103 protein-coding genes, 2 tRNA genes and 1 other annotated feature (2 of these 106 cut by a window edge) are annotated in these 115,343 nt (G+C 40.7%); of the genes, 34 read left to right on the top strand and 71 right to left on the bottom strand.

The window, feature by feature from the left end; genetic code table 11:
* Positions 1–104, bottom strand: partial view of a type IV pilus twitching motility protein PilT gene (locus H5164_RS01565; RefSeq protein WP_011638307.1) — the beginning only. It extends 934 nt beyond the left edge of the window; the window shows 104 of its 1,038 coding nt (coding positions 1–104); its start codon is at positions 102–104; its stop codon lies beyond the left edge, outside the window.
* Positions 105–131: 27 nt separating this feature from the next.
* Between H5164_RS01565 and H5164_RS01560 the strand changes: the two genes are divergently transcribed.
* The 8 genes from H5164_RS01560 to H5164_RS01525 all read left to right on the top strand — a co-directional run bounded on the left by H5164_RS01560 (position 132) and on the right by H5164_RS01525 (position 7,518).
* Complete coding sequence (locus H5164_RS01560) at positions 132–818, top strand: YggS family pyridoxal phosphate-dependent enzyme (protein WP_182754442.1); 687 nt, start codon at positions 132–134, stop codon at positions 816–818.
* Between the two features lie 157 nt (positions 819–975).
* Positions 976–1,794 carry a pyrroline-5-carboxylate reductase gene (proC, locus tag H5164_RS01555; protein WP_182754440.1) on the top strand — a complete coding sequence of 273 codons (819 nt, stop codon included), beginning with the start codon at positions 976–978 and terminating at the stop codon, positions 1,792–1,794.
* 231 nt (positions 1,795–2,025) lie between these two features.
* Complete coding sequence (locus H5164_RS01550) at positions 2,026–2,574, top strand: YggT family protein (protein ID WP_124017182.1); 549 nt, start codon at positions 2,026–2,028, stop codon at positions 2,572–2,574.
* 20 nt (positions 2,575–2,594) lie between these two features.
* Positions 2,595–2,909: a DUF167 family protein YggU gene (gene yggU / locus H5164_RS01545; protein WP_124017181.1), complete on the top strand. Its 315-nt coding sequence runs from the start codon at positions 2,595–2,597 to the stop codon at positions 2,907–2,909.
* Between the two features lie 91 nt (positions 2,910–3,000).
* Positions 3,001–3,399 carry a DUF4426 domain-containing protein gene (locus tag H5164_RS01540; protein ID WP_124017223.1) on the top strand — a complete coding sequence of 133 codons (399 nt, stop codon included), beginning with the start codon at positions 3,001–3,003 and terminating at the stop codon, positions 3,397–3,399.
* 274 nt (positions 3,400–3,673) lie between these two features.
* The gene (gene rdgB / locus H5164_RS01535; RefSeq protein ID WP_182754438.1) at positions 3,674–4,345 is read left to right on the top strand and encodes an RdgB/HAM1 family non-canonical purine NTP pyrophosphatase; all 672 of its coding nucleotides are present in this window, start codon (positions 3,674–3,676) and stop codon (positions 4,343–4,345) included.
* On the top strand, positions 4,346–5,485 hold the full coding sequence (gene hemW, locus H5164_RS01530; protein ID WP_182754436.1) for a radical SAM family heme chaperone HemW: 1,140 nt from the start codon (positions 4,346–4,348) through the stop codon (positions 5,483–5,485).
* 176 nt (positions 5,486–5,661) lie between these two features.
* Entirely contained in the window at positions 5,662–7,518 is a 1,857-nt protein-coding gene (locus tag H5164_RS01525) for a DUF885 family protein (RefSeq protein ID WP_182698366.1), read from the top strand.
* Positions 7,519–8,165: 647 nt separating this feature from the next.
* Here H5164_RS01525 and H5164_RS01520 read toward each other — a convergent pair.
* The 5 genes from H5164_RS01520 to trmB form a co-directional block, all read right to left on the bottom strand.
* Entirely contained in the window at positions 8,166–9,107 is a 942-nt protein-coding gene (locus H5164_RS01520; protein WP_182698365.1) for a LysR family transcriptional regulator, read from the bottom strand.
* A gap of 404 nt (positions 9,108–9,511) precedes the next feature.
* Complete coding sequence (locus tag H5164_RS01515; RefSeq protein ID WP_182754434.1) at positions 9,512–10,324, bottom strand: YggN family protein; 813 nt, start codon at positions 10,322–10,324, stop codon at positions 9,512–9,514.
* 227 nt (positions 10,325–10,551) lie between these two features.
* A complete protein-coding gene (glsB, locus tag H5164_RS01510) occupies positions 10,552–11,466 on the bottom strand; it encodes a glutaminase B (protein WP_124017175.1) in 915 nt (304 codons plus the stop codon).
* Positions 11,467–11,472: 6 nt separating this feature from the next.
* The gene (locus H5164_RS01505) at positions 11,473–11,799 is read right to left on the bottom strand and encodes a 50S ribosome-binding protein YggL (RefSeq protein ID WP_182754432.1); all 327 of its coding nucleotides are present in this window, start codon (positions 11,797–11,799) and stop codon (positions 11,473–11,475) included.
* Between the two features lie 35 nt (positions 11,800–11,834).
* Positions 11,835–12,551 (bottom strand): tRNA (guanosine(46)-N7)-methyltransferase TrmB, encoded by a 717-nt coding sequence (trmB, locus tag H5164_RS01500; RefSeq protein WP_182754430.1) that lies wholly within the window; start codon positions 12,549–12,551, stop codon positions 11,835–11,837.
* 238 nt (positions 12,552–12,789) lie between these two features.
* Here trmB and mutY point away from each other — a divergent pair, with 238 nt between their 5' ends.
* The gene (gene mutY / locus H5164_RS01495) at positions 12,790–13,863 is read left to right on the top strand and encodes an A/G-specific adenine glycosylase (RefSeq protein ID WP_182698361.1); all 1,074 of its coding nucleotides are present in this window, start codon (positions 12,790–12,792) and stop codon (positions 13,861–13,863) included.
* A gap of 37 nt (positions 13,864–13,900) precedes the next feature.
* A complete protein-coding gene (locus H5164_RS01490) occupies positions 13,901–14,179 on the top strand; it encodes an oxidative damage protection protein (protein ID WP_101086395.1) in 279 nt (92 codons plus the stop codon).
* 84 nt (positions 14,180–14,263) lie between these two features.
* Here the strand turns inward: H5164_RS01490 and H5164_RS01485 are convergent, their stop codons facing one another.
* A complete protein-coding gene (locus H5164_RS01485) occupies positions 14,264–14,839 on the bottom strand; it encodes a YceI family protein (protein WP_124017171.1) in 576 nt (191 codons plus the stop codon).
* A 95-nt stretch (positions 14,840–14,934) separates the two neighbouring features.
* Entirely contained in the window at positions 14,935–15,492 is a 558-nt protein-coding gene (locus tag H5164_RS01480; protein WP_182754428.1) for a cytochrome b, read from the bottom strand.
* Between the two features lie 926 nt (positions 15,493–16,418).
* Here H5164_RS01480 and H5164_RS01475 point away from each other — a divergent pair.
* Together H5164_RS01475 and H5164_RS01470 are read left to right on the top strand one after the other, a co-directional pair.
* Positions 16,419–16,494, top strand: a tRNA-Phe gene (locus H5164_RS01475).
* 6 nt (positions 16,495–16,500) lie between these two features.
* Positions 16,501–16,576, top strand: a tRNA-Thr gene (locus H5164_RS01470).
* 309 nt (positions 16,577–16,885) lie between these two features.
* On the opposite strand, the gene nagP is transcribed toward H5164_RS01470, so the two are convergent.
* From nagP to H5164_RS01425, 9 genes are all read right to left on the bottom strand, one after another.
* Positions 16,886–18,190, bottom strand: coding sequence for an N-acetylglucosamine MFS transporter NagP (gene nagP / locus H5164_RS01465; protein ID WP_404948414.1), 1,305 nt, complete (start codon positions 18,188–18,190; stop codon positions 16,886–16,888).
* A 142-nt stretch (positions 18,191–18,332) separates the two neighbouring features.
* A complete protein-coding gene (gene nagX, locus H5164_RS01460; protein WP_404948413.1) occupies positions 18,333–19,508 on the bottom strand; it encodes a transmembrane glucosamine N-acetyltransferase NagX in 1,176 nt (391 codons plus the stop codon).
* Between the two features lie 24 nt (positions 19,509–19,532).
* The gene (gene nagA, locus H5164_RS01455) at positions 19,533–20,684 is read right to left on the bottom strand and encodes an N-acetylglucosamine-6-phosphate deacetylase (protein ID WP_182754423.1); all 1,152 of its coding nucleotides are present in this window, start codon (positions 20,682–20,684) and stop codon (positions 19,533–19,535) included.
* Between the two features lie 36 nt (positions 20,685–20,720).
* Positions 20,721–21,722 (bottom strand): glucosamine-6-phosphate deaminase NagB-II, encoded by a 1,002-nt coding sequence (gene nagB-II, locus H5164_RS01450; protein WP_124017166.1) that lies wholly within the window; start codon positions 21,720–21,722, stop codon positions 20,721–20,723.
* Between the two features lie 82 nt (positions 21,723–21,804).
* Positions 21,805–22,725, bottom strand: coding sequence for an N-acetylglucosamine kinase (gene nagK / locus H5164_RS01445; RefSeq protein WP_182754421.1), 921 nt, complete (start codon positions 22,723–22,725; stop codon positions 21,805–21,807).
* Positions 22,726–22,982: 257 nt separating this feature from the next.
* Positions 22,983–25,673, bottom strand: a complete 2,691-nt coding sequence (locus H5164_RS01440; RefSeq protein ID WP_182754418.1) for a family 20 glycosylhydrolase — start codon at positions 25,671–25,673, stop codon at positions 22,983–22,985.
* A 1,120-nt stretch (positions 25,674–26,793) separates the two neighbouring features.
* Positions 26,794–27,495, bottom strand: a complete 702-nt coding sequence (locus H5164_RS01435) for a SapC family protein (RefSeq protein ID WP_182754415.1) — start codon at positions 27,493–27,495, stop codon at positions 26,794–26,796.
* A gap of 194 nt (positions 27,496–27,689) precedes the next feature.
* Positions 27,690–29,213: a tryptophan halogenase family protein gene (locus H5164_RS01430; RefSeq protein WP_182754412.1), complete on the bottom strand. Its 1,524-nt coding sequence runs from the start codon at positions 29,211–29,213 to the stop codon at positions 27,690–27,692.
* Positions 29,214–29,285: 72 nt separating this feature from the next.
* Positions 29,286–31,898 (bottom strand): TonB-dependent receptor, encoded by a 2,613-nt coding sequence (locus H5164_RS01425; RefSeq protein WP_182754409.1) that lies wholly within the window; start codon positions 31,896–31,898, stop codon positions 29,286–29,288.
* A gap of 393 nt (positions 31,899–32,291) precedes the next feature.
* Here H5164_RS01425 and H5164_RS01420 point away from each other — a divergent pair, with 393 nt between their 5' ends.
* Positions 32,292–33,305 (top strand): LacI family DNA-binding transcriptional regulator, encoded by a 1,014-nt coding sequence (locus H5164_RS01420; protein WP_182698352.1) that lies wholly within the window; start codon positions 32,292–32,294, stop codon positions 33,303–33,305.
* A gap of 55 nt (positions 33,306–33,360) precedes the next feature.
* Here the strand turns inward: H5164_RS01420 and H5164_RS01415 are convergent, their stop codons facing one another.
* Together H5164_RS01415 and glnB are read right to left on the bottom strand one after the other, a co-directional pair.
* Complete coding sequence (locus H5164_RS01415) at positions 33,361–34,647, bottom strand: NAD(P)/FAD-dependent oxidoreductase (protein ID WP_182754406.1); 1,287 nt, start codon at positions 34,645–34,647, stop codon at positions 33,361–33,363.
* A 77-nt stretch (positions 34,648–34,724) separates the two neighbouring features.
* Positions 34,725–35,063, bottom strand: a complete 339-nt coding sequence (glnB, locus tag H5164_RS01410; protein WP_124017158.1) for a nitrogen regulatory protein P-II — start codon at positions 35,061–35,063, stop codon at positions 34,725–34,727.
* Between the two features lie 378 nt (positions 35,064–35,441).
* Between glnB and H5164_RS01405 the strand changes: the two genes are divergently transcribed.
* On the top strand, positions 35,442–35,963 hold the full coding sequence (locus H5164_RS01405) for a GspH/FimT family pseudopilin (RefSeq protein ID WP_182754403.1): 522 nt from the start codon (positions 35,442–35,444) through the stop codon (positions 35,961–35,963).
* Positions 35,964–36,091: 128 nt separating this feature from the next.
* Entirely contained in the window at positions 36,092–36,616 is a 525-nt protein-coding gene (locus H5164_RS01400; RefSeq protein WP_182754400.1) for a GspH/FimT family pseudopilin, read from the top strand.
* Between the two features lie 42 nt (positions 36,617–36,658).
* Here H5164_RS01400 and H5164_RS01395 read toward each other — a convergent pair whose 3' ends face one another.
* The 12 genes from H5164_RS01395 to murJ form a co-directional block, all read right to left on the bottom strand.
* Positions 36,659–36,976, bottom strand: a complete 318-nt coding sequence (locus tag H5164_RS01395; protein WP_182754397.1) for a TapY2 family type IVa secretion system protein — start codon at positions 36,974–36,976, stop codon at positions 36,659–36,661.
* The gene (locus H5164_RS01390; RefSeq protein ID WP_310736163.1) at positions 36,976–37,380 is read right to left on the bottom strand and encodes a type IV pilin protein; all 405 of its coding nucleotides are present in this window, start codon (positions 37,378–37,380) and stop codon (positions 36,976–36,978) included. The genes H5164_RS01395 and H5164_RS01390 overlap by 1 nt, the downstream gene beginning before the upstream one ends.
* 1 nt (position 37,381) lies before the next feature.
* Positions 37,382–40,900 (bottom strand): pilus assembly protein, encoded by a 3,519-nt coding sequence (locus tag H5164_RS01385; protein ID WP_182754394.1) that lies wholly within the window; start codon positions 40,898–40,900, stop codon positions 37,382–37,384.
* A gap of 2 nt (positions 40,901–40,902) precedes the next feature.
* Complete coding sequence (locus H5164_RS01380; protein WP_182698346.1) at positions 40,903–41,337, bottom strand: PilX N-terminal domain-containing pilus assembly protein; 435 nt, start codon at positions 41,335–41,337, stop codon at positions 40,903–40,905.
* A 62-nt stretch (positions 41,338–41,399) separates the two neighbouring features.
* A complete protein-coding gene (locus tag H5164_RS01375; RefSeq protein ID WP_182698345.1) occupies positions 41,400–42,344 on the bottom strand; it encodes a PilW family protein in 945 nt (314 codons plus the stop codon).
* A complete protein-coding gene (pilV, locus tag H5164_RS01370) occupies positions 42,341–42,898 on the bottom strand; it encodes a type IV pilus modification protein PilV (protein ID WP_182698344.1) in 558 nt (185 codons plus the stop codon). Before pilV ends, H5164_RS01375 begins: the two co-directional genes overlap by 4 nt.
* 283 nt (positions 42,899–43,181) lie before the next feature.
* Positions 43,182–44,111: a 4-hydroxy-3-methylbut-2-enyl diphosphate reductase gene (gene ispH, locus H5164_RS01365; protein ID WP_182754773.1), complete on the bottom strand. Its 930-nt coding sequence runs from the start codon at positions 44,109–44,111 to the stop codon at positions 43,182–43,184.
* Between the two features lie 41 nt (positions 44,112–44,152).
* Positions 44,153–44,596 (bottom strand): FKBP-type peptidyl-prolyl cis-trans isomerase, encoded by a 444-nt coding sequence (fkpB, locus tag H5164_RS01360; RefSeq protein ID WP_124017148.1) that lies wholly within the window; start codon positions 44,594–44,596, stop codon positions 44,153–44,155.
* A gap of 2 nt (positions 44,597–44,598) precedes the next feature.
* Entirely contained in the window at positions 44,599–45,102 is a 504-nt protein-coding gene (gene lspA / locus H5164_RS01355; RefSeq protein WP_182722571.1) for a signal peptidase II, read from the bottom strand.
* 21 nt (positions 45,103–45,123) lie between these two features.
* The gene (ileS, locus tag H5164_RS01350) at positions 45,124–47,946 is read right to left on the bottom strand and encodes an isoleucine--tRNA ligase (RefSeq protein ID WP_182754391.1); all 2,823 of its coding nucleotides are present in this window, start codon (positions 47,944–47,946) and stop codon (positions 45,124–45,126) included.
* Between the two features lie 33 nt (positions 47,947–47,979).
* Positions 47,980–48,915, bottom strand: coding sequence for a bifunctional riboflavin kinase/FAD synthetase (ribF, locus tag H5164_RS01345; protein WP_182754388.1), 936 nt, complete (start codon positions 48,913–48,915; stop codon positions 47,980–47,982).
* Between the two features lie 136 nt (positions 48,916–49,051).
* Entirely contained in the window at positions 49,052–50,611 is a 1,560-nt protein-coding gene (gene murJ, locus H5164_RS01340) for a murein biosynthesis integral membrane protein MurJ (protein ID WP_124017145.1), read from the bottom strand.
* Between the two features lie 258 nt (positions 50,612–50,869).
* On the opposite strand from murJ, the gene rpsT reads away from it, so the two are divergent.
* The gene (rpsT, locus tag H5164_RS01335; RefSeq protein ID WP_124017144.1) at positions 50,870–51,136 is read left to right on the top strand and encodes a 30S ribosomal protein S20; all 267 of its coding nucleotides are present in this window, start codon (positions 50,870–50,872) and stop codon (positions 51,134–51,136) included.
* Positions 51,137–51,655: 519 nt separating this feature from the next.
* Here the strand turns inward: rpsT and H5164_RS01330 are convergent.
* Positions 51,656–51,952, bottom strand: a complete 297-nt coding sequence (locus tag H5164_RS01330; RefSeq protein ID WP_124017143.1) for a metalloregulator ArsR/SmtB family transcription factor — start codon at positions 51,950–51,952, stop codon at positions 51,656–51,658.
* A 133-nt stretch (positions 51,953–52,085) separates the two neighbouring features.
* On the opposite strand from H5164_RS01330, the gene H5164_RS01325 reads away from it, so the two are divergent.
* Complete coding sequence (locus H5164_RS01325) at positions 52,086–53,531, top strand: M28 family metallopeptidase (RefSeq protein WP_182754386.1); 1,446 nt, start codon at positions 52,086–52,088, stop codon at positions 53,529–53,531.
* Positions 53,532–53,632: 101 nt separating this feature from the next.
* Here H5164_RS01325 and yaaA read toward each other — a convergent pair whose 3' ends face one another.
* Positions 53,633–54,409: a peroxide stress protein YaaA gene (yaaA, locus tag H5164_RS01320; RefSeq protein WP_182698340.1), complete on the bottom strand. Its 777-nt coding sequence runs from the start codon at positions 54,407–54,409 to the stop codon at positions 53,633–53,635.
* Positions 54,410–54,525: 116 nt separating this feature from the next.
* On the bottom strand, positions 54,526–55,962 hold the full coding sequence (locus tag H5164_RS01315; protein ID WP_124017221.1) for a sodium:alanine symporter family protein: 1,437 nt from the start codon (positions 55,960–55,962) through the stop codon (positions 54,526–54,528).
* Between the two features lie 521 nt (positions 55,963–56,483).
* Between H5164_RS01315 and H5164_RS01310 the strand changes: the two genes are divergently transcribed.
* The 5 genes from H5164_RS01310 (at position 56,484) to H5164_RS01290 (ending at position 63,706) form a co-directional block, all read left to right on the top strand.
* Positions 56,484–58,850, top strand: a complete 2,367-nt coding sequence (locus tag H5164_RS01310) for a phosphoketolase family protein (RefSeq protein ID WP_124017140.1) — start codon at positions 56,484–56,486, stop codon at positions 58,848–58,850.
* Positions 58,851–59,244: 394 nt separating this feature from the next.
* Complete coding sequence (locus H5164_RS01305) at positions 59,245–60,363, top strand: OmpA family protein (protein ID WP_165870136.1); 1,119 nt, start codon at positions 59,245–59,247, stop codon at positions 60,361–60,363.
* 296 nt (positions 60,364–60,659) lie between these two features.
* The gene (tal, locus tag H5164_RS01300) at positions 60,660–61,613 is read left to right on the top strand and encodes a transaldolase (protein WP_124017138.1); all 954 of its coding nucleotides are present in this window, start codon (positions 60,660–60,662) and stop codon (positions 61,611–61,613) included.
* A 15-nt stretch (positions 61,614–61,628) separates the two neighbouring features.
* Positions 61,629–63,266, top strand: coding sequence for a glucose-6-phosphate isomerase (pgi, locus tag H5164_RS01295; protein ID WP_182754383.1), 1,638 nt, complete (start codon positions 61,629–61,631; stop codon positions 63,264–63,266).
* A gap of 254 nt (positions 63,267–63,520) precedes the next feature.
* The gene (locus H5164_RS01290; protein WP_124017136.1) at positions 63,521–63,706 is read left to right on the top strand and encodes a DUF3545 family protein; all 186 of its coding nucleotides are present in this window, start codon (positions 63,521–63,523) and stop codon (positions 63,704–63,706) included.
* 134 nt (positions 63,707–63,840) lie between these two features.
* Here the strand turns inward: H5164_RS01290 and H5164_RS01285 are convergent, their stop codons facing one another.
* The 4 genes from H5164_RS01285 to thrA form a co-directional block, all read right to left on the bottom strand.
* On the bottom strand, positions 63,841–64,383 hold the full coding sequence (locus tag H5164_RS01285) for a hemerythrin domain-containing protein (RefSeq protein ID WP_124017135.1): 543 nt from the start codon (positions 64,381–64,383) through the stop codon (positions 63,841–63,843).
* A gap of 179 nt (positions 64,384–64,562) precedes the next feature.
* Positions 64,563–65,846, bottom strand: a complete 1,284-nt coding sequence (thrC, locus tag H5164_RS01280; RefSeq protein ID WP_182754380.1) for a threonine synthase — start codon at positions 65,844–65,846, stop codon at positions 64,563–64,565.
* A gap of 48 nt (positions 65,847–65,894) precedes the next feature.
* The gene (gene thrB / locus H5164_RS01275) at positions 65,895–66,854 is read right to left on the bottom strand and encodes a homoserine kinase (RefSeq protein ID WP_182754377.1); all 960 of its coding nucleotides are present in this window, start codon (positions 66,852–66,854) and stop codon (positions 65,895–65,897) included.
* Positions 66,851–69,319: a bifunctional aspartate kinase/homoserine dehydrogenase I gene (thrA, locus tag H5164_RS01270; protein ID WP_182754374.1), complete on the bottom strand. Its 2,469-nt coding sequence runs from the start codon at positions 69,317–69,319 to the stop codon at positions 66,851–66,853. The genes thrB and thrA overlap by 4 nt, the downstream gene beginning before the upstream one ends.
* Before the next feature lie 727 nt (positions 69,320–70,046).
* On the opposite strand from thrA, the gene slyD reads away from it, so the two are divergent.
* Together slyD and H5164_RS01260 are read left to right on the top strand one after the other, a co-directional pair.
* Positions 70,047–70,613 (top strand): peptidylprolyl isomerase, encoded by a 567-nt coding sequence (gene slyD, locus H5164_RS01265; RefSeq protein WP_124017131.1) that lies wholly within the window; start codon positions 70,047–70,049, stop codon positions 70,611–70,613.
* 269 nt (positions 70,614–70,882) lie between these two features.
* Positions 70,883–71,260 (top strand): hypothetical protein, encoded by a 378-nt coding sequence (locus H5164_RS01260; RefSeq protein ID WP_124017130.1) that lies wholly within the window; start codon positions 70,883–70,885, stop codon positions 71,258–71,260.
* Between the two features lie 297 nt (positions 71,261–71,557).
* Here H5164_RS01260 and trpR read toward each other — a convergent pair whose 3' ends face one another.
* Complete coding sequence (trpR, locus tag H5164_RS01255) at positions 71,558–71,836, bottom strand: trp operon repressor (RefSeq protein ID WP_124017129.1); 279 nt, start codon at positions 71,834–71,836, stop codon at positions 71,558–71,560.
* A gap of 266 nt (positions 71,837–72,102) precedes the next feature.
* Here trpR and H5164_RS01250 point away from each other — a divergent pair, with 266 nt between their 5' ends.
* Positions 72,103–72,552 carry a cytochrome c gene (locus H5164_RS01250; protein ID WP_124017128.1) on the top strand — a complete coding sequence of 150 codons (450 nt, stop codon included), beginning with the start codon at positions 72,103–72,105 and terminating at the stop codon, positions 72,550–72,552.
* Between the two features lie 401 nt (positions 72,553–72,953).
* Here H5164_RS01250 and H5164_RS01245 read toward each other — a convergent pair whose 3' ends face one another.
* Positions 72,954–73,619 (bottom strand): cytochrome b/b6 domain-containing protein, encoded by a 666-nt coding sequence (locus tag H5164_RS01245; RefSeq protein ID WP_182754371.1) that lies wholly within the window; start codon positions 73,617–73,619, stop codon positions 72,954–72,956.
* 394 nt (positions 73,620–74,013) lie between these two features.
* Between H5164_RS01245 and hpf the strand changes: the two genes are divergently transcribed.
* Positions 74,014–74,367 carry a ribosome hibernation-promoting factor, HPF/YfiA family gene (hpf, locus tag H5164_RS01240; RefSeq protein ID WP_124017126.1) on the top strand — a complete coding sequence of 118 codons (354 nt, stop codon included), beginning with the start codon at positions 74,014–74,016 and terminating at the stop codon, positions 74,365–74,367.
* 124 nt (positions 74,368–74,491) lie between these two features.
* Positions 74,492–74,613, top strand: a sequence feature (Phe leader region).
* 58 nt (positions 74,614–74,671) lie between these two features.
* Positions 74,672–76,618 (top strand): prephenate dehydratase, encoded by a 1,947-nt coding sequence (gene pheA, locus H5164_RS01235; protein ID WP_182754368.1) that lies wholly within the window; start codon positions 74,672–74,674, stop codon positions 76,616–76,618.
* A gap of 119 nt (positions 76,619–76,737) precedes the next feature.
* Here pheA and H5164_RS01230 read toward each other — a convergent pair whose 3' ends face one another.
* The 8 genes from H5164_RS01230 to ffh form a co-directional block, all read right to left on the bottom strand.
* Positions 76,738–77,082, bottom strand: a complete 345-nt coding sequence (locus H5164_RS01230; RefSeq protein ID WP_124017124.1) for a hypothetical protein — start codon at positions 77,080–77,082, stop codon at positions 76,738–76,740.
* A 293-nt stretch (positions 77,083–77,375) separates the two neighbouring features.
* Positions 77,376–78,515 (bottom strand): bifunctional chorismate mutase/prephenate dehydrogenase, encoded by a 1,140-nt coding sequence (gene tyrA / locus H5164_RS01225; protein WP_124017123.1) that lies wholly within the window; start codon positions 78,513–78,515, stop codon positions 77,376–77,378.
* 11 nt (positions 78,516–78,526) lie between these two features.
* Positions 78,527–79,618: a 3-deoxy-7-phosphoheptulonate synthase gene (locus tag H5164_RS01220; RefSeq protein WP_124017122.1), complete on the bottom strand. Its 1,092-nt coding sequence runs from the start codon at positions 79,616–79,618 to the stop codon at positions 78,527–78,529.
* Between the two features lie 377 nt (positions 79,619–79,995).
* The gene (gene rplS / locus H5164_RS01215; RefSeq protein ID WP_011638365.1) at positions 79,996–80,349 is read right to left on the bottom strand and encodes a 50S ribosomal protein L19; all 354 of its coding nucleotides are present in this window, start codon (positions 80,347–80,349) and stop codon (positions 79,996–79,998) included.
* A 33-nt stretch (positions 80,350–80,382) separates the two neighbouring features.
* A complete protein-coding gene (trmD, locus tag H5164_RS01210; protein ID WP_124017121.1) occupies positions 80,383–81,129 on the bottom strand; it encodes a tRNA (guanosine(37)-N1)-methyltransferase TrmD in 747 nt (248 codons plus the stop codon).
* Between the two features lie 15 nt (positions 81,130–81,144).
* Positions 81,145–81,675, bottom strand: a complete 531-nt coding sequence (rimM, locus tag H5164_RS01205) for a ribosome maturation factor RimM (protein WP_124017120.1) — start codon at positions 81,673–81,675, stop codon at positions 81,145–81,147.
* Between the two features lie 21 nt (positions 81,676–81,696).
* Positions 81,697–81,948 carry a 30S ribosomal protein S16 gene (gene rpsP, locus H5164_RS01200; RefSeq protein ID WP_124017119.1) on the bottom strand — a complete coding sequence of 84 codons (252 nt, stop codon included), beginning with the start codon at positions 81,946–81,948 and terminating at the stop codon, positions 81,697–81,699.
* Positions 81,949–82,177: 229 nt separating this feature from the next.
* The gene (ffh, locus tag H5164_RS01195; protein ID WP_124017118.1) at positions 82,178–83,551 is read right to left on the bottom strand and encodes a signal recognition particle protein; all 1,374 of its coding nucleotides are present in this window, start codon (positions 83,549–83,551) and stop codon (positions 82,178–82,180) included.
* Positions 83,552–83,834: 283 nt separating this feature from the next.
* Here ffh and H5164_RS01190 point away from each other — a divergent pair, with 283 nt between their 5' ends.
* Together H5164_RS01190 and H5164_RS01185 are read left to right on the top strand one after the other, a co-directional pair.
* Positions 83,835–84,623, top strand: coding sequence for an inner membrane protein YpjD (locus H5164_RS01190; protein ID WP_124017117.1), 789 nt, complete (start codon positions 83,835–83,837; stop codon positions 84,621–84,623).
* A gap of 153 nt (positions 84,624–84,776) precedes the next feature.
* Positions 84,777–86,057 (top strand): HlyC/CorC family transporter, encoded by a 1,281-nt coding sequence (locus H5164_RS01185; protein WP_182754364.1) that lies wholly within the window; start codon positions 84,777–84,779, stop codon positions 86,055–86,057.
* A 60-nt stretch (positions 86,058–86,117) separates the two neighbouring features.
* Here H5164_RS01185 and H5164_RS01180 read toward each other — a convergent pair whose 3' ends face one another.
* The 12 genes from H5164_RS01180 to rpoE form a co-directional block, all read right to left on the bottom strand.
* Positions 86,118–86,639: a DUF962 domain-containing protein gene (locus tag H5164_RS01180; RefSeq protein WP_182722527.1), complete on the bottom strand. Its 522-nt coding sequence runs from the start codon at positions 86,637–86,639 to the stop codon at positions 86,118–86,120.
* A 114-nt stretch (positions 86,640–86,753) separates the two neighbouring features.
* Positions 86,754–87,134 carry a holo-ACP synthase gene (gene acpS / locus H5164_RS01175; RefSeq protein WP_124017114.1) on the bottom strand — a complete coding sequence of 127 codons (381 nt, stop codon included), beginning with the start codon at positions 87,132–87,134 and terminating at the stop codon, positions 86,754–86,756.
* Positions 87,134–87,871 (bottom strand): pyridoxine 5'-phosphate synthase, encoded by a 738-nt coding sequence (pdxJ, locus tag H5164_RS01170; protein WP_124017113.1) that lies wholly within the window; start codon positions 87,869–87,871, stop codon positions 87,134–87,136. Before pdxJ ends, acpS begins: the two co-directional genes overlap by 1 nt.
* Before the next feature lie 110 nt (positions 87,872–87,981).
* Positions 87,982–88,695 (bottom strand): DNA repair protein RecO, encoded by a 714-nt coding sequence (gene recO, locus H5164_RS01165; protein ID WP_182754771.1) that lies wholly within the window; start codon positions 88,693–88,695, stop codon positions 87,982–87,984.
* A 45-nt stretch (positions 88,696–88,740) separates the two neighbouring features.
* Positions 88,741–89,745, bottom strand: coding sequence for a GTPase Era (gene era, locus H5164_RS01160; RefSeq protein ID WP_124017111.1), 1,005 nt, complete (start codon positions 89,743–89,745; stop codon positions 88,741–88,743).
* Complete coding sequence (gene rnc / locus H5164_RS01155) at positions 89,742–90,422, bottom strand: ribonuclease III (RefSeq protein ID WP_182754361.1); 681 nt, start codon at positions 90,420–90,422, stop codon at positions 89,742–89,744. The genes era and rnc overlap by 4 nt, the downstream gene beginning before the upstream one ends.
* On the bottom strand, positions 90,422–91,336 hold the full coding sequence (gene lepB, locus H5164_RS01150; RefSeq protein WP_182698330.1) for a signal peptidase I: 915 nt from the start codon (positions 91,334–91,336) through the stop codon (positions 90,422–90,424). The genes rnc and lepB overlap by 1 nt, the downstream gene beginning before the upstream one ends.
* A 187-nt stretch (positions 91,337–91,523) precedes the next feature.
* Complete coding sequence (lepA, locus tag H5164_RS01145; RefSeq protein ID WP_124017108.1) at positions 91,524–93,314, bottom strand: translation elongation factor 4; 1,791 nt, start codon at positions 93,312–93,314, stop codon at positions 91,524–91,526.
* Between the two features lie 214 nt (positions 93,315–93,528).
* A complete protein-coding gene (locus H5164_RS01140; protein ID WP_182754769.1) occupies positions 93,529–93,999 on the bottom strand; it encodes a SoxR reducing system RseC family protein in 471 nt (156 codons plus the stop codon).
* 208 nt (positions 94,000–94,207) lie between these two features.
* Positions 94,208–95,140 (bottom strand): MucB/RseB C-terminal domain-containing protein, encoded by a 933-nt coding sequence (locus H5164_RS01135; RefSeq protein WP_182754358.1) that lies wholly within the window; start codon positions 95,138–95,140, stop codon positions 94,208–94,210.
* A gap of 48 nt (positions 95,141–95,188) precedes the next feature.
* Positions 95,189–95,788 (bottom strand): sigma-E factor negative regulatory protein, encoded by a 600-nt coding sequence (locus H5164_RS01130; protein WP_124017105.1) that lies wholly within the window; start codon positions 95,786–95,788, stop codon positions 95,189–95,191.
* 26 nt (positions 95,789–95,814) lie between these two features.
* On the bottom strand, positions 95,815–96,393 hold the full coding sequence (gene rpoE / locus H5164_RS01125) for an RNA polymerase sigma factor RpoE (protein ID WP_124017104.1): 579 nt from the start codon (positions 96,391–96,393) through the stop codon (positions 95,815–95,817).
* Positions 96,394–96,626: 233 nt separating this feature from the next.
* Here rpoE and nadB point away from each other — a divergent pair, with 233 nt between their 5' ends.
* On the top strand, positions 96,627–98,243 hold the full coding sequence (gene nadB / locus H5164_RS01120) for an L-aspartate oxidase (RefSeq protein WP_182698329.1): 1,617 nt from the start codon (positions 96,627–96,629) through the stop codon (positions 98,241–98,243).
* Between the two features lie 31 nt (positions 98,244–98,274).
* Here the strand turns inward: nadB and H5164_RS20185 are convergent, their stop codons facing one another.
* The 5 genes from H5164_RS20185 to nhaA all read right to left on the bottom strand — a co-directional run bounded on the left by H5164_RS20185 (position 98,275) and on the right by nhaA (position 102,010).
* A complete protein-coding gene (locus H5164_RS20185) occupies positions 98,275–98,694 on the bottom strand; it encodes a protein YgfX (RefSeq protein WP_182754355.1) in 420 nt (139 codons plus the stop codon).
* 37 nt (positions 98,695–98,731) lie between these two features.
* A complete protein-coding gene (locus tag H5164_RS01110; RefSeq protein WP_124017101.1) occupies positions 98,732–98,980 on the bottom strand; it encodes a succinate dehydrogenase assembly factor 2 in 249 nt (82 codons plus the stop codon).
* 29 nt (positions 98,981–99,009) lie between these two features.
* The gene (nhaR, locus tag H5164_RS01105; protein WP_182754352.1) at positions 99,010–99,933 is read right to left on the bottom strand and encodes a transcriptional activator NhaR; all 924 of its coding nucleotides are present in this window, start codon (positions 99,931–99,933) and stop codon (positions 99,010–99,012) included.
* 518 nt (positions 99,934–100,451) lie between these two features.
* Positions 100,452–100,838 carry a hypothetical protein gene (locus tag H5164_RS01100; protein ID WP_124017099.1) on the bottom strand — a complete coding sequence of 129 codons (387 nt, stop codon included), beginning with the start codon at positions 100,836–100,838 and terminating at the stop codon, positions 100,452–100,454.
* Entirely contained in the window at positions 100,835–102,010 is a 1,176-nt protein-coding gene (nhaA, locus tag H5164_RS01095; RefSeq protein WP_124017098.1) for a Na+/H+ antiporter NhaA, read from the bottom strand. The genes H5164_RS01100 and nhaA overlap by 4 nt, the downstream gene beginning before the upstream one ends.
* 245 nt (positions 102,011–102,255) lie before the next feature.
* Here nhaA and H5164_RS01090 point away from each other — a divergent pair, with 245 nt between their 5' ends.
* Entirely contained in the window at positions 102,256–103,107 is an 852-nt protein-coding gene (locus H5164_RS01090; protein WP_124017097.1) for a thymidylate synthase, read from the top strand.
* A 72-nt stretch (positions 103,108–103,179) separates the two neighbouring features.
* On the opposite strand, the gene H5164_RS01085 is transcribed toward H5164_RS01090, so the two are convergent.
* The 3 genes from H5164_RS01085 to rppH all read right to left on the bottom strand — a co-directional run bounded on the left by H5164_RS01085 (position 103,180) and on the right by rppH (position 106,844).
* Entirely contained in the window at positions 103,180–103,980 is an 801-nt protein-coding gene (locus H5164_RS01085) for a sulfite exporter TauE/SafE family protein (RefSeq protein ID WP_182754350.1), read from the bottom strand.
* An 80-nt stretch (positions 103,981–104,060) separates the two neighbouring features.
* The gene (ptsP, locus tag H5164_RS01080; RefSeq protein WP_182698324.1) at positions 104,061–106,301 is read right to left on the bottom strand and encodes a phosphoenolpyruvate--protein phosphotransferase; all 2,241 of its coding nucleotides are present in this window, start codon (positions 106,299–106,301) and stop codon (positions 104,061–104,063) included.
* Between the two features lie 24 nt (positions 106,302–106,325).
* Positions 106,326–106,844 (bottom strand): RNA pyrophosphohydrolase, encoded by a 519-nt coding sequence (gene rppH / locus H5164_RS01075; RefSeq protein WP_124017220.1) that lies wholly within the window; start codon positions 106,842–106,844, stop codon positions 106,326–106,328.
* A 763-nt stretch (positions 106,845–107,607) separates the two neighbouring features.
* Here rppH and mutH point away from each other — a divergent pair.
* Entirely contained in the window at positions 107,608–108,276 is a 669-nt protein-coding gene (mutH, locus tag H5164_RS01070; RefSeq protein ID WP_182754347.1) for a DNA mismatch repair endonuclease MutH, read from the top strand.
* 232 nt (positions 108,277–108,508) lie between these two features.
* The gene (locus H5164_RS01065; RefSeq protein WP_220487645.1) at positions 108,509–109,519 is read left to right on the top strand and encodes an adenylate/guanylate cyclase domain-containing protein; all 1,011 of its coding nucleotides are present in this window, start codon (positions 108,509–108,511) and stop codon (positions 109,517–109,519) included.
* A 92-nt stretch (positions 109,520–109,611) separates the two neighbouring features.
* On the opposite strand, the gene oxyR is transcribed toward H5164_RS01065, so the two are convergent.
* The 3 genes from oxyR to H5164_RS01050 all read right to left on the bottom strand — a co-directional run bounded on the left by oxyR (position 109,612) and on the right by H5164_RS01050 (position 112,352).
* A complete protein-coding gene (gene oxyR / locus H5164_RS01060) occupies positions 109,612–110,538 on the bottom strand; it encodes a hydrogen peroxide-inducible genes transcriptional activator OxyR (RefSeq protein ID WP_124017092.1) in 927 nt (308 codons plus the stop codon).
* Between the two features lie 190 nt (positions 110,539–110,728).
* The gene (locus tag H5164_RS01055; protein WP_124017091.1) at positions 110,729–111,094 is read right to left on the bottom strand and encodes an Hpt domain-containing protein; all 366 of its coding nucleotides are present in this window, start codon (positions 111,092–111,094) and stop codon (positions 110,729–110,731) included.
* Positions 111,095–111,374: 280 nt separating this feature from the next.
* Positions 111,375–112,352: a TIGR01212 family radical SAM protein gene (locus H5164_RS01050; protein WP_182754344.1), complete on the bottom strand. Its 978-nt coding sequence runs from the start codon at positions 112,350–112,352 to the stop codon at positions 111,375–111,377.
* 521 nt (positions 112,353–112,873) lie between these two features.
* On the opposite strand from H5164_RS01050, the gene gltB reads away from it, so the two are divergent.
* Positions 112,874–115,343, top strand: the 5' portion of a protein-coding gene (gltB, locus tag H5164_RS01045) for a glutamate synthase large subunit (protein ID WP_182754341.1). It continues 1,979 nt past the right edge of the window; the window shows 2,470 of its 4,449 coding nt (coding positions 1–2,470); the start codon lies at positions 112,874–112,876; its stop codon lies off the right edge, out of view.

Raw genomic sequence — 115,343 nt, 5'->3', positions numbered from 1 at the left:
CTTACCTCACCGTCAACGCGGATCATAGGAGATACGCCAGCTGAAAGATGTAGATCTGATGCTTTGTGTTTTACACTAAAGGCGAGTAATTCAGTGATTTCCATTGTAGAGACATCCATTTAACCAACATTATGACAACAATAGCAGACAGAATATCAATCGCCCAGAGTAGAATTAATCAAGCGGCGCAAAATTGTTCACGATCATCAGCTGAAATAAGCCTGCTGGCGGTGAGTAAAACTAAACCTATCAGTGACATCATTGCCGCTTATCAAGCTGGACAGCGTCTATTTGGTGAAAACTATGTTCAAGAAGGCGAAACTAAAATTACCGCCTTACAGGCAGATTACCCAGATATCGAATGGCATTTTATTGGCCCATTGCAATCAAACAAAAGCAAAATTGTTTCCGAGCATTTTGATTGGATGCACACCTTAAGTCGCGATAAAATTGCCCAGCGTTTACATGAACAACGCCCGAGTAACAAACCGCCATTAAACGTGTGTATTCAAGTTAATATTAGCCAAGAAGAGTCTAAATCGGGCGTCAATGCTGAAGACGTTGCCACGTTAGCGCTTACTATCAACTCTTTATCTAAGCTGACATTACGTGGATTAATGGCGATTCCTACCGCCACTAATGACGAGCAGATCCAACAACAAGAATTTGCGCAGTTAAAGCAGCTATTTGATCAGCTCAAGCAACAGTATCCTAGCGTTGATACCCTTTCTATGGGCATGAGCAATGACATGGACATCGCCATCGCGAATGGTTCGACCATGGTGCGTATCGGTAGTGCGATCTTTGGCGAGAGATAAAGCTGATAGCCTAGAGCAAAGCTGTCCCTAGAAGCGAAGTGCTCTATCCGCGCAGCGGCCTAGCCCTAGAACCCAGAAGCGTGGCGTCCTAGGACTGAATTAGGTAACATACACACGAACTGGACATAAATTCACTCATTTATTGGATACAGACTCAATGACTCAAGCAAAAGTATGTTTTATCGGTGCGGGCAATATGACTCGTAGCATTATTAGTGGCTTAGTTAAACATGGCTATCCTAGTGACCTTATTCATGCAACCAATCCAAGTAAAGGTAAATTGGATGCTTTGCAGCAAGATTTTTCGATTCATGTTTCTCATGATAATAATGCAACAGCACAAGCTGCTGATGTCATTGTACTCAGCGTAAAGCCGCAGTTAATGGCCACCGTTTGCGAAGACCTCTGCTCACTGGATTTAACCAATAAGTTAATCATTACTATCGCAGCTGGTATTCCTGCATCACGTTATGCTGTTTATTTTAAACAGCCAATAAAACTTATCCGCACCATGCCTAATACTCCGACACAAATTGGTTACGGCATGACGGGTATTTATGCCGATGACAGTATTTCTGCCGAGCATAAAGCGATTTGCGAAACCTTGATGCAAAGTGGCGGCAAAGTGACCTGGGTTGATAATGAAGCTGAATTAGATCAGGTTATCGCGCTCGCGGGCAGTTCTCCTGCGTATTTCTTTTTGTTTATTGAGTCAATGATCGCTTCTGGGGTCAACATGGGCATGGCAGAAGACAAAGCAAGATTATTGGCAGAACAAGCAGCCTTAGGCGCCGCGCAGATGGTGATTCAAAACCAGCAATTATCGGTGACAGAATTACGTCAAAATGTGATGTCAAAAGGCGGCACTACAGCCAGAGCCGTTGAAACTTTTCAGCAAGGCGGTTTAGTGGAATTAGTCGATAAAGCAATGACAAACTGTGTTGCCCGCGCCCAAGAAATGGCTAAAACATTTTAACGCGATGAGATGAACTAATATTTAACTTAAAGTTAACCTCTTTGGTGTAAAATAGCTTAGGTAAAACTAAGCTTTAATAGCGCAGATCTGAGCGGTGAGTGATTATATTTGCAGCTTAGTACTGTATTGCTAAACATAAGCTCAGTTAATTGAAGCATTGATCCTAGCATGTGTTAAATACTAGATAGCATAAACATAAGCACTAAATTACATAAACGTAAGGCAATATCCATGAATGCAATGAGTTTTTTAGTCAACACCCTGTTTGACTTATACCTAATGATCGTCATTCTTCGTTTTTGGCTACAACTTGCAAGAGCGGATTTTTACAATCCATTTAGTCAATTTGTGGTTAAGGCGACACAACCGATTATCGCCCCAATGCGCCGACTATTGCCTTCGATAGGACGTATTGATACTTCATCGATGTTACTGGCCTTTATCGTCGTAATGGTAAAAATGTTAGTACTTACTTTCATGGCAGGCGCTGCGGTAGATATTCTTACCTTGGTATTGTTCTCAGTGATTTCTGTGGTAAAACAAGCCGGCGTATTACTTTTTTGGATGCTACTTGTTCGAGCGGTGTTGAGTTGGTTTAATCAAGGTTACAACCCAATTGTGATGGTAATGACTCAGTTAACAGAACCAATTTTAGCCCCTGTGCGCAAAGTACTGCCTGCAATTGGCGGCTTAGATTTATCTGTGTTGGTAGTATTTATTGCCATGAACTTCATTAATATGTTGTGTGCACAGTACATCCCTTTTTGGGCGATTATTTAGTTGTTGGACATCACTAAATAATGACGGCTATAAGCTATTCCAACGATGAGCAGCAAGGTGACTTGCTGCTTTTTGTTTATCTACAACCCAAAGCAAGCCGCGATCAAATTATCGGCTTACACGGTAACGAATTAAAAATAGCCATAACTGCACCTCCAATTGACGGTAAAGCCAATGCTCATTTATCTAAGTATCTTGCAAAAGCCTGTAAAGTGGCAAAAAGTCAGGTGCATATCCTCAAAGGTGAACATAGCCGTCATAAGCAAATACAAATATGCCAGCCGCAAGTTATTCCAGCAGAAATAGCCGCACTTTTAAAGCTCACTCATCTATAATACCCCTATTGCTCAGCTCGCTAAGGACAAGATCATGTTTCAATCATTGCGTTTATCTCGCTCACTTTTACCGATATTATTATTGTCATTGATGGCAATGACGAGTACAGCTCAGGCAGAACAAAAACAGCAAGTCGGTAATTTCGATATTCACTACATGGCGCTCAATAGCACCTTTATTACACCAGAAATAGCCAAAACCTATGGTATTGAACGCAGTAGTTATAATGGTCTAGTTAATATTACCGTTCTCAATACCAGCCAAGATGGACACCCTGCAGTGCCAGTTGAAATATCGGGTATCGCCAATAATCTACTTGATGCACGCATAACGCTTGATTTTAAAGAGATCCGTGAAGGAAACTCAATCTATTACATAGCAGAAGTGCCTTATCGTGACGATCAAGAAGTTAATTTTACGATTGCCATTAAGTACGGCAAACAACTAAACACTTCATTGAAATTTAAACAAAAGTTTTATGTCGATTAAGGCCTAAAATCTCGATAGCAAGCGATAAAAAGCGAAAGAGCCTAGAGCGCTGCGCTGCTAGGACGCTTGGCGGCTAGAGGCTATAAAATCAACAGCCTAGTCGCGCAGCAACTCAATCTTAGCAGCGAAGCATGTCCTTAGCTGTGACAGAGTTACAACCTAGCAGGACGCAGTCCGCCCTCTGGCGAGCCCGAGAGTTCCTAGCGCCGTAGCGCATCGCGGCTTTGTTAGCGTATAATAACGACAAATTTTTCTTCATTTCAAAAGCAAACCTATGCAGACTCCAATCAAACAACAAATTGTTCTTGCCAGTGGCAACAAAGGCAAACTTGCCGAATTTGATCAAATGCTTGCGGCATTTAACATTGAAGTACTACCGCAGAACCAATTTAATGTTTCTGAGGTGGCTGAAACAGGCACAACGTTTGTTGAGAACGCCATTATTAAAGCGCGTCATGCGGCTGAAATTACCGGAAAAGCCGCTATTGCAGATGATTCAGGCATTGAAGTTGATGCACTACAAGGTCAACCAGGCATATATTCCGCGCGTTATTCGGGTGAAGGGGCAACTGAAACCAGTAATTACCTTAAATTACTTGATGCACTCCAGGGTGAAATGCTTCGCAGCGCTCGGTTTCAATGTGTGCTGGTATACATGCGCCATGCAAAAGATCCGACCCCCATTATTTGCCAAGCATCATGGGAAGGCACCATTAACCATGCCCCGCAAGGTGAACAAGGCCATGGATATGACCCCGTTTTTATTCCTCAAGGCTTTGACTGCTCTGCAGCTGAACTCACTGGCGATCAGAAAAATGCTCACAGTCATCGAGGTAAAGCACTGAAACTGTTAGTGAGCGCCATGCAAGCCCAAGGCATAATCTTATCGACTAACACATCGAACAGTTCGTCGAGCAATACAATAACAATGGATGAGCAATCATAAATGACATTGCAATTACCGCCACTGAGTTTATATATTCATATACCTTGGTGCGTACAAAAGTGCCCTTATTGTGATTTTAACTCCCATGGCCAAAATGGTGAGTTGCCACAGCAGCAATATGTTGATGCGTTATTAAACGACTTAACACAAGACTTGGCTTATGTTCAAGGTCGAAAAATCCATACTATTTTTATCGGTGGTGGCACACCATCGTTATTTGATGCTAGCCAAATTCAACGCATACTTGATGGTGCACAAGCATTAATCCCTTTTGAAGATGATATAGAAGTCACTATGGAAGCTAATCCTGGCACATTAGAGCATGATGACTTTAGTGCTTATCGTGCAGCGGGTGTGACGCGGCTTTCCATTGGGGTGCAAAGCTTCTCTAAAGAAAAACTTAACTTACTTGGTCGGATCCATAATGAAGATGAAGCTAAAGTAGCGGCACAAAAAGCTAAGCAAGCAGATTATTTGAGTTTTAATCTCGACTTAATGCATGGTTTACCGAATCAAAGCTTTGATGAAGCCATGCATGATATCGATACCGCCACGGCATTAGCTCCGCCACATCTTTCGTGGTATCAACTTACCATTGAACCTAATACCTTATTTCATTCAAAGCCGCCTCAATTACCGGACGATGAGAACCTGTGGCAAATTTATGAACAAGGCCAACAGCGCTTAGCGGCATTAGGTTATGAGCAGTACGAAATATCGGCCTATGCAAAGCCTGGTTACCAATGCCGTCATAACCTTAACTATTGGCAATTTGGCGACTACCTTGGTATTGGCTGTGGAGCTCACGGCAAAATCACCCTGCCCGAATCAAATCAGATTGTGCGTACCGTTAAAATAAAGCATCCAAAAGGTTATCTTGCTGCGGATAAATATACCTTTGAAACCACAGATGTCATTGAAGAGGACCGCCCATTAGAGTATTTAATGAATCGCCTTAGATTGATGATCCCAATTCCTAAAGCTGAGTTTGAACAGCGCACCGGGCAAGCGGCAGAAGTGGTTCAGCAAGGCATGCAAAAATCCATTGAACGAGGCTTACTAACCGAGACCGCAACACACTGGCAGCTGACGCCTAAAGGGCATATGTTTGTAAATGATTTACTGTCTCAATTTATTTAACTGCACAATATAACTCGCGGTTTACTTTAATAAACAGTTAACTGCGAGTTAATCCTTATCCATTAATGTACAAATCTTCGACCGCAAATACACATCCTCTAACATTTCTATTCACACTTTTAGGCAAAGCTTTATTAGGATGTGCTCCTACATTTAGGTACTTTGGGAAGATATCCATGTCTATAAAAACAAAAACAACTCTGGTTGCTGTTGCTTTATCAAGCTTATTAAGTACATCGGCCCTTGCACAATTACAAAATGCGCCGCTGTCTAGCCCACAAGAAAGTACAGCTGTAGCCACACAACATAGTGAATCTGAAAAAGCCAATGCATTGTTTGAAGCCATTTTTATGGAAAACGTCATGGCAAATCCGATTAATCAAACTTACCTTGGTATCAAACAAGATTACGGTAAATGGAATGACCTATCAGATGCTGCTGCCGATGCCGACATCGCTCGCAACAAAGAGCAACTCACCAGACTAACCCAGCTTGATACAGCAAAACTGGATCAGCAAGCACTGCTAAGTTATGAACTATTAAAGGCCGATTTAGAAAACACCATAAGCGACGATCAGTGGCGTTATTACAACTATCCAATGAACCAAATGTACGGTGTTCATTCAATGGTGGCATCATTTCTTATCAATCAACACCAAATAACAGATGAAAGTGATGCTAAAGCTTATATCAGCCGATTAAACGCGGTACCGACACTATTCTCGCAATTAGAAACATCACTAGAAACGCGAGCGCAAAAACACATCATAGCGCCAAAGTTTGTTTTCCCTTATGTGATTTCCGACAGCAAAAATATTATTAGTGGTGCTCCTTTTAGCGATACAGGTAAAGACAGTGCGTTATGGGCTGACGCTAAACGCAAAATCAATAAACTCGATATCACTGATGATAAAAAAGACCTCTTATTAAATGAAGTAAAACAAGCCCTGCTCACTAACGTCAAACCGGCTTATGAAAAGTTAATCACTTATACCAAGACGCTCGAAGCACGTGCCGATACTAAAGACGGAGTATGGAAGCTACCTAATGGAGAAGCGTTTTATAATAACGCCCTCGCCCGCACTACCACCACTAACATGAGTGCAGACACCATTCATGATCTCGGTCTAACTGAAGTTAAGCGTATTCATGACGAAATGCGCGTCATTATGAAAAAGGTTCAATTTGCGGGTAGCTTAAAAGAATTTTTTGCTTTCATGCGTGATGACAAACAGTTTTATTATCCTGATACTGATGCTGGTAAAGCAGAGTATCTAGCTCAAGCTAAGTCAATCATAGATAATATGAAGACTCGATTAGACGAAGTGTTTACCATTCAACCTAAAGCCGATTTAGTTGTTAAAAAAGTTGAGGCATTTAGAGAAAAATCTGCAGGTAAAGCATTTTACGATCAACCTGCACCAGATGGCTCTCGCCCAGGGACTTATTACGCTAACTTATACAAAATGGATGCGATGCCAAAGTACCAAATGGAAGCGCTGGCTTATCATGAAGGGATCCCTGGTCATCATATGCAAATTGCTATAGCACAAGAACTGCAAGGCATTCCAAAATTCCGCAAGTTTGGTGGTTATACTGCTTATATTGAAGGTTGGGGACTTTATTCAGAATATTTCCCTAAGGAAATGGGCTTATATGCTGACCCATACTCTGACTTTGGTCGTCTATCGATGGAGTTATGGCGTGCATGCCGTTTAGTGGTTGATACAGGGATCCACGCTAAAAAGTGGACTCGTGAGCAAGGCATTGCCTATTATGTTGAAAATACGCCAAATGCTGAATCCGATGCGATTAAAATGGTCGAGCGCCATATTGTGATGCCATCACAAGCTACCGCATATAAAGTCGGTATGATAAAAATATTACAGCTGCGTGAACAAGCCAAAAAAGAGTTAGGCTCAAAGTTTGATATTCGCGAGTTCCACACTTTAATTTTGAAAAATGGTCCATTGCCATTAGATATACTTGAAGAGCAAGTCAACAAATGGATTAAACAAGTGAACTCACTGTAACTGACAATGGGTCATCTGCACCAACGTAAAACGGCAACCTAAGGTTGCCGTTTTCATGTCACCATTACCACAAAAAAATAACCCCAGAACAAAGTCTGGGGTAAACCAAATAAACTAGGATGATGGTTTTAAGGCCGGCATTGTTTTAGTTCGAAAAGCATTGCCAACTCTGATCCAAAATTTGCTACCTTGCAGATTTGTACGCTTAATTGAAAAGGGGTCATTTCTCAACCAAACGCATGCTTCAAATCATTTCGAATCAACACACTACCATTGTATTGATATCAGAACAGACTTCAACCACTAAAGCAGCGTAAATCACTAACCCCTTGATTAGCAGGTTACGAATCAACTAATAAAGACATAGCTTAAATATTTGATATAAAAGGGATAAAAATAGAGTAGAACCTACAAGCAAGGATTTGTTTTAAAAATAAAACAATGTTTCCACTTTGCTTAACATTAACGCTAAATAAGAGAGGGAGTAAATATGAATAAAGCGATTTGTTTTAAGTTTGCAGCATCAAACTTGTCATATGTTTTTCACAATAGGCTTATTGAAAAATCAATACGCCTATTGTGAATAGATATCATCCTGCTCGCGGAAAAATGGCTATTTGATAAGCCCTTATTATCAGGCGTTGATGTTATTTACGCAGTTTATACAGGTGATCGAACTTAGCGTCCCAATATGGCGGGCTGCTAATATGCGTTTTAATAAAATCAATAAATGCACTGACTTTAGGAGCCAAGTGTTTACGACGAGGATATACAGCTTGTAATGGAAGGTTATGTGTCAACTGCCAATCGGGTAATAAAGGTACTAAAGTCCCTTGAGCAATCTCATCTTCCATCAAATAACTGGCTAAATACACAATGCCTAAACCACTCACCGCTGCCGATTTTAATGCTGGAGCATTATCAACACGGAAATTGCCTGACACGCCAATTTCGCAATAATCATCACCTTTTCTAAATTGCCACATGCTGTGTTCATGCCACTCGCCTTGGTACACCAAACAATTGTGTTCGACTAATTGCTCAGGGCGGCTAATGTTACCATGTTGGGCAATGTACCCCGGTGATGCGACTAACAAAAATTGACATTTCATTAGCGGCCTTGCCACCATACCTAGCGGCAATTGCTCAGACATGGTTAACAATAAATCTAAGCCTTCGCTGACAACATCAACTTTATGATCAAGTAAACTGACTTGCAGCTCAAGATCAGGATGTCTTGCCATAAACTCTGGTAGAGCAGGGATAATATGCATAGTACCAAATGATTGCGAGATCCCGACCTTCAATACTCCACGAGTTGCATCATTTAAGTTGTGCACGCTCGATACGGCCTGCTCTGCATCGCGAAGTAATTCTTCACCCTGAAGATACAATAAATTACCGGCTTCAGTAAGACTTAAACTACGTGTTGTACGCTGGATCAGCTGGACACCAAGTTTATGTTCAAGATCTGCAACTTGAGTGCTCACTTTAGATTTAGAAATGCCAAGACGTCTGGCTGCAGCACTAAAACTTCCTGCTCGTGCAACGTGAGTAAAAATTGCGATAGGTTCTAACAGTTCTAACATGAAAGTCGCCTTAAGCTGGTTACGACATTAATAATAATTTCAGATATCTGTTCTAGTAACTAAACCTTGCCAAGCATCAAAATCAATATTCACTTGTTATGTTTTTACTGCTAAATAAGCACCAAAACACATGAATACTGTCAATCAACATCAACAATTGAAGATTCTAAAATATAACCACATCTAAAGTAGAGTGTAACTTTGTTATAATTGGCACCAGTATAGCAAAAAAAGCCTATATGGTTCTATATTTATAATTGACAATCTCTTTATCAGAACAAAGCAACACCAGCTATAGCTGCATAATCGTTAAAATAGGCGCAAAAAAAAGCCCCTGTGTCTTAATAAGAGCACAGGGGAAGGTCAGGTGTCGGGGAGACATATTGACAGTAAATCGATATAGGTTACTTTGCTGCTTCACCTAACTTAGCTAAGGTGTAAGGAGCTAATTCAGGAATAGCCTGACGGGTTTGATTTTCAAGCACTAATAAAGTGGCAAAGTTATCACATACTTTATCGGCACGATCTTCAAGACCTTGCGATTGCGACTCAAGTTGCTTTTCGATGTCGGCACCGACGTTGTCCATCTTTTGTGAAAAAGCATTCATTTTCTCTTCAAATGACCCACCTTCTGAAGACATTATTTGGCTACCAAGTGTCATCATTAATGATCCCATTGAACTGGTAACCATTTGTTCCATTTCTTGCTCAAACTCTTTGTTAAAAGCTTGCTCAATTGATGCTTCTGTTGAGCCTAAATAAAATTTATCGCCTTGTTGATATGCCATGGTATCAACACGCTTTTGAATACCGACCATTAATTTATCGATATGAACATTAGCTGCATCACCAAAAATAGGTGTTAACGCCATATTAACCGCTTGAGTAGCCACAGAAACAACATCTCCAACAAGGTCTATCACATCTGGCACTTGGCGAGAAAGTTCTTCAGAGTACTGGGTGAGTAATTTTTGTTGTTTATCAGTAAGAGTCACTTTTTTACCCTCAACATAAAGCTGACCTAACTCAACACGATACTTTTCGATTCCATTATCGCTAATTTGTAGCGTAGTCGGCTCAACCGTTACGTCGTAGTTTAGGGTTACGTTACACTTCTCATCATTCAATGACATTTTTGCCATTGCAGGTGTTAACGCCCCAGCGGTGAATAACACACTCGTTAACGCTAAACCACAAATCAACTTTTGCTTAGTCATGATAAAAATCCTTTTGGTATACGAATATCAATAATTAGGTCGAATATGAAAGGTATAAAGCATAAGTTATGCCAACAACTATAAGGCTATGATTTATATTGAATTAAAAGCTTGGAAACAAAAAAGATGGGCGAGTAGAGAAACAATAGCGGAAGTGTATTCGTAAAATAAACCAAAAAGTAGTCTATTTTACGAATCTCAATAATAATTAATTTATCTGCACCAAACTAAAAAATAGATCGACCGAGTTGCTGACTGAGGTGCTCAAGCATCGCAGTGCCGGCAAGTGAGTTGCCATTAACATCAAGCTCAGGTGACCAGACACAAATTGACATGTCACCAGGGATAACCGCAATAATCCCGCCGCCCACACCACTTTTACCCGGCATACCCACGCGGTAAGCAAACTCACCTGCACCATCGTATAGTCCCGATGTTGCCAGTAATGCATTAAGTTGCCGAGTTTGCACAGGCGATACTAAACTGTCGCCATCGAGCGTTTTACCACGATTAGCTAAATAGAACATAGCCCGAGACAAATCAGCGCAATTCATTCTTAATGCACAATAATGAAAATAACTTTTAAGCACGGTATTAACGTCGCCGTCAAAATTACCAAATGACTTCATCAAATAAGCAATAGATGCATTGCGGGCGCTGAACTGGAACTCAGAATCCGCGACGACTTTATCGTAAGTGAGTATTGGGTTTTGGCTTAATTGGCGGACCACTTCCAACATACGATGTTTAGGTGCCCCAAGACGCGCTTGCAGCAAGTCGGCTATTACCAGTGCACCAGCATTAATAAAAGGGTTGCGAGGTTTACCGCGCTCTAATTCAACCTGCACGAGGGAATTAAACGAGTGTCCTGAGGGTTCTTTGCCTACCCGACTCCAGATTTCATCTTCGGTATATAAATTCAGTGCCAGAGTTAAGCTAAAAACTTTAGAAATACTTTGAATTGAAAAAGGTTCGAGGTAATCACCGGCACCAATTGTTTGACCATCAATGGTGGTGACTGCAATACCTATTTTATTAGGGTCAACACAGGCAAGAGCAGGAATATATCCTGCCACCTTGCCTTTACCCAAAAGCGATTTTACTTTATCGACAGCTTGCTGAAGTAATAATTGCTCTGGCAATTTAGCTTAACCCCACCAAATATCATATAAATCACTGACTTCAAGGTTAGAAACAGGCTTATCTTTCCAGAATGTTTTGACTGCTGCAGTATCTTCATCAGTACATTTACCAATAGCTTGGGTAGCAATAATACCTTCCCATTGCTTGTGTCCACCACCGTGGAAACCTAATTGACGAGGTTCAATAACTTCAATAAGAAACTGATCGACTAAGTTATCAATATCTTGCTCAGAAACTGGCTCATCAAAGGTCCAGTTAATTTCAAAACCTAGCTCTTGAAACTCATCAACTCGTAATTTTTTACGTAAACGACGACTACGATTTTGCGCCATGGTGTATTCTCCGATTGCTGAAAGTGTAGTTGTGATTAAGCGATACGCTCAAACATGATATCCCATACGCCGTGACCAAGTCTGTGGCCCCTTGCTTCAAACTTTGTTAGCGGACGATGGTCTGGACGTTCGACAACTGTACCAGTTGTTGATTGATTTTTATAACCTTCTGCTGCATTCATTATCTCTAACATATGCTCGCTGTAATTTTCCCAATCGGTTGCCATGTGAAACACGCCACCAATCTTAAGCTTACGGCGGATAAGCTGTACAAACTCAGCTTGCACAATGCGGCGCTTATGATGGCGCTTTTTATGCCAAGGATCTGGGAAAAATAATTGAACGCGCTCAAGTGAACCATCAACAATGTTGTGCTCTAACACTTCCATTGCATCGTGATGATATACTCGTAAGTTAGTGACTTCAGCAGCACCAGCATCCGCAAGGCACGTACCAATACCTGGCTTATGAACTTCTATGCCAATAAAGTTTTGCTCTGGGGCAGCTTTTGCCATTTGCACTAATGATGCGCCCATACCAAAACCGATTTCTAACACGGTATCAGCATCGCGACCAAACACTTGAGTTAACTCCAACGCTTGTGGAGTGTAATCAAGCCCCATTGTTGGCCAATATGCTTCAATTGCTTGAGATTGACCTTTAGTTAAACGGCCCTCGCGTAAAACAAAACTTCTGATTTTACGAATATACTTACCTTCTTCGTTAAATTCAGCTGTGGTAACGTCGCTCATTTTTGCCTCGTTGTCTGCGTATTCTGTTGTGCTGTGTAACTAGTGATAAAATCAGCTAGCGGCTATATGCCATTTAGCCACTCTTAACTAGCACGTTACGCAATTGCTATCTGTAATAGATCATTTATAAAGTCAGTTGCGCATTATACCTAAACTGATTGCACATGTTTATGCTAATTTATGTTTTTAAATAGCGCGGCTACTTGTGTAATAAAATGCCTATGGCTACACTGCGCCCATGAAAAATCTAAGCCCATTTTCTGAGCGTATTATCGCTTGGTACGACCTGCATGGTCGCAAATCACTGCCTTGGCAGCTCAATAAAACGCCTTACCGTGTTTGGGTGTCGGAGATCATGCTCCAGCAAACTCAAGTTGCGACGGTGATTCCCTATTATGAAAAATTTATGGCGCGCTTCCCAAGCGTTGTCGATCTTGCTAATGCGCATCAAGATGAAGTGCTGCATTTGTGGACCGGCTTAGGTTATTACGCCAGAGCCCGTAATCTACATAAAGCAGCACAGCATATACGTGATGCCTTTGATGGCAAGTTCCCCACTCAGTTTGAAGATGTTGTGGCTTTATCTGGAATAGGTAAATCTACCGCTGGGGCGATACTGTCATTATCACTTGGTCAACACCACCCTATTTTAGATGGAAATGTTAAACGAGTATTGGCCAGACATGGTGCTATTGCAGGTTGGCCAGGACAAAAAAACGTTGAGCAGCAATTATGGCAATTAACGGATGCGTTAACACCTGCCAAAAATGTTGAAAAGTTTAACCAAGCTATGATGGATATTGGTTCAAGTGTTTGTACTCGCAGCAAACCTAATTGCGCAGCCTGTCCTGTGGCAATTGATTGTGTAGCGCAACAAAGTGGCCATCAAAGCCTATATCCAGGTAAAAAGCCTAAAAAAGTGACGCCCGAAAAATCAGCCTTTATGGTGGTTTTAGTTGATAACAGCGAAGATTCTATAAAAGTTCAGTTAATCCAGCGCCCACCAGCAGGTATATGGGGAGGGTTATGGTGTTTTCCACAATTTGAGCATCAAGCAGAATTAAATGATTATTTAACCCTGCATAATTTGACACAATCTGAACAAGGGCTTGCAGGGTTTAGGCATACCTTTAGTCATTTCCATCTTGATATTCAACCCGTATTAGTTGAACTATCTGTTGCTCAAGCTACTGGCATCATGGAACAAACCTCGGCTCTCTGGTATAACATAGAGCAACCTGCGAAAGTCGGCTTGGCAGCAGCCACAGAACGCATTTTGGCTAATTTAGCCGTACTTTTCGCGACACATTAGTGTTTACAGTAATTAATAAAGTTAGTAAGGAATCATCATGGCTCGCACAGTTCACTGTCAACATCTCAATAAATCAGCTGATGGCTTAGATTTTCAGCTTTACCCTGGCGAATTGGGTAAGCGCATTTTTGACAATATCAGTAAAGAAGCTTGGGGCTTATGGCAAAAGAAGCAAACCATGCTCATTAACGAGAAAAAACTCAATATGATGAATGTTGATGACCGCAAGTTTCTTGAAGAGCAAATGACTCACTTTTTATTTGAAGGTAAAGACGTTGAAATCGAAGGTTATGTTCCACCAGCGGAAGATGAATAACCTAGCAATATAATCGATAACAGTATTAGACAACAAAGCCGCTTAACTTAGCGGCTTTGTTTTATTCATCACTAATCAGACAGATTATTGTTTAACGCCTTCTACTACCAAGGCTAATTCAACATTAGCGGAAGCTGGACCTAAATCCATTTTGACACCGAAATCTTTCATCGCAAAACTGGTTGTGCCAGTAAAACCTGCACGGTAACCACCCCATGGATCTTTACCTTCACCAATAGCAACAGCATCAATGGTTAACGGTTTGGTTACACCATTTAAGGTAAAGTCACCATTAATCACAAACTGGTTATTACCTTTATCGACAATCGATGTTGATGTGAAAGAGGCTTCTGGGAATTTGCTGGTATTTAAGAAGTCTGCGCTGCGCAAATGCTTGTCACGTTCAGCATGATTAGAATCAACACTGTTAGTATTAATTTTAACATTCACTTTGCCGTCTGCTACTTTGGCAGCATCGAAACTAAAGTCACCAGAGAACTCATTAAAGCGTCCCACCACAAAGCTATAACCCAAATGGCTTACACTAAATTGAATTGATGCATGTGCACCTTGAGTGTCGATAACATAGTCGGCAGCGTTAACAGCAACAGGTAACATAAACGTTGCACCCATGAGTGCTGCTATAAGGTGTTTTTTCATGACTTTTATTCCTTTAAGTTAATAACAAGTAGATAAATAGGTAGTGATATACATCGAACATAACGGTTAATCGGTTCGACGGTTAAACCATTCGATTATTTGCTGAAACGACTTGGCAGCAACATTCTTTTAAGCGTGTTGTCTTTATCAATAACATGATGCTTAATCGCACCTGCGGCATGCAACACAACCAACCCCATTAAGCTATAAGCAAGGTATTGATGTATCACTCCAGCGGTATCGGCTTGATCATCAATAAAAGCGTCAGGAAATGGCACGGCAAACCAATCAAAAATCCAAATATCTCGACCATCAGCTGTCGAAATCATAATTCCTGAACACATAATGAGTAACATTAACGTATAAAGAGCAGTATGCGCCCATTTAGCCGCACGTTTTTCCCATGGCTGATGGTTCGATAATGGACTAGGAGCATGTGATATGGTCCGCCAAACAAACCTCAATAGTGTTAGTCCAAGTAAAAGCAGACCGACACTTTTATGAAGATGTGGTGCCGTTTGGTACCAACTACTATAGTAGGTAAGATCTACCATCCAATAGCCTACGCTAAATAGACCAATAACAGCGATGGCGGACAACCAATGAATCATAATGGTCACTAAACCATAGCCAGTCGGAGTGTTTTTTAACATGTCTTACTTTCCTCTAAACAAGTCACAACATTTTAACGTTAATTTTGGGAAAGAAAATCAGTAAAAATAGCCAAAATCGTTCTATAAAATAGAATTAATAGATTTTAAGATAGAGAATGACCGCATAATTAAGCAAGCTCTAATTAAACATATATCAATTGTAGTCACTGCTGATCAAATATCATCAAGCCCGGTTGTTCGTCCGTCGTTAACATTCTTCAAACTAACCGGTTTAATTTTTATGAAACCAAGCGACACAAGTGTTAAAGACTCTTTCTCTAGCTACGCTAATGTCTGGTAAAAAATTTATAAGATTAAAAGAGCTTCGGGCAGCGTTTGTGGTGAGTGTAAACTGCGTTATCGTGATGTAGCATAACGACATGTCATAAACACAGCCTTGAATTAAACGGCTATACATAGCTGCACAATTAATGTTGTTAGATTAGCAGGCATAATTCAGACCTATCTGAATCACTTCTCTCCCGTTGAGTAAATGTCCTCGCATTTCAGTGAACCTAAATTAAGATAAAATGCGCTATAAAAAGTTCACTTCTTTACATGTAAAGAAGTGAACTATCAACGACTCGAGCTGGCCGTTAAAGCCAAAACTCTAACTATTAGTTAAAAATCGGCCTAATACAGATCAAGAAACGACAAATGCAATTTTCTGATTACATTTTATTGAATCGTCAGCAAGCATCTATGACTTTATTCTTGGCTATTAATGCTAATAAACCACTTTTTGGGTTTATAATTGATAAAAAAGCATCATTTTGCACATTAACTAGCCGAACGAGTGAAAACATTTAAAAAACCACTTGCACGATAAAATCCATCACTATACTATGTGCGCACTCCAGACGAGACAGGCATTGATTACCAAGTTAATACCTAGTTTGCAGTAGATAACTAACACTTAGTTAGTTGCCCGAATAGCTCAGTTGGTAGAGCAGAGGATTGAAAATCCTCGTGTCCCTGGTTCGATTCCGGGTTCGGGCACCACAATTAGCCGGCATAGCTCAGTTGGTAGAGCAACTGACTTGTAATCAGTAGGTCCCGAGTTCGACTCTTGGTGCCGGCACCATAAAAAACAAAAAAGCCACTCAATGAGTGGCTTTTTTGTATCTAATTATCCCCACCTACTAAATAATACAAGCTCACATTAAGCCCGGTATTCGCCCATAAAGCACAACGAATTCAGCTATATCAATATTACTGGATAAATGATTAAGAGTTTGCCTTATCAGATTAACTTAACCTCAAATAAACAATCAAAGATATAACCAGCTTAGATTAACCCGCATCCCCGGCAGCGTTTCAGAGACATACTATAAGCAAAAAGAGAGCCTAGGCTCCCTTTTTCGGTTGATAAAATCGCTTTAAACGGTAAACGCTATTTCCAACGTCTCATCTTATGACCTTTAACGGCATAAAATAGAATGAATAAGTAGCATGGAAACATCACCATATACCCACCCAGCATACCTAAGGATGTCGCTGAACTGGTTAGTCCCCAAAATAGTGGCCCAAAAGCGCCACCGGCAATCCCCATGATTAACAATGCAGAACCTGTGCTGGTCAGTTTACCCATACCTGAAAGTGCCAATGGCCACACAGCTGGCCACACTATGGCATTGGCTAAGCCTAAAAATGCAATCATCAATAATGTATCGGGAAGTTGGGCACCACCAAAAGGAACTAATAAAGCATTAGCTATGACATAAGACTGGCTATCACCAAACACGATACCGGCAGTTAATATCAGTCCTAAAATAGCACTGAGCATTAATGCATTAGGTTGGGAAATAAAACGGGGAATACAAATAATGCCTAAGGTATAACCTAGCACCATGCACAGCATGGTATAGGATGTCATTACCCCGTAATTCTCTACACCTAGCGTCAATGCAAATGTTCCAATCGTGTCGCCAGCAATAACCTCAACAGCCACATAAACAAATAAAGCAATAACACCTAATGCCAAACTTGGATGAGACAAAGCTTGTTTGATCTGACCTTTTTCTGAATCGATTTCTGCTTGCTCTTGTTCCAATTCAGGCAGAGGTGATTTTTTCACTGCAAAAGCAAGAACACCAATAAAGATAGCCATGCCAAGATAAGGATAAATTAAGCTATTGGCCATTTCATCAATTTGAATAGAGGTTAATTCAGTACCGACTCGCTCTTTAAAACTATCTAAAATAAGTGCTGTGAATACCATAGGTGCAATCACGCCGGCGCCTTTATTCAAAATACCCATTACGCTTACACGTGCTGCGGCTGACTCTTCAGGACCTAAGCGAACCACGTAAGGATTAACCGCTGTTTGTAATAGTGTCTGCCCTGTCCCCATGACAAGCTGAGCCACTAGAAATAATATAAATACTTGGGTTTGGGCTGCTGGGATAAATAATAAACCAGCCAACATCATTATTCCCATGCCTAATGCCATACCATTTTTATAACCCACTTTACGAATAACCCAGGCTGAGGGTAATGCGGTAAACGTTACCGCAATATAAAATGAAAAGAGGATTAACGAAGCTTGAAAAGGGCTTAGCTGTAATATTTGCTTTAAGTAAGGCATTAAGGAGCCATTTAACCAGGTAGCAAAGCCAAGAATAAAAAATAAAATTGCCACAATTGTCATTGGTACAACACTATTTTCTGCCGATGTTTTTGTTGTTGTCATTTCCATAAACCTGCTCATTATTATATTTATAGGGAGGACTTAGTGGTTTAGAAATATCAATATTAATTGAGGAATATTAATACACACTCACCACTAAGACAGCCTTGTCATCCATAACTAACAACTCACTTTAATAGCTGAGTTAACCTTATACTCTTATGAATATTTTTCGACGGTACATCCACCACAGTACGAGCCATTGCACTGTGACTAAACCTATGACACTGATCATTAACTGACTGGAAGCTGGTGCTGAACGTATCACTCCACCTAACAAGCTTTGAGTGATATAAGACCAATCAAGGATACTTGTTCCTAAATAAACAATAATGGAGTTAACACCAATAATAACAAATACATAAGACCAATTTTGCCATTTTAGTACATCGATAATGGCATAAAATACGCTAAAAAATAGTAAGCTCCACCCTAATGTCACGAGTACAAAGCTACTGCTCCACAGATCTTTATTAACAGGAATAATAAAGTCGAGTAACCACCCGCCGGACCACATAAGTAGCGCACAGAGCATCATAATGCTCACTTTGGCCCAATCGCCTTTGGGGTGTGGCTTAACAATGTATTGGCCCACAAACACACCACATAATGCGTTAATGATAGCGGGGAATGTCGATAGCACGCCTTCAGGATCAAGTGCGCGATGCTGATAAGCCATACCCGGTCGTAATATACTGTCTATATAAGTATTAAGACTTCCATCTGCAGTAAATACTCCTGCTTGGCCGCCAGGAAAACCAACAAAACACTGTAATAAAATATAAAAAATGAACATCGATATGGTGATTAAGATTTGAACTCGCAGCGAGGTGTGCCACACCACCATTGCCGCAAAAAACCATGCAAAACCAATACGCGCTAGTACGCTTGAAAATCTAATGTGTTCAGGGTCAACAGGGATCCCAGTCCCCCATCCATGGTTATATAACACCCCCAATGCAATCAGTAACAGTAAACGTGTTAATGCATAACGGTATAGCGGAATTCGCTCACGAAAAGCCAATAAGTCGATACGCTTAGGTGATAGACCGAGCGTCACACCCGATAAGAAAATAAACAAAGGGAAAATTAAGTCATAAAAGGTAAAGCCGTGCCATTGACTATGTTGGGTCTGAGCTTCAGCAACACGCCATCCCGTCCACCCCGTTAAAGCAAATAACGCGGCAAAAACGCCTTCGCCACCTATAATCCAAAACATGTCAAAGCCACGTAATGCGTCAAGTGACATAAGTCTGGGTTTGCTGGGCTTATCAAGTTGAGTATTAGACTCAATTTTGCGGTTAACTGACATCATAGTCTCTTTCATATTTACACAATTAGACAGCAAGCTTTACTGCGCAAAAACGACGTTGCCAGCAATATAGGTGCGACTGACTTTATTGGCCGGGTTTAATAACACTAGATCTGCTCTATAACCTGGTTTAATTAAACCTAGTTGTTGCTCTAAACCGAGAAATGTTGCGGGATATAACGATGCCATTCGTAAAGCTTCTTCATGACATAACCCAAGCATAGCAACGCTATTATTCACTGCCCCAACCATGTCTAAAACACAACCGGCTAATTCTCCCGTGGCTGCATTAAGCCTGTCCCCCTGACGAGTAACCTGAGTACCAAATAATTTGAAACTGGCATCATCACTCATACCAACAGGCGGCATAGCATCGGTTACCAGCATGACTTTACCTTTAGGCTTAGCATTTATGGCTATTTTTGCTGCCGCAGGATGAACATGATGTCCATCGACAATTAAGCCACACCAGGCATCTTTACTTTCCAGCGCAGCACCGACCATGCCAGGTTCGCGTGAACCTAAAGCAGACATCGCATTATATAAGTGGGTAAATCCTGTAGCTCCAGCCTCTAATGCTGCATTCACTGTGTCATAGTCAGCATTTGAGTGCCCTAAACAGACTTTGACTCCTGCTGACACCAGTGCCTTAATAACCTGAGTTGACACATTTTCAGGCGCCAGCGTGACCACTTTAATGCCTAAGTCTTGACGACTAAAAATACTCAGTTCTCTTTCACTAATTTGCCGAATATAGCGCTGTGGATGCACACCTTTTTTAGGCACACTTAAATGTGGACCTTCAAAATGAATACCTAAAACACCAGCTTGTTGATTTGCAATAGCCACCGCAACCGTATCGGCTGCTTTTGTCATGATACTTACATCATCAGTAATTAATGTGGGTAAGAAACCTGTGGTCCCAAATCGTGCATGAGCACGGCCAATAATTTCAATACACTCGGTGCTAGGCTCAGCATTAAATAACGCCCCGCCACCACCGTTCACTTGCACATCGACAAACCCTGGTGTGAGCGTACCCGCTAATTTTGTGACGGTATGGTGTTCGACATCAATTACATCTTCAGCACGTATGACAGCAGTGATCTTGCCTGCATCTATGGTTACGGCCATATTTTTATGAAATGACTCACCATCAAATAATCGCTCAACAATCAGGATTTGTTTCATAATACTCTCTGCTCTATATCAATTTTAATGAAGCAACTATAGTGTTTGAGTGACCTTCTTTAAGCCCGCGGGTTGATCAGGATTAATGCCACGGGCAATTGCGACTGCGGCAACATCAATGTAAAAACGCTGCAGTAATGCTAAAGGCGCAACTCGCGGATGAATATCTGCAGACGTTTGATTTAGATGCACTAAATCAGCACCTCGCTGCCTAACATTAGCAATTTGTTCTACATGGCTGGCATACGACTCATCATTAATACATACATCAACAATCGCTAATTTCTTTTCAACTAATGTCACTGGGCCATGTAAAAATTCTGCACTACTAAATGCTTCAGCGTGTATTGAACAGACCTCTTTCATTTTTAATGCAATTTCTTTTGAAACTGCATAACCTAAGCCGCGACCAAGAACCACTAAGTTTTTAACGCCGTCCAATGACTCAGCAGTGAGTTGCGGTTCAGCATCAACTGCGGTTTGTAAAGCTTGGGGTAACGAGTTTACCGCTTGCGCTAATGATTCACTTTGAGTCCACTTAGCGGCAACTTGTAAAATAGCAGATAGAGTGGCTAGGTAGCTTTTTGTTGCAGCAACGGCTTTTTCTTCGCCTGCACGTAATGGCACAACAACATCAACAATGTCTTTAATAGGCGCTGACTCATCATTGACCAATGCCACACAAAATCCGCCCGCCGCTTTAGCCATTCTGGCTTGTGCAAGAATGTCAGGGCTTCGGCCAGACTGTGAAATCACGATGACTAATGCTCCCTCAAGTTGTAATGACTTACCGTATACGCTGGCAACAGAAGGAGCAGCAGCAAACGTAGGAACACCCGCTTCGATTTCAAATAAGTATTTAGCAAATACACCTGCATGATCAGAAGAACCACGACCTACAATCATGACAAATTTAGGCTTAAGTTCACGTAAGGTCTGACCCAATGTGTCAGTAATAGTCTGGTTGGCAATCAATTGCTCGGCAATTTTCTGAGGTGCGGTACGAGCTTCTTGTTCCATAACTGTAAGAATTGTCATAATAAACCTTGATAAAATAATGTTGAATTAACCAGTAACCTTGTAGGTATTGAGTTGACGTCAATTAACGTCAACAAACACTCTACTGATGATTTACATTAGCTATTGGTTGAGTTAAAAATTGCTTTTTGCCGAACAAATACGCCCCATATTCTGGTGGCGAAATAGAGGGTGAAATCTTGCTTGCTATCTCATTGTCTAACCAAGGTGTTAGTGGTTCTGCTAATCCACCAATAATAGAAAAACGACTTGGGTTAAGAACAAATAGCTTTCGAGCAAGCTCGCTTATGTAATTTGCTCCATCTTGTACAATAGCGATTGCAACAGCATCACCATCCTGTGCGCACATCAATACGATACGAGCTAGCTTTGCATAAGCGCTAGATGATTGACCGGCGAGATGTTCAACAATATCGATGGCATTTTTAGCGTTAAAATAATTCAGTAAGCTCTCAGTCAGCTTGCTTGAACATGCAAAACCGTCGAGAGCAAGTAACACGTGCTCAACCGCTTTTAAACCAAGCCATGCACCACTGCCTTTGTCACCTAATGCAAATCCATGCCCGCCTAAAATAATACTTTGCTGACCAACATGCGCATAACCACATGAACCAGTACCAGTAATAATAACCGCACCATCTTCACCGTGATGAGCACCAATACAGGCTGTATGCAAGTCAGTCGTAAGATACATGGCTTTAAATGGATGTTGCCACTGAATAATTTGCTGATAAAACTGGCCAACATTAACTCCTGCTAAACCAATACCAGCGACTAACTGATGGCAAGTGTCAGGTGCAAAACCGGCATCGACTAAAGCCAAATGTGATGACTCAATCATTGATTGAAACGTTTGCTCTAAACCATGTAGTGGATTGGCACGACCAGCCACTGCGGTGCCTAGTTGTTGACCGTCATCGGAGTAAATCGTGGCACGACATTTACTGCCACCGCCATCAATACCGATATAAAGTTGCTGTTCGTTAGGCTGTTTGTTACCCATGACTGTCCTCTTGGTATTCTGTTTAACGCTACTATTTTTGATAGTCATCAAGCCTGTTAATAAGTTAACGCCATGTTACACCAGAAATGACAACGCTGTCATTTAATTTTTAACAAAAAACACTAATAATCAACAAGAATGATATTTACATCATATTTAACAGGAGGTTGTATAACTAAATTGTCTGCTGAGATTAGGGGGTAACACGTCGCCAGCGCATATGATACTGGCGACGCGGGTGTCTACTGGTTTAACAATTAGTCTACACGCAGAGTTCGGCCTTTTCGCTTACCATTAGCGGCTACTGCTCTAACATCAACAGGGCGTTTCACCGCCACCGCCGAGGTATACACTTGCCAAGGCTTATCACCTTCCCGATATTCTATCTGTAAGCCAGGAAAAGCAATATTCGCACTTAATATGCCGTCGTTAATTACTGCACCAACGGTGGGAACACGATAATTAATACCTGCATTATCTAACTTTACCAGTTCTTTATTGCCTAGGTGGTTGGCGATTTTTTGCCATTGACGTGCTTGCTGTTGACGCATTGTAGTAGTGAAATGATCTGTTATTTGGTTATACACAGCCCCTGCGTATTGGTATGGCACTTCCCATTCAGGTTTATACCATGCTCGCTCTGCTAACATTAATAGTCGCGGATAAATCATATACTCAACGGTTTGATCACTGCGTAACGTTTCACTCCATATTTGCCCTTGTATACCGTCAACAGTTTCACCAGCCTTCATTGGGCCAGCAGTTTGCTTGCCTGTATCGTCTAATTGAGGACGGTCATCGGCTTCAAAAGGTTGCCCTTCTATATCGAACCATTGTTCGGCATTAGCGGGTAAGTTACCTGGCATGAAGCTAAAAACATGATGGCTATTCAAGGCTCGAGTTCCCCAATAGTAACCATGTTCCTTTGGGTCTGCTTCATAGGGAAAATCAAAGTAAAGCACTTCAGGGTTGGACAATACCGTCGTCCAACCGTTATTCGCTTGTTGGTGAGCGCGTTGATAGCCTTTATGTGATACGAGATCCCAGACATTACTTTGAGAATGAGCAGGCATGCGGGCTGGATTAGTGTGGCTCATGCCATCACTCCAACCTGCTGGTTGAATACCTTTGTTGGCTAACATATTAGCGACACGTTCAATGAAATAAGCGCCAACATGATTGATGTCAGTGACACCGTATTGGTTGCTCGCTATAAACGCTTGGCAAATAGGCGACTCAAGCCAAGCGCCTGCGGTTTCATCTGCACCTATATGATAGGTCTCTAACGGCTGCCCCGCTTGTTCATGTAATTTAGCGATTTCAGTAATCACTTTATCTATAAAACGGTAAGTTGACTCCATACAGACGTTTAATGTGTTGTCGTTGTAATACTGTACCGATGAATACTGTGTTGTATCGTTTGAGTCCGCTAATATGAACTCATTTGCCGCCTGTTTATCCGCTTTTGCCATCATATTTCGATAACGAACCTCCATAGATTTGATCGCTGCGCGTGAATGACCAGGCATGTCCATTGAAGGGATCACTTGAATTTGTCGAGCATTGGCGTACTTAATAATATCAATATAATCCTCTTTGCTATAGAAACCATTCACCTTAGTATCCGAAAAAGGCCCACTGCCTAGCTGTGGTAAAATACAACGAGTTTCAGACAAGTCGTGACAACGTTTACTACCAACATCGGTAAGTTCCGGTAAACCGTCAATTTCTAATCGCCATCCTTCATCATCGCCCATATGTAAATGCAGTTTGTTTAATTTATAAGCTGCCATTTGATCTAGCAAATCTAAAATAAACTGCTTACTATGAAAATTACGAGACACATCAACGTGCATCCCTCGATAAACGTATCGAGGACTGTCTTTTATCTGCATAGGGTTAACGGTTAACGAGTCAATATTCAGTAATGAACTTAACGATGAAATACCATAACTAAATCCACTAGCATTAGCGGCTTTAATGATCATATTTTGTTGATTAATAATTAACTCATAGCGATCTGTGCTTTGGTTATTGTCCTGAGATAATCGCTCGAATACTAACGGGACGCCTGCACTCGATTGCCTGACACCAATGCGCTCCAGGCGGGCTAATGCGGCTTGAATATCGTGCAGTTCAAGCTGCACATCGACCAGGTTTTGGCGACTAATATTAATACCTTGATGCAAGGATATCGCCTTGCCATTAGCAACAATAACTTGCGATTTGGGAGTCGGTAGTAATGAATCAACGCTTAAACTGGCATCGGCAGATACCGTATTATTTTGGGTAAACAGTATTTCCGGCTTAGCCCAGACTAATTTGTCTGTTGGGCTACGCTGATACTGTCTTTTAGCATCGGTAAATGCTTGAGCATAAGGTCGAACTTCCATATTGGTTTCAGGGTCTTGCTGTACACGAGTACTATTAATCACTTGCGGGGTCAGCTCTACACCTTGAGCATCGTTAGCCACAATATAGTAATTGGGCATGGCATCAGTTTCAGAGAGTTGCCACAATTCGCCACGAAAACGCAGTGTGTTGGCTTGTCCTGCATGAAAACCAGTAAAAGCGGCAGTAGGGGTTATTCGATGAAGATCACCTTTAATTTGCTCAATCGTAAACTCATCACTTAATACTGCTTGTACAGGTCGCATTTGGCTAAAGTAAATAGCCCAATCAGCTAGCAACATATCGTATGAACTGGTGAAATAAATCTCAGCAATAAAACAACGCTCAGTCGCTTTGGCACCTTCAGCACAGGCTTCGTCGGTTAAATTAGACACTAAGCGATATGTTACGCTCACGTCATCTGCAAATTTGGCTAAATCATCTTGACTCCAAGACTGCAAAGCCATTTCCGACATAGGCGCTGATGATTGTGATGGTGTGCATGCGACTAAGTAGAAAGACATAATTATGGCACTAAACGTCCAAGTTGTTTTCATTGCGTCCTCGTTATCATGTAGAAGTACAGCTAATTTACCGTTATCGGTTTAGCTAACTGACATAATTTTTAGTGTCAATTAGCCTTTATTTAATATCAGGTTACTTGCTTATTACCAGTAAAAAAGCTGGAACATAAATCGCTTAAGATATGCACCAGCCCATACTTTTTTCTTGGGAGAAAGTAAAAAGTATCTTAAGGGATAGTGATGATTCAACCTGAAGTGCCACTATCAAACATGAATGGGAGAGCTACTCCTCATCACGTTAAACTGTAACAACGTTACAACCGTCAATGACAACGCTGTCATGCATAAGTTACCAATTTTAACCAATGAGATCCAGCTTTTTTACATTAGCCGACAAAAACAAACACAATTATATTAACGACCATACATATCAATGCTTTAACAAAAAACCTGAGCGCCTTGATATACAAAATTCAACTTCGATTTATGACAAACAAGCTTGTTACAAATAAGATAAGGCTCTGTACATCGTAAAATCCCCATAAACTCATAATCAAACTAAAGTTATCCCCCGCCGAATTTGTAGATTTGGCCTTTACTCCTGCTGAATATTATTTTTAACTAATGTTTTTGAATGTCGGTTAGTGTAGTTCGATAGGGGTTCATTATGCTCAGCGGCACAGATAAAACCAAAATGGCAAGTTTTATTGAGTTTTCTATTTTATGCAGCAGTTTTATTATTCATAACAGTACTCAAAAATTATAATAAATAACTGTTACAACATTCAGTAAAGCCCATTATTAAGCAATACTATGTTAATGGTACTGAATTTTATCGCAGTCTAGTGACTGCTTTGTTATTTGTTGGCATTAATGAATAGTGGCTATTTATCTGTTATTGAGGCGGAATGTTGGACTAAGTTATCCATTGTAACTGCATGATAGTGAGTATGTGAGTATGTGAGTATGTGCACCGTATCGTCAGTGATTTTAGAACCCGCAACAATGGTAGATATTGAGGAGTTTTATTAATCCGATAAGCTTAAGTAACTATTTCGTTTAGAATGATATTAACAGGCATTATCATGCTGACTTAACTAAGCATGTTATCTAAAAATGGCGCCATTTAGGCGCCATTTTTATAATCAGTTGACTAGCGACCTAATACTTCCATGCGCGCAAGTCGATTAACTTGATTTAACGAGCCGAGATGGCCAAAAATAGGCCCTAAAATGCCACGTTTTTTTAGTTCTAAAAATGCCTCATCGGATAGCTGATTTAATTTTTGCTCGTCAATGAGATATAAGCCGTTAATATTACGTTTTTCGCCTGCAACATCTACGGTTAATGTTTGACTTACGAGTAATCCTTGCTCCGCTAAAAAGCCTAAAATGCCTCTTGTCGCTTGGTCTTGCTCATAATGGCTAATTAACTCTTGCTTACGAGCCTCTAAGAATGAGGTCTCTTTTTCCGCTTCAAATAGCGCTTGGCCTTCAGTAGTGCTGACATCTTTAGACTGCTCACGAATACCAATCCACACTTTGTCTTTTACGTCTGGATTCAACACTAAGCCAAGCGGATAGTCACGGATTACGGCAGGAATATATAAGCCTAACCACTTACCGTCTTTTACACTTAGGTTTTGGCCGGGTTTAAGACCGAGCATTGCCACCGATTGAAACTCACCGGTGTCACTATTTTTAACAAATACAATGGGGTACTCTGTCGCAGCACGGCCAATTTCATGCAAGGTTACAGGCACAATATGTTGTTCTGCTATATGTGTGTAATCACTAGGAACTATTTTGAGATCACTGTGTTTAGCTGGGTCGAGTAGAGTAATTTGGTTGGACATCTTGGCTCCTTTGGGTGCGGCTCTGTGCAGGTAATCGCGACGATAGATAAAACGTTCACAGGTTGGTTATAACCTGTTTACAATAAATTAGTATTGAAACTACCAAGTTAACCAATTTTTACAAGCACGAATATAACGATTTTGCGCTTTAACTTACCACTTGCTTAAATATCCACCAGCAAATAGATTTGTCATCATATTTTCTGCAGACCATATTGATGTATTTTACTGAGTAACTCTCGGTGAGCAGGTAAATGTTGGCATAACTGTTCGCTGTGCCGCCGAATCCTTGCTGCATGCTGTTTAGCGAGCACTAATGAGGACTCAGACATTGTTTTCTTGTATGTCAAAAATTTCATGCCATACAATACATACAGGTAATTTTCTACATTGAACACTTCAAATTTAGAAAATAGGTCTTCACTCAAGGGCACATACTCTTGCCATAACGCCAGTTTGTTACTTAATCCTGCCGGGATAGTCTGTGGGTCGCGATTATCTATCCAAAAATCTGAATCATGACGATCAGAAAGGCAATAATGCATTTTGGCAAACTCAACGACCCGTTCCCATGCATACGACATAGTCTGATTAAATCGCTCGGATAAACTTTCACATTGACGACTATCACTAGGAAAACGACTTGCCAAGTAACCTGCTGCAAAATCCGTTAGCATGATTGATGTTGCCTCTATGGGCTCTAAAAATCCTTGAGCCAATCCTAAAGCGACACAGTTCTTAGCCCAAAACTGTTTACGGTAACCCACTTTCATTGGAATAGTGCGATACGAGTATTGATCTAATTGGCCACTGAGATACCGATTAAGCTTTTGTTCGGCTTGCTCATCATCGAGATGAGCACTTGAATACACTAACCCAACCCCACGGCGATTTGATAAAGCGATATCCCATATCCAACCAGCTTGATGAGCCGTTGCCTTAGTATAAGGGGGAATAATGGCATCAGGATCAGTTGGCACTTGCACAACAACGGCTTTGTTCACAAATAGCTCCTGAGATTTATCCACAAACGGAACCTTCAGTGCTTTTGCTAATAAGATTGAATCAAAACCACTGCAGTCGATATAAAAATCAAATTCCTGCTCGCCACATTTATCTAAAACCAATGATGCAATACTACCATCGAGGTGCAAACGGGTATCGATCACATTGGCTTTAACATGATTAACCGCAAATTTCTGTTTGGCATTTTCAGCTAACAACAAAGCAAACTTTGCTGCATTTAAATGATAGGCATAACCTTGTACGGCCTGATATTCCGGGGTTGTAATTAATTTAGGGGCAAGGTTTGCTTCGCAAACGTCAAATTGACTGGAGACTAACTGACTGTAAGCATCACTGGGATTTTGTAGCCATAACGAAGATAGATCATCTCCCATTGAACTCGGAGGGTCAAAAAGGTGATGATAAAAATTATCTCTGCCATGACGATGACTATCAAGCCAATTTTGAAACTTAATCGACTGCTTAAATGTCACATCACAACGGGTAATAAACTCGGTTTCACTGATGCCAAAACTTTGTAATGTTTTACGGATCGTCGGTACGGTTCCTTCACCAACACCAATAGTTGGAATATCAGGGGACTCGATCAAAGTAATAGTAATATTTTGATTAAATAGCGCTTTTGCAAGATGATTGGCCGCCAACCATCCCGCAGTTCCGCCACCAACAATCGCAACTGATTGAATTTTCATATCACCTCTTAATCCAATAAAAAGCCCGGCAAATGCAGGGCTTTTAGTATATGACTCAATTAATCTATTAGATTAGAAACGGAATGCGACACCCACTTTATAGCGAGCTTCACCTTCAAAGCTCCACACTGGGTAGTCTGCTTTAAACTCAGCAATCACTTCAGAGTCTAGTGGTGCAACACCTGTTTGGATGCTGTCTTCTTCGGTTAAGTTAACAGCTTCAAACGTTATATCCATCCAATCTGTCACGCTGTATGTTGTGCTTAAATCAAGTGTGCCATAGTCTTCATGTTGACGGTTACCATAGAATCCAGGTAATTCACGCATCATGTATTCGCTGCGCCAGTTATAGGCCAAGCGGGCTGAAAATGCATCCATCTCATAGTAACCGACTAAGTTAACTGTATGCTTAGACGAGTCAGAGAACACACCCACTTGATCAGGGTAGTTTTCAGCAGGAGAACCTGCATCTGCATAAGTATAGTTAATAGAGTAACCTAAACCGTTTTCATATGAATCTTGAAGTTGCAATTCAAGACCTTCAATACGACCACCGGTAGCATTGTATTTTTCACTTACCGTCCAGCAATCATATACACCGACTCCACAAGCACTTTGGCCTTGAGCAGCAAGGTCATTATCGTTAATACCGATTTGTTGGTTTAACTTTTGACGAGTTGAAATGAATGAACTTACATCTTTAATAAAGTAAGTTGCTGCAGCTAAACCTGAATCGCTGAAATACCACTCTAAACTTAAGTCGACTTGAGTTGCTTTAAATGGGTCTAATGAAACAGAACCACGGTTAAGCTTCTCGTTACCAGGAGTACCATCGTTTAAACCCGGTAATGTTGACGTAGCAAATAGCTCTGCATAGTTAGGGCGAGACATTACCTGTGATGCAGAAGTACGTAAAATCAGATCTGGAGCTAAATCAAACGCGACATTTAAGCTTGGTAACACATCACTGTAACTAGCAGAATCTGTTGATGTTGCATCTGCAAACTGACCTGTAGAACTGAGTGCATAGTAGTCAGATTCAATGTCGGTAGAGATATAACGTAAACCAAAGTTACCACGAATGCCTTCAGACTCGAAGTTAGCCATTGCATACACTGATAGGTTTTTCTCGTTCAATGTACCGTAACCAGACTTGTCACGAGTAAAACCGTTAATTGCCGCTTTAGCATCGTTAATCATGTTATCAAAGTTTGGCTTAGGCAAAGTAAAACCAGCACCCGAGCTCATTGTGCCGTCAAAATAATAAGAGGCATCATGAACGGCGATATCACCAACGATTGCAGCATCAGTTTGTTGAGTCACATCGTGGTCAGCATAACGAATACCTGTTTTGATTGACGAAATGGCCCCTAAATCTGTTGGCACTGTCACATCAAACTGGGCATAGGTTTCTTCGTCGGTATTAGGCTGTTTCTTTAATGCCCAACCCGCGCCAGATAATTGGCCATTGTAGTCTTCAGCACTAAAGTTTTTATTAGCGATATCGATGTCAATAATATTGCCCGTTGCATCATAGTGGCCAGCAAAATCTGAAGGCTTACCGATTGAGTTACCGTAGTTAGAGGTTAAACTGGTACCACCATCAGCCTTGGTATTACCGATACTACCTTCGATTTTGAAATTTTCATTATCATAAGCGAAATTGAAATCAAGGGTATCAGAAGTCATTTCAGCTTCTCGAGCCCAGGTTTGGTTCCAAGCGAAAGCATCCACACCAGTATGAGTAATATCTGTACACACACCCGCAGCGTTAGTTTGATTACAAGTGCTAACACCTTGCTGAGTTGGGAATAAGAAAATGGATGTGTTGGCATTATCAGCCTTTAGACTTAAACCTGTGTAGGTTAAGCCAAACTCTAATGCATCATTAGCACGGTATTGCGCGGCGACGTTTAACGCAGTGCGTTCACGGTCTTGTTGGAAGGTAGAAGGAACAATTTCACCCCAACCTAGCAAGGTTTCAATACCATTACGCTGATACTGGGTGTTCGCACCAGCACCAGAGATTAAGAAACCGAAGTTTTCGTTTTCATTTTTCCAGCTATATAGGCCAGATAATTCAGGATCAGTTTCTTCTGAAATCGTGCCATAGTCACCTTTGGCACTTAAAAATACTGTGTTTGACTCTAAGTCTAATGGCTTACGAGTCTTAACGATTACCGTGCCACCGATACCACCTTCAGGTAAATCAGCTTGCGAAGATTTATACACTTCGATACCACTGATCATTTGCGGTGGTAGTAACGAATAGTTAAAACTACGGTCAATGGCTTGCTGATCAAACCAACCAGTAGATGCAACTGAATGTCCGTTTAACAATGTGCTAGTCAATTGGCTCGAGGCACCACGAATAGACACCTGCTGACCTTGACCAAACTGGCGGTTTACTGCAACCCCAGGGATACGACCTAATGACTCACCGACATCGCCATCAGGAAACTTACCAATATCTTCTGCCGTTACTGAATCCACTACAGAATTAGCAAAACGTTTTTCGTTAATTGAAGCTTTCATGGAGGCACGCATCCCACGAACTTCAATTTTTTCAATGTTATCATCAACAGTAATTTCTTCTGCTGCAATAGCACCCACTGACACTATACTGCCAAACAGAATCGCAATTTGAGTAGCAAGTACATTTTTTTTAAAGATAGATGGTCGCATCTTTTTCCCCTTCCATAACTTTATTATCGTTTTTGAGTTCATAACCATTCCCTAGGAATGACAACGCTGTCATGTCTGAAGCAAACATTACACAAAAATTAACAATGACGCCACAAAAAAATAACCGCTCCTGCTAATTCATTAATTTTTTTGCTTGATAAACAACCTAAAAAAAATAACAAATCATTAAAAAACATTTATATAGATAGGAAAGTGATTTTAGACAGTATGTATTTTTAATTGTAATAAATGGCGTAATATGAGTAGAAATGAAATTGAGGATTGCCAATTTATACAAAAACTCGCACTATTAGCAGACAAATAACCCATTTAATGTTGCGGCAATTTGCCTTGTTGAGTGGTGTTTCGCCTGAATGAAGAGTCATTTCTGACATGAAAGTAACGATTAACGACGTCGCAAAATATGCCGGCGTATCGATAAAAACTGTTTCACGGGTGACAAATAAAGAACCCTCAGTAAAACAAGCCACCATTGATAAAGTAAACCAAGCGATAACAGCATTAAATTACCAACCGAATTTAGCAGCAAGAAATTTAGCGAGCACTAGCTCGTATGTTATTGGTTTTATTTACGATAACCCCAATGCATACTATGTCATTGATATGCAAAACGGTATTTTATCTGCCTGTAAAGACAGAGGATTTGAATTACTTATTCATCCATGTAATGCAAAATCCGAGACCATTTGTGATGAGCTGACCACTATGGTTAAGCATGCTAGATTGGCAGGGTTGGTACTTACACCACCGATGTCCGAAGACCCTAATATTTTGGCAGCCTTAGACCAGATAGGTGCTAATTACGTTAAAATTATTGCTGGTGAAAAGATCATCAATAGTAACGGATTGACGGTATTGGTTAATGACCAAAGAGGTGCGGTTGAAATTACTCAACATCTTATTGATTTGGGCCATAAACACATTGCATTTCTTAGTGGTGATTTACAACATGAATCAACAAAAGAGCGATTACTTGGATTTAAGAAAGCTTTAAAAAACAACTCTCTAATTTTAAATACTGATTGGGTGCTTGAAGGGGAATACTCATTCGAGTCAGGTTTAGCTGGTGCAAATAAACTCATTGCTATGGCTAAACGGCCGACTGCAATTGTTGCCTGTAACGATGAGATCGCCGCTGGAGCATTATTTGCAGCGCGCTTAGCTGGACTCGATATTCCAACAGAACTATCTATTGTCGGTTTTGAAGATAGCCCATTCTCTCGTCAAACATGGCCTAAATTAACCACAGTCCATCAACCCAATATCGAAATTGCTCAAATTGCGACGCAACTGTTAATTGATAAACGCAAAAATCAAACAACTGAAACGTTCAGATGCTTTACTCCAACACCGGTTATTCGTAACTCAACAACCTCGCCTACATAACACCAGAAAGCCTCTATCAATAGAGGCTTTCTGGTGTTTATCAACATAAACTCGTTTAATGCAACTTAAGTTTAGGACGTTGCCAGCGCAGTAGTTTTTGCGCAATACGATATACCGAAGCCGAGAACCAGCCATATAAACTGGCTAAATGACGCTGATAAAGCGAAATATACATCAAACGCGCGATATGACCTTCAACAAAAAAGTCTCCTGAACGTAGACTGCCCATTAAATTACCCACTGCTGAAAAACGACTAAGTGAAACCAATGAACCATAGTCCTTATACACGAAAGGATTTTCTGGTTGTTGTTTCATCTTTAAGCAAATATTGGCATAAAGGCAATCGGCCATTTGGGCTGCCGCTTGGGCCCTTGGTGGCACAGGTTTACCTGATGGTAAAATAAGTTGCGCACAGTCACCTAAGGCGTAAATATCATCAATGCCTTTAACATGCATACAATCATCTACATCGATTTGATTACGGGGAGTGACCGGAAGTTGAGTAAAGTGTTCAAAAACTTTCGGACCTTTTACGCCTGCTGCCCATACTTTAATGTTGGCTTTGATAGTCTCGCCAGTAGCTGTAACGAAACCTTCTTTAGTGACTTCTTTAACCTGCACACCTAAATGCAATTTAACGCCTAACTTTGACAGTACAGTTTGTGCTCTTGTACTGACTTGCTCTGGCAATTGCGGGAGGATTTTGCTTGATGCCTCAATTAAGTTTATGTCTAAATGATCTTTAGAAATATTTTGGTAGCCATACTCTCTTACAGATTCAATAACATGATGTAGTTCAGCAGCAAGCTCAACGCCTGTGGCGCCAGCTCCTACAATACCTATACCTAACTGGTCTTGGGTTTCATTAAGCTGTAATAGTGCATCCATGAGCTTATGATGAAACAGATTAGCACTATCTAAGCTGTCTAAGAAAATACAATGTTTTTCGGCGCCTGGTGTATTAAAGCTATTTGAAACGCCTCCCAATGCTAAAACAAGCGTATCATATTCAATATAGCGCGCAGCAATAATGATCTCACCTTCATCGTTGTACACTGGAGCCAGCTGGATTTGTTTGGTATTCGGATCACATTGATCAATAGCGCCACGAATATATCGGTAACCGTTCTTTAAACCGTGATCTCGATACTGTAGCCCTTCAATTGATTGATCAATGACACCAACTGCCACTTCGTGCAATTTTGGCTTCCAAATGTGAACGGTATTTTTATCTATTAAACTAATATCAACTAACGGGTTTTTACCAAATTTTCGTCCCAATTTTGAAGCCAACGCTAACCCTGCAGCCCCACCACCTACGATAACAATTCGCTGAACCATACATTACCTCAGAGATACCTTATTCCAACAACTTAACTACAAAAATATACACGTATAAAAAAAGGCCCTTATGGGCCTTAAACTGCTTCTTCATTTTCTTCGCCGGTACGAATACGAATAACACGCTCTACATCTGTTACAAAAATTTTACCATCACCAATCTTTCCGGTTCTAGCAGTATCAACGATGACATCGATTGCACGCTCTAAAAGCTCATCTTGAATAACGAGCTCGATTTTTACTTTAGGTAAAAAATCCACCATGTATTCTGCACCACGATAGAGCTCTGTATGACCTTTTTGACGGCCAAAACCTTTAACTTCAGATACTGTCATACCCGTAATGCCAATTTCAGCAAGTGACTCACGCACATCATCAAGTTTAAACGGTTTAATAATCGCTTCGACTTTTTTCATTAAATACTCCTGTCATCGCTAATTTGTTGATTAACCCTACTCGGTATAAGAGATGAGATAAATCGATATAAAGATCGCTTCACGTCTGCAATATAAAAATCACTATTTGTGTTGCAACAGGTATTTGCACGCTAATACGTGGCAAAGACTGTTTGAAAATTATTTTATCCTTTGCAGAGGATGATTAAGCATATGTCCTAATTACAGTTTATATGCTTGCTAACGTCATTCAAATATCTTACTTGAAAGCGCTGCTAATTGTCGCGGCTATTTTACGTATTTATGAAAAGATATTTCGCAGCAAATTCACTGTTCATTTTCTATACTAACTTAATCTTGCTGCAGGACGCAGCTGACAACGTTTAAGGATGAACAATTATGAGATTTTCTATTCAAGAAAATGGCTTCAGTTTGATTGAAGTTATTATCACCACGCTAGTCGCTTCAATCATGTCATTGATAGCTATCCCCCCATTAAATGACGTGATTGAACAAATCAGAGCCAGAAGTACTATTCAAGTTATTCAACAAACCATTCAATTAGGCCGAAATATGGCCATAAGTTATGGCGCAAGGGTAACGGTTTGTCCTTTAGTTGAAAACATGTGTTCTGAGGATTGGAGTCTTGGGCTAAGTGTTTTTATTGACCAAGGTGAAAAAAATCAACTTGATGCGAATGACCAACTACTCCAACAGACATCACCGTTTAATGAAAATGATTATATTAGATATAACCGCCCGGCGATCCGCTTTCAACCTGATGGACTCGCTTCTGGCACTAATGGCACATTAACTTATTGCCCTGGAAAGGTTGATAGTGAATATGCAAAAGCGGTTATTGTTAATCAAGCCGGTAGGGTAAGGATATCAAAGAAGAAAAATATAACATGTAAACTTTAGCGAATCGTAAAATGACAAATTTTACACATAATAAATTGATTGCGACAGATGTCCGTAAATAGTCAATAAAACACTGTTATTCAGGTTGTGCTTGGTTATACTCTGCTTATATGGCAGAGGACTCTTGCATGAAAAAAATACAATCTGGATTTACCCTAGTAGAATTGATGGTCACTGTTGCAGTTGCTGCAATACTGTTAGCAATTGGAGTGCCTTCGCTGACCAGCCTTTATGAAGGTATTCGAGCAAGAAGCGCTATCAGTACAATTGAATCATCATTTGTATTTGCTCGTAGCCAAGCAGTTAGTTATGGCAGTAGAGTCTCAGTCTGCCCAATGGCATCGACATCATGTGGCAGTGACTGGACCAAGGGTTTTAGCATATTCATTGATAATGGCACAATTGGCACTATGGATACAACCAATGGTATTGCTGATGTGGTATTACGCAAGGTAGATGCATTTAACAGTAACGATATTATTCAATCAGATTTATCACGATACAGTTTTAACCCTGATGGTATGGTGGCGAATGGCAACAGCGGCACTTTGCGTTATTGCCCTAGCACTGCAGACAACAGCTCTTCTGAGGCCATAAGTATGAACTCTTCAGGTAGGATTTCTAAAATTAGTGGTACCGTAACCTGTAGCTAGTAAAAAGGGCTTATAATCGTAAGCCCCCTTAAAACTAAAAAATCAATCGTCTAAGTCAGTTCTTTGCTCATCAAGTTGCCGAACAAACTTATCTTTAAACTTTTTATCTTCTGTAATGCATTCAATAATACGCTTAACCATTAAACGTTCATTAGTTACCGTTGCAACAGAATTTGCGAGTAGTCGGCTTTGTTCTTCTATAAGCAATTTAGGATCCCAACTAAATACAGCAACATTTGGTCCATTAGCCGTTTCAATATGGCACTTAAAAGTCGACAGTGACGAATAAGTACTCTGTTCAGCAGTAGAGTAAAAACTAGTCGATATTAACAAAACAACTAAACCTGTAATTATTTTCATTACCAACACTCCGTAGGTGACTTGGTACCTGTTGAGGTTAACGATATCTTTGCACAAGCGGAATCACGTGTTGCTTGTACACCAACAGCTGTTGCTGTCACTGTGTAATCATCCCCACTCAAAGTTGTATCAACCTTATAATAGGTATTTTCAACAATCCAAGGATCTGCTTTCAGCCCAAGTTTAGTCATATCAGTTGCAAAGCTTCGATGATCTAAATAGTATTGTTCTTGCAAATTAGCAACATGCATAACGCCAGCTAAACCGTCAGCACGCGCCCCCTTAGCAACAAATTGAGTGTAATTAGGGTAAGCAATCGAAGCCAAAATACCTACGATAACAACGGTAATCATCACCTCAATTAATGTGAATCCTTGCTGGTATTTCATTACATTTTTACTCATTCTATTCATCTATATGATAATAAATTTTATTGACTTTTAAACCGCCACGAACACACTTATTGTCACCATCAGCACATCCATCATCTGGACCTGGTTTAAGCTTAACAAATAACTCACTGCCTGCACCTACCAGATACATATATCCATCCTCACTAGAACTATGGGGCGGAATAATTACCTGCGGAGTATCTGGAATAGTATAGCCAGTTTCATAACTTGTCTGAGAGTATGAACGAGTCCCTTTATGTAAATCAAATCCATAAATACGCCCCTGACCAGTAACTAAACATTGGTTAGTTGATTGTGCTGTACCTGGTTCATAAGAAGTGAAAAACACCCGCCCTTGGATAATAGTGCCTGCGGATAAGCTTTTTTCCCCGGTACCTGGAAAGCTATAATACCAACCTCTTTTAGTACCAAAAGCAATATTTTGTGCTTCGGTGCTTGGCGGAGTGGTTGTTACATCATAAAGATCATTAATGGTTAATGCCGCGGGGATTTCTTTACCCGTTGCCCCCGTAAATGACTTTGTAAGAATATTACGATCTTGCAACACAAAAAACTTATCATTTCGAGCTTTGTCTAATGGATGTGGTCTGTGACCAGAGCCTACAACCACAGCATCATATGCAATCTTTTGATAAGCATTTGTTTTTGTGGTTACCCCTGATACGGTTGATGTTACTTCTGATATATTATTAAAATAGGTTTGCACAACCGTCGGTTCCGCAAAGAAACGACGATCAGTTGCCGGAGTATCACCACCTAAACTGGCAAATTTAAACGCTGTCCACGGATTAGTTGAATCACTTGGGTTTGCTGTCGGTAAGTCCATTCGCCAAATATTGGCTCCAGTATCTGTTGCGTATATACGATCAGTCAATCTGTCATTATTACTATCAAGAACTGCGACACTATTTGGGATACTATCAACAATACCGGCCATTTTTGTCATTCCAGTCCCGCTTGCTGGACCGAATTGATGCACTAATGCGCCAGTGTCAGCATTGACAATGAATACTCCACGACCTTTTGTATCATCAGAACCAACAGCAGAGCTATCTTTGGTAGATGGAGAATAACCTGCACCGAAAATAAGCACTGGTGATGCTGTGCTTGCTGAAGTATTACCACTTGGCACACCTGGAATAAAAGTAACAATAGGCTCAGCCCAAGTTTGACCAAGCTCAGCCATACCGGCAGAACTTGAGTCTATTTTCCACTTAAAAGAAGGTGAGTCGGGATTAGTAATATCAAGTGCATAATATGACTGACCACCACGTCTCATCCCGATAAATAAATAAGCTTTTTGTATTGCGCCCGAAGCAGACCGTTTTACATATGTCACAGGTGGCGTATCCATTCCATATACAGAATGAACCCCGGTTGGCACATTTGCCCTAAGCTCACGTAAATTGGGCAATAATTCATAGGGCATAAATCCCCAAGACTCAGTTACGGTATCACCAGCATCCTTAAACATGTGTACAAAGCCAGCGTTAGTTCCAACTATAATCCGTAAATCAGGTGAGCCTGCAGTACCATAATTGATAGCAAGTGGCTTAGAATGTAGAGGATCGCCCATAATATCAACACGCTTATCGATTTTTGAACCATCGGAATCTTCATCATCGACATCGACACCTTTAGCCCAATCAAACAAACCAGATAACTCAGTTTTATCTACCCCCATAAATAAAGCTAATTTGTCTTCGTTACCAATATTTGGAATGTTTATGGCAGTATTCTTTGTGAAATCTGTCAATGCTCCACCACTGCCAAAATTTCCCAAAAGCTTACGATTCGCGGTAACTTGCAGCACTGATGACGCTCCACCAATATCAACATTATTACCATCACCGCCGGAGCTTGTCGCATCACAAATAGATTGTAATGTCCAATATGAGCATGCTGAATTTTTTAAGCTCCCTGTGGCATCAAGTGCTGGATTACCATTTTTATCGACAATATCTCCAGACTTGGTAACTTTGAATTTTTTAAGGTTGCCTAACCAACGGGGGCCCTTGTTCGGTAAAAACATCGCATAGTAAACAGAGTCTAAACTCTGAGTACGGTCAAAGTTATTACTGGCAATAGAGGGAGAGGTAAAACTTGAATTAACTTCTAATATGTTTGAGAAAATCTTTTGTAATGCACCTTGAAGCGCTTGAGCACTTTTTGCAGAATAATAGTCACCGCCACCTCTTTTAGCTGTTTCTTTAAGTATAGGTGCGGCACTATCAGCCCCATCACTAAAACCAATGGTATAAGTAGTAATTAACTGATCACCCGTTATATTTGGATTGACATCATTTTTATGCATCCAACCAGCTAAAGCGGGAAGATAGTTACTAGCGTACCTATCAGATGTTTTCAAACCAGATAGTTTTAACACCTCACTGTCAGCATCGGTATCAGATGTCGGCTCACCGTCGGTAACATAGATAATATAAGCATCATTTTGACATTGTTTACCCACAAAAGGTGAAGTATATTTACCATTCACTTCTATCGTGGTATCTCTCAACGGAATTCGAGTTGGATCATCATTACCATAATAAACACCTCCACCAGCAAAATATCGATAGGCTTCATACAGATTTTCACACAACGGAGTATTACCGCCAGGTGATAATGACGAGATGGTAGTTAATAACCGCTCTTTGGTTGCATTAGTGGTGGTTGAAATACCATAAACAATCCGTCCACCATTACGATTATTACTATTATAGTTAAATACACTTAACCCAAAATCAACGCCAGGAGTCGTAACAATAGTATCTTCAATTACTCGTTGTGCCACCGACATGCGAGAATAGTTATGCTTACTCTTCGTCGAATTGTACCAATTTATATATTTTTCGGTATAAATCGTGATGGGCTGACCAATACCAAAATTGGTCAATTTAGATTTAGCAATCGCGTCATCGATTTCAGACTGAGTTGATGAGTTATTAATTGGGGTATACATAACCGGTGCAGCACTGGTGCCTAAACCATCAACAGGAAAACCATTTTGAACCCCAGGATTTTTGTAACTTTGTTCCGCTATATCCTCATAACAGTCTATGATAGAAACAGCACTACCATCCGTTAATGGTAATTCTTCCCAAGCACCACTTTCACCAGTATATCGATGCTCGCGTAGAAAGCCGGTAAACATCCCATAGTTAATCAAATACTCTTGAGAGGTAGCGCACATATTTACCGAGTTTTTAAATGTTTGTTTACTTGCCGAAGTTGGTATGTTTGTACTGCTTCTTGTATAGAATAGATTGGTATTATTGGTCAGTTTGGTACCACTATTATTCACATCCTCATTACCTCGAGGATAAGAGTCTTCAGTATAAAAGTTATTCCCCATACTTCCTGATGTATCGAAAATAATCAGCACTTGTGGTCTCGCGCCTGATCTAGCTGAAGCTTCAAATACATATAACTCAGTATCATCAGCAAAACTGATTGATGAGTAAACCAAAATAGCAAATAGTAATGCCGACTGTAATTGTTTAAAAATCATGACTAGCTCCCCCCCATAACTTCTTTTTCTACACCGACAACCACAATAACTTGCCCCATATTACTGCGGCCAAATGTTGCGGCACTTGATATTTCGACTCGACGACAAAAGATACCTACAGTAGGCGTAATGCTTGGTTGACAATCTGTATCACCATCAGCCAAAGGAGTTAATGTACTTGACACCCCTAAATCATTATCGACAGTGGTTAACACCGCAGTCATTGTAGCCATAACGTCTGAATTGGCTAAAATAGCTTTGTCTTGAGCACCTTGTGCTGATGCCATAGCATCTATACGTTCAGCTCCGGCACCAGCCATTCTTAATGACTGCGTAGAATTAACCGCTAAAGCGACACCAATAATTGTCATCAACACCAATATAATTAAAGAGAAAAATAGCACAATACCTTGCTGTTTTTGATAAGATTTTATCATATTGTTACCTTAAAGGTTTTTCACTATTTGGACCATAATATTGGCCCGAATCCATATTTTTACTAGTTATTAAGTATACGGTTTTCTAATACAATCGTTGTTGAAACAATTTTACGACGATAATTATCTTTTAATGGGCCAATTTTTTTATCACCGAGTTGATACGTTGTGTCATTGGTATAACTGCGATCTTTATCACTTGAACGAACTAATAAAAAAACTTTTAAAGAGACGATTTCATTGTCATTATCCCACATTAATGTGGTCACATTTTCTGCGGGCATATAGCTATCTGCAGTTCCGTCAGCATTGTTATCGACACCATACAGTACTCGCATATTTTCGATGCCTTCAACTAGCTGCTCCTCATTATTCATACCATTATTTATCGACAATGTACGTCGTCTTAGTACCGGAATGTCACCATCATCACGAATAAAATAGACATGATGTTGATATTCCCAATTCCGACTATTTGCAAGCCCTGGCGCGGCAGCATTGCCATCAAAAAAAACGATAGCTTTTAAAGTAGAGGCTACGTAATAACGAGTAGCTGTTAGAAAGGTTGCTGGCGGGCCAATTAAACGCTTAATTTGAATCACATCGGTTTTACTATTAGGAGAGATACAAGCTAAAGATTGAGGGCTCACGCCCTGTTCATAACCCCATAGGTAACGAAAACCTATAGGCTGAGCATTGGGAAAACTAGCATTGTTTAAACCTGCGCCAACACAGTCATTTGTTACGACTGTTGAACTAACAGTAATATTACCTGGAGTTCCAGTTAAGTCGCCCATAAAACCTAATTGGCTAAGGTCTCGCTCCAATATAGCTAATGCGATACGCCCATTTTCTTGCAGTTGGTTAAATTGACTAGTGGTTGTGACATTACTGGAAGACATACTAAACATGGTAAAAAGACCAGCCGTTAAAAATAGACTAATCAACATTGCGACCATTAATTCAACGAGCGACAAACCTCGTTGCTTATCAAATAAAATTATCATCTTATAATCGCCGTATTAACGACGAATGTACGTCGTCGATCACTACTAGAACCACATCCTTTAACAAAACTCGTTTGCCCCTCAGCACCATCAGATGAAGCTCGGACGCCTTTCCACGTTATGGCAACGATAACATTATTCGCGCCATCAACAGCGATGCAAGCTGTAGGTGAATCCAAACCGCCGACATTTGTATTGTCTGACGACTTTTCACTTGTGCCTAAAAATGCACGCTCCCATTGAAACAAGTCCCAATTTCTAGTTTCAATATTGGTGCAAATAACGTTTGCACCCACAGCAACATCACAAGATTTTGCCGATGCAATCGTACTACCAGTATAGGTACCATTGTAAGTGGCTAATTGACTACTATTGATACGCATTCGATTAATAATATCATTGGCATAATACGAAGCTTGAGTTTGCTGAAAAGACTCAAAACTGCCTTGTTTAGAAATAATATGAAGATTAAAAATGCCAATAAGGCCTATCACCAGAATAACCAGTGAGACCATAACTTCAATCAAGGAAAATCCATTCCTTTTAGGTGACATAAGCGTCAAACCTCCTGCAAAGATCAATATTAGAGAATACGACCTTAAATTTTGTTGCGCCAAGCTAATTTTACTTAATATATAGATGATAGCTGAGTTAAATGTAATCAGATAGTATCAATTTTGTATATTAAGCATGATTAATAGCTCGAAAGATATTATTGCTATTATACTCGGTTCATTTTTTAAGTACAAAAAACCCGCAACCTAAATTAAGTTGCGGGTTAATATAGTTAACATATTGAAATAAAACATATAGCTAACGTGATTGTGAACGTAACAATTAACGTAATTCTGCAGGTACGGCGAAAACGGTATCTTCTTTACGGCCTTCCACTTCAGTTATCACACTCGGCGCTAATGTCGCTATCGCGTTAACAACTTGTTGAACTAACACTTCAGGCGCTGAAGCACCGGCTGTGACAGCGACTTTCTTTACGCCGTTAAACCATGCAGCTTCTACATCAGCAGCGGTATCAACTAAATAAGATTGAGTACCGGTTTTTTCAGCCAGTTCACGCAAACGATTTGAATTAGAACTGTTTTTAGAACCAACAACAATCAGTAAGTCCACTTCTGCAGACATACTACGTACTGCATCTTGACGATTTTGAGTTGCGTAGCATATGTCATCCTTACGTGGTCCTTCAATTGAAGGAAAACGTTGCTGTAATGCACTAATGATATCTAAAGTGTCATCAACAGACAGTGTGGTTTGAGTAACAAAACATAACTTATCAGGATTATTAACCTGAAGATTATTAACATCTTCAGGTGATTCAATAAGATAAACACCACCTTTAGGGTTATCGTATTGTCCCATTGTGCCTTCAACTTCTGGGTGCCCTTGATGGCCAATCAAAATGCACTCGATACCTTTACGACTTGCACGAGTAACTTGCAAATGCACCTTTGTTACTAAAGGACAGGTAGCATCAAATACTTTTAGACCGCGATCTTTGGCTTCTTTTCTTACTGCCTGAGATACACCATGGGCACTAAAAATAACAATGCTGTTATCTGGAACCTGATCAAGTTCATCGATAAAAAGCGCACCACGCTGTTTTAGATTTTCAACCACATAGCGATTATGTACCACTTCATGGCGAACATAAATTGGCGGTTCAAATAATTCTAAAGCACGCTCAACAATACTGATTGCACGATCAACCCCAGCACAAAAACCGCGAGGATTAGCCAACAAAATACTCAGTTCAGGAGACGTCGGATCAACTTTTAACATGTGATACCTTTTTAATCAGTTATAACACTGACCACTTCAAGCTCAAACGTAAGCGTGCGTCCAGCAAGTGGATGGTTTAAATCGACAGTAATTGAGTCACCCGCCGTATCACGAACAATACCCGGTATTTCACTACCACCTGGGCCTGCAAAACTGACGATGACACCGTCTTCAAGCTTCATATCAGCTGGAAAACGGCTTCTGTCCATATAATGGATTGCATCTGGATTTGACTCACCAAAAGCATCTTTTGCCGCTAAGGTAAACTTGTGCTTATCACCTTCACTCAAGTCTTTAAGTTCATCTTCAAAAGCCGGACTTAAGCTACCGTCACCAATATTAAAACGCGCCGGTTTGCCCGATGCTTTAGTACTGTCGGCGGTCGATCCGTCTTCTAATACAATATTCATATGGCACACCAATGAGCGACCATCTTGTTTAGTTAAATCTGTCACAGTTAATCTTGCTCCTTTGGTGACTTTGCATCTGGTCTAAATGATTCCCAAATGATCAGTACTGCACCCACAAATATACCTGAATCGGCAATGTTAAACGCTGGATAATGGCTGGTTTGCCAGTAGAAATCGATAAAATCAACGACAAAGCCATGCATTAAACGATCAACTAAATTACCCAATGCGCCACCAATAACTAAGGTAAAGGCTAAATTACTCCGCCATATCGTGTGTGACTGTTTACGTAGCCATACGGTGAGTAAAGTACTAAAGCCGAGGGCTATAATAGTAAAGAACCAACGTTGCCAGCCACCTGCATCACTTAAAAAACTGAACGCAGCGCCATAGTTTCGCACATAAGTGAAATTAAAAAATGGCAGAAGCTTGATAGACTCATACAATTCAAAATTGGCCAAAACCCATTGTTTAGATAGCTGATCGGCTAAAAACACCAATGCAGCTACCCAATACCAACGCAAGCCACTGTCTTTCCATGTTAATGGCACAGTACTCATTGTGTTACTTCCTTAAGCAAAATTGCGTTGTTCGCCTTCACCTTCAATATTGGTCACACAGCGTTGACACAATGTTGGGTGAGATTCAATGGTGCCAACTTCTTCACGATAGTGCCAGCAACGCTCGCACTTCTCTGCCGAACTTTTGGCTACCACTAGCTTAAGTGAGCTTAATTCTGTTTCGATGGCGTCATCACCCGCTTGCGACATATCCGCCACGGCCGCTTTTGAAGTAATAAGAATAAAACGCAACTCATCACCCACCTTGGCGAGTTCAGCCGCTAAATCAGCATCAGCAAACAATGTAACTTCAGCTTCTAATGAACCACCAATACGCTTGTCACGACGCGCTTGCTCAAGCACTTTGTTAACTTCGTTACGGACAGTTAATAGTTTTTCCCAGTACTCATCACTTAAATCACTGTCAAGCGTTACCGCTTCTAGGCCTTGATACCATTCTTGAGTAAACACATACTTTTCACGCTTACCTGGTAGCTGCTGCCAAACTTCGTCGGCGGTAAAGCTTAAGATTGGCGTCATCCAACGAACCATAGCTTCGGCAATATGATAAAGCGCAGATTGACAACTACGACGAGCATGACCTTCTTGCTTCGCGGTGTACTGGCGATCTTTAATAATATCAAGATAAAAACTGCCTAGCTCAACAGAGCAGAACTGCATCAATTTTTGGGTCACTTGGTGGAAGTTGTATTGATCATACGCTTCGATAATTTCTTGTTGCAGTACCGCTGCACGGCGAACAACCCAACGATCTAATGCGACCATGTCTTCCGAGGCAATCATGTCTGTTTCTGGGTTAAAACCATTTAGATTCGCTAACAAGAAACGAGCTGTATTACGAATACGACGATATGCGTCAGCACTACGATTTAAAATTTCATCAGATACGGTCATTTCGCCACTGTAATCAGTCGCGGCAACCCATAAGCGTAAAATGTCAGCCCCAAGCTTATTGATCACTTGTAGTGGCGCTATCACGTTACCAACAGATTTTGACATCTTACGACCTTTACCATCAACGGTAAAACCATGAGTCAGCACTTGCTTATAAGGTGCTGTACCATTCATCGCCGTTGAAATCATCAATGATGACATAAACCAACCGCGATGCTGATCGCTCCCTTCTAAATACAAATCAACGTCATGACCATGAAACTCTGGGCGTGCAGCAACAACAGATGAGAATGATGAACCTGAGTCAAACCATACATCTAATGTGTCAGTCACTTTACGATACTGATCTGCTTCATCCCCGAGTAACTCACTGGCATCTAAATCCCACCAAGCTTGAATACCCTGTTGTTCAATGCGATGCGCGACACGTTCCATTAGTGAAACACTGTCTGGATGCAATTCATCGGTTTCACGGTGAACAAATAAGGTGATCGGTACGCCCCAAGTACGCTGACGAGAGATACACCAGTCGGGACGATTTTCAACCATTTTTTCGATACGGCTTTGACCCCAATCAGGGATCCACTTGGTTTGCTCAATTTCTTTTAATGCTTGCGAGCGTAAACCATGGTTATCCATAGAGATAAACCACTGTGGCGTAGCACGGAAAATAATCGGTGTTTTGTGGCGCCAGCAATGTGGATAACTATGACGATAAGCAACATGCAGCAATAACGCGCCTTTTTCTTCTAACAGCGCAACCACATTGGCGTTGGCTTTAAAGACATGCTGACCGGCAAAAAATTCAGTATCAGCTTTATAAACCCCATTATCGCCAACGGGGTTTGCCACTTCTAAACCGTATTTTTGACCAACAATAAAATCGTCCTGACCATGCCCTGGTGCGGTATGTACAATACCGGTACCCGCGTCAGTCGTAACGTGATCGCCTAAAATGGCTGGCACATCGAACGCATAAAATGGGTGGCTAAAACGCATTAACTCAAGCTCAGCGCCCTTTACTTCACCTAAAATGACGTGTGACTCTGCAGCGTAACGCTCAAGGCAAGACTCGACTAAAACTTGGGCCAAAATCAATGTGGTGGTTTTGCCGTCTTTAACAAATTCCACCAAGCTATAATCTAGCTCAGGGCTTAATGCTAACGCACGGTTAGCAGGAATCGTCCAAGGAGTTGTAGTCCAAATAGCCATGGCCACTGGTTTAGCATAATTTTCAACGCCAAATTTAGCTGCAACTGCTTGGCTATCAACTGCCACAAAAGCCACGTCGATGGCTGGCGATGTTTTATCTTCGTATTCAACTTCTGCTTCAGCTAGCGCTGAACCACAATCGGTACACCAATGCACAGGTTTGACACCTTTGTGCAAATGACCGCTATCAATTACTTTTGCCAATGAACGAACGATATTTGCTTCAGTTGAAAAATCCATTGTGAGATATGGGTTTTGCCAATCACCTAATACACCTAAACGAATGAAGTCATCACGCTGACCTTCAACTTGAATAGCGGCATATTTACGACATTCTTCACGAAACTCTGCCGCAGAAATTTTGACGCCAGGCTTACCGACTTTTTGCTCAACTTTTAGCTCAATGGGTAGTCCATGACAATCCCACCCAGGAATATAAGGCGCGTCAAAACCAGACATGGTTTTTGACTTAATAATGATGTCTTTAAGAATTTTGTTTACAGAGTGACCAATATGAATGCTGCCATTGGCGTATGGAGGGCCATCGTGCAGAATGAAAGGTTTACGGCCGATACGGCTTTCACGGATCTGTTGATACAGTCCATCTTGCGTCCAGCTATTTAACATTTCTGGCTCGCGATTTGCCAAATTACCGCGCATCGGAAACTCTGTTTCCGGCAAATTCAAAGTAAATTTATAGTCGCTCATTGATCCCATACCATTATTTAAAGCTGATTCATTTCAGCTAGCATCGTTGCTAAATAAAGCGCGAGCTTCATTTGCATCATTTAAAATCTGTTTTTTTAGCGCGTCCAATGACTCAAAAGGTTGTTCATCACGGATCTTTGCCACTAGTTCTACTTCCACTCGTTTACCGTATAAATCACCGGTAAAATCAAACAAATGGACTTCTAATCTGCAGGTTTGACCATTAACAGTGGGTCTGAAGCCCACATTAGCCACTCCATCATATATATCACTGCCATCCCAGTACAAACGAACGGCAAAGACGCCTCGAATCGGTACCACATGTCGCTTTAACGCGATGTTAGCGGTTGGAAAACCGATCGTACGGCCTAATTTTTGTCCGTGAGCAACCTTACCACTTAAAATGAAAGGATGGCCAAGTAAACGCCTTGCTTGCTCCAAGTTCCCTAACGCCAGTTGCTCTCTTACCGCAGTAGAGCTTACTCGCGACGAGCCAACAACAAAACTTTGGGTACTGACAACGGTAAAGCCAAATTTCTTACCCGCTGCAACAAGCATTTCGAAATTACCTAAACGACGTTTACCAAAGCAAAAATCATCACCAACAACCAAATATTTAACGCCAAGCTTATTAACTAATAACTCTTCAATAAAGGCTTCAGCAGGTTGATTAGCAAAAGCTTCAGTAAAATTGATACAAAGTAGTCGATCAATCTTCAGCTCGTCTAGTAACCTCATTTTATCACGAAGGAGACTAAGTCGAGCCGGTGCATCAGCACCTCGGAAGCGTTCTTGCGGTTGAGGCTCAAACGTCATTAACGTTGCGGGTAATTGAAAGTGATGCGCTTTACTCACCAAGCTACTGATCACTTGCGCATGGCCACGATGGACACCATCAAAATTCCCAATGGTCAAAACACAACCATGATGAGAAGGTAAAATATTGTGTATACCGCGGATTAATTCCATTACGCTCAATACTGCCTATTGCAAATCGGCAGATTATATACCCAAACCAATGTCAGATGCGAGTTTCAACCTGAGATTATTACAGCCGATTTAGGATATTCTGCCGATACTCGCCCTGCCATTCGAATAGGATAATTTATCTCTGACGTTTAATTTTCCAAGGTCGAACACCCAACACAAGCAAACTCAACAGATAAATAACTGCGCCGCCAACAATAAGCTCAATTAACATAAACATCCGCTCAAAAGTGTGCCATTCAAGCCATATGCTTTGTTGTGGCATAAAATACACAAGTGCAATAGTCATCAATGCTGTAGAAATGATCACTTTAAATGAAAAAAACAAGGTTTGTCGGCTCATTTGATAAACGCCCGCCTTATGCAAACCCCTGTATAACAAGCCAGCATTCAACAACGCAGACATTGATGTCGCAATAGCTAACCCCACATAACCAAATGGAATCGCAAAAATAAGGTTAAAGGCCATATTACTCACCATGGCAATGATGCCATATTTAACCGGTGTTTTAGTATCTTGGCGCGAATAGTATCCCGGCGCTAACACTTTAATCATCATAAAACTTAATAAACCACAACCGTATGCAACCAAGCTGTACGATGCCATTTCAACGTCATTAACGCTAAATGCACCTCGCATAAACAGCACCATTAACATGGGTTTAGCCAGAACGATTAATCCTAACATAGCCGGAGTCCCCAGTAGCAAAATGGCTTTAACCCCCCAATCCATAGTGTGATTAAAGCCACTGCCTTCGGCATTCACATGTTTTTGTGACAGTGCAGGGAGAATAACAGTCGCGATCGCAATACCAAATAAGCCTAAAGGAAACTCCAATAGTCGATCGGCGTAGTAGAGCCAACTTATCGACCCTGTCATCAAAAAACTGGCAATAAAAGTGTCAAACAATAAATTGATTTGTGATACCGACACCCCGAATAATGCAGGGATCATCAAAGTTCTGATTTTCACTACGCCAGGATGATTCCATCCCCATGAAGGTTTAACGAGCGCTTTCTCACGGATCAAAAATGGGATTTGGAACAAAAATTGAATAAGGCCGCCAAAAAATACCCCCCAAGCTAAGCCAATCTCAGGATTTTCTAACGTATGTGCATACCATAAAGCCACGGTAATGATGGCCACATTTAAGAAGACCGGCGTAAACGCTGACACAGCAAAGCGTCCGCGAGTATTGAGAATTGAGCCCGCTAATGCAGTGAAGGTAATAAACCATAAATACGGGAAGGTAATTTTTAACATCACTGAAGCAAGTTCAAACTTTTCAGCATTAGGGCCATCATTTAGCCAATCGACAAACCAGCCACCGCCAAAAAGTGCTGCAAGCACTGGTGAACACACAACGCCAACTAAGGTTACAATCGTAACCAGTACCCCTAAGGTACCTGCAACCTTACTTAACAACTCACGAGTATCTTCTGGAGTCATTTTTTCCTGATACTCAGTCAGTACCGGCACGAACGCCTGTGCAAAAGCACCTTCAGCAAATAAACGTCTTAAAAAATTAGGGATTTTATTAGCAAAAAAGAACACATCAGCACTACTACCGGCTCCCATAAGATTCGCAATAACCACATCACGGACCAAGCCTAATACTCGAGAAATCAATGTCATAACACTAACTATTAGACCTGATTTAAATAATTTTTTGCTCAAACAGCCCCCTGAAACGTGGTTACTTCTAAGAAATTAATGGGATTTATAACAAATATTCTATTCTAACCCTGTCACACAGACCAAAGAGCTGGTAGAATTGCGCCACATATTACACGAGTTGGGTTGAAGTTTGGCATGCTAGGTTGGATTAATTTATCTTTATGATGATTATTCAGCTGTAGTCGTTGACAAGGCGACAAAAAGCAGGCATATTCCTCGGCCTTAAAAGTATCAAATCCAGTTTTTAGGAGTTGCACCTTGGCTAATAGCAAGTCTGCAAAGAAGCGCGCGCTTCAGTCTGAAAAGCGTCGCCAGCATAACGCTAGCCGTCGCTCTATGTTACGTACATACGTTAAAAAAGTCATCGCTGCTATCAAAAGTGGTGACCATAAAGCGGCTACAGAAGCATTCGCTACTGCACAACCAATTGTTGACCGTATGGCGACTAAAGGTCTTATTCACAAGAATAAAGCCGCTCGTCAGAAGGCACGCTTAAACGCAAAGATCAAAGCTATTGCAGCTTAGTTTTTTGTGGTTTAAGTTTCCAAAAACCGGCTTAGGCCGGTTTTTTTATATCTACATTTTACCCGCTTGTTTTTCCTTATGATAATTTAACACTCCTCAATTAATACAATCGCTCACCATGAGTATCCGCAGCCTCTTTAACACTTATCTAAAAATAACCACTCATTGTTTAGCGGTAAATTGATTTACTCATTTCTAACAGATCTAACAGACACATAGACCTAAGCGCTCTCAAAAAAAATGATATACAGGCTCATTGAACGGATAACAGATGGTAAATAGCAACGCTAAATACTGCAAAGATATTGAATTATTGGAGTACGAGATAATTGATTTGATCTCATTGATAACGATAATCAATGGTAGTAATCATCATGCTATAGAATATAAGGCTTGTAAGAAAAGGCAGTATTCGATTGATGTTAAAGAGTAAAGCATCATACTAGTAGCAAAAACTAAACGTCTTAACTAAGACATCAATAAATAAGATGTGCCCGTTAAGACGTTTGCGGAGTCAGTTTAATAACAATACATATTATTTAATACTTGAATTAACTCTTTTACCTCGTCACTTTTTAACGAATAAAAAACGGTTTGCGCCTCTTTCCTAGTACAGACTAATTTGTCTTTACGAAGCCATGCCAAATGTTGAGATAAAGCTGATTGACTTAACCCCAACTTCTTATTCATTTCACCAACACACATTTCACCTTCATTAAGAAGATGACACAAAATAAACAGTCTACGTTCATTTGCTAATGCTTTTAGCAATACGACCGCATGATCTGCTTGCTGTTGCATTTTATCTATATCCATCACGCGCTCTTCTCCTTCATCTAACCCCGCACTAATATAGCGTTCCCTTACAAATAGAGTCGGGACATAAAGCACACTTTTTGGTAGATTGTTGTAAAAAATGAGACTTAGCTAAAATAATCAAAGGAAACTCATGAAAAACTATCAAAGAGCAACACTCGTCGGAGCCATATTTACCACTCTACTCGGGTGTCAAACCCCCGTATCCACTAAAATGAGTGATGCCAGTTTAGTTATCAATAATTCAGATGATGCCAAAATCAGTCAACAATTGGCTAAGCAAGCTTTATCATCACGTTTAAGTTATGACATTGTTGAATCGCTTACCGTAGAAGTAGGTCCAAGATTAGCGGGTACAGACAAAGACATCATGGCCGTTGATTGGGCGATGGAAAAACTGTGGTCGCTCGGATTTGATAAAGTATATAAAGAATCGGTTCAAGTTCCCGCTTGGTCTAGAGGCAGCGCACACGCGAGTATCGTAGCGCCTTATGAGCAACCTTTAGTCGTGACAGCCTTAGGTGGCAGTGTTGCAACCCCAGTTAACGGAATTCAAGCACAGATTGTACGCTTTGACAGTTTAGAAGAGTTATCCAATGCATCGCCGGGGCGCATTGAAGGCAAAATAGTGTTTATTGACCGTAAAACTGAACGCCACATTACTGGTAAAGGTTATGGCGAGGCTGTTGGTGGCCGCTCTCGAGGAGCCATTGTTGCGGCCCAAAAAGGAGCCTTAGCAATTGTTATCCGTTCCATTGGCACAGATCATGACAGAATGGCACACACAGGAATGATGCGTTACGAAGAAGGAACGCCTAAAATTCCTGCCGCAGCAATGTCTAACCCTGATGCAGATTTGATTAATGCCATGTTAAAGCGTAATCCTAACATCACCCTATCACTGAATATGACCTCAGAAAATTTAGGTATTGCGACATCTTATAATGTTATAGCCGAAGTCACTGGAAGCAGTAAACCAGATGAAATCGTTCTTATCGGTGCTCATCTTGATTCGTGGGATGAAGGCACAGGTGCAATTGATGATGGTGCGGGTGTGGCGATTGTTACCACCGCAGCTAAACTCATTCAAGACTTACCGCAAAAACCTGCACGTACTATTCGAGTGGTATTATACGCAGCTGAAGAAGTGGGTTTAGTTGGTGGTAAAGCCTATGCAGCGCAACATGCTGATGAGTTAGGCAAGCATTATATTGCGGCGGAATCTGATTTTGGTGCAGGACCTATTTATAAAATTGATTTTAATGTTAACCCCGCCACATTCGAGCAAGTGAAACAACAACACTCTGCCATAACACTTAATGGGGTTGAGCTTGGCAATAATAACGCTTCAGGCGGACCGGATGTGTCGATGCTACCCGCATTAGGTGTACCGGTTGCTTCATTGAACCAAGATGGCACAGACTACTTTGATTATCACCACACGCCGAATGATACATTAGATAAAATTGATCCTAAGAAACTGGCACAAAGTGCAGCAGCTTATGTCCAATTTGCCTACATGATGGCACAATCGGAAATTGATTTAAGACCTGTTACCGAGCAAAAAGACCAACACTAGCGAGTTGTAGCGCTATTAAGTTCAATTGAGCTCAGAATTTGATGACTAAAAAGCCCTTGTTTAAGGGCTTTTTTATTGGCTAAGGCTATGGACTTAAAGTTTTACTTTTGTTCGGCGCGTAAAAATACAGGCTCTGTGGGAGTCGACTGCGCTTCGCTGTAGTAATAGCCTTCAAGATCAAACTCAGTTAATTGCTTAACAGAAGTGGGATTAGTATCAATAATATAGCGCGCCATCAAACCACGAGCTTTTTTGGCATAAAAACTAATCACTTTAAATTGGCCCTTTTTGCAGTCTTTAAACACAGGGGTAATTAGCTGACCTTGAAGTTGTTTTACTTTGACAGACTTAAAGTACTCATTAGAGGCTAAGTTAACAATGATATCATCGCCCTGCTCTTTCAATGCTTGATTAACAGCTTCTGTAATCGTTTCTCCCCAGAAAGCATACAAGTTATTACCTTCAGGGTTTGCCAGTTTAGTGCCCATTTCTAAGCGATACGGTTGGATTAAATCTAGTGGTTTAAGTAAGCCATACAAACCAGATAAAATACGTAAATGTTTTTGACTAGAAGCCATTTGTGACTCAGATAAATTATCTGCATCAAAGCCTGTATACACATCTCCTCTAAAGGCAAAAATGGCCTGCTTAGCATTATCTAAGGTAAACGGTGGCTGCCAATCAGCAAACCGAGCGGCATTCAGCCCTGCTATTTTATCACTCACCTTCATCAAGCTGGCAATATCCATGGGAGTTAATTCACGGCAAACATCAATCAACGCTTGGCTTTGTTTTAAAAAGCGCGGCTGAGTATGGGTATTAGAAATAGGTGAATGTTCGAAATCTAATGTTTTCGCAGGTGAAACTAAAACCAACATAAGTAAGCTCCGGATAAAATCATAACGTCATCATACTGAACTGATATAAAAAAACCATGCCGCATTAGCATGGTTTTTTCGATTGAGCTATTCGAGTAAACACTCTATACCCGAGTTTATTTCTTTATAGGCTCTGAAGAATTAGGCCAAATTTTTTCTTCTAATTGATCGGCTAACTCTGGAAATTTACTGGTATCAAATACTGGATCGATACCCGCATCAATCTGTTCCCGATAGTCGTTAATAACTCGAATCGCTAGGCCAGACAACAACAATAAGGCCACAATATTAACAATAGCCATTAATCCCATTGATACATCGGCTAAATCCCATACTAGACTGATTTTAGCCAGTGAACCGAACATCACCATACCTAAAACAACTACGCGAAATATAGGCAAAGCTTTTTTACTATTACCAGACAGGAACATGACATTAGTTTCTGCGTAAGAATAGTTCGCAATAATAGACGTAAAGCAGAAAAGTAAAATGGCAAAGGCAATAAATGCTCCCCCCCAATCACCCACATGGCTGGTAAGTGCACTAATCGTTTTCGCAATGCCATCTGAGCTAGATGCTGCATCACCAGACAATAAAATAATTGCAGCCGTTGCAGTACAAATAACAATAGTATCGACAAATACACCCATCATTTGCACAAAACCTTGCGATGCAGGGTGATTAGGATTTGGAGATGCGCTGGCAGCCACGTTTGCTGCACTTCCCATACCGGCTTCGTTTGAAAATAATCCTCGAGCAATACCGGCTTGCATTGCTTGAGCAACACTATAAGCAACACCACCAGCAGCGGCTTCTTGCCAACCAAATGCACTGTTAATAACTAACATGAATATGTCAGGTAACTTCTCAATATTCATCCCAACAACAACAAATGCTATAGCAATATAAGCAATCGCCATGACAGGTACAATGAGCTCAGATGCTTTAGCAACTTTTTTAAGGCCACCTACAATGACAAACGCACTGCAGATAACAATACCAATACCGATATATAGTGGTTCAAAACCAAAAACTTGAGTCATTGCACCTGTTATGGTATTGGCTTGAACAGCATTAAATACAAGACCAAATGCTAAAATTAGGAAGATAGAAAAAACCACGCCCATCCAACGCTGACCAAGGCCTTTCTCCATATAATAAGCTGGACCGCCACGGTATTGACCATCACCATCTTTGACTTTATAAACCTGAGCAAGAGTCGACTCTATCATCGCAGTAGCCATACCCAATACTGCTATAGCCCACATCCAAAACACGGCACCTGGCCCTGCTGTTCCAATTGCAACCGCGACACCAGCCATATTACCAGCTCCGACACGTGCAGCCATACTGGTACAAAAAACTTGAAATGATGATAAGCCATGCTTACCTGGACGGCGGCTTATCGCGAGTACTTTAATACCGTGCACAAAATGGGTAATTTGAATAAAACCAAGACGAATAGTAAAAAATAACCCTGCTCCCACCAACCCATAAACCAATAATTTGCCCCAAAGCAAGCTATTCATGAAATTAACAATCGTCTCTAACATTGCCATATTGTCTAATCTTCCCCGTTATAAGGTTATTTTTCTGTATCAGGCCATTGCACTGAATATAAAACACATAAGGCACAGACCAAGCACGTCATGTGCAAGCTGCTATGTGTAAAACGGTAATACTAATAAAAGTACCTATATAAAGTCGCCATTATAAAAGGTTATGGTCGTGGATTAATAGGTATTGATCACTCAGGACTACGAATGCTAAAGCTACGTTACCTAGCATACACATCGATTAAGTAAATGAAACGTTGCAATAACATCAACAAAACAAAAATTAACAAGTGATCTCAGTCACACTTTATCATTTCTACTATTAATGCTCTATGTTTAAAAAGCATTTGAATCGTTATTAAATTTCAAGTAATTAGCGACAAATCAACAATAAATGCGATCGAAACCAAACCTCATTACTCAGAAATTAGATAAAGGCCACATTATTGTAACTAAATTACAGATACAGTGTTCTCAAAGAAGGTTAAATAAGTTTTTCACTTTTAATAGAGGTCACTATGACTAACCCAAATGAAATCATCGCGCTAAAAAAATACGTAAGAGCAACGAACTTCCTTGCGACATCGCAGATTTATCTGAAACAAAACGTACTTTTTAAGCGTCCGTTACAACATACAGATATCAAACCTCGTCTACTCGGTCACTGGGGAACATGTCCTGGTATTAACTTTGTCTACGCGAACGTTAACCGTCTTATTGTTAAGCATAAGCGTGAATTCATTTACCTTGTTGGTCCTGGCCACGGTTTCCCAGCTGTGCAAGCTAACTTATTTGTTGAAGGTTCACTTAGTCATTTCTATCCTGAGACCATTCCATTCACAGAAACAGGTATCGAAGATATCTGTAAAAAATTCTCAGCAGCCTACGGCTATCCATCACATGCAAACCCAGAAGCTCCTGGCCAAATATTAGAAGGTGGTGAGCTTGGTTATTCACTTTCTGTCGCTTGGGGCTCTGTATTAGATAACCCAAATCTTATTGCCGCTTGTTTGATCGGTGACGGTGAAGCGGAAACCGGCCCATTAGCAGCATCTTGGTATGCTAACCGTTTAGTCTCTCCTGAGCATAACGGTGCAGTTCTACCAATCGTCCATATTAACGGTTATAAGATCTCAGGTCCAACCCGTATGGGCCGCATGAGCCATGAAGAACTGGATCTCGAATTCCGTGGCCTTGGTTATCACCCCATCATAGTTGATGATGAAATGGAAACGGACATCTTTGAACAAATGACAGCGGCAATGGACTTGTCTTATGAGATGATCACGGACATTCAACGTCGCGCTCGTTCTGGTGAAGACGTTGTAAAACCTCGTTGGCCAGTTATTTTAATGAGAACAGCTAAAGGCTGGACGGGTACAGCTGAATATGATGGCAAAAAATTAGCCGGTAACTGTGAATCTCATCAAGTGATTGTCAGCAACTGTGCTAAAGATAAAGGCCATTTAGAAGCACTCAATACATGGTTAGCCAGCTATAAGTTTGATGAGCTAGTACAAACGACTGAAAGCGGCGAACTGATATTTGATAAAGACATCATGTCATTAATGCCACCAAAGGATTTATGCTGTGGTCGCCAACGTTTAAGTTATGGCGGTGAAGTGGTTCGCGCTTTAACGAATCCAGATTTAAGCAAACTGGGTTATGGTGCTGAAACACCTCGTGGCCATCGTGGTTTTTCAATGTTAAAAATGGGAGAATGGATGCGTGATGCATTCAAACTGAACCGCGATCAACGCAATCTGCGTATTTTCAGTCCAGATGAAACTTATTCAAATCAGTTACAAGCTGTATTTGAAGAAACAGATCGTTCATGGCAATGGCCTATAGAAAGCTGGGACCAAGATATGTCGCGCGATGGCCGCGTGATTGAGTTGTTATCTGAAAACTTGTTATTTGGTATGTTACATGGCTACACAGTAACCGGCCGTCACGGTATGTTCCCTACTTATGAATCTTTTTCTCAGGTAGTGTCATCAATGGCTGACCAATACTGTAAATATGTCCATGCCAGCCAAGGGATCCATTTCCGTAAGCCAATTCCAGCATGTAACGTAGTATTGTCATCGTTATTAGAACGTCAAGATCACAACGGTTACTCTCATCAGAACCCATCATTCCTAGGCGCAATGTTAGAGAAGCACCCAGAAATTATCTCTGCTTACTTGCCAGCAGATGCAAACAGCACCTTGGTATATACCGAAAAAGCTTATGCTGACAGAGACAAACTGAATATTATTGTTGCAGGTAAAAAATCTTTACCTCAATGGTTATCTTTAGCTGAAGCTCGTCAACAAGCTAAAGATGGCATGATGGTATGGGATTTCGCCTCAGATACCAATCCTGATGTGGTATTAGCTGGTTGTGGTGATTATGCAACTCAAGAATGTATGGCTTCTTTAGTTCTCATTCGTGAAATACTACCAAGAGTACGTATCCGTTTTGTCAGCGTGTCAGAACTTCACAGTAGCGGTTTAGGCAGCCTTGAATTTCAAAGCAAACCTTGGATGATGGATGAAGTATTTACCCAAGATAAAGGTGTGGTATTTAATTACCATGGTTATCCAAATACCATCAAGAAATTGGTCTTTGATTATAAAGGTAACCGTCGTTTCCGTATTAAAGGTTATGAAGAAGAAGGTTCAACGACGACACCATTTGATATGGGAGTGCGTAACGGTACATCTCGCTATCACTTAGTGATCGATATGGCTTACAAATTATTCCAGCAAGGTGTGATTGATGAAACACAACATGTGACCATCACCACAGATATGTTGCAACGATTAGTTGACCATAAGAACTACATCAAAGCCAATGGTGTGGATCCAGAAGAAATCGAAAACTGGGTATGGACTCGTTAAACTAACTTATTATTAGACCAAAAATACGCCTTCTGGGCGTATTTTTATTTTCACCCCCCAAATATGCTCATTAGAGGCATAAAAAGCAAAAACATTAAAAATCAGTACTATATTCACAATTACTCCCCAATCAATGCCAAAATAAAACAATCACACTTAGCTTATGATTTTACTTACTTTTTCTATGTCGCTTCAATTTTATTTCACTGGTATTTTACCGACCATTACCAAAAATTAATCTTTTTTACTATGGAAAAACATCTAATTACCACCCATACTTGCGCCGCTGACTAAAATACAAAGGAACACCACATTAAGCGTCAGCAATGCATGAAGATAACAACTCCGTTACATGCATATTTGGTGGAGTAAAATAACAATGGACTATAAAAATATGATGAAGAACACATTAAAAGTAGTATTACTCACATCTATGTTGCCTTTCGCTGCATCAGCTGCTCAAGAATTAACACCTTGGTACGTTGGTGGTGGTTTAGGCGTCAATAACTATGAACCAAACTGTGACCAAAAAACCATGAAAGTGTGTGGTGAAGATGACCCATATGCTTGGGATGTATTTGGTGGTTATTTATTTAACGAATATGTCGGAATTGAATTAGGTTATCGTGACCTTGGCCGCGCTGAATGGACTGATTATTCAAACAAACGTAATGATGTTGGTGTTCGTGGTATGTCATTAGGTTTTGTTGGTTTTTACCCATTAGCTGACAAGTGGAGTTTATCTGCTGAAGCCGGTGCATTAAACTACTTAATCTCCAACAAAAAAGAGTACAACACTGAATATTACAGTGATAGCGGTATTGCACCATATTTAGGTGCTGGTGTTGGTTATAACTTTACTGATAACCTAAAGTTACAAGCTAAATACCGTCGTTATGAAAACCTTGACGAAGAAAAGTGGAATACACTTTCAATGGAAAGTAACTACTGGGGTCTTGAGCTAAGTTATCGTTTTGGTACTAGCGCTCCTGCTGCAGTTGTTGCTCCAGTAGTGGCTCCAATTGTTGCTGTAACACCTGGTGATGCTGACAAAGATGGTGTTAAAGATAACATGGACAAATGTCCAAATACTCCTTTAACACACAAAGTTGATGCTACAGGTTGTACTGTTTATGAAAACATCACCACTAAGCATGACTTAGGTGGTATTTTGTTTGCTAATGACTCAGCAGAGATCCGTGCAGGCTCATTTGCTGATTTAGAAAAACTAGCAGATTTCATGAACAAATACCCACAACATACTGTATCTATCGGAGGCCATGCGTCTAACGTAGGTAAAGCAGAATACAACATGAAGCTTTCTGAGCGTCGTGCTGTAGCGGTTGCAAATGCACTGAACACAAAGTATGGCATTAGCAAAAGCAGAATCAATGCTGTTGGTTACGGTATCACTCAACCTGTTATGCAAGGTAGCTCAGCTGAAGCTAACCGTGTTAACCGTCGTATCGAAGCTATCGTGACGGGTACCGAAAAACGCGCAGTATTACGTTAATTGTAATATTGATACGCTATACTTTAAAAGTCGCTGCTTGCAGCGGCTTTTTTATTTTAAGAACAACCTAATAAGCCTTACAACAGTGGCTGACACTGACATTCAGGTAATAGAATTGGAACTCTGCACCGTATAAACTAACCAATTCTGTCTATTTAACGACAATAATGGCTTTAAATAAGCGAAAATAACGGAAAATTTGGTAATTTTTTTACAAATAAAGTTGGAATAATCCCTAAAATCGCTTCTAATAAAGGCATTGATCTATTTTCATTGCTTATCGAGAGGAAATTTCCATGGCCAATGCACTCGCGCAACTCAAATCATTCACTACCATCGTTGCTGATACTGGCGACATAGAGGCAATTAAGCGTTATCAGCCTGAAGATGCCACAACTAACCCGTCGCTAATCTTGAAAGCCTCACAAATCCCTGAATACGCTTTTCTTATCGAAAATGCAATTGAATGGGCAAAAACCCAAAGCCAAAATGTTGAACAACAGATCGAAGATGCTGGTGATAAACTGGCTGTCAATATTGGTGTTGAAATTTTAAAGCTAGTACCAGGCCGTATCTCAACGGAAGTCGATGCACGCTTATCATTTGACAAACAAGGCTCAATTGACAAAGCGCACAAGCTAATCAAATTATACCAAGACGCTGGTATAGACAAATCGCGTATTCTGATAAAACTAGCTTCAACTTGGGAAGGTATTTGCGCTGCAAAAGAACTTGAACAAGAAGGGATAAACTGCAATCTAACATTACTATTTAGCTTTGCTCAAGCAAGAGCTTGTGCCGAAGCTGGCGTATACTTGATTTCACCTTTTGTTGGTCGAATCTTAGATTGGTATAAAAAAGATACAGGTCAAGATTACACCGCACAAACCGATCCTGGTGTAGTCTCTGTTACTGAGATATATAACTACTACAAGCAGCACGGCTATAACACTGTTGTAATGGGTGCCAGTTTCAGAAATATCGGTGAAATTATTGAGCTTGCTGGTTGTGATCGTCTAACAATTGGCCCAGCGTTACTAGAAGAGTTAGCGAATACTGATATTGAAATCAGCGAAAAGTTAGTGGCAACTGCAGCAACACATTCGGCTCCAGCAGCACTCACTGAAGCACAGTTCCGCTGGGCATTTAATGAAGATCCAATGGCTGTGGATAAATTAGCTGAAGGAATTCGTAACTTTGCCATCGATCAAGGCAAACTAGAAGTTATGCTAAAGACAAAATTAAGCTAGTTGGAGGCTTTACTCGTGACTACACTGACTCAAAGCACGACTTGGAAAGCGCTACAAACGCATTCAAGTCAACTACCTCACATGCGCGAATTATTTGCCCAAAACCCACAACGTTTTGAACAAATGAGCGTTGCGGCTTGTGGTCTGTTTTTAGATTATTCTAAAAACCGTGTGAACGATGAAACACTTAAGCTGCTATTCTCTCTCGCTAAAGAAGCAAAACTGAGTGATAAAATTACCGCGATGTTTAATGGTGATGTGATTAACAACACTGAACAACGCTCGGTATTACATACTGCACTGCGCAGTAAATCAACTCAAACTATCATGGCTGAAGGGGCGAACATCGTTCCTGAAATACAACAAACATTAGCTAAAATGGCTAAATTTGTTGGCTCTGTTCAATCTGGGGAGTGGAAAGGTTATACAGGTAAAGCGATTACTGACATTGTGAGTATTGGTATTGGAGGTTCATTCCTTGGCCCCAAAATTGTATCACAAGCGCTAAGACCCTATTGGCAAGAAGGACTTAACTGTCATTTTGTTGCCAATGTTGATGCGACCTCTATTTGTGAAAAGCTAAAAAATCTCAACGCTGAAACAACCTTGTTTGTGATGTCATCGAAATCATTCAGTACCCAAGAGACACTCACTAATACTCTGAGCGCCAAAGACTGGTTTTTAGCCCAAGGTGCAGGCCAACAAGATGTCGCTAAGCACTTTGTTGCCGTGACATCAAATGTGACTAAAGCAACAGAGTTTGGTATGGACGCTAGCAACATATTCCCAATGTGGGACTGGGTTGGCGGCCGCTACTCTTTATGGTCAGCGATTGGTTTACCTATTGCGCTACTTATTAGCATGGATAACTTTAAAGCCTTGCTGGATGGCGCACATCAAATGGATGAGCATTTTTCCAATACACCTGTCGAACAAAATATGCCAGTGATCATGGCAATGCTATCGGTGTTGTATGGCAACTTCCATGGTGCTCAAGCACACGTCATTTTGACTTATGATCATTATCTACGGGGTCTGCCTGCTTATTTCCAGCAATTAGATATGGAAAGTAATGGAAAATCAGTCACCTTAGACGGTAGTGATGTTGATTACAGCACGGGTCCTGTTATTTGGGGGGGTGAAGGTACTAATGGACAACATGCTTACCACCAGTTGCTGCATCAAGGAACATCACTGATCCCTGCGGACTTTATCATGCCACTTCAGAGCCATAATCCGTTAGGTGAGCATCATGACCAACTTGCATCAAACTGCTTTGGACAAACTCAAGCGTTAATGCAAGGCCGAACTTATGATGAAGCACTAGCAGAACTGAGTAATAGCCCATTAGACGCGGCTCAAATACCGCTTATTGCTAAACATAAGGTCATGTCAGGTAACAAACCCAGTAATACTTTATTAATGAATAAACTGACGCCAACGACCTTAGGCGCGTTGATTGCGCTATATGAACATAAAACATTTGTTCAAGGTGCAATATGGCAAATCAACTCATTTGATCAATGGGGAGTGGAGCTCGGCAAGCAGCTAGGTAATGATGTATTGGAGCGTATTGGTGCGAAAGAAGAGGCAACACAATTAGACTCATCAAGTAATGCGTTGATCAACCTTTATCGTCAGGGAAAGCTTTAACGCCTGAGGCAAATTAACGCTCGCCCACAAAGCCTTTGTATCAAAACACCCTCAATAGTCTTGAGGGTGTTTTTTTATGTTCAGGATATGTATTTATTGATCATTTATTAACATCGTTAATCACTAGCTAAAAACATCAATATGAAGCATAAAAAAACAGCTGACATGTAACACTAATGAAACACAAGTGTTGCATCCTATAGCTGTTATATGATATTTATCTGCAGAGACATCATAATAAAAGGGAGGTTACCATGGATCGATTAGACTATGGTGGTGCGCTAGACGAAGTTGTTGAAAGACCAAGCCGCTCAAAAAGTTCGCCTAAAAAACGCAAATGGCGTGAGATTGAAGCCATTAAGGATAAACAGCGTTTGCTTAGGGAACTGCAAGATATTGATGATTCATTCGATTTTGATGTTAACACACTAGTGCTTTAATTGGGTTATATCACCATTAAAGCCTAACGATAAAATCAATTAAAAGAGCGCTTAATGCGCTCTTTTTGTTTAACAAAATCGTGTCAGATTAGACATTGATAACTTTCAATATCTCTTCATCAAAGTAAAACATTTTATTTATTGTCTGCATGCTCAATATAGGCACGTAAATCTTCAAAAACCGTTTTATTGCTGTCATTGAATAATGGGTCTTCAATTAAGCGTTTTTCACATAATACGGTGACTTTTTGCCAATCCTTTTCATCAAACACGTTAACAAAATTCGGAAACACATCCCGCTCTTCGTACTGCATATGCTTCTCTTGAAGTTCGATATATTCTTGCAGATCTTTAACAAGTTGATCTCGTGAAATCACCACATCAGATAAGATCATGTTCAGGCTATAAACTAACGCGCTAGATGCTTCAGCTAAACGGTGATGTTCATTATACAACTGGCCACTATTTGCCTGGCCGGTTTTATTACTATAGTAATCGAAAATAATGTCTTCCAAAGGATGATGGCTGTGTTCTGCATAACTCTGCATGTACTCAACAATATCTCTAACCAGATTAAAATTGACTCCTTGGCCATCTGCCAATCGAGTCAATTTATTGGAAAGAATATTCAACAAAATAGCAATATGCTTATGGTCGTGCATTAAACGTTGCAACATAGTCTTCTCCCGTAATCTATTTACCAAACGATAATGTTTAAATAATAGTCAAAAATGCACTATTTACTAATCTACACTGGTATAAAGCTTTTGGGGTATGATTAAGATCATATTATTGAAATATAAAAAAACACCTTGTAGCGATCTGATCGATATAAGGTGCTAGATATTGCAAAAAACTATTTTAATACTGCAAACATATGTGACTTAAGCTGTTCAAAGTCTGCTGGTAACTGCGCTGACAAGATATCTTTTTGTGCAACTGCAGCCAATTCAGGAGGCAAGGACAAATTAATCGATAACTCACGGTCAACCACATCCTTAAACTTAGCAGGATGGGCAGTACCAAGAAATATACCGGTTTCGTTACCCTCCAGACCTAGAGTTAATGCATGGGCTGCGATAGCGGCATGTGGCTCAGATTGATAACCAGCCTGATATAACTGAAGCAATGCGGCACGAGTATCAAACTCTGAAAGTGCAACACCAGTAACCAATGATAGCGGCCACCCCATCTGCGCGCAAATAGCCTCAACACGAGGCCAGTTACTCGGTTCAGACACATCCATAGCATTTGACATGGTTGCCACTGTTTTATGCGGCTGCCATTCTCCGTCGACAAGGTAACGCGGTACAGTATCATTACTGTTAGTGGCGGCAATAAAGCGTTTAATGGGGAGGCCCATGGCTTTAGCAAATAAACCTGCAGTTAAATTACCAAAGTTACCACTGGGTACAGACAATACAATATCATCTTGTCCAGCTTGCTTGGCTTGCGCTACCGCTTCGAAGTAATAACAGATCTGGGCTAACAAACGGCTAATATTAATTGAGTTCGCCGAATTTAAGGCTAAATCTTCGCGAATATTACTGTCATCAAATGCTTGTTTTACAAGATGCTGACACGCATCAAAGTCAGAGGTTACCGCCACAGTATGGATATTTTGGCCTAAAGTAGTAAACATTTTTTCTTGCAGTTCACTGATTTTACCTTTGGGATACAACACCATCACGTTGACGTTATCTAAACCGTAAAATGCATCCGCTACTGCGGCACCAGTATCACCGGATGTCGCCGTTAAAATAGTCAGTTTTTTGTTTTCAGCAAGTAAGCCGATGCATTGCGCCATAAATCGAGCACCAAAATCTTTGAATGCTAAGGTTGGGCCATGAAAAAGCTCTAAACAAGCACGCTTGTCGTCCACCATAACGAGTGGCACATCAAAGGTAAATGCGTTATCAACCAGTGTATCTACACTGTCCTGCCCCAACTCATCGGCTAACCATGCACCCAACACTTTTTTACTGCGCTCAGCAAAAGGTAACGCCAATAATGCATCCATATCGGCTAACACCGGAATCGATGTCGGGAAAAATAATCCTCTGTCTTTACCTAAGCCAAGCTGGACGGCTTGACTGAAGTTTACTACCTGCGATGGGTGTTTTAAGTTATATAATTCCATTGCGACTGCCTTTTAAATTTCAATATAAATAATGCGAAAAATTAAACGTTACACGCAGCGCGTGCCGAGTTGATCTAATTTACAAATATGAGCAAAGCCACCTGGCTCAGAGATATAATGCTCCATTAACCAAACTTTGGCTTTTTCTGCAGTGGCTAAATCGTCAGTTACACTAAACAGTGTTGGACCACTGCCAGAGATACCTGTTGTGAGCATGCCTAAGTCAGTTAATGCTGCCCGAGCATCCGTATAACCTGGAATCGCCGCGGCACGATAAGGCTCAGCTAAAACATCTTTTAGCATTTCAATCGCTAGTGCTGCATCTTGCCGATAACTTGCGTGAACAAAAGCACTCAAGTATCGACCAAAATCAATCGCAACCGATTTATCATATTGTTGAGGTAGTAATGCGCGCATTTTGGCAGTCGATAACGAGATACCAGGATACGCGACCACCCAATACCAATTGTCAAAGCTCGGGATGGTTGCACATGCTTGCTTATCAGAGTTAAGCATCAATTGCATGCCTCCTAAATAGCAAGGTGCCACATTGTCGTAATGCACACTACCCGATATTTTACCTTCAAATTCGCCCATCAAAGCTAACAAAGCTTGCTGGTCAAACGGCAGTCCAAAATGTTCATTTAGAGCATATAATGCGGCAACAACAGAGCTTGCACTTGAGCCTAAGCCACTGCCTACAGGAAGGTTTTTTTCTAGGCAGATAGTTACTCCATCATGTCTTTGTAATTTATCTAAAAAGAACTCCGCACATTGATAAACGATATTGTCTTTGCCGTCAGCGGGTAGCTTATGCGCCCATTCACCCACCTGACTATAACTGATGCCACTAACCGCACTACTAATCATTACCCTATCACCCAGTAACGATCCATCGATTGGCGCTAAGGCTGCACCAAGCAAATCAAATCCCACCCCCACGTTGCCCATTGATGCTGGCGCATAAACCGTAAGCGTGTCTTGGCTTACCTTTAACGTTTGCTTCATAACCCAACCTCACGAGTCCAATTTAGGGTTCTTAGCACGTCTGCAAAGGCGCCAGCTGCTGTCACTTCAGTTCCTGCACCATAACCTCTTAACACGAACGGGATCGGCTGATAATAACGGCTATAAAATGCTAGGGCATTCTCGCCACCTTTAACACTATAAAGCGGATTAGTTGCATCCACTTCAATAATTCTGACATGGCATTGGCCTTCATCGATTTGGCCAACATAACGCAGTACTTTACCTTCGGCTTTTGCTGCTGCGACTCGGGCTGATATTTCTGCATCTAATGAAGGCAGATTAGCCATAAATTGATTTACATCACCAGAGTCATCAAAACCTACAGGCAATACCGACTCGACATGAATGTCCTCAAGCTCTAAAGGTAGACCGACTTCACGGGCTAAAATTAATACCTTACGCGCAACGTCCATACCGCTGAGATCATCGCGAGGATCGGGTTCAGTAAAACACTTATCACGAGCAATGGCTGTTGCTTGCGATAAGCTCATACCTTCATCTAACATACCAAAGATATACGATAACGACCCAGATAAAATACCGTTAAATTTATGTAGTTTATCTCCCGCGTACATGAGCTTTTTCAGGTTATCGATGACAGGTAAACCAGCACCAACCGTGGTTTCATATAAAAATTGACGGCGCTGAGTTAACGCTGTTTTACGCAGCTCTTGATAGTAAGCATAATCACGAGTATTAGACTTTTTATTGGGTGTCACGACATGGAAGCCGGCATTCATGACATCAAGATAACGATCTGACACTAACTCGCTCGAAGTACAATCAACCAACACAGGGTTAAGCAATTGTTGTTCTTGACCCCACTGCAGCAACTTAGCTAAATCATATGGTTGACCTTTTTCGGCCAATAATGATTGCCATTCATTAAGATCAAAACCTTCACTGTTTAATATCATCTGACGAGAGTTAGCAATGCCACAAACACGAATGCTAATGTGCTGATCTTTTAGCATCGAGCCTTGTTGCTTAATTTGTTCTAATAAACCCGCCCCCACATTACCGCTGCCAACTAAAAATACATCGAGATACTGCTGTACATCAAAAAAGGCTTGATGACATGCGCCAATGGCATGTTTAGTTTTCTTCTGTTGGATAACCGTTGAAATAGAACGCTCTGATGAACCTTGCGCAATAGCAACAATATTGACACTGGCTTTAGCTAACGCAGTAAAAAACTTAGCCGCGACTCCCTTGTGGGTTTTCATGCCATCGCCGATCAGAGACACAATCGACAGGTCATGACGTAACTCTATTGGTTCAAGTAATTCACTCTTAATTTCTAGTTCAAACTCTTGCTCTAATGCCCATTTCGCTTTATTGGCATCTGAAGTGGCTACACAGAAACTGATACTGTACTCAGATGAGCTTTGAGTAATTAGAGATACTGAAATACCACTGCGAGAAATAACCGCTAATGTTCGGCTTGCCATACCAACCATGCCTTTCATACCAGGACCAGAAACATTAAACATGGTTTGGTTATCAAGGTTTGAAATCGCTTTAACTTGTAAACCAGTTTTATCATCGTCATTAGACACTAACGTGCCAGGGGCTGATGGATTAAAACTGTTTTTGATATAACAAGGGATATGATACTGAGCAATCGGTGCAATAGTTTTAGGGTGCAACACTTTGGCACCAAAATAAGATAATTCCATCGCCTCTTGATAGCTTAATTGTGATAATAATTTTGCATCAGCAACTACTCGTGGGTCAGTATTATAAACCCCATCAACGTCAGTCCAAATCTCACAACTTGAGGCATCTAAACAGGCCGCCAGCACAGCAGCGGAGTAATCAGAACCATTACGACCTAATGTCACCACTTTGCCATGAGCATCTGCAGCAGTAAAACCAGGCATAACCCATACGCGACATTGTTCAAGCTTAAGTAAAGCAAAGCGTAGTTTACTGACTGCGATATCAACCACAGACTCCAACGGCTGTCCGTGAGCTAAAAATAGCGCAACAGGATCAAGTTGTGCTGAAGTGATGCCTTTTGCCAACATCACTTGCTCCATTAATGCCGCCGACAATCGTTCACCTGTGACTACGATTTCAGCGCGAACACTATCAGGGCATTCACCTAGTAATTTAATCCCATACAGTTTGTCTTGCCAAACTTGCATTTGTACGGCTAGTTTTTCAACCAGCAACTGATGCTGAGAAGACGTGATCAGTGATGCTGCGGCATCTGAAAAGAGTCCACTATAGACTGAACTAATATGGTCTAGTACTGGCTGGTAATCTTGCTGATTAACGGCAATATCGACCATTTCTAAAAGCGCATTGGTCACAGTGGCAGGAGCAGAAAGTACAGTCGCAACAGATTCCGTTAATGCAGTATCAGCAATAATGTCTGCCGCCATAGAAAAACGAGGCCAATTCGCCAGTGATGTTCCACCAAATTTCATTACTTTCATGTCAATCTCCATGTCACTAATAGAGTGACAACATTAAATTAAAACCAAATGATTAGAATTAAAACAAAAAAGCCCGCTTCAGATGTTAGAAGCGGGCTTGTTGTACAAATCTTTTAGGGTGTAATCAGCCCGCCCCCACTATGGTAATAGTGGTGGTTGTAATGGTAGTAATTACAACGAGCATGAGGGTAAACATTTGATGATTCTCTTTTTATAATAAATGTTAACTGCTGATAATTATTGAATCAGATTCAACAATCTGATTTTCCTTGGCTAACAGAATCACTTTTTTTACCTAAGGTTGTCAACCCCTGCTTACAGTTTATTTACAAGTTATTTTTTAGGCTAAGTTGATTTTCTGAGTAAAGAGGTTTCATAACGTTACAAGTCACCACTGGTAACGATAATCAATAGCGATTTTCCACCTTAACGTAAACGTCAACAGAAAAGACAAAAACAATAAAACATAATAAATACAGTACTATATAATTAACAAAATGATTAAATCCCTGATAGTCGACTGTCGATAGAGATACCAGAAAAGTAAACGAGAAGCCTTTGCAACGCTATGACAAACATACTGATTTATTTTCAGGATTCAGGTAATTAAACCTGCAGCATAAGACAAAATACAAAAAGCTGTGATTGAATAAGCAAAAACTGATGTTAGCCATCGCAGCTTGATAGCAAAATACGCTATCATGCACACATCACAATTGGAGGCGATATGAAAATTACAAAACATGCGGCGGTCACTATTCATTACCGCTTATCTGATGAGCAAGGTTTATTAGTTGAAAGTTCATTTGAAAGTGAGCCTATGGTTTACTTACATGGTACTGAAAATTTAATTCCTGGACTTGAATCAGTTTTAGAAGGTAAAACTGTCGGTGAAACTATCGAGGCGAAAATCCCTGCTGAACAGGCTTATGGCGAATATCATCCTGGCTTAAAGCAAGAAGTTCCTGTCAGTGCATTTGGTGATGTCGAAGACATTGTTCCGGGTATGCGTTTTATCGCTGAAACTGAAATGGGCCAACGCCCAGTTCAAGTGATTGAAGTCAAAGACGATGTTATTGTTGTTGATGGAAATCATCCATTAGCAGGTCAGTCACTGCATTTTAGTGTTGAAGTCATTGCAGTAAGAGAAGCGACAGCTGAAGAACTTTCTCATGGTCATATCCATGCTGAAGGCGGTTGTGGCAGCCATGAGCACGGACATGACCACGATCATGAATCATGTGGTTCAGAAAAACCTGGCTGTGATGGTAATGGCGGTTGCGGCTGTCGTTAATTCGTCACGCATAAATTATTTGATCAATAGACCTTATCTGGTGTTATGTTTAAAGTCTATTTGTCAGTAGAAAGATTGAAAAACCTCAAGGCATTGTCTATTAACTAGTCAGTGCCTTTTTATTTAGGTTACACTAACTAGATTACTAGCATTAATTTACTCGCATCAATTAGTTAGATTTATTGCGACTCCCTTTATGGATTATTTGGAGTGCGATCCTAACTAGTTGACAATAAATATAATAATTAATACGTAGCGACGGAGTGCTTATGTTAATTAAACCGCTATACGAATTATTACCTTTCTCTTACATGGTTATAGGCTGTGTCAGTATTTTTTTGCTTGAACCCAACTATGCCCTGATTGCCTCTGTTGTTGTGTATTTGTATGGTGCACATATCTATAACTTGAGGTCCAAAAACCGTCGCACTGATGCTAAACGTAAGAGAAAATCAGGCTTAATCCCTGAAACACTCTATGGATTGATGCCATTTATCTATGTGTTAACCGCTGTGAGCCTTTATCGCTTTTACCCTAGAGACTCCAGCACACTGTTTGCGTTGTGTTTAATCACTTATGGTGTTTACCTAATCTTGAGACGCTCAAGCTATCGTCACCACAGACTCCCGAGAAGCATCAGTCAATAAGCTGTATTGGTAAATACTGGATAAAATAGAACAGCTCAATTGGGGCGAGAAATTAGTTATCTCGTTATAATCTGAGCTAAGCACATTCAAGATAATGAAAGCTATTCGAATACCAATGAGCTGTGATCCTCCCCCAACTAGGCACAGTAAATTAATGAGACTATTTATTTGTGCTGGTCAATTTGGTAATTCTAAAATTAATGATATGAATAACCATTGAACAGCAATGCTATCTGTTATCGATAACAAAAAAGCTCTGATAATATGATTAATAAAGAATATTTCTATCAAAATAAACTAGTCTAAAATTAATTTTTTGACTGAATCTCTTTGTTTTACGGACATATTTTTCAAATAATTTGAACAACGCGTAATGGTTGCAATACTGACCTGATGCTCTGCTGCGATTTGTCTTTGACTTAATTTCCCCGCCAATAAGGTTTGAAATACCTGTAAACGCCCAGAAACAGCGCTGCGCTCTTCTTCCGTTAATAATAATTGAAACAACACAGATAAATCATCTTCGTTAGCATGAGTTAAAATTTTTTCTACCACTAAATTCCAATTGGCACGCATTGTATTTCTCTTTATAGTAATGCCTAGACATTACAAGTGTATCAAGGAACTACGCAAATTAGCAAAACAGCCGTTGATAAACATGTAATAAAACATATCGCAAAATGATAATAAAATTGTGTAGAATAAAGACTAATACACTGAAACTTAGCGCTAAATATTTGGCTAAGTGGCAAACGTTAGAACACGCTAGCTTAATATTAAGTATGACTAATGAGTATTAGTGCTATGGAACCGGTACCATCAACAAAAAGTGAAGGATAACGATGAAAAAGATATTACTAACAGTTGCGGTTACCGCAATGATGATTCCAGCAGTATTTGCGAATAATTTCAAAGAAACAGCTGATGCCATTGAATACCGTCAAGCTGCTTTCGGCTTAATTGCTTATAACTTTGGTGATATGGGCGCGATGCTAAAAGGTAAAAAACCTTTTGATGCAGCGGTGTTTAGTTCTCGTGCAGATAATGTTGCCGCACTATCAAAACTACCACATGAAGGTTTTATTGACGGTTCTGATAAAGGCGATACTGAAGCTCTTGCAAAAATTTGGCAAGATAAGGCTGACTTTGATAGCAAAATGACTGCATTCCAAGATAATGCCGCAGCGTTAGCTATTGCTGCTAAAACAAGTAATGAGAACAGTATTAAACAAGCTTTTGCTAACACTGGTAAAAGTTGTAAAGGTTGTCACGACGTTTACAAAAAAGACTAAAGTTACCTGGAGCTGAACAAGATTTAAATCGATTAGTTTAAGCAAGCAATAAGTCGTTCAGACCTGTAACCCAAAAGAGTAAAGCCCATGCACATGGGCTTTTTTATTGCTGATTAACGAGTGTTCGATGAGTTTTTGGTTCGATTTCGTTCGAGATAAACGTGAGATAATCAAGCGAGTGGAACACTACCTAGCAATCTAAGCAGCATTTCACTCAACACAGAATAACACGCTTTTAACCTACACCTTAGGGCAATGTTTATTGGTCATATCTACTAGGGTATTGGCTTTTCATGTCAAATAACGACACAACAAAGCTCCCAGCTTAATCACTGACAACTTCAACTACAAACCAACAATTCACAGCAAAAAATTAAAAATCAACAAACCCTAATATAAATTTATAAATAACTGACTACAGGTTCAAGCAACCACCACCATACACAGACAAATATGGCTAATACGATAATTAACGCTATCCAAGGCGAACGTAAACGAGGTGGGGTTATCTGCTTGCTAGCCAGTTTATAACCACTAAACATTGCTTTAAGTATATTGTCACCTTTAGCGACATGGACAACTACCGCAATGATGTGAATCGCGGCCATAGCTAAAATAATATTGAAATTGGTTTTATGTAACCAAGTTAACCATCCTGCTGTATCTGACGATACAAGATACGTCAATGGACCTTCGGTAAAGATATCATCGGTAGCAAATAATCCGCTAATTAATTGCAGCATAATGATGCTTAACAATAAAATGACCATATACCCACCTAGTGGATTATGGCCTATCGACTTGGGTTTGGGCTGTGCTTTTGCGTAAGCAATAACTTTTTTAGGTGCAACAAAAAAATGTGTAAACTTAGCGGTATCGCTTCCTATAAAGCCCCAAATTAATCTAAATATAATCAGTGTCATCAACAGGTACGCTAGTATCTGATGCCACTGCATTTCTCCTATTTCAGCTGTCCACCATAATCCGCCAACTAAAGACACCATGGCCCAATGAAAAAAACGGGTTGGAAAATCCCATACCTTTATTTTTTGTTGTTCTATACTCACTAATAACAGCCCTTATAAATTTGCTTATAAGTCGATTATAAGCCAATCAAAAATGAATTAAATCACATCATTAAGAGTATTGTGTTTAATGTGGGAAATATTTGCTCAGCAAAATAAGCATTTTGAGCAGATTACGGAGATTGAGGGCAGATGCTTGGCTGTTTTGTTTAAAATACCAGCAAAATAAATAATATATCATCAACTTATCTATTCAAATATGGCGCAATTTATACCGTACCACAAGTAGATTTTAATGCTTTTTATTGAAAAATGTCTAAGAGATCAAATAAGCTGTGTTCGATGTTTTTTGCCATCTAAAACGTGATCAAGATCACAATACTTATGGTTAATCTTGGTAATCTGGAGTTAAGCAAACAACAAGAAGGTTCTAAATATGCTGAAAATCACTAGCAAACAACTTGAAGTCACTGCCCTTATCCGTGAACGTATCGAAGGACGATTAGAAAAATTAAGTCGACATGATATTCAATTAATTAATCCGCACATTATTATCAATCAAGAAAAGCAGTTGTTTAAAATAGAGGCATCAGTTGGATTACCTAGTGGAGATTTATTCGCCCAGGCAAAAAGTGAAAACCTATACGCAGCGATAACTGCAATGGGACAAAAGCTGGAAAAACAGCTAAATCGCCTGACCCATAAACCCCAGGCTCAACGCCATGTATCATTACCAAATGACACAGAAAGCGAATTTGAGTATGTCTATAAGGAGGAAAACGCAGCTTGATGTTATTTATCTCTCACCAGCGCACCCTCGGGTGCGCTTTCTTTTGTCTGTAATTAACGCAAGTCTGTATTAATGAATAAAATTACATTGACAGCAGTCTGCTAGGGCTTTAGTTTTAACCCATGAACAAAAATATATTCAGCCTTTTTATTTTCTTTTTTATTCAGCCCACCCTTGGAGGCGGATTTTCTGTGTAAAAACGAAAATGAAAATTCTAAAGCCTCCCAAATGGGAGGCTTTTTTGTCTTATAAGCACTGCTGTATGAATCAATACATCAGTATGTAGCGTTATATTGAGGTCTATATGCAAAAACCACCCGCGTTAAGTCAAACTCGCGAACAGATCACTGCTCTTGATAAAGCGCTATTAGAGTTATTATCTAAACGCCGCCAATTAAGCTTAAATGTAGCTCGCAGCAAAGAAATTGATGTTAGGCCAATACGAGACACTCAAAGAGAAAAAGAACTGCTCGAAAGACTCGTGCTACAAGGTCGAGAACAAGGTCTTGATGCTCACTTTGTCATCTCCCTTTATCAAAGTATTATTGAAGACTCAGTGTTATTTCAACAAACCTATCTTCACGGCAGAGCAAATCCAGACACTCAAAAACAACAATATACTGTGGCTTATTTAGGAGCGAGAGGCTCTTATTCATACTTAGCAGCTAGCCGTTACTGTTCTCGTCGCCAAGTAGAAATGCTCGATTTTGGCTGTAAAAGTTTTGATGACATTGTTAATGCCGTCGAATCTGGTCATGCTGATTACGGCTTTCTGCCGATTGAAAATACCTCTTCCGGATCTATCAATGAAGTGTATGACGTGCTGCAACATACAACACTATCGATTGTCGGCGAAACAACCATTGAAGTCAGTCACTGTTTACTCACGAAACCTGACAGTAAGCTAGCTGATATAGAAACTATCTATGCGCATCCGCAGCCAATTAGCCAATGTAGTCGTTATTTAAGCCAGCATCCTAATATTAAACTTGAATATTGCTCCAGTAGTGCTGAGGCAATGACAAAAGTTATCGAAGCGAAGAGTAACACTGTCGCTGCAATAGGCAGTGCAGAAGGCGGAGCCTTATATCAACTGATTGCAATGGAACAAGGTTTAGCAAACCAAAAGATTAACCAAAGTCGGTTTATCGTTGTCGCCCGCAAAGCCTCTGCAGTACCGTCTCAATTACCCGCTAAAACAACCTTAATCATGGCTACAGGACAAAAGCCTGGTGCATTGGTAGAGGCATTACTGGTTCTTAAAGCGCATAACTTGAATATGAGCAAATTAGAATCTCGCCCTATTCCAGGAACGCCATGGGAAGAGATGTTTTATCTCGACATAGATGGCAACTTAGCCACAGCAGAAGTTCAACAAGCGATTAAAGAGCTAGAACGCCTTACCCGTTTTATTAAAGTATTAGGCTGCTACCCCTGTGAAACGGTTAAACCAACCCAGCTATCGCAAGCCCAGCTATTGATTGAACCAGGCAGTTCAAAACAACAACTAATCAAGTCTTTACCCAATAGCCAAGCAAAGCATTCACGCGACTATAAATCACAAGACACTCAGTTATTTTGTCAACATTTACAAATAGGTGCCGGACAGTTTAGCGCATTACAGCAAATTAATTTGCCGATAGATAATACCGAACTAGCCACCCAAGCTAAGATTATCAAAGAATCAGGTTTTCAAGCTATTTTGCTCAACGATTTAAAGCAACAACTGAATGAACAAGAGCTAAAACAGCATGCACAAGTGATTGAGCAAGCCGGTTTAGTATGCATAATGCAAGTAGATCATGAACAAGAGTTTAGTATCGCAAGCCAATTAGCAGACATGTTGATTTTGAGCGGTAAACAAATGTATAACACCGACATGTTAACCTTAATTGGTTCAGTCAATTTGCCGGTGATATTAGAGCGAAATACCATGGCTAGTGTTGACGATTGGCTACAAGCCGCCGATACGGTCCTTAGCCACGGTAATCAACAATTAGGCCTATGTGAGTCAGGAGTGCGAAGTTTTACTCATCCTGAGCAATTAAGCCTCGATTTAGCGGGGCTAGTTGAAGTTAAACTACGCAGTCATTTACCCGTTATTGTTAATACTTGTTTTAGCAGTAATGCTGCACTGCTGAGCACTAATGCGATTGCCGTAAAACAGCTAAAAGCCGATGGCATCATTATTATCCATCAAACGCAGTTGTCATATGCTGAGTTGCTCCACGACTTATACCAGATAAAATAAAACATCTACTATGAGTTAAAGGTTATCAAACTATTTTATCGTGAGCCGACCTTCACTCAAGACAATAAAAATGCCGAGATATTATCTCGGCATTTTGCTTCACTAGTCGCTTCTTTTACTTAAACTGCAAGACCATCATTAAGACTGATCCAGCCTTTGAAAATACGATAACTAAACCAACTAACACCTAGGATGTACATTGGTAAACTTAACCATAATGGACTTAACCAATAACCGGCAATAAAAAATGGACACAGGCCGATTATACTCATGCGTTGCCAGCGTAAATGGCTACCTAGCACAGAATCTGGATTAATATTTTTCTGGATCAAATTAAACCAAAGGCTCAATAATACGGGAACAAAAAACAATGGAAAGGCACTCATTAAACCATAAAGAAAATGCCCTAAGGAATTATCTTCAACCTGTTGAATAGGCAGTGTATTCGATGGCATCATCGACATAGGGTTATCCTCCAAATGCAACTACGTTTACTGAGCTAACACGGTTTTATTACACTACAGTGCTATTTAAACATAAGCTTTGTGTCACTATTTCGCAATATTTAGATTAATTAATAATGCTTCATTTAACAGCAATTCACTTCGACTCGGAATACAAAAAGACAGTAAAGAAATAAAAGTAAGTGATTTTACCGAACCCTACACCACTGCATCTGTTTGTTTTCTACTGTTCAATACAACAATAATGATGGGGTAAAACAAATTTGAAAACGGTTTAGTACCCCAAATACAAGTTAACTGCTTTTCATATCGTTAACAGATTGCAACATGGCGCGACTTTCGTGTTGGAACTGAGGAGCAAAATCACCAAACCATTTCGCCACTCGCTGAAATTGCTCAACAAAGGCTTGTCTATTTCCGGTTTGCAACATGGTTAATGCATCACGATAATTATCAAGATAATCACTTATCGCATGTTGACTACCAGCTTGTGCAAATATGATATCGGCATAAAGCTCAGGATCTTGAGCAAATAAACGTCCAACCATGGCCAACTCTAAGCGATAAATAGGTGAGCTAAATTGCAGTAGATTTCCAATATCAGCTTCTTCTTTACACAGGTTGACACCATATACAAAGGTTGAAAAGTGACGCATAGCTTGCACTAGTTGCATGGCTTTATCATGACGTTCGGCTTCAGCTTCGACAATACGAGCCCCCCAAATCTCAATCTGCTGTAGCAACCATTGGTAGGCCTCTTGATGACGACCATGGCACACTACCACCACTTGTTTGGCAAGACTGCCAACATCAGGGCCAAACATCGGATGTAGACCGACCACAGGACCACTATGGGCTGCTAACATTGCCGCTACGGGCTCTTCTTTAATTGAAGTAAGATCAGCTAAAATACAATTGTCAGGTAACTGAGTTAATTTTTCGCGAATAACCTCGCAAGTCACATTTATAGGCACGGTAACAATCACCAGTCCAGCCCCAGAGAAAATAGCTGCGGCCTCTTGCCAATCATTTTTATCGATACTTTTAACTTCATAACCAGAAAGAACTAACATCTGGCTAAATAGCTGTCCAAGTTTGCCCTGACCACCGACTATCACCACATGACCCAGATCTTGTTTAACCTGCTTGAAACCAACATCTTTCTCATTTAAATAAGATTCACGCATAAGCCGGCGTAATATATCTTCAATTAACTGTGGTGAAATGTTCATGCTTTGCGCTTCATTTCGCCGCTTTGCTAACATGGAGGCTTCACGTTGTGGAGCATAAATAGGCACACCAGCGGCATGTTTTACTGCGCCAACTTGTGCAACTAAATCAAGGCGTTTACGTAATAAATGCAGTAATTGTTGATCAACGCCATCAATTAAATCACGAAGATGCTCTAGGCCTGCTGTGGTTTTTTCATTCATCTGTTTATCCATTAACCGTTGACGACCTGCAGCGAATCAAAACGTGTTGGTAACACTACAGACAACTGGTTAGCGCCTTGTCTTAAAATAGTTTCAGTGGTTTCCCAGTCAATGCAGGCGTCAGTAACAGAAACACCATATTTTAGCTCTGCTAAGGGTTTATCTGAACTCTGATTACCTTGATTGAGGTTACTTTCAAGCATAACACCGATGATAGATTTATTACCTGCTTCAATTTGATTAAATACATCTTCACAAACGTTTTTTTGACGTAAATGATCTTTTGATGAATTACCGTGACTACAGTCAATAACTAACCGAGCACTGAGCTTGGCTTTATGAATTTGAGCCTCACTTTCAGCAACACTGTGCGCGTCATAATTAGGTGATAAGCCACCACGTAAAATAATATGACCATCAGGGTTACCAGCAGTTTGTAGTAATGACACTTGGCCCTCTTGGTTAATCCCCATAAAGCGATGACTACTAGCAGCAGATTTCAGTGCATTAATAGCCACCTCCAATTTGCCATCGGTACCATTTTTAAAACCAACAGGCATTGATAGACCTGAAGCCATTTCACGATGAGTCTGAGATTCAGTGGTTCTTGCGCCAATAGCAGACCAAGTAACTAACTCAGACATATACTGCGGGCTTATTGGATCAAGTGCCTCAGTAGCAATGGGTAGTTCAAGCTCAGCAAGCCAAATCATCAGCTCACGAGCCATTCTAAGACCTTTCTCTACATCAAATGACTCATCCATGTCAGGATCGTTAATCAAGCCCTTCCAGCCCACTGTTGTACGAGGCTTTTCGAAATAAACTCGCATTAAAATGTAAAAGTCATCGCTGAGCTCATCATGTAACTTTTTAAGTTTTAATGCATACTCTTTTGCTGCTGCAATATCATGAATAGAACAAGGTCCAGTGACCACAAGCACGCGATTATCCCGTTTATGAACAATATCTGATACTTGCTTGCGTGCATTAAGGATATATTGATAAGCATGAGTTGATAATGGTAGTTCTTGCTTTAACTCTGCAGGAGTGACTAGCACTTGCTCTGAACTAATGTGCACATTATTAATGGTATCTTGTTGCATACTTATCACTCTCTTTTGACGACAGACCTAAGGTCACTAATAGATTAATATTCTAGATATCTGATGGCTAAACTCAGTAACACTGTAACGCTACACCATTACAAGTTAAAAGCAACTATGCCTGTGCCATGGCATTAGGGCAAGGGTTATTTATACAAAAAGTTAAAAATCATTTAATCGATGATTTTTTATACAAAACGATACATCTAAACGACATTAATTACGGGATCCGCTTATATCTTATTATGGTTAGGTCACTCTTATCGCTAACCCGGAACTGTTTTTGAGCTTTACTTTTTTAAAGCGCTACAAACAAAAACCCGCCTTTCGGCGGGTTGTTGTGCGAACACTGCATCTTTATTCTGTATCGGTAACTATTACTTAGTTGCCAATTTTTCACGGATACGTGCAGACTTACCTGAACGCTCACGTAAATAGTACAGTTTAGCACGACGTACACGACCGCGACGCTTAACTTCGATGCTAGCAATTAACGGGCTATGCGTCTGGAAAGCACGCTCAACACCTTCACCATTAGAGATTTTACGTACTGTGAATGCTGAATGCAGACCACGGTTACGCTTAGCGATGACCAAACCTTCAAAAGCCTGAAGACGCTCTTTTTCACCTTCTTTAACACGTACTTGAACTACTACTGTATCACCAGCACCAAAATCAGGTACATCTGTTTTCATTTGCTCATCGTTGAGCATTTTAATGATGTTGTTCATAATTACTCCATCCTAGTAATAACTGAGCGTTGACTATGCGGACTTGTCCGTTTCATTCACGAACTGCGCTAATAAAGTCGATTGTTCGTCAGTCAGAGCTAGATTTTCAAATAATTCTGGCCGTCTCAAAAAAGTTCTTCCGATACTTTGTTGTAAACGCCAGAGTCTAATTTTTTCGTGGTCACCGCTTAACAGCACTGCGGGTACGTCAAGACCATCCAATTGTTCAGGGCGAGTATAATGAGGACAATCCAGTAGGCCATCAGAGAAAGAATCTTGCTCTGCTGACGCTTGCTTGCCAAGTACACCAGGTACTAAACGAGCCACTGAATCGATTAATGTCATTGCCGGTAACTCGCCACCCGAAAGTACGTAATCACCGATAGACCATTCTTCATCTACTTCAGTTTGAATAATGCGCTCATCAACACCTTCGTATCGACCACACACTAAAATCAAACTCTCTGATTTAGCTAACTCAGTAACGCCTTGCTGATCCAGCTTGCGTCCCTGAGGAGACAGATAAATCACTTTTGCCCTATCACCTGCAGCAGCTTTTGCCGCATGGATAGCATCACGCAAAGGTTGCACCATCATCAACATACCTGGTCCACCACCATAAGGGCGATCGTCTACAGTATTGTGTTTATCATGGGTGAAATCACGAGGATTCCACGTTTGCAACTCAAGCAGGCCGTTTTTCACGGCTCGACCCGTAACCCCAAAGTCTGTAACAGCACGAAACATCTCTGGAAACAGGGTTATTACCCCTAACCACATATGTTGTACCTCGACTTAGAAGTCAGGATCCCAATCCACTAAAATCTGTTTCCCTTGCAAATCCACCTGTTTGATGAACTGCTCAGGGACAAAGGGGATCATACGTTCCGCTTTGCCGAAGGCATCTTTGGCATTAGCTTTAACTAGTAGTACATCGTTTGATCCTGTTTCCACGATCTGTTCAACAATACCCATGTTATAGCCGTTTATATTGGTCACTTCGCAGCCGATAAGATCACGATGATAGAATTCACTGTCATCCAATTCTTTCATTTGCTCAGACTTGATAGCAATCTCACAATTTGTGAGCATTTGCGCATCTTCTCTGGTAGCAACACCCTCAAGTTCAGCCACAACAGCTTTACCTTGAAAACGCCACTGAGCAACCTTAACTTCACGCCAAACGCCTTGTTCTTTTATAAGCCAAGGCGAATAATCGAAAATACCTTCAACAGAATCGGTATAGGAAGTGATTTTTAGCCAACCTTTAATACCATGACTGGAGCCTAACTTTCCCAGTACAACTAGCTCTTGGTTACTACTCATCTATCTATACCTTATACGCAATTAAGCAACAGCTTTACGCGCGTCTTTGATCAGTTTTGCAACACGGTCAGATGTTGCAGCGCCAGTAGCAACCCAGTGCTCAACACGATCAAGATCTAAACGTAATGTTTCTTCTTGGCCACGAGCCAATGGATTGAAAAAACCTACACGTTCGATGAAACGACCGTCACGAGCATTGCGGCTATCAGCAACAACGATATTGTAAAATGGACGCTTTTTTGCGCCGCCACGAGCTAAACGAATGGTAACCATGCGTTTTATTCCTCTAATGATTTGCTAGAAGCAAAAATAAAAACTGGAACTCCGTGTTCGCAAAGAGTCCCAGAAAGAAAGCCGGAAGATTTTACCTGACTTTTGAACTAATGCAACCAAAACTGATGATTTTTAGCTCACCCGTTTTGTTGTAATAAAGTCAAAAATATAACCTAACCAACTGATTGAATTTAAAATTAACTAATTTAGCACTCGAAAGATGCTTATATTATCGACCCGGAAACTTCATTCCAGGCGGTAACATTCCACCCATTCCACGCATCATCTTCTTCATTCCACCTTTTGCAGACATCTTTTTCATCATTTTCTGCATTTGGGTAAATTGCTTTAATAAGCGGTTTACATCTTGAATTTGAGTCCCAGAACCGCCAGCGATTCTACGTTTACGCGACCCTTTAATCAAATCTGGGTTTTTACGCTCTTTGGCGGTCATCGAATTTATGATGGCTTCCATTTGTCCAGTCATCTTACCGTCTTGAACCTGAGCTAATGCTTCTGGTGGTAATTGACCCACACCAGGAAGCTTCTCAAGCATGTTCATCATTCCACCCATGTTTTTCATTTGCTGTAATTGCTCACGAAAATCTTCTAGGTCGAAACTGCCACCTGATTTTACTTTTGAAGCCAGTTTCATCGCTTTGTCTTTATCGACACCGCGTTCAACTTCTTCAATTAATGACAATACGTCACCCATACCGAGAATACGCGAAGCAATTCTGTCTGGGTGGAAAGGCTCTAATGCATCGGTTTTTTCACCAACACCTAAAAACTTAATCGGCTTACCGGTAATACTGCGGATAGATAAAGCAGCACCACCGCGAGCATCACCGTCAACTTTGGTTAAGATAACCCCCGTTAAAGGCAAAGCTTCATTAAATGCTTTAGCCGTGTTGGCCGCATCTTGCCCTGTCATGGCATCGACGACAAATAATGTCTCGATTGGGTTTACAGTAGCATGCAGCTGCTTGATTTCATCCATCATGGCTTCATCAACATGCAGACGACCTGCTGTATCGACAATGACCACATCAATGAATTTTAATTTTGCATAAGTGATTGCTGCTTTAGCAATATCAACTGGCTTTTGGCTCACATCAGACGGAAAGAATTCAACGTCGACTTCAGTAGCTAATGTTTCAAGTTGTTTGATTGCCGCAGGACGATAAACATCCGCACTGACCACAAGTACCGATTTTTTATGGCGTGTGCGTAAAAACTTACCTAATTTGGCAACCGAGGTCGTTTTACCTGCGCCTTGAAGACCCGCCATCATGATTACAGCTGGAGGAATGGCCGCGAGATCGAGGGCTTCATTCGCCTCGCCCATGGCTTTTTCAAGTTCGTTTTGAACAATTTTGATAAAAGCTTGCCCTGGGCTTAAGCTTTTTGACACCTCTTGACCCACAGCGCGTTCTTTTACGCTGTTAACGAAGTCTCTAACAACAGGTAAAGCGACATCCGCCTCAAGCAGCGCCATACGCACTTCACGCAGAGTTTCTTTAATGTTGTCTTCTGTTAAGCGACCACGGCCACTAATATTTTTTAGTGTGCGTGACAGTCTGTCAGATAAATTCTCAAACATTGAGCGGCTCTTTTAAGCATAACAATAATTGCGCCCATTATACCCAAGCCACTCTAAATTACGATACTTGCAACGAGAAGAACTCAAACACTAGCCAATTTTGTACAAAATAATTATCGAAAACGCGATGAAACTGTTAAATTTTGGGTCTTAGGTCACTGCCATGTTAGGCCGTGATCATGTTAATCTAATACAAATAATGAAAAGGTCATGCTTTAATAGTATTGTTCATTACTCAGGCGCAGTTTTTTCAGCATTAACGACTAAGATAGGTTGATTCTAAATGGTTATTTTTTCCGCGGCAGCCATGCTTTTTTATTGTTTAGCATTGGTTTTAGTAACGAGCCGACTTTTTCATGTTGAAGGGCCTAATCGTAAGGCCGTTATGGTGGCTTCTGGTATTGCCGTCATCATGCACGGGTTTGCGCTTTCGAATGCAGTGTTTACCGTCGATGGACAAAACTTTAGTTTAACTAATGTGATCTCCTTGGTTAACTGGATCATTGCATTAACGTTCACCATCACAATGCCTCGACTTAAAGTCATCATTGTTGTACCCGTTGTGTATGCCTGTTCAATTATCTCTGTAGCACTTCTATGGTTAGTGCCACCGCAGTTTATTACTCACTTTGAAATACACCCGGAGCTCCTAGCGCATGTAGTATTATCATTAATGGCCTACAGCGCATTGATGATAGCGGCTATGTACGCCATTCAACTGTTATTCATCCAGAATAAACTGAAGAAAAAACAGATGATGATGAGCCCTGCTATGCCGCCATTAATGACGGTAGAAAAACAGCTTTATCATCTAATCATTATTGGATTTATTTTACTGAGTTTATCGCTGGTAACTGGCTTTATCTTTTTAGAAGATATGTTCGGTGACGGTAAAGGGCACAAGGCCATATTATCAATAATCGCTTGGGTGGTTTACGCTGTTATGTTGTGGCAACAATATACTGTCGGCTGTAGGATCCGCACCGCAGTGATTTACAGCTTATCTGGCGCGAGTTTACTTTCACTTGCATATTTTGGTGCAAGGATTGTTAAGGAATTGATATTAAACTAATTTTAATTATTTTTAACGTGTATAGCCTAATCTATACAATTTAAAAATAACCGAGATAACTTGACTCTAACGGCCAATAATAAATAATGGCCGTTAAATTAATGACAATTTGGCCTTTAGGCCAATTTCACACTACTTCATGGGGCCCCTTTTTTGGACGCTATATCTACCAGCGCACTCCTTATTTTCCTTTTGGTTTTAATCGTGATTTCTGCTTATTTTTCAGGTTCAGAAACCGCAATGATGAGCCTCAACCGATACCGCTTACGACACCTTGCATCCAATGACCATAAAGGCGCTATACGAGCCTTAAAGTTACTCGATCGCCCTGATAGGCTTATTGGGCTTATCCTTATCGGTAATAACCTGGTCAACATCCTTGCCTCAGCCATTGCCACTATTATTGGTATGCGCTTGTTTGGTGATATGGGTGTTGCGATTGCTACAGGTGTACTCACCATTGTGGTGTTAGTGTTTGCTGAAGTTACTCCTAAAACATTTGCCGCCTTACATCCTGAGCGCATTGCCTTCCCATCTAGTATTTTATTAGGTTGGCTATTAATTTTATTGTCGCCTTTTGTTAAAGCAATCAATTTAATTACGTCGCTGTTTTTACGCTTGATGGGCATCAAAACCGTCAAAACAAGTGATGCATTAAGCCAAGAAGAGCTGCGCACTGTTGTTCATGAAGCCGGAGCCTTAATCCCACAGCGTCACCAAGAGATGTTACTGTCAATTTTGGATTTAGAAAAAGTCACAGTCGAAGACATCATGATTTCACGTTCAGATATTTACGCAATTAACGTTAATGATGATTTCAGATTAATTAATAAGCTCGTGGTTCAGAGTCCTCATACTAGAGTATTGGTGTATCGCGATAACATTGATGATGCCGTTGGCTTCATCCATTTGCGTGATGCATTACGCTTGCAATCAAAACAGCAATTCAGTAAATCATCATTATTACGCGCAGTAAAAGAGTTGTACTTCATTCCAGAGGGCACACCACTAAACGTCCAGTTGACTAATTTCCAACAAAATAAAGAGCGTATTGGCTTAGTTGTTGATGAGTATGGTGATATTCAGGGATTAGTCACATTAGAAGATATTCTGGAAGAGATTGTTGGCGATTTCACCACCTCAATGATGACCACTGCCAGTGAAGACATTAATATTCAGCAAGATGGTAGTTTCTTAATTGATGCCACGATTAACATTCGAGACCTGAATAAAGAAATGAAATGGAACCTACCCATAGATGGTCCTAAAACATTAAACGGTTTAATCATTGAGTTTCTTGAAGATATCCCTGCTGTAAACACCAGTTTGCGTATCGTTGATTACCAAATAGAAGTCATCGATGTGGCGGATAACATGATTAAGACTGTCAGAGTGTTACCGACTAATTTAGAGTTAATTGAAGATACCGATTAAACTCCAATCGATAAAAAAGGCGCTAATAGCGCCTTTTTTATGACCATTAATTCATCCACATTAGTTGGAAAGTTTAGCTTCTAATGCTCGGCGCTTTTCACGTGCAATGGGAGTGATTTGTGCCGCTAAGTCTTTTTCTAAACCCATCATAAAATATAACTCTGCCATTAAAAAAAATGGCCCTATCAGAAGTTGATTAAGATCATCCATAAAAGCAGGCTTAGCCTTTTCATAATGATGGCCAATAAACTGCATCACCCAGCCGATAACAAAAATACTGATAGCAATAATAAACGGGTGTGAAGTATGAACAACCTGCTCACTGGTGTATAGCACAGGCAGAATAAATAACACTAAACCAAGCGCCAGTCGCATGTGAAGCGCCATGTAATAGCCCAACACCAACACTGTTAATATCATCGCTACACTGATTTGGTAATCTTGCCAGTCAAAACGAATGGTCCCCAGCATTAAAAATGCTGACCAAATAATCATCGGAACGCCAATAAAGTGGGTTTTAATATTTTGCGGATTTAAATGCACACTTTTGTAAGTTGAAAGTTGTTCTACTGCAGATTTCATTTTAAGTCTCTTTAATTGTTGTTATCTTGTTAATTTACTCCAATTAGGCCGATTTTAAAAGACCACAAAAAAAGGCGCTAATGCGCCTTTGATAAATCATTTAATGTTGTGACATCAACTTTCTAATACCACAGTGGCTACTGCATAATGTTGTTCATCGGCAATACTGATAAACCCACAGCGACCGCTTAACTGTTCTAGTCTTGCTAATGCACCATCAGTAAAGCGGATTAAAGGCGCACCGTTAGCATCATTATCGATATGAATATGTTGAAACGACACTCCTCTGCCTATTCCGGTACCTAACGCTTTGGCAGCGGCTTCTTTGGCTGCAAAACGTTTCGCTAGAAATCGCTCAGGCTGCTTTGATTGCAAGTAAGTCGCAAGCTCAGACTCTGTAAGCACTCTTTTGGCTAATCTATCACCAAGGCGCTGTCGTTGCTCACCGATGCGGGCAATCTCTACAATATCTGTGCCGATACCAACAATTGCCATTACTCGCCTCTGCGGCCTGCAAGCATGAGTTGCTTCATATCTCTAACGGCAGTATCTAAACCATCAATAGCGGCTCTGGCAATCACAGCATGACCTATATTAAGCTCATAAAGCTCAGGAATAGCCGCGATGGCCTTAACATTGTGATAATGCAAACCGTGTCCCGCATTAACCACTAAACCTTTACTGTGAGCATATTGTGCCATTTCAGTAATACGCGCTAACTCGTCAGCCTGCTCAGCATCAGTGATGGCATCAGCATAACAACCGGTATGGATCTCAATGTAAGGTGCGCCGGATAAAACTGCTGCATCAATTTGCGTTTTGTCGGCATCAATAAACAATGACACTTTAATACCTTCTGCAGCCAAACGAGTGACGGCTGAGCGGATCTTCTCTAACTGACCAGCAACATCAAGGCCACCTTCAGTTGTGAGCTCTTCGCGTTTCTCTGGGACTAAACAGGCATAAGCTGGTTTTATATCACAAGCGATGGCAATCATTTCTTCAGTGACGGCAAACTCGAAGTTCATTCTGGTCTTCAATGTTTTTGCCAATAAATACACATCGCGGTCTTGAATATGGCGACGATCTTCACGTAAATGTATGGTGATCCCATCGGCGCCAGCATGTTCTGCTACTGCCGCTGCGTGAACAGGATCGGGGTAATGAGTACCGCGAGCTTGGCGCAATGTCGCGATATGATCGATGTTAATGCCTAATAGTATTCCGCTCACATCGAGCTCCTTAACGTAATAAATAACACAATAATGACTTATGCTTACCAAGCTTTATATACGGTTCAGACCGTGCTTGGTTCACGTATTAAATCTAAAAAAACATTATACTAATCCGTTTTTTTAGTGAATAACTGTCTGCTTAATAACGGTTTATTACCCAATAATGGCGTAAGTAAATAACGCATTAATCCTTTGGCTTGATTAAACTGCTCAGGTTGTAACTCTTGCGATGCCAACGCTAGCAACATGGTCCCCGATAAACTGCCTTTGCCATGAGTAAAATGACTCTCTTGGTTTGTTAAAATAGGTATAAAGCCACTCTGGGCAATAAATCGATAGTGACAATTTTCATCGAGTAAATCACCTTGTGTATCGTAGGCAAGAGAAGGCAGCGCACCTAACTCTAATAACAGTGCCATTTCGAAATAACGCAGGTGACTTGAGCAAAACTGTTTAGCTAATGCGAGTAATGCGCGGTGGTAATCTAAAAATATCCCTTCAGCTTGGTGCTCCACGGACAATAGACGAACTAATAATTCATTTAAATAGAAACCTGAATAAAGACTATTACCGCTTAAGGGCATCGCGGGCGCAGCAGACTCAATTTGGGTAATGTTTTTTAACCCTAAATTTTTGGACTCAGATTTGGTGCTAAACTGGATTATGAGTGGTTGAAAAGGTTGTAATATGCTTTTAATCGACCGTTTACCCGAGCCAACTCGAGTGATGGCATCAACGCGCCCTTCGCCCTCAATCAGCAAATTAACAATCACGCTCGATTCGCGAAATTGTCGATGATGAAGCACATAGCCACGTTTCATAGTGGCCATGTCTATACACTAATAATCAATAACGCTAAAATCGATTTAGTTATCGCCATAGCCTAAACTTCTCAATGCACGTTCATCATCAGCCCAACCTGATTTGACTTTTACCCATACTTCAAGGAAAACTTTATTCTCAAATAGGGTTTCCATATCTAATCTGGCTTGAGTCGCAATCGTCCGAATACGTTCGCCTTTATTACCAATAACCATGCGTTTTTGGCCTTCACGTTCGACTAAAATTAACGCATTAATTTGGTAAACACCATTCTCCATCATTTTAAACTGTTCAATTTCTACAGTCGCATCATATGGAAGCTCGTCGCCTAAAAAGCGCATCAGCTTTTCGCGAACAATTTCAGATGCCATAAAACGTTGTGAGCGATCTGTCACATAATCTTCAGGGAAGTAAAATGGTGCTTCAGGTAACGACTCGCGCGCCATATCCAAAATGCGTTGTACGTTAGTACCTTTACTGGCTGATATTGGCAAAATCTCATCAAAATCAAATTTTTGTGCTAATTGATTGAGGTAAGGAAATAATGCTTCTTTATCTTTAATATTATCGACTTTATTGATAGCCAAGATGATTTTACGAGCATCATTACGATGTTGTAGCTTTTGTAATACCATCTCATCATCAGCAGTCCATGTCATGCCATCAACCACAAAAATAACCATAGCAACATCAGCTAAAGAACTGGCAGCTGCACGATTCATTAAGCGGTTAATCGCACGTTTTTCTTCAATGTGCAGACCAGGGGTATCAATAAATATAATTTGGCTTGGGCCATCGGTATGGATACCCATGATCCGGTGACGAGTCGTTTGCGGTTTCTTTGAGGTAATACTCACCTTTTGACCAAGTAACTTGTTCAAAAGTGTTGATTTACCTACATTTGGGCGACCAACAATAGCCACCATGCCACAATAAGTCACATCGTATTTGGCAGTGGCGACAGGCGCTGCTTGGTTCATCCTTGCTAGCAGTTCATCTAAGCTAGGTTCTTGATTATCACCTGCTGGCAAGTCTGTTTTCTTGGTCATTTATTCAGTAACTCCAATACCTGAGCAGCGGCAAGCTGTTCAGCTTTTCTTCTTGAACTTGCCACACCGGTGACAACTTTATCTAATTCACTAATGCTACATTCTACAGTAAAGGTTTGATCATGCGCTTCACCTTCTACCGCGACAACTTGGTAATCGGGCAATGGCTTTTTAAAACCTTGCAAATATTCTTGTAAAACAGTCTTGGGATCTTTTTGATTAATACCCGGCTTTATCTCAGCTAAACGCTCTCGATACCATGATAATAATAGCTTACGGCACACTTCAATGTCGGCATCGAGGTAGACAGCACCAATAATAGCTTCTACTGCATCGGCTAAAATCGATTCGCGTCTAAATCCACCGCTTTTAAGTTCTCCAGGGCCGAGATATAAATAATCCCCTAATTTGAATTCTTTGGCGATTATAGTCAGCGTATCGCCTTTAACTAAGGTCGCACGCATACGACTTAAATCGCCTTCAGTTGCCTTTGGAAACTGATGATATAAGGCATCTGAAATGACTATCGATAAAATCGAATCACCTAAAAACTCTAAACGCTCATTATGTTTATTTGCTGCGCTACGATGAGTTAATGCCTGGATAAGTAATTCAATATTATTAAATTCATAACCTAAAGTACGGCACAAACGCGGCAAATTTTTAATGGGTTCCATCAATGTATTCCACCTACTCTATCAAAACGTACACCGGTTGGTACCCATGCAGGTAACATATCACTCGGCTGACGATCAAATTCAAAACTAATCCAAATTGCTACGGCTTTACCTACAAGATTCTCTTCCGGTACAAAGCCCCAAAAACGGCTGTCGGTACTGTTATCACGATTATCGCCCATGGCAAAATACATTCCCTTAGGCACAACAAACTCACCGGCAGGAAGGCCTGCTTGAGGATAAAAGTGCTGTCTAAAATCAGGTCGTGACGGATCAATTAATATATCGTGTTTAACATCGCCAAGTTGTTCAGTCGAACGAATTAATGGCACGCCATTATGGCTAAACTCTCCACGATTAATTTCGACATGTTCAATCGTTTTTGCCGCAGGACAGTCAACTTGGCTATCACATGCCTCTTGGATCATAAGCTGCTTATTTCGATAGAAAATTTTGTCTCCTGGCAGGCCAACTACACGCTTTATGTAGTCAATCTTTGGATTTTCAGGATATTTGAATACAAATACATCACCACGTTCAGGCTCACCAGTTTCAACCAACTTACTGCGCCATACCGGATCACGTAATCCGTAACTAAACTTTTCAACCAAAATAAAGTCACCGACCAAGAGTGTCGGCATCATAGAGCCAGAAGGAATTTGAAATGGCTCATAAATAAATGAGCGCAGAATCATGACAAAGGCGATGACAGGAAAAATAGAATGCGCCGTTTCAACTAGCACAGGCTCACGAATGATTTTATCGATAGCGTCTGCGCTTAACTGGGTTGAGTTAGCTTGTGCTGCTAATAAGTTTTCACGGCGTTTAGGCGCAAAGAAAACCACATCAATTAACCAAATAAGACCGCTGACCAAGGTTACGAGCACTAAAATAAGCGAAAAATAGGCTGCCATTACTGATTTATCTCCTGCTGGGTGTGTTGGATCCATATGGCTTGAGCAAAGCTCAGAATAACTCAATCCAGTATGGTGATTAACGAATAAACATTCACCCAGTTGAGTGTTACAAAATATATAGTAAAAATAACGATAACGCCGCAATATGCGGCGTTATTCTGCACATAAACTCGATTAATTATTATTAATCGTTTAGCTTCAGTACCGCTAAAAATGCCTCTTGTGGCACCTCAACGTTCCCCACTTGCTTCATGCGTTTTTTACCTTCTTTCTGCTTGTTAAGCAGTTTCTTCTTACGTGAAACGTCACCACCATAACACTTAGCGGTCACATCTTTACGTAATGCTTTAATGCTTGAACGAGCAATAATCTGACTGCCAACAGCAGCCTGAATCGCAATATCGAACATCTGGCGAGGGATTAATTCTTTCATCTTCTCAACCAAAGCCAAGCCACGATGACGAATATTACTGCGGTGAATAATCATCGCAAGTGCATCAACTCTGTCGCCATTGATTAATATGTCTAGGCGTACCATGTCCGCTGGATCGAAGCGAATAAAGTTATACTCTAATGAAGCATAACCCCGGCTCGTAGACTTAAGACGGTCGAAGAAGTCCATTACCACTTCAGCCATAGGCAAATGATAGGTCACGGCCACTTGATTACCGTGATACACCATGTTGGTTTGCGAACCACGCTTTTCAATACACAAGGTAATCACGTTACCTAGGTATTCTTTAGGCACTAAAATATTGGCTTCAACAATCGGTTCACGAATTTCTTGGATGTTATTCAGCGCAGGTAATCCTGATGGATTATCAACATAAATAGTATCACCGTTATTCATGATAACTTCGTAAACCACTGTCGGCGCTGTAGTGATCAAATCGAGATTATATTCACGCTCTAAGCGCTCCTGAACAATCTCCATGTGCAGTAAACCGAGGTAACCAATGCGGAAACCAAAGCCTAACGCTGAAGATGTTTCAGGTTCAAAAAACAGGGACGCATCATTTAAGCTAAGCTTGTTCAATGCATCACGGAAGCTTTCATACTCATCAGTCGAAATCGGGAATACACCAGCATAAACCTGAGGCTTAACTCGCTTAAAACCGGGTAATGGTTTGTCTGCGCCATGCTTTGCATGAGTTAACGTATCGCCAACTGGTGCACCATGAATTTCTTTAATACCAGAAATAACATAACCCACTTCACCGGCTCGAAGCTCTGCTTTGTCTTTTTCTTTTGGAGTAAAAATACCAACACGATCAGCGTTATAGTTTTGTCCGGTGGACATCACTTTGAATTTTTCGCCTTTTTTAAGAATGCCATTCTTAATACGAACTAACGACACCACACCAAGGTAAGCGTCAAACCATGAGTCAATAATCAAGGCTTGTAAAGGCGCAGATTCATCACCTACTGGAGGAGGAATTTTTGCAATAATTTCTTCAAGGACTAAATCAACACCGATACCAGTCTTTGCAGAACAGCGCACCGCATCCATGGCATCAATACCAACGATGTCTTCAATCTCTGCAGCGACACGATCGGGCTCAGCCTGAGGCAAGTCAATTTTGTTGAGTACTGGGACAACGTCCAAATTCATTTCTAGTGCAGTATAACAGTTTGCTAATGTCTGAGCTTCTACGCCTTGACCAGCATCAACCACTAATAATGCACCTTCACATGCTGCCAAAGAACGTGAAACTTCATAAGAAAAGTCTACGTGTCCTGGGGTATCAATGAAGTTGAGTAAATAAGTGTTACCATCTTTTGCATGGTAATCTAAGGTGACACTTTGGGCTTTAATCGTAATGCCACGCTCACGTTCTAGATCCATTGAATCTAAAACCTGTGCAGCCATTTCACGGTCAGTTAAGCCGCCACATACCTGGATCAGGCGATCGGATAAAGTTGATTTACCATGGTCGATATGGGCAATAATCGAGAAGTTTCTAATGTGTTTCATTATGCTGCAATGACTACTACTAAATATGATGAAAATCGAGGTGGCAAATTGTACCTGATTAGGGGGTTAATACCAATCAGATTAAACAATAGTATCTATTTTGGTGTAATTGTTGGCCATAAGATGCTGTTTTCAAGCATTGGCTAATGAGTTTACGGACTCAATCAGTCAGTACAAGATGCACCACAGGCTAATAAGTTATCCTTAATAATAACTAGTGGCTCGCACTAATAATGCCCACTTCTTGCCCCAAATAGGCAATGATAACGGGTGTAGCTTGTGCTTCAAGTTGCGCGGCGAAGTGTTTACCAATAAACCAAGCAACCAATGCGCCTAATGCACCAAAAACCATAGCAAAACCATTAGTACTCAATCCTAGGCCAGCGGCTAACATTTGCCCCACTAATGCAGATAGAAACAATCCTAGTAACGGCAATAAATACACTAATGCAGCCGCTTTAACGATAACGCTTTCAGGTAAGCCTATTTTAAGTAAATCACCCTTATGGCAAGGTTTATCACTTGGCAATGAAAAACGTTGCGTTTGAACAGAAAAAGCTTTTGCAATGGTTGATGTGCCACAATTCTCACTGCTAGCGCAATGATTACAGGCACTTTTCAACTCAACTTCAACTGTTGCCCAACCTTGTTGATAATCAACCACTCGGGCAATTTCTTCCATCATAGTCGGTGCCGTTGATTCGGATATTTTACTCGTCATTTTACACACTCAACCGATAAATAATGTAGTGATTTTAGCACAATGCGGCGCAATGACTAAGCAAGTTTACCACTAAGCTATATCATTGATAACGCTCTGCTGGCCCTGAAAACACATAAGCCGTGATACAAGAAGCTCTTGTCACGGCTTATGGTTCAATAAAGCATAAGGTTTACTTTAATACTAAACTATTAGCAATTTTATCTAAGGTTTCTGAAGGCACCTTACCAATAGCCACGACCTCAAGAGTACCTACTTTTACCACTACCATTGATAAGCCATTACGAATAAGTAATTCATTAGGCATAGGATTTTCTCCTGCTCGGGCAACATAAACTGAAATATTAGCTAAACCATCAGTTAATGCAATATATTCAACAGGTTCATGAATACCAATTAAACGATGATGATCGCGAACAACCACGTCAAAACCTTTAGGTAACCAAGTAAATTGCCAATTTTTGCCATCAGTGCGTTCAGCTTGATTCATCACTGCTGGCCACTCTTGCTTGGCGGCTTCAATTAAAATATTTGCTGGTTCAGTTAACTCAATAAGTTCAATAACCATAGTTTGTTCAAGCAATTGTTTGTCTTTATTGAGGGTGTCAAAACGTAATGGCAGGTAGGTATCCATATCGATCCACACTTGCGCATCATAACGATTATCGTCATTAGCCAATAAACGGATCATCTGCCCTGGACGTCCAGCTATACGAGCGCGACCGCCAATAACAAATTGATAGCCTTTTTCGAGTTGATTTAAATCTCCCGCCAACGCAGCAGGCCAAATACCCTGTATGCGAGGAGCCAAAACACTGTAAGCCGGCTGGTCATGTTCTATAAACGTAACTCGATTATCAACTCGTACAGCATTTTTAGGTGAGCCATTGAGGTACTCAAGTAAAGCAACTTCTTTGTTGTCGACAATGCCATGAATATAGACGAGCGGACGAATATGGTCAGCTTGTAGCTGAATAATTGAGGTTTTATATTGTTTATCGTGCATCGCTTGGCTCATATTATTAAGCCAAGCTTTAGCAGATAAATCTTCTTCAGCGTGTGTTGGAAAGGTTAACGCTAATAGTGCTAGCAGGATAAGGCGCAAGCTAACTCCTAACAAAGTAAGACGTAAGATAAGGTTTATTCCAATTTATTATGGATTTACCGTAGCATCTTGCACGCTATTGTTATCAACAGCAACACCTGGATTTAAGCGTTGTTGCAACATGTGATCTTGAATATAAGCATTAATCCGGCGACGCTGTTCAATCACTTGCTCGTTGGAATAGCTTTGCTGATTTTGTGCTGCACCAGTCTGATAACTTACCGGAGATACACTACCCACTAAAGGACGTGTCATTAACACTGGTAATGGCGATTCTGCATCATTGCTTTGGTTATAATTTTGCACACCAACAATCGCCACCATAGCGACAGTTGCAGCAATAGCATATTGGCCAAACTGCTTGAAAAATGGCACTACATTGGAAGCAGTAGTTCGCTGTTGGTCAACTTCAGTTGATTTGGCTTGAGGCGCGATAATTGTTGGCTCAAGCTCAATCGCTGCAGTGATGCTGGCAAAAAGGTCTAAGTCAATGGTCGCAGGCAGTTCGCCGCGCATTGCATCGCCTATCATATGATAGCGTTGCCATTCATCATGTGAATCAACATCAGCAGAAAGCTGTGCCAATGTTTTATCATCGACTTCACCATCAACTGCTGCAGATACCCATTCTTGACTTGATTTAAGCATTATTCACCTATCTAAGGTTAAGGCTGTTACTTTTCCAGCAAAGGCTGGAGCTGTTTGTCGATTGCTTCTCGAGCACGAAAGATACGCGATCTGACTGTGCCTACTGGGCAATCCATTATATTGGCAATATCTTCATAACTCATGCCGTCTAGCTCTCTGAGCGATATGGCCATTTTTAATTCTTCAGGCAGAGTGTCGAGCGTGTTAAAGATCACTTTACTCATTTGATCTTTCATTAATAATTGCTCTGGTGATGCAAACTCTTTAAGTGCATCACTGCCTTCATAATATTCTGCATCTTCTATATCAACATCGTTTGCAGGTGCTCTGCGCCCTTGCGATGTAAGATGGTTTTTTGCGGTGTTTACCGCAATACGGTACAACCAAGTATAAAATGCACTTTCACCACGAAAGTTTGCTAAGGCTCTGTAAGCTTTAATAAAGGCTTCTTGTGTCACATCCGCCACGTCCGCTTGATTGCGAACATACCTGGAAATCAAACTCATCACTTTATTTTGATACTTTAGCACTAACAGGTTAAATGCGTTTTTATCGCCTTGCTGTACTCGTTCAACTAATTGTTGATCACTATATTGTCCACTCATCCGAGCCGACTACTCCTAATCTGTAATACTGATTTCTCAGTCGCTCGAATCCTGTTCATATAAGTAGACCTACCAATATGAAGAAAGTTCGATTTTGAATTAAAAAAAGTTAATTTATTTCACTTATCAATAAAATATCTAAGCAAAATCACAATAAAACCCGCTGTAAAAGTACCCTACTTAGGTTATTTGATTTACTATAATAAAACCACTAAGCCACACCATGATACCTGATGAAACAAGCAGTTGAACACCAATGTGACATTTTGATCATCGGCAGCGGAGCTGCTGGACTAACTTTAGCGCTACATCTTGCTGAAAAATCAAAAGTAATTCTTCTTTCTAAAGGCCCGTTATCAGAAGGGTCCACGCTATATGCTCAAGGTGGAATAGCCTCCGTTTTTGATGAAGGCGACACAATTGAGTCACATGTCAACGATACGTTAATCGCTGGTGCCGGATTATGCGATAAATCGGTTGTGACATACACCGCAGAAAACGCCAAAAGCGCAATGCAATGGTTAATAAATTGTGGGGTGGCATTTGATAAAGAAGAAACTTTAGCAGGAGTCGATAATAGCGCGGCACCTTATCACCTTACCCGTGAGGGCGGGCATAGCCATAGACGAATTCTACACTCAGCTGATGCAACCGGTAAAGCAGTACAAACCACATTACAAGAACGAGCCATGGCTCACCCAAACATACAAGTATTAGAACGTTACAATGCGATCGACTTAATCACCACTCGTAAATTACATCGACCGGGTAACCGTGTACTTGGCGCTTATGTGTGGAATCGAGATGAGGAGCATGTTGAAACCGTTAAGGCAAAATTTGTGGCCTTAGCAACCGGCGGCAGTTCTAAAGTTTATCAATACACTTCCAACCCTGATATTGCCAGTGGCGATGGTATTGCTATGGCTTGGCGTGCGGGTTGCCGCATCGCAAACATGGAATTTAATCAATTTCACCCAACGTGTTTATTTCACCCTAACGCGCGAAATTTCTTATTAACCGAAGCATTACGTGGTGAAGGGGCATATTTACGCCGCCCAGACGGTAGCCGCTTTATGCCTGACTTCGATGAACGCGGAGAGCTTGCCCCTCGTGATATTGTCGCCCGCGCAATCGATTATGAAATGAAACGCTTAGGCGCAGACTGTGTTTATCTAGACATCAGCCATAAACCTGCTGATTTTATCATTAAACATTTCCCCACCATTTATCAACGTTGCCTAGAATTAGGTATTGATATTACTCAAGATCCGATCCCTGCAGTGCCTGCAGCACATTATACCTGCGGTGGTGTGATGACTGATCTTCATGGTCAAACTGACATTAATGGCTTATATGCTATTGGCGAAGTGGCTTACACTGGCTTACACGGCGCTAACCGATTGGCGAGTAATTCGTTACTCGAGTGTTTAGTCTTTGCACGGGCAGCATCACAGGATATAGAGGGACTGTTACATAAAATCCCAATGCCTTGTCCATTGCCTGTGTGGGATGAAAGTCAAGTCAGTAACTCAGATGAAGAAGTGGTCATTGCCCACAACTGGCACGAACTGCGGTTATTTATGTGGGATTACGTCGGTATTGTGAGAACTGATAAACGATTGGAGCGAGCGCTCAGAAGATGTTTAATGCTGCAACAAGAAATTGAAGAGTATTATTCAAATTTCCGTGTCAGCAACAATTTGTTAGAGTTGCGTAACTTAGTCCAGGTTGCAGAGTTGATTATTCGATGTGCGATGGAGCGAAAAGAGAGTCGAGGACTTCACTATAATATTGATTATCCTGAACAAGTCGACAATCCTAAACCTACTATCTTACAACCTAATCGTTAATCATTATCGGACGATTTACGCTTAAATAAGCTCATTGATGGCTCAATAATAGACGGCACAGATCACGATACGCTGTGTCGTCTAACATATCACTCCACACCAGTAATAACCGCCGCTCTCCAGATTTACTCACCTGTAAAAAAATAATGCACACTAGTGGGCAAATGAACGCTTTTTTGCTTAGGCTGATATTACTCGCTTGTACACCAGTACCGTATAATAGAGTACCAGCCCTCTTATTTCCCAAAGAAAATAAACAACGCCAATGAGACAATCTGCGCCATTCAAAAACAAAAATAAGCATTACTACAATAAAAAGTAATGTTTGGATAATGTGGTATATCAGGGAGGAATAACTGGGCCAAGCCAAAAAGCTACTTAAAATAACGGCAAAAAATACTGTTAACCCAGCACGCTGTAAAAACGAAGCACTCAACGCAAATTGCTGCATATGAGTGCTAGTATTAGACGACGAAACGGCTATTGAATTAAGGTGCTGGTCTTCCACGGACTTTTATTATCATATCGGCTAACAATGGATCTTGGCATTGTTCATGCCCCATAAACCAAGCAAATAACTCTGGGTCTTCACACTCTAATAGACGAATAAAGGTATTTTTATCATCATCGGTCATTGCTTCATATTGAGTTTCGACAAAAGGTTGAAACAAGATATCTAATTCTAACATTCCGCGACGACATGCCCAGCGGACACGAGCTATATTCATTAATTCCAACACAAATCTCCTGATGTCTGTATCACAAGTTAGCTTATACGGTTCTCAAAATCTTGTACTTGTTTATCTCGTCCAGCAAATAATTCTCCAAAATCCGTTGCTAATAATGATTTTACCGCGGGATGTTGGATCATTCGCTCAGCGAACATCACATGGTATTCTTCTTTGATGTCAGTTGTTTCACCAAGCAATACCATACCTTGTGACAGTATATCATGACGATAAATAGACGGTGCGACAAAAATACCGCGATTAAAGTAACCAAATGCTTTCATCATTTCGGCATCGTCAAATTCTCCCAAAATACTGACATTAAGATTTTTTTCCGCAAACCAACCGTGTAACTGTTGTCCTAATGAGGTTCGTTTACCTGGGATTAATAATTTACTCTGCTCAAGACAAGCAGGAAAAGGCTTAGAGATAGATTCCGCAGAAAAAAAGCTCACTCCACACTCGCCTAACTTTTTCGACAAAATCTCAGGATACTTCAACGAGCCGCCGGCACAATCCGATACAATGATATCCAGCTTATGCTCACGTAAGCGTTCAATAAGGCTATCGTGAGTTGACTCATAACAGGCTAAATGTACAGACCCATCGGCAGGAATAACGGTTAATAACACACGGCTCACGAGGGCTTTAGATAATGCATCCGCCACACCGACCTCGAACAACAAGGAGTCATCTTTTTGATAATTTAAGATATCAAGCATTTCATAGCTAAGACTAAACATCTTATCAGCATAACGAAAGACCAGTTCTCCTAACTCAGTAGCCTCTAAATTGCGCCCTACACGTTTAAACACAGCGCCCTTTAATCTTTCCTCCAATGAACGGATCTGCCCGGTAATGGTTTGAGGTGCAAGACATAATACTTGAGCGGCTTTGGTTACAGAGCCTTTCTTTTGTACCATCCAAAAATAATATAAATGATTATAATTTAAATGCTGCATATCAATTACTAACCCTACAAAAATAACTACAGCTACTATAGCAAATAAACACTTAACTGCGCTGTTGATTAATTGATAGTAGCTGGGCTGTATATCTTAGGTGGTTAACGTGGGTTAGAGAAAACGCGTTAGTGGTTTATTTAACTTAAACTAAGGATAAGATATGACAATACAATAATAAAAATCATAGCCTTAGCTACCATCAAACTTGTCACTCGTTTTCCTACAAGCGAATTGATGCTTCCAATAACAAATTTATTACTCGTTAATTCAACACAATGAGCAAGGCAAAGGGCTGTTTTGCGTGGTTTGCCATTCAAAATTCAGGTGATTTAACCCTGCAGTCTAAATCTTAGAAACACAGGATCTAAAAAGCTAATCCGCCATAACAAACTGTGGCAACATTCATCATCAAAAATCAACAGTCCCTGAACCACTAGAATAAATCATCTGAATGATTAGCCAAAAATCAAGCATAAAAAACGCAGCCCAAGGGCTGCGTTAATCTATTGACCAAATTACTGACTGCGGCGACAATCCATTAAACTCGTGATCACTGATTCCAGCTCATCACTGTTACTGACATTGTTTAACGACACCTGCTCAGTAAGTGCTGAGACAACTTCAGATTTTACGATTATGTGGCTAGAGCAATAATTCACATTCGCTGTTTGATAACGTTTCCCCGCTCGGTATTTCAATGCTCTTGATTCATAATCATTGGGATCAATTCGTTTCTTAGCCAGCTCATCTTGAAACATTAATGCTCCATCCACAACGCCTTCCAAATAACTTTGGCAAGTGGGTGAGTCAGATGATTCAAGACAAACATTAAATGATTCCGCCGATACAGGAATAGCTAGACTGCTCACGAGTATTCCCAAGGTTAATGTATTGAATTTCATGATTTCCCTCCATTTTTAGGCAGTACCTTGGCTAACCAAAAATAACCAATCACAGCCGCAAATAACGATCCAGTTAAAATACCGAGCCTTGCATAATCACCAAACGCAGCCGGTGAATTCTCAAATGCTAGTGAAGCAATAAACACCGACATGGTAAATCCAATACCACACATAACCGCAACAGGGATGATATGCCTCCAGCCAATGCCTGGTGGTAACTCAGCTAATTTAAGTTTTACGGCTAAATAACTAAATAGCAGCACTCCAATAGGCTTACCTAACAACAGACCCATGATGATACCTAGGGTGATAGGTTCAGCAAATGTATCCAATGACATATTGGTTAATGATAAACCAGCATTAGCAAAAGCAAACACCGGCAGAATCATAAAGGTGCTCCATGGGTGTAGCTTGTGCTCCAAATGCTCAGACGGTGAAGAGCCATCTTTAGCACGTAAAGGGATACAAAATGCGATAATCACACCGGCCAAAGTCGCATGCACGCCAGATTTCAATACCGCAACCCACAAAATAAAGCCCAGTAATCCATAAGGTAGAATCGAACTGACCCCTTTTCTATTCAAAGCGACCATTAGCACGATTGATATCGCCGCAATCACTAAACTAAGCATTGATAAATCGGTACTGTAGAACAGCGCAATAATCACAATCACGCCAAGATCATCAATAATCGCTAACGCCAGCAAAAATACCTTTAAGGCCACCGGAACACGACTACCCAGTAGTGCCATAATACCTAGCGCAAAGGCAATGTCAGTTGCCGCTGGGATGGCCCAGCCAACCTGAGTTTCAGGGTTAGAGTAGTTAAATGCTAAGTAAAATAACGCAGGAAAAACCATGCCACCAATAGCAGCAAAGCTGGGTAAGGATGCTTTTGCGACACTAGACAATGCTCCTTCCAGTAATTCACGCTTCACTTCTAAGCCGATTAATAAAAAGAACAATGCCATCAAACCATCATTAATCCACAGTAAAAGTGGCTTATCGATATCAAGATCACCTACCCTAAACTGGACTTCAGTGGCTAAGAAATCTTGATATATCCCAGCTAATGGTGAATTGGCAAGAATCATCGCCAAAGCCACGGCAATCATCAGTAAAATCCCACCGGCAGACTCTTGGCTTAAAAAGTTTTTAATTGCACGTTCCATATAACACTCCAAAAAAAACAATAAGATAAGTCTATCTGAATCATTGAAACTATAATAATCGCTTGTTTCTTGATATTAACTCGGCATTTCCGAGGTATCAAGCGGTAACAAGTCTGCTTTATACTTTATTCGAGTTATGCTGACACTGTGAAGCATAGCGTAGATTGGGTCTTTTTCTACAGATTAGAACGTGTTAATTAACCTTGGTTTGGGTATAATCTCGAAAAGGAAAAAGGATTAAACAGATGAAACAATATCTAGATTTGTGCCAGCGTATTGTCGATGAAGGCGAATGGGTCAATAATGCTCGCACTAACAAAAAATGCCTCACCGTCATTAATGCCGATCTTGTTTATGACGTTGCAAATAATCAATTTCCATTAGTGACTACACGTAAAAGTTTCTGGAAATCAGCCATTGCAGAAATCCTTGGCTATTTACGCGGTTATCAAAATGCTGCTGATTTTAGATCATTAGGCACCAAAACATGGGATGCCAATGCCAACGAAAACCAAGCTTGGTTAGATAACCCAAACCGTAAAGGTCACGACGATATGGGGCTGATTTATGGAGCCTTGGGGCGTGCTTTTCCAAAAGCGGGTGGTGGGCAAGTCGATTTACTGCAACAAATTGTTGATGACTTAACTAACGGTATCGATAATCGCGGTGAGATTTTAACCTTCTATCATCCAGGCGCATTTGACTTAGGTTGCTTACGTCCATGTATGTACGAGCATCACTTTTCATTACTTGGTGATACCTTATATCTCAATAGCACCCAAAGAAGTTGTGATGTTCCATTAGGATTGAACTTCAATATGGTACAGGTTTACGTATTACTGGCATTAATGGCACAAATAACGGGCCACAAACCTGGTAAGGCGTACCATAAAATTGTCAACGCTCATATATACGAAGATCAGCTTGAACCCATGCGCGATATTCAGCTAAAACGTGAGCCTTTTGCCTCACCTAAATTAATCATTAATCCACAGATTAAAACCTTAAAAGACATTGAAACTTGGGTGACCTTGGATGATTTTAGTGTAGAAGATTATCAGCATCACGACGCGATTAAATATCCTTTCGCCGTATAATCTGGTTTCGCTCATAACAAAAATGGCGTTGTTCAAATACTTGAACAACGCCATTTTTGTTATTGTGTAGGCTTAACTCGTTAGTAGTTTCAATCCTACAACAACAAGCAAGCAAGCAAAGATTTTTTTCAACACTGGCGTGGGCCAAGAGCTTGCCGCTTTTACACCAATAGGCGCGCACAACATTGAGCTAATAATAATCCCGATTAATGCGGGTAAATAGATGTATCCCACCGATCCCTCGGGTAAATTCGGTACATCAAATCCCGCGATGATATAACCAATGGTACCGGATACAGCAATAAGCATTCCGGTGGCCGATGAAAACCCAACAGCTTGGCGCATTTGTAAACCGCAATAACTCAAAAATGGAACTAGCAGTACTCCACCACCAATCCCCATTAGCCCAGCGGTTAGCGCTATCAAAATTGAGATGATAAATAGCACGGCAAAATTAGGCAGACCACTTCCCGTTTTCACTTTAAACGGAAACGCCATTTGTACAGCCATTAACACGACAAAAATGGCGAAAGCCTGCTGTAAATCATCCGATGCAATTTGCTCAGACACAAATGCTGACGCTAAAGAACCAATCACAATACCGGGTAAAATAGGTTTAAATAACGTCCAAGGAATATTACCGCGTTTATGATGGGCAGCAGCTGAAGACATAGACGTTAAAATAATCGACGCCAGTGATGTAGCGATAGCGACGTGAGTGAGTTGAACCGAGCTAATGCCAACGGATGGTAAGATATACAACAGAGCAGGCACAATAATTAATCCCCCTCCAATACCTAGAAGGCCGGCTAAAAAACCCACAACGGATCCCAGCAAAAGACATATTAAAAAGACCTGCAGTAAACTATCCACGATGACATCCTTAAGAGCGACACTTGGCAATATTATCAAAAACCACAACAGCGAGTTATCAAGCCGATTAAATCAAACGACTAATCCATATTAATTAAGTCTGCTAAATCATGCTGTTGTAAAAAGTGAGCGAGTAAGCCTCGAACTTGATTACCATTTGATTGCTGTAAAATAGACTCCAGCAATTCAGATAACTGTTGTTTTGAGACACGTCTAAGTAAAAAATTAATCCTCGCTAAGCTGCCTTGGTTCATACTGAGTTTGTTATACCCCATAGCAACTAAAAGCAAGGCGCCGTAGGGTTCTCCAGCAAGTTCACCACACACACTCACATCTAAATCATACAGTTTACACTCATCAACCGCGCGTTTAAGGGCTCTAAGAATACCAGGGTGATAACTGTCAAATAGCGAACTCACACTCGGATTATTACGATCGACAGCCAGCAAATACTGGGTTAAATCATTACTACCGACAGAAACAAAGTCAACTCGCTTCGCCACATCTTGTAACTGGTATAATAATGCTGGTACTTCAAGCATTACACCAACTTTAGGCCTAACCAAAATAGTATTTAACTCTTGGCTTAATTCAATAAATGCTTGATCCAAATATTTTAAGGTTTGATCTATTTCATCTAAATTACTGACCATTGGCAGTAATATTTGCAATTGATTACCGTGACTTGCCGCTTGTAGCATCGCCCGTAATTGCACTAAAAATAATTCAGGATGATCCAGTGATAACCGAATGCCGCGCCAGCCTAAAAATGGGTTATCTTCTTTAATCGGAAAATACGGTAGTGGTTTGTCACCACCCACATCCAATGTACGCATCACCACAGGTCTATCACCTGCAGCATCTAATACTTGGCGATAGACATTGATTTGCTCACTTTCACTCGGAAAGCGTTGATGCAACATAAATAGGATTTCAGTTCGATACAACCCAATACCATCGGCACATTCTGCTATTTCAGATGCGATACCACTGAGTAACCCGGCATTGAGATACAAATGGATCCGCTCGCCATCGGTGGTAATAGAGGGTAAACCCAACTCGGCAGAAAATTGCTTTTGTTTTTCAACATCGGCATCAATCAGTAATTGGTACTCTTCTATCACAGCGGGTGAAGGCGATACCAATAGCTGACCACGATTAGCATTTAATACTAATAGCTTTTGATCAATATCGATGGATAAGACTTCATCAACGCCAACAATAGCTGGTACACCTAGCGCACGCGCTAAAATAGCGGCATGAGCATTTACCCCACCACGCTCGGTGACAATCCCAGCCAACTTTTGCCGCGGAAACTCAGCCAGTAAAGTGGCATCCACTTCTTTTGCGACTAATATAACCGGTTTATCCGGTTCTAATTCCAGTCGGCCAGGCTCTATCAGTTGTCGAAGCAACTTCTGCCCGAGCTCTCGAATATCACTGGCGCGCTCTTTGAGGTAAGGATCTTCCATCGCCAAAAACTGCTCAATATAGCGAATAGACACCCGACTGACAGCAGACTCAGCTTGCCAGCCTAATGCGACTTCACGGGCATACTCGCCACCGAGACTCGAATCATCGAGCAGTAATTGAAATGCAGTAAATATAGAGGCAACATCAGCAGATTTTTCGCGTTCAAAACGTTGCGATATTGACGTCAGCATGTCTTTACAACGCTGTACGGCTAATTTTAAGCGCAGAATTTCAACATCAACATCAGTACATCTGATCTCGGCCTGTTCCAGTGAAATCAAACCACCTAACACTAGACCATGAGCAATCGCAATACCGCTTGACGCTGTTTCACCACTGAAAACAACTTGTTGCTGCACATTGGTAATGGCCGCCTTGTGCTTTAAGCTTCGCACAACGACAGCAAGTTGCGCTGCCAAGGTCATTAAAAATGCTTCTTCGTTTTCACTGAACTGACGCGCTTCGGGCTGTTGCACCACAATAACGCCGACAACCTGTTTTTGAAAAATGATCGGTACAGCTAAAAATGCCCGATATTCTTCTTCTGCAGCTTCTGGGAATAATTTAAAGCGAGGGTGAATACGGGCATCAGCAAGGTTAATAGCTTCTTCACGTTCGGCAACTAAGCCAACTAACCCTTCAGATAGCGGCATACTGACGCGGCCAACAGCAGATTTTTCTAGCCCTTCGGTGGCCGATAACACAAGATGTTGTTGTTCAAGGATATAGATAGAACAGCAATGGGTAGCCATCGCTAATCGAGTTTGTGACACTAATATGGTTAATGCACTTTCAAGGCTGTTGGCTCTCGCAACAGCTTGAGTAATATCCCTGAGCATATTTAACACTGTTCCAATCCTCTTTGAAATCAGTTAACTCCGTTGTTTGCTTCGTTTTTTACTAAATTCGCGCGTTTGTAGCGCTAATGTCGTCGATGCGAACTCTTTCATTACCTTTCTATATACGTCGCGTTTAAAAGACACTACCTGACGAACAGGATACCAATAACTGACCCAACGCCAATCATCAAACTCTGGATGACCTGAAGAATTCAAGTTAATGGTATTATCGTGACCTTTCAATTGTAGTAAAAACCATTTCTGTTTTTGGCCAATGCAAACAGGTTTGCTTTCTTGGCGTACCAAACGCTTAGGTAAACGGTAACGTAACCAAGAGCGCGTGGACGTTAAAATTTGAACATGTTCAGGTCTTAGCCCCACTTCTTCGTAAAGTTCTCGATACATGGCTTCTTCTGCAGACTCGCCATCATCCAACCCACCTTGTGGAAACTGCCATGAATGTTGGCCAAAACGTCTGGCCCACATAACTTGTCCAAATTTATTACAGATAATGATGCCCACATTTGCGCGAAAGCCGTCGCTATCAATCACATGGACTCCGAAAATAACAAATTTTATATCGTTTGATTGTTTCACAAAGCATGCCTATCGGCAAACCTCTATTTACTGTGGATAATTGAATAACAATGTGAATAAATCAAAATTATCAACAATTATACAAAACCACTTTGTGGATTATCCACAAAATCTGTGGATATCTCTGTTCGAAACTTTGGTAAACCTTAATAACAGGCTAAAAACCAACTAATATCCTTTTGAATAAAACTGCTGAGAATTATATTATAATTCTATATAAACAGTAACTTAAAATTTTAAATAAATTCAAAAAATGCTAGATCGCCGCAATAGTACAAAAAACACACAAGCCTAATTGAGATAGCTAATCACTCATTTAGCAACTTAAGTTATACACAAATAACAAGGCTTATTTTAAATTAAACCCGTAAAAAAGCCATTTTATTACGTTGACTTGGGGTTTTTAATCAGTTAAAGAGCCATAAACTTGTACTTATCCATTAAATCTGTGGATAAGTATGTGTGAAATGTAGGGGAAAAACGAGTGTAACTTGGGACAAGTATATTATAAAAACAGTCGTAGTTAAAAAAATCATTTTAAAACAGCATCCTACAGAAGATTTTAAGCGAATAACTTTACCCAAACAAAATGCGGCTATTTTTCAACCAACCCAAGTGCAACTAACTAAACTTGTTATCAATCAATATTACTTGATAGCATAGCGTGTCAGTATTAATCGCCAGCGCCCCCACGTTCTCAAAGGTAAATTATCATCAAATGGCTAAATCATCGCCTTTAAATCTCAATGAATTAATGCAAAGAGCCCACAATATGGCAGGCATTTGTTTAGCGGATATTGCCATAGATAATCAAATAGAAGTACCGGTGGATTTGCGAAGAGATAAAGGCTGGGTAGGTCAACTTATTGAATCTGAATTAGGTGCGCTTGCGGGCTCAAAACCTGAACAAGACTTTCTGCATTTAGGCGTTGAGCTAAAAACGATCCCGATTGATCATAACGGCAAACCACTAGAAACGACTTATGTCACTGTGGCCCCACTGACGAATATTCAAGGCATGACTTGGGAGAATAGTCTGGTTTACCATAAATTGCAGAGAGTGTTATGGGTTCCTGTTGAAGGTGAGCGGAGTATTCCTGTTGGGCAAAGACGTATAGGCACACCCATACTATGGCAACCCAACAGAGATCAAGCCAGACAGTTACAACAAGATTGGGAAGAGATAATGGAGCTTATTGCCTTAGGCAAGGTAGATAAAATTAGCGCCCGTCATGGAGAGGTACTGCAATTACGACCAAAAGCGGCTAATAGTAAAGCACTCACAGAAAGCATCGCCGAAGATGGCAGTATACAATTATCCAATCCTCGAGGGTTTTACCTTAAAATTAACTTTACGCAACAGATCTTAGCTAATGCATTCTCATAATCTGCCACAATCACAACCCTGACTATGATTATTAATATCGAAAAAACTTGTACTACTGCAGCAGTTTCTTCACTTCTATTGATCTAAATCAGAAATAAAATATCACAAGTAAGCAAAATTTCTATAGACTACCCCTCTTATATACTAAGTCATTTAGGCAACCACATTCTCCGTGAAAGCACGCCGTCAAACACAAAAATTATTGTTCGCTATTTTTGCCTGGTGTGTAGCAATGGCTTCTTTCGTTTTTTTTCGTTACTCACAATCATCACAACTACCTGAGTGGGCAGTTGGAAGTGCCGATTTAGCCACACTTGCAGTGATGATGGGCATTGTATTTGGCTGTTTGCATTGGATGTCGAACCTGATTGCTGACTTTAGCGCCATCAGTCGTTTACCTTATTTATTTTCAGTCGTATTTAAAGGCTTGTTTCTATTACTCGGGGCGACGACCTTAGCGTATGTGACACAATTTTTAAACATGTGGGCCATAGAGAATCACATGGTGACATTGCGGCAAATGCTTACGGTGCAAATTATTTACAGCCCATCATTCCAAGCATTAGTGGTTTATCTTGTTGTGGTGCGGGTCAGCTTAGCTTTTATTGAACAAATGTCGCTGTTGGTAGGCCCAAAAGTATTACTGAATATTGGCATGGGTAAATATCACAAGCCACGTTATGAGCAACAATTGTTCTTGTTTATCGATATGGTGTCATCAACCGCTCATGCAGAAACGTTAGGTGACTATCGCTTTAGCCGGTTGATTCAAGACAGCTTTAGTATGCTTGCAGATACGGTGACCGATAATGAAGCGGAAATTTATCGCTATATGGGTGATGCAGTATTGATCCACTGGCCGTTAGAACAAGGCATTAAACATGACCGTTGCATGAATATCTATTTTGAGTTTTGTCAGCAACTTCAGTGGCAGAGAAAATACTTTGAACAGCAATATGGTTTTGTGCCCAAATTCAAAGCAGCAGCCCACTGTGGCCAAGTTGTCGCCGCAGTTGTTGGTGTTCATAAGCAAGAAATTAGTTTCTTTAGTGATGTATTAAACACTCTGGCTCGACTGCAAGATCAATGTAACCCACTCGGTCAAAGAATGTTACTCTCAGGGGATGTAGTGCATCGACTTGAACAGCAAAATAGCCAGTATCAACTGACTGACTTAGGGCCTATTATGCTAAAAGGTAAAAAGCATCCAACTGAAGTGTATGGTGTTGCTCCAATAAAATAGCTCCCTCTGCTAGCTGAAGTCAGTTAATAACAAAAATGGCAAGTATTACGACTTGCCATTTATTGAGGCTTCAACATTCTCCAAATGAGTCTCTAACCGATCTTATTCGGTAACACTTGTGCTAACAGCTTTTTCTGAATGGCCAAACCTAAGGTTCTGAACGTTGAAATACGACTGGTAGTTTGACGCCAAACTAAACCGATATCACGGTAAGGGGCTTCACCAGGTGGATCGATAGCAACCAGATCGGTATCCGTTAAAATCCCTGTATCAATAGCCATTTGGGGTAAAAATGTAGTACCAAGTTTACTGTTTACCATCTGTACTAAAGTATGCAGACTCGTGGCAGCAAAGGGATTAATTTTGGCACTATCACCCAATTGGCATGCTGTTATTGCGTGTCCGGTAATACAATGTTCAGCTTGGAGTAAAAAAATACTTTCATCAGGCATTTTTTGGTAGTCGATAGGTTGCACTAATTGCTGCGATACCTCTTTATGCATTACCATTTTAAACGGATCAATACCGACTTTCATACTATGAAAACCACTCGTGTCCACGGGTAACGCCAATATCAATAGATCTAACTCACCTTTGGCTAACGCATCCAACAAACGCTCAGTGGTATCTTCTTTTAATAACAAGCTGAGTTTGGGATAATCTTGCTGGCATAATTTAACCACTCGACTGAGTAAGAATGGCGCTATGGTCGGAATACACCCTAAGCGGATCTCTCCAGTCATGGGTTCGCCTTGATTTTTAACTAACTCAACTAAGTCATCGACATCGGTTAAAATATTGCGAGCTCGCTCAACCACTTCTTCGCCAATAGCAGTAAACATAAAGGATTTATGATCGCGTTCAATTAACTGGTAACCCAGTTGCTCTTCAAGATTTTGAATCCCACTTGATAATGTTGATTGGCTCACAAAGCATATCTTGGCAGCGCGATTAAAATTTTGTTCTTGATGTAAATGAACTAAATAATAAAGGTTTTTAAGGCTAGGAAGATTTTTCATATAAACGATTACCCTTATCTATGTTAATTCAAATAGTGAATTAAATAAGCCAAAAAAACAAGACATCAATGGGCTAATCGAAATAAAGGCCCATAAAAAATGCCCCTTAAATAAGAGGCACTTAAACAGCATGACTTTCAGCACTCGTCTAGGTATTTATCTAAACAGATAGTGACTAGCATAATGGAAATTACGCTTTTGCTTCCAAGTATACTTTCAACTGTTGTAAATCTTTGGCAGCATGCTCAACGATTGCAGCAAGCCATACCTTGTGTTCGGTTTCCCATTTAGCTTCTTCACCGTGTTGTAATAACTGTGAAAATTGCTGAATGCGTTTCAGGCCAACAGACCCTGCTGCACCTTTAAATTTATGAGCTTCTGCACATAAGGTGTCTTTATCATTTGCATCACCCGCTTTCACTAGGCTGCTGATATATTCAGGCATTAGCTGCTCGAATAACACGACGCTTTTCAATAACGTTCCAGCTCCAATGGCACTGATATATTGCTCAAGCGTATTGAGATCCAATATTGAGTCTAACTGCGTTGTGGCCATTAAGGCACCTCTATCAAATATAACGCTATAAAGTTATAAATATGATACCGAGTAAAATACCCTATGCAAGGCTTGCTAATATTTAACCGCTATTTAATGAAAAAATATCACATTTTTTCAACATAACTACTCAACTGGTATTACCAATGTTTAAAAATACCTCACATTGATAATTTTTCAGCCAAATTTTTAGTGATAATAGTTATCACTCCTATATAACATCACAAAAATCGACCTAAATGTTGAACCTATTTGATTGCCAATAATCGACCCGCAGCGATCACTCGCCCCAAGAGGTTTTAGGTTGGCTAGCGATTAATGCACTGCCTTGCCCACCAAATTCACGTAACTCGTTTACGATCGCAACCAAGCCATCCCAGCGAAAAGCACACCAATCTGGGGCGAGTAAGATTGGTTTTTTGGCATAAGCAGTTACCCGATGAAAGATAATATTTTTTGGAGTATGTCGAATAAGTTTTGCAGCTTCAGCGGCATACTCTTCAAGGGTCAATAATGGCATAGCATTATAACGCCATTGCTTCGCCATCGTACTGCCTTCAACAACATGTAAAGGATGTAATTTAAGTCCATCTACACCAATGCCTAATACAGTTTGTAAGCTATTAAAATAGTCAATCGACGTTTCGCCTGGGAGCCCTAATATCAAATGAGTACACACTTTAATGCCTCTAGCGCGGGCATTTTTTACCGTCCGACGATATTCGCATAACAGATGGCCACGATTAATCCGCTTTAAAGTATGATCATTGGCGGTTTGTAAGCCTAATTCTAGCCATACTTCTATCCCTCGTTGTTGATACTCAACCAGTAAATCAATTACTTGATCAGGAACACAATCAGGACGAGTACCAATATGTAACCCTACAATATCGCTATCCTCCAGCGCTTGATCATATTTTTGCTTTAGCACTTCATACTCATCATAAGTACTAGTGTAAGCTTGAAAATAAGCAATATATTTAGCTGTGGGGGTAGTATTTATATTCACTGAAGAAGTACATTTTTTTGCCGATTGCGCACGTACTTTGCCTTCAGTTAATTGTATCGCTATCGGTTGTTCTCTACCTCGTTCACCACTGAATGAAGCAACGTTGCAAAAAGTACACCCTCCCACCCCTAAGGTGCCATCACGATTAGGACAAGTAAATTGGGCATCAATGGTTAATTTTTTTACCCTTTGTCCATATAGACGTTTGCAATACACGCCAAACGTATTTACGTAGTCATCTAAACCCAAAATACAGTCTCATTATTACGCCAAAGTTCGCCAGTGTAGTCAGTCGATAAACACCTGTCTTGGTGCTAAATCAATAAAACAGTCTATTAACTCAAGCGAGTTATAAACTTATGTACAAACTAAATAACGTTTAAAACAATTTAGTTTATTTACATCGACAAAAAGTGAATATTTACTCATTTATAATAATTTTTTACCCAAAGACTGTGTTTGAAATAAAATTCATTATTTTTGTTTCAAAAACAATTAACCGCCATTGTTACAAAAAGGTAATCAGTAATTTAATTTTTTTCTAAAATTCTTTTTATTCAGAACGTTATAGCGCCAAAAACACAGTTTACGTTAACGTAAACTTGACAGCTTATTACCTTTTTCTAGTAATTATATTTCAGTTTGTTGCATTTTTTTGGTTTGACCTTTATGCATTCTCGGTTTAATTTGGATGGTTCGGGTGCATATCTATGGATATTCTTCAAATTTACCCCGAGTCGTATCTAGTAGAGGTTTAGGGGGTTTTTTGTATGAGCTTGTATCATCCCAGTTTTGAGCGTGACAATTGCGGATTTGGTTTGATTGCACAAATGGACGGAGACGCGAGTCACCGTATTGTGCGTACCGCGATTCATGGTCTCGATCGAATGAAGCATCGTGGTGGTATTGCAGCTGACGGACGCACAGGTGATGGCTGTGGTTTATTAATGCAAATGCCTACAGATTTTTTTGAAGCGATTGCGGCTGAAAATGATTGGCATTTAAGCCGCAAATTTGCGGTGGGTATGCTATTTCTTAGCCAAGATGAGCAACGCGCTGATGAAGCGAAGTTCATTTTAGAAAAAGAACTACAAAGAGAAACGTTAAGTGTCGCTGGCTGGCGTAAAGTTCCGATCAATCCAGATGTTCTGGGGGAGATTGGCCGGAAAAGCTTGCCACAAATCTATCAAGTATTGATTAACGCGCCAGTGGGATGGCGTGAGAAAGATCTTGAACGTCGCTTATATATGGCTCGTCGCCGTCTTGAGCAACAAATAACAGACGATAAAGATTTTTATGTTGCTAGTCTTTCTGGGCAAGTCATAGTCTATAAAGGATTAATGATGCCAGCAGACCTGCCATCATTTTATACAGACTTAGCAGATATTCGTTTAAAAAGTGCGATTTGCTTATTTCACCAGCGCTTCTCAACGAATACATCGCCAAAATGGCCATTAGCACAACCGTTTCGTTATCTCGCTCATAATGGTGAGATCAATACCATTACCGGCAACCGTCAATGGGCAAGAGCGCGTGCTTATAAATTCAACTCGCCTTTATTGCCCGATTTACAACAAGCGGCCCCTTTTGTTAACGAAACCGGTTCAGACTCGTCTTCTTTAGATAACATGCTCGAAATGCTGTTATCCGGTGGCATGGATTTATACCGTGCGATGCGTTTGCTTATTCCACCTGCATGGCAATCTAATCCTGAAATGGATGACGAGTTAAAAGCTTTTTATGATTTTAACTCAATGCATATGGAGCCGTGGGATGGCCCTGCAGGCATTGTAATGACCAATGGTCGCCATGCTGCCTGTGCAGTTGATCGTAACGGCCTACGCCCTTCTCGCTACGTTATAACCAAGGATCGTATCCTCACCTTAGCGTCTGAAGTGGGTATTTGGGATTATTCCGCCGATGAAGTGATTGAAAAAGGCCGTGTTGGGCCTGGCGAGTTATTAGTCTTAGACACCTTAAATGGTCGCTTGTATCACTCATTTGAAATTGATAATGACCTAAAGCGTCGTCATCCATACAAAGAGTGGATGGCTAAAAACAGTCAGACATTGATCCCTGCGGAGCAAATTGCGCCGACAAAACAAGGTTCAAGTGGCTTCGATGCCAAAACACTGCTGCAATATCAAAAACAGTTTGGTTTTACTCGTGAAGAATTAGAGCAAGTTATTTGGGTACTAGCCAGCAAAGGCGAAGAAGCCATTGGCTCAATGGGCGATGATACACCTATGGCTGTATTGTCGAAAAAGTCACGCTCCTTGTATGACTATTTCCGTCAAAAATTTGCTCAGGTGACCAACCCACCGATTGACCCCTTGCGTGAAAAACACGTAATGTCGCTCGCGACCTGTGTAGGACGTGAACAAAATCTTTTTAGCGAAACCACAGGTAATGCTTACCGAGTAATGTTTAATTCGCCAATTTTATTATTCAGCGATTTTAACCAATTACTTGGACTCGATAGCACTAACTATCGCGCCAATACAGTTGACTTGAACTACGATGCTCAAGAAACCTTAGAGCAGGCGATTCGTCGTATAACAGACGAAGCAGAACGCTTAGCGCGCAGTGGCACAACATTATTAGTCTTGTCTGATCGCGCGGTTGCAAAAAATGCTCAAGTGATCCCAGCCGCAATGGCTGTCGGAGCTGTGCAGCGACGTTTAGTCGATAAAAGTTTACGTTGCGACACTAACATTATTGTTGAAACCGCATCGGCTCGTGACCCACATCATTTTGCGGTATTAATCGGCTTTGGCGCGACAGCTATTTACCCTTACCTAGCATACGAATCTATTTCTGCGATGGCTAAATTGCATCAGATAGATGATGTGACCCCATTAATGCTTAACTTCCGTTATGGCATTGAAAAAGGTTTGCGTAAAATCATGTCAAAAATGGGCATTAGTACCGTCGGATCATACCGTTGTAGCCAACAGTTTGAAGCCGTCGGTTTAGCCAGTGATGTGATTGAATTGTGCTTTAAAGGCGTAATAAGCCGTATTGAAGGGGTTAGCTTTAACCATATCGCCGATGACCAAAAAATACTCCATACTGCGGCCTATCGCGCCCATGTACCGCTACCACAAGGTGGCTTGCTTAAGTATGTTGAAGGCGGCGAATATCACTGCTTTAACCCAGATGTAGTCAATACCTTGCAAGCGTCACTAAAAGACAAAAACTACGCTGAGTATAAAAAGTTTACTCGCTTGGTTGATGATC

This window comes from Shewanella sp. SG41-3, assembly GCF_014164545.1.
Classification (GTDB): domain Bacteria; phylum Pseudomonadota; class Gammaproteobacteria; order Enterobacterales; family Shewanellaceae; genus Shewanella; species Shewanella vesiculosa.
Note: the sequence above shows the minus strand (reverse complement) of the source record. Positions and strands in the feature narration are given on the sequence as shown.

Coding starts and splice junctions, on each gene's coding strand:
- era (WP_124017111.1), bottom strand. CDS start 89,745: ATGACCAAGAAAACAGACTTGCCAGCAGGTGATAATCAAGAACCTAGC.
- rnc (WP_182754361.1), bottom strand. CDS start 90,422: ATGGAACCCATTAAAAATTTGCCGCGTTTGTGCCGTACTTTAGGTTAT.
- pilV (WP_182698344.1), bottom strand. CDS start 42,898: ATGTCACCTAAAAGGAATGGATTTTCCTTGATTGAAGTTATGGTCTCA.
- H5164_RS01290 (WP_124017136.1), top strand. CDS start 63,521: ATGGATCGATTAGACTATGGTGGTGCGCTAGACGAAGTTGTTGAAAGA.
- H5164_RS01055 (WP_124017091.1), bottom strand. CDS start 111,094: ATGGCCACAACGCAGTTAGACTCAATATTGGATCTCAATACGCTTGAG.
- H5164_RS01540 (WP_124017223.1), top strand. CDS start 3,001: ATGGCAATGACGAGTACAGCTCAGGCAGAACAAAAACAGCAAGTCGGT.
- H5164_RS01515 (WP_182754434.1), bottom strand. CDS start 10,324: ATGACTAAGCAAAAGTTGATTTGTGGTTTAGCGTTAACGAGTGTGTTA.
- mutH (WP_182754347.1), top strand. CDS start 107,608: ATGGCTAAATCATCGCCTTTAAATCTCAATGAATTAATGCAAAGAGCC.
- trmD (WP_124017121.1), bottom strand. CDS start 81,129: ATGTGGTTAGGGGTAATAACCCTGTTTCCAGAGATGTTTCGTGCTGTT.
- H5164_RS01550 (WP_124017182.1), top strand. CDS start 2,026: ATGAATGCAATGAGTTTTTTAGTCAACACCCTGTTTGACTTATACCTA.
- H5164_RS01485 (WP_124017171.1), bottom strand. CDS start 14,839: ATGAAAAAACACCTTATAGCAGCACTCATGGGTGCAACGTTTATGTTA.
- H5164_RS01490 (WP_101086395.1), top strand. CDS start 13,901: ATGGCTCGCACAGTTCACTGTCAACATCTCAATAAATCAGCTGATGGC.
- yaaA (WP_182698340.1), bottom strand. CDS start 54,409: ATGTTGGTTTTAGTTTCACCTGCGAAAACATTAGATTTCGAACATTCA.
- H5164_RS01385 (WP_182754394.1), bottom strand. CDS start 40,900: ATGATTTTTAAACAATTACAGTCGGCATTACTATTTGCTATTTTGGTT.
- nadB (WP_182698329.1), top strand. CDS start 96,627: ATGAAACAAGCAGTTGAACACCAATGTGACATTTTGATCATCGGCAGC.
- glnB (WP_124017158.1), bottom strand. CDS start 35,063: ATGAAAAAAGTCGAAGCGATTATTAAACCGTTTAAACTTGATGATGTG.
- nhaR (WP_182754352.1), bottom strand. CDS start 99,933: ATGCAGCATTTAAATTATAATCATTTATATTATTTTTGGATGGTACAA.
- nagK (WP_182754421.1), bottom strand. CDS start 22,725: ATGGGTAACAAACAGCCTAACGAACAGCAACTTTATATCGGTATTGAT.
- H5164_RS01440 (WP_182754418.1), bottom strand. CDS start 25,673: ATGAAAACAACTTGGACGTTTAGTGCCATAATTATGTCTTTCTACTTA.
- lepB (WP_182698330.1), bottom strand. CDS start 91,336: ATGGCAGCCTATTTTTCGCTTATTTTAGTGCTCGTAACCTTGGTCAGC.
- H5164_RS20185 (WP_182754355.1), bottom strand. CDS start 98,694: ATGCAGCAATTTGCGTTGAGTGCTTCGTTTTTACAGCGTGCTGGGTTA.
- nagP (WP_404948414.1), bottom strand. CDS start 18,190: ATGGAAATGACAACAACAAAAACATCGGCAGAAAATAGTGTTGTACCA.
- H5164_RS01505 (WP_182754432.1), bottom strand. CDS start 11,799: ATGGCGCAAAATCGTAGTCGTCGTTTACGTAAAAAATTACGAGTTGAT.
- hemW (WP_182754436.1), top strand. CDS start 4,346: ATGACATTGCAATTACCGCCACTGAGTTTATATATTCATATACCTTGG.
- rdgB (WP_182754438.1), top strand. CDS start 3,674: ATGCAGACTCCAATCAAACAACAAATTGTTCTTGCCAGTGGCAACAAA.
- pheA (WP_182754368.1), top strand. CDS start 74,672: ATGCAAAAACCACCCGCGTTAAGTCAAACTCGCGAACAGATCACTGCT.
- acpS (WP_124017114.1), bottom strand. CDS start 87,134: ATGGCAATTGTTGGTATCGGCACAGATATTGTAGAGATTGCCCGCATC.
- thrB (WP_182754377.1), bottom strand. CDS start 66,854: ATGAAGCAAACGTTAAAGGTAAGCCAAGACACGCTTACGGTTTATGCG.
- H5164_RS01090 (WP_124017097.1), top strand. CDS start 102,256: ATGAAACAATATCTAGATTTGTGCCAGCGTATTGTCGATGAAGGCGAA.
- ribF (WP_182754388.1), bottom strand. CDS start 48,915: ATGGAATTAATCCGCGGTATACACAATATTTTACCTTCTCATCATGGT.
- H5164_RS01380 (WP_182698346.1), bottom strand. CDS start 41,337: ATGATAAAATCTTATCAAAAACAGCAAGGTATTGTGCTATTTTTCTCT.
- ileS (WP_182754391.1), bottom strand. CDS start 47,946: ATGAGCGACTATAAATTTACTTTGAATTTGCCGGAAACAGAGTTTCCG.
- H5164_RS01140 (WP_182754769.1), bottom strand. CDS start 93,999: ATGATGGAAGAAATTGCCCGAGTGGTTGATTATCAACAAGGTTGGGCA.
- thrA (WP_182754374.1), bottom strand. CDS start 69,319: ATGAAAGTAATGAAATTTGGTGGAACATCACTGGCGAATTGGCCTCGT.
- tal (WP_124017138.1), top strand. CDS start 60,660: ATGGCCAATGCACTCGCGCAACTCAAATCATTCACTACCATCGTTGCT.
- H5164_RS01305 (WP_165870136.1), top strand. CDS start 59,245: ATGATGAAGAACACATTAAAAGTAGTATTACTCACATCTATGTTGCCT.
- H5164_RS01560 (WP_182754442.1), top strand. CDS start 132: ATGACAACAATAGCAGACAGAATATCAATCGCCCAGAGTAGAATTAAT.
- H5164_RS01520 (WP_182698365.1), bottom strand. CDS start 9,107: ATGTTAGAACTGTTAGAACCTATCGCAATTTTTACTCACGTTGCACGA.
- H5164_RS01435 (WP_182754415.1), bottom strand. CDS start 27,495: ATGTCCAACCAAATTACTCTACTCGACCCAGCTAAACACAGTGATCTC.
- hpf (WP_124017126.1), top strand. CDS start 74,014: ATGCTGAAAATCACTAGCAAACAACTTGAAGTCACTGCCCTTATCCGT.
- H5164_RS01405 (WP_182754403.1), top strand. CDS start 35,442: ATGAGATTTTCTATTCAAGAAAATGGCTTCAGTTTGATTGAAGTTATT.
- tyrA (WP_124017123.1), bottom strand. CDS start 78,515: ATGAATGAAAAAACCACAGCAGGCCTAGAGCATCTTCGTGATTTAATT.
- trmB (WP_182754430.1), bottom strand. CDS start 12,551: ATGAGCGACGTTACCACAGCTGAATTTAACGAAGAAGGTAAGTATATT.
- H5164_RS01325 (WP_182754386.1), top strand. CDS start 52,086: ATGAAAAACTATCAAAGAGCAACACTCGTCGGAGCCATATTTACCACT.
- slyD (WP_124017131.1), top strand. CDS start 70,047: ATGAAAATTACAAAACATGCGGCGGTCACTATTCATTACCGCTTATCT.
- nagA (WP_182754423.1), bottom strand. CDS start 20,684: ATGAAACAAATCCTGATTGTTGAGCGATTATTTGATGGTGAGTCATTT.
- H5164_RS01220 (WP_124017122.1), bottom strand. CDS start 79,618: ATGCAACAAGATACCATTAATAATGTGCACATTAGTTCAGAGCAAGTG.
- nagX (WP_404948413.1), bottom strand. CDS start 19,508: ATGAAAGAGACTATGATGTCAGTTAACCGCAAAATTGAGTCTAATACT.
- yggU (WP_124017181.1), top strand. CDS start 2,595: ATGACGGCTATAAGCTATTCCAACGATGAGCAGCAAGGTGACTTGCTG.
- nhaA (WP_124017098.1), bottom strand. CDS start 102,010: ATGGAACGTGCAATTAAAAACTTTTTAAGCCAAGAGTCTGCCGGTGGG.
- H5164_RS01250 (WP_124017128.1), top strand. CDS start 72,103: ATGAAAAAGATATTACTAACAGTTGCGGTTACCGCAATGATGATTCCA.
- H5164_RS01285 (WP_124017135.1), bottom strand. CDS start 64,383: ATGTTGCAACGTTTAATGCACGACCATAAGCATATTGCTATTTTGTTG.
- recO (WP_182754771.1), bottom strand. CDS start 88,695: ATGAAACGTGGCTATGTGCTTCATCATCGACAATTTCGCGAATCGAGC.
- rpoE (WP_124017104.1), bottom strand. CDS start 96,393: ATGAGTGGACAATATAGTGATCAACAATTAGTTGAACGAGTACAGCAA.
- proC (WP_182754440.1), top strand. CDS start 976: ATGACTCAAGCAAAAGTATGTTTTATCGGTGCGGGCAATATGACTCGT.
- H5164_RS01395 (WP_182754397.1), bottom strand. CDS start 36,976: ATGAAAATAATTACAGGTTTAGTTGTTTTGTTAATATCGACTAGTTTT.
- H5164_RS01330 (WP_124017143.1), bottom strand. CDS start 51,952: ATGGATATAGATAAAATGCAACAGCAAGCAGATCATGCGGTCGTATTG.
- trpR (WP_124017129.1), bottom strand. CDS start 71,836: ATGCGTGCCAATTGGAATTTAGTGGTAGAAAAAATTTTAACTCATGCT.
- H5164_RS01525 (WP_182698366.1), top strand. CDS start 5,662: ATGTCTATAAAAACAAAAACAACTCTGGTTGCTGTTGCTTTATCAAGC.
- H5164_RS01310 (WP_124017140.1), top strand. CDS start 56,484: ATGACTAACCCAAATGAAATCATCGCGCTAAAAAAATACGTAAGAGCA.
- rplS (WP_011638365.1), bottom strand. CDS start 80,349: ATGAACAACATCATTAAAATGCTCAACGATGAGCAAATGAAAACAGAT.
- lepA (WP_124017108.1), bottom strand. CDS start 93,314: ATGAAACACATTAGAAACTTCTCGATTATTGCCCATATCGACCATGGT.
- rpsP (WP_124017119.1), bottom strand. CDS start 81,948: ATGGTTACCATTCGTTTAGCTCGTGGCGGCGCAAAAAAGCGTCCATTT.
- H5164_RS01430 (WP_182754412.1), bottom strand. CDS start 29,213: ATGAAAATTCAATCAGTTGCGATTGTTGGTGGCGGAACTGCGGGATGG.
- H5164_RS01065 (WP_220487645.1), top strand. CDS start 108,509: ATGGCTTCTTTCGTTTTTTTTCGTTACTCACAATCATCACAACTACCT.
- H5164_RS01180 (WP_182722527.1), bottom strand. CDS start 86,639: ATGAAATCTGCAGTAGAACAACTTTCAACTTACAAAAGTGTGCATTTA.
- thrC (WP_182754380.1), bottom strand. CDS start 65,846: ATGGAATTATATAACTTAAAACACCCATCGCAGGTAGTAAACTTCAGT.
- oxyR (WP_124017092.1), bottom strand. CDS start 110,538: ATGAAAAATCTTCCTAGCCTTAAAAACCTTTATTATTTAGTTCATTTA.
- H5164_RS01415 (WP_182754406.1), bottom strand. CDS start 34,647: ATGGTTCAGCGAATTGTTATCGTAGGTGGTGGGGCTGCAGGGTTAGCG.
- H5164_RS01390 (WP_310736163.1), bottom strand. CDS start 37,380: ATGAGTAAAAATGTAATGAAATACCAGCAAGGATTCACATTAATTGAG.
- H5164_RS01375 (WP_182698345.1), bottom strand. CDS start 42,344: ATGATAATTTTATTTGATAAGCAACGAGGTTTGTCGCTCGTTGAATTA.
- ffh (WP_124017118.1), bottom strand. CDS start 83,551: ATGTTTGAGAATTTATCTGACAGACTGTCACGCACACTAAAAAATATT.
- H5164_RS01190 (WP_124017117.1), top strand. CDS start 83,835: ATGGTTATTTTTTCCGCGGCAGCCATGCTTTTTTATTGTTTAGCATTG.
- H5164_RS01425 (WP_182754409.1), bottom strand. CDS start 31,898: ATGCGACCATCTATCTTTAAAAAAAATGTACTTGCTACTCAAATTGCG.
- nagB-II (WP_124017166.1), bottom strand. CDS start 21,722: ATGACAATTCTTACAGTTATGGAACAAGAAGCTCGTACCGCACCTCAG.
- H5164_RS01100 (WP_124017099.1), bottom strand. CDS start 100,838: ATGAAATTCAATACATTAACCTTGGGAATACTCGTGAGCAGTCTAGCT.
- H5164_RS01480 (WP_182754428.1), bottom strand. CDS start 15,492: ATGTTAAAAAACACTCCGACTGGCTATGGTTTAGTGACCATTATGATT.
- H5164_RS01400 (WP_182754400.1), top strand. CDS start 36,092: ATGAAAAAAATACAATCTGGATTTACCCTAGTAGAATTGATGGTCACT.
- mutY (WP_182698361.1), top strand. CDS start 12,790: ATGAAAAATCTAAGCCCATTTTCTGAGCGTATTATCGCTTGGTACGAC.
- H5164_RS01420 (WP_182698352.1), top strand. CDS start 32,292: ATGAAAGTAACGATTAACGACGTCGCAAAATATGCCGGCGTATCGATA.
- H5164_RS01260 (WP_124017130.1), top strand. CDS start 70,883: ATGTTAATTAAACCGCTATACGAATTATTACCTTTCTCTTACATGGTT.
- H5164_RS01230 (WP_124017124.1), bottom strand. CDS start 77,082: ATGTCGATGATGCCATCGAATACACTGCCTATTCAACAGGTTGAAGAT.
- H5164_RS01130 (WP_124017105.1), bottom strand. CDS start 95,788: ATGCTTAAATCAAGTCAAGAATGGGTATCTGCAGCAGTTGATGGTGAA.
- rimM (WP_124017120.1), bottom strand. CDS start 81,675: ATGAGTAGTAACCAAGAGCTAGTTGTACTGGGAAAGTTAGGCTCCAGT.
- H5164_RS01315 (WP_124017221.1), bottom strand. CDS start 55,962: ATGTTAGAGACGATTGTTAATTTCATGAATAGCTTGCTTTGGGGCAAA.